The 115343-nt window shown below is 32.4% G+C and carries 90 protein-coding genes, 1 pseudogene and 1 CRISPR repeat array (1 of these 92 running past the window's edge); of the genes and pseudogenes, 52 read left to right on the forward strand and 39 right to left on the reverse strand.

The features are described from left to right. Window positions 1-650: 650 nt before the first annotated feature. The 17 genes from thrS (at window position 651) to ABD816_RS11125 (ending at window position 24404) form a co-directional block, all read left to right on the forward strand. Window positions 651-2597 (forward strand): threonine--tRNA ligase, encoded by a 1947-nt coding sequence (thrS, locus tag ABD816_RS11045; protein WP_344927617.1) that lies wholly within the window; start codon window positions 651-653, stop codon window positions 2595-2597. Between the two features lie 78 nt (window positions 2598-2675). After that, a complete protein-coding gene (gene infC, locus ABD816_RS11050) occupies window positions 2676-3188 on the forward strand; it encodes a translation initiation factor IF-3 (RefSeq protein ID WP_344927618.1) in 513 nt (170 codons plus the stop codon). A gap of 83 nt (window positions 3189-3271) precedes the next feature. After that, window positions 3272-3469, forward strand: a complete 198-nt coding sequence (gene rpmI / locus ABD816_RS11055) for a 50S ribosomal protein L35 (RefSeq protein WP_344927324.1) — start codon at window positions 3272-3274, stop codon at window positions 3467-3469. Between the two features lie 134 nt (window positions 3470-3603). After that, on the forward strand, window positions 3604-3948 hold the full coding sequence (gene rplT / locus ABD816_RS11060; protein WP_344927326.1) for a 50S ribosomal protein L20: 345 nt from the start codon (window positions 3604-3606) through the stop codon (window positions 3946-3948). A 480-nt stretch (window positions 3949-4428) separates the two neighbouring features. Continuing rightward, a complete protein-coding gene (locus ABD816_RS11065) occupies window positions 4429-7206 on the forward strand; it encodes a PAS domain-containing hybrid sensor histidine kinase/response regulator (protein ID WP_344927328.1) in 2778 nt (925 codons plus the stop codon). A 188-nt stretch (window positions 7207-7394) separates the two neighbouring features. After that, the gene (locus ABD816_RS11070) at window positions 7395-8201 is read left to right on the forward strand and encodes a TrmH family RNA methyltransferase (protein ID WP_344927330.1); all 807 of its coding nucleotides are present in this window, start codon (window positions 7395-7397) and stop codon (window positions 8199-8201) included. Between the two features lie 61 nt (window positions 8202-8262). Beyond that, window positions 8263-9504: a M48 family metallopeptidase gene (locus ABD816_RS11075; protein WP_344927331.1), complete on the forward strand. Its 1242-nt coding sequence runs from the start codon at window positions 8263-8265 to the stop codon at window positions 9502-9504. A 126-nt stretch (window positions 9505-9630) separates the two neighbouring features. Next, entirely contained in the window at window positions 9631-11838 is a 2208-nt protein-coding gene (locus tag ABD816_RS11080; RefSeq protein ID WP_344927333.1) for a RelA/SpoT family protein, read from the forward strand. A gap of 84 nt (window positions 11839-11922) precedes the next feature. Continuing rightward, a complete protein-coding gene (locus ABD816_RS11085; protein ID WP_344927335.1) occupies window positions 11923-12390 on the forward strand; it encodes a Fur family transcriptional regulator in 468 nt (155 codons plus the stop codon). Then, window positions 12390-13661 (forward strand): adenylosuccinate synthase, encoded by a 1272-nt coding sequence (locus tag ABD816_RS11090; protein WP_344927337.1) that lies wholly within the window; start codon window positions 12390-12392, stop codon window positions 13659-13661. The genes ABD816_RS11085 and ABD816_RS11090 overlap by 1 nt, the downstream gene beginning before the upstream one ends. A 148-nt stretch (window positions 13662-13809) precedes the next feature. After that, window positions 13810-15693, forward strand: a complete 1884-nt coding sequence (locus ABD816_RS11095) for an OstA-like protein (protein WP_344927338.1) — start codon at window positions 13810-13812, stop codon at window positions 15691-15693. A 214-nt stretch (window positions 15694-15907) separates the two neighbouring features. After that, on the forward strand, window positions 15908-17083 hold the full coding sequence (locus tag ABD816_RS11100; RefSeq protein WP_344927339.1) for an aspartate aminotransferase family protein: 1176 nt from the start codon (window positions 15908-15910) through the stop codon (window positions 17081-17083). 357 nt (window positions 17084-17440) lie between these two features. Next, complete coding sequence (locus tag ABD816_RS11105) at window positions 17441-18841, forward strand: tetratricopeptide repeat protein (protein ID WP_344927340.1); 1401 nt, start codon at window positions 17441-17443, stop codon at window positions 18839-18841. A 340-nt stretch (window positions 18842-19181) separates the two neighbouring features. After that, window positions 19182-20147, forward strand: a complete 966-nt coding sequence (locus ABD816_RS11110; protein WP_344927341.1) for a DUF368 domain-containing protein — start codon at window positions 19182-19184, stop codon at window positions 20145-20147. A 3-nt stretch (window positions 20148-20150) separates the two neighbouring features. Continuing rightward, window positions 20151-21179 carry a DUF368 domain-containing protein gene (locus ABD816_RS11115; protein ID WP_344927343.1) on the forward strand — a complete coding sequence of 343 codons (1029 nt, stop codon included), beginning with the start codon at window positions 20151-20153 and terminating at the stop codon, window positions 21177-21179. Then, entirely contained in the window at window positions 21176-21904 is a 729-nt protein-coding gene (locus tag ABD816_RS11120) for a shikimate dehydrogenase family protein (RefSeq protein WP_344927344.1), read from the forward strand. Before ABD816_RS11115 ends, ABD816_RS11120 begins: the two co-directional genes overlap by 4 nt. Before the next feature lie 394 nt (window positions 21905-22298). Then, window positions 22299-24404, forward strand: a complete 2106-nt coding sequence (locus ABD816_RS11125) for a DUF349 domain-containing protein (RefSeq protein WP_344927345.1) — start codon at window positions 22299-22301, stop codon at window positions 24402-24404. A 257-nt stretch (window positions 24405-24661) separates the two neighbouring features. Here the strand turns inward: ABD816_RS11125 and ABD816_RS11130 are convergent, their stop codons facing one another. The 10 genes from ABD816_RS11130 to ABD816_RS11175 form a co-directional block, all read right to left on the reverse strand. Continuing rightward, window positions 24662-25735, reverse strand: a complete 1074-nt coding sequence (locus ABD816_RS11130; protein ID WP_344927347.1) for an endonuclease/exonuclease/phosphatase family protein — start codon at window positions 25733-25735, stop codon at window positions 24662-24664. A gap of 113 nt (window positions 25736-25848) precedes the next feature. Then, window positions 25849-25989, reverse strand: a complete 141-nt coding sequence (locus ABD816_RS11135; protein WP_344927348.1) for a hypothetical protein — start codon at window positions 25987-25989, stop codon at window positions 25849-25851. Between the two features lie 224 nt (window positions 25990-26213). Further along, complete coding sequence (mazG, locus tag ABD816_RS11140; protein WP_344927350.1) at window positions 26214-26987, reverse strand: nucleoside triphosphate pyrophosphohydrolase; 774 nt, start codon at window positions 26985-26987, stop codon at window positions 26214-26216. Window positions 26988-27075: 88 nt separating this feature from the next. Continuing rightward, window positions 27076-31290: direct repeats of the CRISPR family, unit length 46 nt; unit sequence GTTGTGAATTGCTTTCAAAATTGTATTTTTAGTTAGGATTCACAGG. A gap of 70 nt (window positions 31291-31360) precedes the next feature. After that, window positions 31361-31708, reverse strand: coding sequence for a CRISPR-associated endonuclease Cas2 (gene cas2, locus ABD816_RS11145; protein ID WP_344927619.1), 348 nt, complete (start codon window positions 31706-31708; stop codon window positions 31361-31363). Then, complete coding sequence (cas1, locus tag ABD816_RS11150) at window positions 31698-32597, reverse strand: type II CRISPR-associated endonuclease Cas1 (RefSeq protein ID WP_344927352.1); 900 nt, start codon at window positions 32595-32597, stop codon at window positions 31698-31700. The genes cas2 and cas1 overlap by 11 nt, the downstream gene beginning before the upstream one ends. A 12-nt stretch (window positions 32598-32609) precedes the next feature. Continuing rightward, window positions 32610-36740, reverse strand: coding sequence for a type II CRISPR RNA-guided endonuclease Cas9 (gene cas9, locus ABD816_RS11155; protein ID WP_344927354.1), 4131 nt, complete (start codon window positions 36738-36740; stop codon window positions 32610-32612). A 226-nt stretch (window positions 36741-36966) separates the two neighbouring features. Continuing rightward, on the reverse strand, window positions 36967-37911 hold the full coding sequence (locus ABD816_RS11160) for an NAD(P)H-dependent flavin oxidoreductase (RefSeq protein ID WP_344927356.1): 945 nt from the start codon (window positions 37909-37911) through the stop codon (window positions 36967-36969). Window positions 37912-37913: 2 nt separating this feature from the next. Next, a complete protein-coding gene (locus tag ABD816_RS11165) occupies window positions 37914-39536 on the reverse strand; it encodes a S8 family serine peptidase (RefSeq protein ID WP_344927358.1) in 1623 nt (540 codons plus the stop codon). Window positions 39537-39571: 35 nt separating this feature from the next. After that, window positions 39572-40759: a tRNA 2-thiouridine(34) synthase MnmA gene (mnmA, locus tag ABD816_RS11170; protein ID WP_344927359.1), complete on the reverse strand. Its 1188-nt coding sequence runs from the start codon at window positions 40757-40759 to the stop codon at window positions 39572-39574. Between the two features lie 144 nt (window positions 40760-40903). Continuing rightward, window positions 40904-41584: a toxin-antitoxin system YwqK family antitoxin gene (locus tag ABD816_RS11175; RefSeq protein ID WP_344927361.1), complete on the reverse strand. Its 681-nt coding sequence runs from the start codon at window positions 41582-41584 to the stop codon at window positions 40904-40906. A gap of 431 nt (window positions 41585-42015) precedes the next feature. Here ABD816_RS11175 and ABD816_RS11180 point away from each other — a divergent pair, with 431 nt between their 5' ends. Continuing rightward, window positions 42016-43011 (forward strand): fasciclin domain-containing protein, encoded by a 996-nt coding sequence (locus ABD816_RS11180; protein WP_344927363.1) that lies wholly within the window; start codon window positions 42016-42018, stop codon window positions 43009-43011. 128 nt (window positions 43012-43139) lie between these two features. Here the strand turns inward: ABD816_RS11180 and yidC are convergent, their stop codons facing one another. From yidC to ruvX, 5 genes are all read right to left on the reverse strand, one after another. Continuing rightward, on the reverse strand, window positions 43140-45041 hold the full coding sequence (yidC, locus tag ABD816_RS11185; RefSeq protein WP_344927364.1) for a membrane protein insertase YidC: 1902 nt from the start codon (window positions 45039-45041) through the stop codon (window positions 43140-43142). A 95-nt stretch (window positions 45042-45136) separates the two neighbouring features. Then, the gene (pyrG, locus tag ABD816_RS11190; protein WP_344927366.1) at window positions 45137-46771 is read right to left on the reverse strand and encodes a CTP synthase; all 1635 of its coding nucleotides are present in this window, start codon (window positions 46769-46771) and stop codon (window positions 45137-45139) included. 334 nt (window positions 46772-47105) lie between these two features. Continuing rightward, on the reverse strand, window positions 47106-47528 hold the full coding sequence (locus ABD816_RS11195) for a DUF5606 family protein (protein ID WP_344927368.1): 423 nt from the start codon (window positions 47526-47528) through the stop codon (window positions 47106-47108). Between the two features lie 115 nt (window positions 47529-47643). Next, window positions 47644-48234 (reverse strand): peptide deformylase, encoded by a 591-nt coding sequence (gene def, locus ABD816_RS11200; RefSeq protein ID WP_344927370.1) that lies wholly within the window; start codon window positions 48232-48234, stop codon window positions 47644-47646. A gap of 98 nt (window positions 48235-48332) precedes the next feature. Continuing rightward, window positions 48333-48743 carry a Holliday junction resolvase RuvX gene (ruvX, locus tag ABD816_RS11205; protein WP_344927372.1) on the reverse strand — a complete coding sequence of 137 codons (411 nt, stop codon included), beginning with the start codon at window positions 48741-48743 and terminating at the stop codon, window positions 48333-48335. 273 nt (window positions 48744-49016) lie between these two features. Between ruvX and ABD816_RS11210 the strand changes: the two genes are divergently transcribed. Both ABD816_RS11210 and ABD816_RS11215 read left to right on the forward strand, forming a co-directional pair. Then, entirely contained in the window at window positions 49017-49691 is a 675-nt protein-coding gene (locus tag ABD816_RS11210; RefSeq protein WP_344927374.1) for a hypothetical protein, read from the forward strand. Window positions 49692-49755: 64 nt separating this feature from the next. Beyond that, window positions 49756-50571 (forward strand): 2,3,4,5-tetrahydropyridine-2,6-dicarboxylate N-succinyltransferase, encoded by an 816-nt coding sequence (locus tag ABD816_RS11215; protein WP_344927375.1) that lies wholly within the window; start codon window positions 49756-49758, stop codon window positions 50569-50571. Between the two features lie 59 nt (window positions 50572-50630). On the opposite strand, the gene ABD816_RS11220 is transcribed toward ABD816_RS11215, so the two are convergent. Further along, complete coding sequence (locus tag ABD816_RS11220) at window positions 50631-51482, reverse strand: glycosyltransferase family 2 protein (RefSeq protein WP_344927377.1); 852 nt, start codon at window positions 51480-51482, stop codon at window positions 50631-50633. 119 nt (window positions 51483-51601) lie between these two features. Here ABD816_RS11220 and ABD816_RS11225 point away from each other — a divergent pair, with 119 nt between their 5' ends. Then, window positions 51602-52666 (forward strand): glycosyltransferase family 9 protein, encoded by a 1065-nt coding sequence (locus ABD816_RS11225; protein ID WP_344927379.1) that lies wholly within the window; start codon window positions 51602-51604, stop codon window positions 52664-52666. Window positions 52667-52764: 98 nt separating this feature from the next. On the opposite strand, the gene ABD816_RS11230 is transcribed toward ABD816_RS11225, so the two are convergent. Then, window positions 52765-53583, reverse strand: a complete 819-nt coding sequence (locus ABD816_RS11230; RefSeq protein ID WP_344927380.1) for a hypothetical protein — start codon at window positions 53581-53583, stop codon at window positions 52765-52767. Window positions 53584-53876: 293 nt separating this feature from the next. On the opposite strand from ABD816_RS11230, the gene ABD816_RS11235 reads away from it, so the two are divergent. Further along, a complete protein-coding gene (locus ABD816_RS11235; RefSeq protein WP_344927381.1) occupies window positions 53877-54638 on the forward strand; it encodes a glycosyltransferase family 2 protein in 762 nt (253 codons plus the stop codon). 41 nt (window positions 54639-54679) lie between these two features. On the opposite strand, the gene ABD816_RS11240 is transcribed toward ABD816_RS11235, so the two are convergent. Beyond that, the gene (locus ABD816_RS11240) at window positions 54680-55456 is read right to left on the reverse strand and encodes a Kdo domain containing protein (RefSeq protein WP_344927383.1); all 777 of its coding nucleotides are present in this window, start codon (window positions 55454-55456) and stop codon (window positions 54680-54682) included. A 352-nt stretch (window positions 55457-55808) separates the two neighbouring features. Here ABD816_RS11240 and ABD816_RS11245 point away from each other — a divergent pair, with 352 nt between their 5' ends. Then, the gene (locus ABD816_RS11245) at window positions 55809-56609 is read left to right on the forward strand and encodes a glycosyltransferase family 2 protein (RefSeq protein WP_344927385.1); all 801 of its coding nucleotides are present in this window, start codon (window positions 55809-55811) and stop codon (window positions 56607-56609) included. A gap of 143 nt (window positions 56610-56752) precedes the next feature. Here the strand turns inward: ABD816_RS11245 and ABD816_RS11250 are convergent, their stop codons facing one another. Further along, window positions 56753-57856, reverse strand: coding sequence for a glycosyltransferase (locus tag ABD816_RS11250; RefSeq protein WP_344927387.1), 1104 nt, complete (start codon window positions 57854-57856; stop codon window positions 56753-56755). Between the two features lie 99 nt (window positions 57857-57955). Between ABD816_RS11250 and ABD816_RS11255 the strand changes: the two genes are divergently transcribed. The 5 genes from ABD816_RS11255 (at window position 57956) to ABD816_RS11275 (ending at window position 63227) form a co-directional block, all read left to right on the forward strand. After that, window positions 57956-58525 carry an L-threonylcarbamoyladenylate synthase gene (locus ABD816_RS11255; RefSeq protein ID WP_344927388.1) on the forward strand — a complete coding sequence of 190 codons (570 nt, stop codon included), beginning with the start codon at window positions 57956-57958 and terminating at the stop codon, window positions 58523-58525. A gap of 8 nt (window positions 58526-58533) precedes the next feature. Further along, window positions 58534-59958, forward strand: a complete 1425-nt coding sequence (locus ABD816_RS11260; protein WP_344927391.1) for a CCA tRNA nucleotidyltransferase — start codon at window positions 58534-58536, stop codon at window positions 59956-59958. A gap of 126 nt (window positions 59959-60084) precedes the next feature. Next, the gene (locus tag ABD816_RS11265; protein ID WP_344927392.1) at window positions 60085-61113 is read left to right on the forward strand and encodes a COX15/CtaA family protein; all 1029 of its coding nucleotides are present in this window, start codon (window positions 60085-60087) and stop codon (window positions 61111-61113) included. Between the two features lie 57 nt (window positions 61114-61170). Next, window positions 61171-61683, forward strand: coding sequence for an IS1096 element passenger TnpR family protein (locus tag ABD816_RS11270; protein WP_344927394.1), 513 nt, complete (start codon window positions 61171-61173; stop codon window positions 61681-61683). Window positions 61684-62168: 485 nt separating this feature from the next. Further along, complete coding sequence (locus ABD816_RS11275; protein WP_344927396.1) at window positions 62169-63227, forward strand: nucleoid-associated protein; 1059 nt, start codon at window positions 62169-62171, stop codon at window positions 63225-63227. Window positions 63228-63356: 129 nt separating this feature from the next. Here the strand turns inward: ABD816_RS11275 and ABD816_RS11280 are convergent, their stop codons facing one another. Next, the gene (locus tag ABD816_RS11280) at window positions 63357-64667 is read right to left on the reverse strand and encodes a T9SS type A sorting domain-containing protein (protein WP_344927398.1); all 1311 of its coding nucleotides are present in this window, start codon (window positions 64665-64667) and stop codon (window positions 63357-63359) included. Window positions 64668-64854: 187 nt separating this feature from the next. Further along, a complete protein-coding gene (locus ABD816_RS11285) occupies window positions 64855-65922 on the reverse strand; it encodes a hypothetical protein (RefSeq protein ID WP_344927399.1) in 1068 nt (355 codons plus the stop codon). A gap of 323 nt (window positions 65923-66245) precedes the next feature. Between ABD816_RS11285 and ABD816_RS11290 the strand changes: the two genes are divergently transcribed. The 6 genes from ABD816_RS11290 (at window position 66246) to ABD816_RS11315 (ending at window position 74944) form a co-directional block, all read left to right on the forward strand. Continuing rightward, a complete protein-coding gene (locus ABD816_RS11290; protein WP_344927400.1) occupies window positions 66246-67145 on the forward strand; it encodes an ABC transporter ATP-binding protein in 900 nt (299 codons plus the stop codon). Between the two features lie 3 nt (window positions 67146-67148). Then, the gene (locus ABD816_RS11295) at window positions 67149-67991 is read left to right on the forward strand and encodes an ABC transporter permease (protein ID WP_344927402.1); all 843 of its coding nucleotides are present in this window, start codon (window positions 67149-67151) and stop codon (window positions 67989-67991) included. 26 nt (window positions 67992-68017) lie between these two features. After that, window positions 68018-70834, forward strand: coding sequence for a T9SS type B sorting domain-containing protein (locus ABD816_RS11300; protein ID WP_344927404.1), 2817 nt, complete (start codon window positions 68018-68020; stop codon window positions 70832-70834). 81 nt (window positions 70835-70915) lie between these two features. Further along, complete coding sequence (uvrB, locus tag ABD816_RS11305; protein WP_344927406.1) at window positions 70916-72922, forward strand: excinuclease ABC subunit UvrB; 2007 nt, start codon at window positions 70916-70918, stop codon at window positions 72920-72922. A gap of 68 nt (window positions 72923-72990) precedes the next feature. Then, entirely contained in the window at window positions 72991-74010 is a 1020-nt protein-coding gene (locus ABD816_RS11310; protein ID WP_344927408.1) for an adenosine deaminase, read from the forward strand. Between the two features lie 67 nt (window positions 74011-74077). Continuing rightward, a complete protein-coding gene (locus ABD816_RS11315) occupies window positions 74078-74944 on the forward strand; it encodes a DUF4349 domain-containing protein (RefSeq protein WP_344927410.1) in 867 nt (288 codons plus the stop codon). A 158-nt stretch (window positions 74945-75102) separates the two neighbouring features. Here the strand turns inward: ABD816_RS11315 and ABD816_RS11320 are convergent, their stop codons facing one another. Further along, entirely contained in the window at window positions 75103-75552 is a 450-nt protein-coding gene (locus ABD816_RS11320) for a DUF1569 domain-containing protein (RefSeq protein ID WP_344927411.1), read from the reverse strand. 505 nt (window positions 75553-76057) lie between these two features. Between ABD816_RS11320 and ABD816_RS11325 the strand changes: the two genes are divergently transcribed. Then, on the forward strand, window positions 76058-76540 hold the full coding sequence (locus tag ABD816_RS11325; protein ID WP_344927413.1) for a hypothetical protein: 483 nt from the start codon (window positions 76058-76060) through the stop codon (window positions 76538-76540). 146 nt (window positions 76541-76686) lie between these two features. Here ABD816_RS11325 and ABD816_RS11330 read toward each other — a convergent pair whose 3' ends face one another. Further along, window positions 76687-77118 (reverse strand): Hsp20/alpha crystallin family protein, encoded by a 432-nt coding sequence (locus ABD816_RS11330; RefSeq protein WP_344927415.1) that lies wholly within the window; start codon window positions 77116-77118, stop codon window positions 76687-76689. A gap of 208 nt (window positions 77119-77326) precedes the next feature. Then, entirely contained in the window at window positions 77327-77728 is a 402-nt protein-coding gene (locus tag ABD816_RS11335) for a TerB family tellurite resistance protein (protein WP_344927417.1), read from the reverse strand. A gap of 126 nt (window positions 77729-77854) precedes the next feature. Between ABD816_RS11335 and ABD816_RS11340 the strand changes: the two genes are divergently transcribed. Further along, window positions 77855-78100 carry a DUF1456 family protein gene (locus tag ABD816_RS11340; protein WP_344927419.1) on the forward strand — a complete coding sequence of 82 codons (246 nt, stop codon included), beginning with the start codon at window positions 77855-77857 and terminating at the stop codon, window positions 78098-78100. A gap of 107 nt (window positions 78101-78207) precedes the next feature. On the opposite strand, the gene sucC is transcribed toward ABD816_RS11340, so the two are convergent. Next, window positions 78208-79401, reverse strand: coding sequence for an ADP-forming succinate--CoA ligase subunit beta (gene sucC, locus ABD816_RS11345; RefSeq protein WP_344927421.1), 1194 nt, complete (start codon window positions 79399-79401; stop codon window positions 78208-78210). Between the two features lie 156 nt (window positions 79402-79557). Beyond that, window positions 79558-80193: an LON peptidase substrate-binding domain-containing protein gene (locus ABD816_RS11350; RefSeq protein ID WP_344927424.1), complete on the reverse strand. Its 636-nt coding sequence runs from the start codon at window positions 80191-80193 to the stop codon at window positions 79558-79560. A 151-nt stretch (window positions 80194-80344) separates the two neighbouring features. Here ABD816_RS11350 and lysA point away from each other — a divergent pair, with 151 nt between their 5' ends. The 3 genes from lysA to map all read left to right on the forward strand — a co-directional run bounded on the left by lysA (window position 80345) and on the right by map (window position 83764). After that, on the forward strand, window positions 80345-81577 hold the full coding sequence (lysA, locus tag ABD816_RS11355; protein WP_344927425.1) for a diaminopimelate decarboxylase: 1233 nt from the start codon (window positions 80345-80347) through the stop codon (window positions 81575-81577). A 331-nt stretch (window positions 81578-81908) separates the two neighbouring features. After that, window positions 81909-82514, forward strand: a complete 606-nt coding sequence (locus ABD816_RS22305; RefSeq protein ID WP_425549116.1) for a TPR end-of-group domain-containing protein — start codon at window positions 81909-81911, stop codon at window positions 82512-82514. A 485-nt stretch (window positions 82515-82999) separates the two neighbouring features. Next, a complete protein-coding gene (gene map / locus ABD816_RS11360) occupies window positions 83000-83764 on the forward strand; it encodes a type I methionyl aminopeptidase (protein WP_344927427.1) in 765 nt (254 codons plus the stop codon). Window positions 83765-83866: 102 nt separating this feature from the next. Here the strand turns inward: map and ABD816_RS11365 are convergent, their stop codons facing one another. The 4 genes from ABD816_RS11365 to guaA form a co-directional block, all read right to left on the reverse strand. Next, complete coding sequence (locus ABD816_RS11365) at window positions 83867-84091, reverse strand: DUF3820 family protein (RefSeq protein WP_344927428.1); 225 nt, start codon at window positions 84089-84091, stop codon at window positions 83867-83869. 14 nt (window positions 84092-84105) lie between these two features. Continuing rightward, complete coding sequence (locus ABD816_RS11370) at window positions 84106-84639, reverse strand: DUF922 domain-containing protein (protein ID WP_344927430.1); 534 nt, start codon at window positions 84637-84639, stop codon at window positions 84106-84108. Window positions 84640-84908: 269 nt separating this feature from the next. After that, complete coding sequence (locus tag ABD816_RS11375; protein WP_344927432.1) at window positions 84909-87068, reverse strand: LysM peptidoglycan-binding domain-containing protein; 2160 nt, start codon at window positions 87066-87068, stop codon at window positions 84909-84911. 69 nt (window positions 87069-87137) lie between these two features. Continuing rightward, on the reverse strand, window positions 87138-88670 hold the full coding sequence (gene guaA, locus ABD816_RS11380) for a glutamine-hydrolyzing GMP synthase (RefSeq protein ID WP_344927433.1): 1533 nt from the start codon (window positions 88668-88670) through the stop codon (window positions 87138-87140). A gap of 215 nt (window positions 88671-88885) precedes the next feature. Between guaA and ABD816_RS11385 the strand changes: the two genes are divergently transcribed. Continuing rightward, the gene (locus tag ABD816_RS11385) at window positions 88886-89431 is read left to right on the forward strand and encodes a pyridoxamine 5'-phosphate oxidase family protein (RefSeq protein ID WP_344927435.1); all 546 of its coding nucleotides are present in this window, start codon (window positions 88886-88888) and stop codon (window positions 89429-89431) included. Window positions 89432-89461: 30 nt separating this feature from the next. On the opposite strand, the gene ABD816_RS11390 is transcribed toward ABD816_RS11385, so the two are convergent. Next, complete coding sequence (locus ABD816_RS11390) at window positions 89462-90508, reverse strand: ThuA domain-containing protein (protein ID WP_344927437.1); 1047 nt, start codon at window positions 90506-90508, stop codon at window positions 89462-89464. A gap of 81 nt (window positions 90509-90589) precedes the next feature. Then, window positions 90590-92185, reverse strand: a complete 1596-nt coding sequence (bshC, locus tag ABD816_RS11395; protein WP_344927438.1) for a bacillithiol biosynthesis cysteine-adding enzyme BshC — start codon at window positions 92183-92185, stop codon at window positions 90590-90592. A gap of 214 nt (window positions 92186-92399) precedes the next feature. Here bshC and ABD816_RS11400 point away from each other — a divergent pair, with 214 nt between their 5' ends. The 9 genes and pseudogenes from ABD816_RS11400 to ABD816_RS11440 all read left to right on the forward strand — a co-directional run bounded on the left by ABD816_RS11400 (window position 92400) and on the right by ABD816_RS11440 (window position 103175). Next, window positions 92400-94886 carry a M14 metallopeptidase family protein gene (locus tag ABD816_RS11400; RefSeq protein WP_344927440.1) on the forward strand — a complete coding sequence of 829 codons (2487 nt, stop codon included), beginning with the start codon at window positions 92400-92402 and terminating at the stop codon, window positions 94884-94886. A gap of 159 nt (window positions 94887-95045) precedes the next feature. Continuing rightward, window positions 95046-97157: pseudogene (locus ABD816_RS11405) on the forward strand (M3 family metallopeptidase). Window positions 97158-97243: 86 nt separating this feature from the next. Beyond that, window positions 97244-98533 carry an APC family permease gene (locus tag ABD816_RS11410; protein WP_344927442.1) on the forward strand — a complete coding sequence of 430 codons (1290 nt, stop codon included), beginning with the start codon at window positions 97244-97246 and terminating at the stop codon, window positions 98531-98533. Window positions 98534-98731: 198 nt separating this feature from the next. Then, window positions 98732-99766, forward strand: coding sequence for a sialate O-acetylesterase (locus ABD816_RS11415; protein ID WP_344927444.1), 1035 nt, complete (start codon window positions 98732-98734; stop codon window positions 99764-99766). A 104-nt stretch (window positions 99767-99870) separates the two neighbouring features. Further along, window positions 99871-100143 carry an acetyltransferase gene (locus ABD816_RS11420; protein WP_344927445.1) on the forward strand — a complete coding sequence of 91 codons (273 nt, stop codon included), beginning with the start codon at window positions 99871-99873 and terminating at the stop codon, window positions 100141-100143. 107 nt (window positions 100144-100250) lie between these two features. Continuing rightward, window positions 100251-100892 carry a DUF1266 domain-containing protein gene (locus ABD816_RS11425; protein ID WP_344927448.1) on the forward strand — a complete coding sequence of 214 codons (642 nt, stop codon included), beginning with the start codon at window positions 100251-100253 and terminating at the stop codon, window positions 100890-100892. A 428-nt stretch (window positions 100893-101320) separates the two neighbouring features. Then, complete coding sequence (locus ABD816_RS11430) at window positions 101321-101476, forward strand: hypothetical protein (RefSeq protein ID WP_344927450.1); 156 nt, start codon at window positions 101321-101323, stop codon at window positions 101474-101476. 171 nt (window positions 101477-101647) lie between these two features. Next, a complete protein-coding gene (locus tag ABD816_RS11435) occupies window positions 101648-102277 on the forward strand; it encodes a hypothetical protein (protein WP_344927452.1) in 630 nt (209 codons plus the stop codon). After that, window positions 102270-103175 carry a tetratricopeptide repeat protein gene (locus tag ABD816_RS11440; RefSeq protein WP_344927454.1) on the forward strand — a complete coding sequence of 302 codons (906 nt, stop codon included), beginning with the start codon at window positions 102270-102272 and terminating at the stop codon, window positions 103173-103175. Before ABD816_RS11435 ends, ABD816_RS11440 begins: the two co-directional genes overlap by 8 nt. A gap of 109 nt (window positions 103176-103284) precedes the next feature. Here the strand turns inward: ABD816_RS11440 and ABD816_RS11445 are convergent, their stop codons facing one another. After that, window positions 103285-106326 (reverse strand): TonB-dependent receptor domain-containing protein, encoded by a 3042-nt coding sequence (locus ABD816_RS11445; protein WP_344927456.1) that lies wholly within the window; start codon window positions 106324-106326, stop codon window positions 103285-103287. A 186-nt stretch (window positions 106327-106512) separates the two neighbouring features. Continuing rightward, window positions 106513-107685, reverse strand: coding sequence for a FecR family protein (locus tag ABD816_RS11450; protein WP_344927458.1), 1173 nt, complete (start codon window positions 107683-107685; stop codon window positions 106513-106515). Window positions 107686-107802: 117 nt separating this feature from the next. On the opposite strand from ABD816_RS11450, the gene ABD816_RS11455 reads away from it, so the two are divergent. After that, window positions 107803-108336 carry an RNA polymerase sigma factor gene (locus tag ABD816_RS11455; protein WP_344927460.1) on the forward strand — a complete coding sequence of 178 codons (534 nt, stop codon included), beginning with the start codon at window positions 107803-107805 and terminating at the stop codon, window positions 108334-108336. 260 nt (window positions 108337-108596) lie between these two features. Here ABD816_RS11455 and ABD816_RS11460 read toward each other — a convergent pair whose 3' ends face one another. Then, window positions 108597-109244 carry a class I SAM-dependent methyltransferase gene (locus ABD816_RS11460; protein WP_344927462.1) on the reverse strand — a complete coding sequence of 216 codons (648 nt, stop codon included), beginning with the start codon at window positions 109242-109244 and terminating at the stop codon, window positions 108597-108599. Window positions 109245-109593: 349 nt separating this feature from the next. Between ABD816_RS11460 and ABD816_RS11465 the strand changes: the two genes are divergently transcribed. Further along, window positions 109594-110637, forward strand: a complete 1044-nt coding sequence (locus ABD816_RS11465) for a T9SS type A sorting domain-containing protein (protein WP_344927464.1) — start codon at window positions 109594-109596, stop codon at window positions 110635-110637. A 55-nt stretch (window positions 110638-110692) separates the two neighbouring features. Then, complete coding sequence (locus ABD816_RS11470; RefSeq protein WP_344927466.1) at window positions 110693-111919, forward strand: DUF4272 domain-containing protein; 1227 nt, start codon at window positions 110693-110695, stop codon at window positions 111917-111919. A 307-nt stretch (window positions 111920-112226) separates the two neighbouring features. Here ABD816_RS11470 and ABD816_RS11475 read toward each other — a convergent pair whose 3' ends face one another. The 4 genes in view from ABD816_RS11475 to ABD816_RS11490 are tightly spaced (at most 28 nt apart) and all read right to left on the reverse strand, a layout consistent with a single transcriptional unit that may run on beyond the window. Continuing rightward, window positions 112227-113093: a 5-oxoprolinase subunit C family protein gene (locus tag ABD816_RS11475; RefSeq protein WP_344927468.1), complete on the reverse strand. Its 867-nt coding sequence runs from the start codon at window positions 113091-113093 to the stop codon at window positions 112227-112229. Further along, a complete protein-coding gene (gene pxpB, locus ABD816_RS11480) occupies window positions 113090-113824 on the reverse strand; it encodes a 5-oxoprolinase subunit PxpB (protein ID WP_344927470.1) in 735 nt (244 codons plus the stop codon). Before pxpB ends, ABD816_RS11475 begins: the two co-directional genes overlap by 4 nt. A gap of 1 nt (window position 113825) precedes the next feature. Further along, window positions 113826-114551: a 5-oxoprolinase subunit PxpA gene (pxpA, locus tag ABD816_RS11485; protein ID WP_344927471.1), complete on the reverse strand. Its 726-nt coding sequence runs from the start codon at window positions 114549-114551 to the stop codon at window positions 113826-113828. Between the two features lie 28 nt (window positions 114552-114579). Continuing rightward, window positions 114580-115343 carry the 3' portion of an Nramp family divalent metal transporter gene (locus ABD816_RS11490; protein ID WP_344927473.1) on the reverse strand. It continues 454 nt past the right edge of the window, so 764 of the gene's 1218 nt are visible here — the last part of the coding sequence; its start codon lies beyond the right edge, outside the window — the gene reads right to left on this strand; its stop codon occupies window positions 114580-114582.

Genomic DNA, 115343 nt, shown 5'->3' on the forward strand with positions numbered 1-115343 from the left:
CCAAATCCTATCAATGAACACAACCAAAATCAATAACATTCTACATACCTCCCTTGGCGGGTGCAAACCTACTAACTATTCACGTATAAACAAGACTTTTTTTAAAGTATTTTTAAAAGAAATGACAACCTCCTGAAAATACAAGATTTACAAACAAAAAAATCAATAATCAATACCGAAATATAAAGGATAGCTGTACCTATATGGACTAAAAGTAATATTCTAAAAAACCCAATAATACACTCGCTCTTCAATTTACTATCTTTTCTGACCAGACTATTCATTAAAGAAAAGTAATACCCTTTTAACCAAATAGTCATAAAAGAAACAAAAAAAACACTCCTACTCTACCTATATATAATAAATTAACCAAATTTTAAAACAGACTAGTCATTATAAATTAAATAAGACTGATAAGATCAAGCTAAGTTCAAGTAACTTAAATTCTAAAATTAAAAACACAAACAATACTAACCATCAAAACTTCGTGTTCGAAAAATAAAAAAAAAACTCAAAAAACAATAAATATACATTCTTATCATATAATTCTATAATAAATAAGGTAAATGCAAAACTTCTATTAAATGTATCCTATAAATATTGTGTGGATTTTTTTATCGTATTATCTTTACCGACCTAATTAAAAGATGATGATTAAAATTACGTTGCCTGATGGCTCGGTTAGAGAATATAACGATGGTATTTCTGTTATAGACGTTGCAAAAGATATAAGCGAAGGTTTTGCGAGAAATGTAATTTCCGCAAAATTCAATGGCACTATAGTTGAAACAACGACACAGTTAACCACTAATGGCAACTTGACCTTGTATACCTGGAAAGACAATGAAGGTAAAACAGCTTTCAGACACTCCACTTCTCACGTCTTAGCTCAAGCTCTTGAAGAATTATATCCAGGAGTTAAACTATCCATTGGCCCTGCTATCGATAATGGTTTTTATTACGATGTAGATCTAGGTGATGATATTATTTCTGAAAAAGATTTTAAGAGGATTGAGACTAAAATGATTGAGATTGCAAGAGGTAAGCATGAGTTTAAAATGCGATCTGTTTCTAAAGCGGATGCCTTAGCAAAATACAAAGAAGAAGGTAATGAATATAAAACCGAGCTCATAGAGAATTTAGAAGACGGTACTATTACATTTTGTGACCATTCTACCTTTACTGATTTATGTAGAGGCGGACACATTCCTCATACAGGAATAATAAAAGCTGTAAAAATAATGAGTGTAGCCGGAGCATACTGGCGAGGAGATGAAAACAACAAACAACTTACTCGCGTTTACGGAACTTCGTTTCCTAAACAGAAAGAGCTTACAGAATACCTATCATTATTAGAAGAAGCTAAAAAACGTGATCACAGAAAATTAGGAAAAGAGCTTTCTCTTTTTACCTTTTCCACTAGAGTGGGCCAGGGATTACCCTTATGGCTTCCTAAAGGTGCTGCACTTCGTGATCGCTTAGAGCAATTTTTGAAAAAAGCTCAGAAAAAAGCAGGGTATGAAATGGTGATTACTCCTCATATTGGTCAAAAGGAGCTGTATGTTACTTCTGGACATTATGCTAAATATGGAGAAGATAGTTTTCAACCTATCCAAACACCGGCTGAAGGTGAAGAGTTTTTATTAAAACCAATGAATTGCCCACATCATTGTGAAATATATAATAGTGAACCATGGTCTTACCGTGATTTACCAAAACGTTTTGCTGAATTTGGTACTGTTTACAGGTATGAACAAAGTGGAGAATTGCATGGATTAACAAGAGTACGGGGATTCACTCAGGATGATGCCCATATTTTTTGCACCCCTGATCAACTGGACACAGAGTTTAAAAATGTAATTGATTTAGTATTATATGTATTTGGTTCATTAGGATTCGATAATTTCACAGCACAGGTTTCTATAAGGGACTTAGAAACTCCTGAAAAATATATTGGGGATGTTGTTAATTGGGAAAAAGCTGAAAATGCAATTATCAATGCTGCAAAAGACAAAGGACTTGACTATGTGATTGAAACTGGGGAAGCTGCTTTTTATGGTCCAAAATTAGATTTTATGGTAAAAGATGCCTTGGGCAGAAGTTGGCAGTTAGGAACCATTCAGGTAGATTATAATTTACCCGAACGTTTTGATCTGAATTATAAAGGAAGTGATAATGAAATGCACAGACCTATTATGATTCACCGAGCGCCATTCGGCAGTATGGAACGATTTATCGCTATTTTACTAGAACACACAGGCGGTAATTTCCCCTTATGGTTAATGCCTGAACAAGTTATTATACTCTCAATCAGTGAGAAATATGAAAAATACGCTGAAAAAGTTTTAAATTTGTTAGAAAATGACGAAATTCGCGCCCTCTGCGATAATAGAAACGAAACAATCGGTAAGAAAATTAGAGAGGCCGAAATGAAAAAATTTCCATATATTGTTATTGTTGGAGAACAAGAAGAAAAAGACAATACGGTGTCAATTAGAAAACATGGAGGTGATGATCTAGGAAGTATGGAAATAAAGAAGTTTTCGGAAATTATACAAAAAGAAATCGATAGAACGTTACAACCGTTCAACGTATAGATATAAAAGAATTAGTTTAATTTAAATTATTTAGTCATAGCAATTAGAAGAAGAAGATCCCAAAAGCCCCTAAGGGTTATTAAGGAAGATGCCCACAAAATCAACAATAAGATACGTGCTGAAGAGATACGTCTTGTAGGTGACAATGTAGAAGTGGGTGTTTATCCTACTAGGAAAGCACTAGAGCTTGCTCAAGAACAAGAATTAGATCTTGTAGAGATTTCGCCTAAAGCGATCCCGCCTGTATGTAAAATTATGGACTATAAAAAGTTCCTTTACGAACAGAAAAAGAGAGATAAAAGTCTTAAAAATAAAGCTACAAAGGTTATAATTAAAGAAATCAGATTTGGACCAAATACTGATGAACATGATTATGAATTTAAGAAAAAGCACGCAATTAAATTTTTAAGTGAAGGTGCTAAATTAAAAACCTACGTTTTCTTTAAAGGACGATCTATTATTTATAAAGATCAAGGACAGATATTATTACTTAGACTTGCTCAGGAATTAGAGGAATATGGTAAGGTAGAACAAATGCCTAAGCTTGAGGGTAAAAGAATGATTATGTTTATTGCTCCTAAAAAGAAGTAATTATAACAGAACCAGATATAAAGGATTTCTATATAGAAATTTTTAAAGATAATAAGTGAGATTATTATAAAAACAAGGACATAATGCCTAAAATGAAAACTAAATCCAGTGCTAAAAAGCGTTTTAAGCTTACCGGAACTGGTAAAATCAAGAGAAAGCACGCTTTTAAGAGTCATATTTTGACTAAAAAATCTAAAAAGCGTAAGCTTGCTTTAACGCACACAGCATTAGTGCACAAAAGCGATGAAAAAAGTATTAAACAACAATTACGTTTAATGTAATCACTGTTTAATCAGGTTAAAATTATTGTAAACCCAGGAGTTAGGCTCTTATATTATTACATCTACCTAGTAGTTGTTAATTATAAAAACCAAGTGTTGATGATCAACCGCCTACTACTAAAAAATTTAAAATTATGCCAAGATCAGTAAATTCAGTTGCGAAAAGAGCTAGAAGAAAAAGAGTTCTTAAGCAAGCAAAAGGTTACTTCGGACGTCGTAAAAACGTTTGGACTGTAGCAAAAAATGCGGTTGACAAAGCAATGTCATATGCTTATAGAGACCGAAGAAATAAGAAAAGAACTTTCCGAGCACTATGGATCGCCCGTATTAATGCAGGTGCCAGATTGCACGGTATGTCTTATTCTCAATTTATAGGAAAAGTTAAAGCTAATAATATCGAATTAAACCGAAAGGTACTCGCTGATTTAGCAATGAATAATCCTGAAGCTTTTAAAGCTGTTGTAGAAAAAGTAAAGTAATTTTTAAAAATTAAAATATATCTCACTTTTATAGAAAAACCCACTAGTTTAGTGGGTTTTTTTATGCATTGTCTCAAAAAAACAACACTTAATCGATGAAATTTGCTTTTTATCCTTAAAATATATGGGAATTATACTTTCTTTAACTATCTTTGTACGATCAATATTATAAGATGAAAGAAGCCCCCACTTTATTTACATCCATGTTTTTTAATTATGACCAATTGGTATCTAATCAAGGGCATAAATTTCGTGGTATAAAACTTTCAAACATACCTATCACTTTTGAAAGAATGGTTGCATCTATTTTTGATTTCTTGCTTAATAAATTAACACTGCTATACCACTCTCCCATTCCTAATACAATGGTTTACACAATTCACACAATATATATCAGGACTATTTCTTTAATGTTAATTCGGGGATTATTAAATAGGAAATTTAATTTTTCCTATCAACCGATAAAAGTGAAGCCCAACAATGATACGACAATGGTTTAAAAATTTATCTGGAAAAAAGCATCCTCATATTGCCGATACTCAAGATGAAAAAGATCTTATAGCGCTAATCAATTATCTTTGGAACGAGGTTGACTTACGTCATAATACCCCTGATCTAAAGACGAAAGTAGATGATTTCAAAAGTTTTTCATTAGAAAACAAAATACATTATCTCCCCCGAATATATTTAACATTAGAAGATTACCTGACTCAGAAAAATTTAATCCGTAGACATACAAAACAAACAATTCAAAATAAAGTTATAACCGACTTCAAATTTGCATTTCAATATAAAAACTTTGAACTTATATTTGACACATTACAGGGACAAGAAATCGCATTATGTAGTGTTTTTTTAAGTAAAGTTCTTGACAGATCTTCAGAGTTAATTGGAAAGCTTGAAGATTCAGAAATAACGGAGATTAAACAATCTTTACACACTGATTTCAATACTGTTAATTCTAATTTCATAGCACAAAGAAAACAACTAATGACGTTTTCTTCTGTACTATTTTCTAAAATACAGCAACATCTTGGAAAAAACCTACTCTCCAATATCTACTTAATTGTTTATAAAGAGCAATTTGAGTCCTATCATTTATTAGATTCTTTTACTGCAATCTTAAGTGTTATTCCTGAAGGAATTTTTGACAAAGAACTCATCAACTTCCCCAGTAAAAAACAGATGTTACGAATGTTACAGAAACAGTTGTTTAGTCTGGAAGAGGTTAATGATAAACTAACTAAAGAAATTATAGAAAGAGAGAAAATAGAAGATGAATTAAAACATAGTGAGCAACTAAAATCAAATATTTTAGAGACTGCTATGGATGGAATCATCTTAGTGAACAAGCATGGTATTGTCTTAGATTGGAATAAACAAGCTGAAACCATTTTAAAAGTTACTAAAGACGAAGCCAAAGGTAAAAGTATTTACCCCCTTGTTCCCGCAAAACTTCGAGAAGAATTAAAAACCAGTATTATTGATTATATAAATAATGGAAACGGTCAACTAATCAATAAAAGAGTAGAGACTTCTTTTTTTCTTAAGGATAAGACCATCGTTTATGTAGAACTTACTATTGTGGCTATTAAAACGAAAGATGATTACTTATTTAATGCATTTTTCAGAGACATTACAAATAAGAAAATTATAGAGAATGAAATCAGGGAAGCTAAGGTATCTGCAGAAAAATCAGCGCAGGTTAAATCTACTTTCTTGTCTAATATGAGTCACGAAATCAGAACACCTCTCAATGTAATTCTAGGCCTTTCTGGTATTTTACAAAAAAGTGATTTCACTGATATTTCTAGAGATAGAGAAAACCTACACGGAATTCAATTTTCTGCAGAAAATCTGTTAGTTCTTGTAAATGATATTTTAGATTTTTCTAAAATCGAAGCTGGTAAATTGATTGTAAACAAAGTTGACTTTAATATCCATGAGCTTATAAAAAACCTCTCTAAAGGTTTCAAAATAAAGGCCGATGAAAAAGGTCTTCGCTATAAAGTTGATATAGATCCTTCTTTGCCTAAATTCATCATAGGTGATCAATTCAGACTCAATCAGATTCTCACTAATCTATTAGGTAATGCTATAAAATTCACCCAAAATGGGGAAGTACAAATATCTATACAAACCAAAAAAGAGGATGATACTACAATTAGTATTCAGTTTTCTGTTAGCGATACTGGTATAGGTATCTCTACAGATAAATTAAATAACATCTTTGAAAGCTTTTATCAGGTTCATAAACCAGCGACCCAAAAAATTGAAGGTACCGGATTAGGACTATCTATTTCAAAACAACTGATTGAATTACAGGGTGGCTCATTACAGGCTAAAAGTGAAATCAATAAAGGCTCCCGTTTTGAATTTGCTATTACTTTCAAAAAAAGTAAATTAAAATCCTCTGAAAATCTTAATCAAAAAACAATTAACTCTAAACATATTTCTAAAATAGAAGGGATGAAAGTTCTTGTTGTAGAGGATAATAAAATGAATCAATTTTTCATGAAACAAGTATTCTCTAATTGGAATATCAAAATTGATATTGCAGATAATGGAAAAATTGCTCTGGAAAAATTAGATACAAAAAAATATGACTTGATTCTTATGGATATGCATATGCCCATTATGGACGGTCCAGAAACGGCTATACATATAAGAAATTCTAATGATCCTGAAATAAAAAATATTCCTATAATCGCTTGTTCAGCAGATGTATTTCCTGTGTCTAAGAAGATTGCCATAGAATCTGGCATGAACTTCTATTTAACCAAACCTGTTAGTGAAAAGGCCTTAGAAGAAATATTATCTAGTTTACAACCATTCTCGCTAAAAAGTAATACTTTATTAGAAGAAGTAGAAACGATTAGCTACGCTATTAAGGCCAATGATATTAAAGAGTTTTGCGATTTTTCAATTTTAAAACAGACTTTTGAAAATGATATTGAAGTTATTCAATCCGTACTTCATATATTTATAGAAGAAACTACTCAGGATTTTGAGTTACTAAAAAACTTAGTTTCAAAAAAAGAATACATTCAGGCGGGAGAAATTGCTCACAAAATGAAATCCAGTTTTAAAACACTTGGAATTAATGAACTTTCTGATATGCTTCAAAGAATTGAATCTGATGCAAAAAATGGCAAAGATTTAAACTCAATTTCTGGTATTTTTAATGATATTGAAAGATTATTTCCTCACGTAACTAAAGAAGTTGAAAAAGAAATAGGTATTCTGTCTACTACATAAAATTGTCCGTGTTTTTAATGGATTTCTTATGCAATTTAGAATACTTTTTACTTTTAGAGATAACGGTTAATATTATACTAACGTATTTTAAAATCTGCTACTTCAAATTTCATATAATTTGAATTAGCAGATATATTATTGCTACACATCTTTTCTATTTCATAAATTTGTTCTCTGATATATATGGAATGAATACAATTACAAGTCATCAAAATCCTAAAATAAAGTTTCTAAATTTACTGAAAGATAAATCCCGAATTCGCAAAAAAGAACAACGTTTTATAATCGAAGGCAATCGCGAAATTTCTCTTGCAATTTCTGGAGGGTATCATATAGAACAATTGTATTACTGTAGTTCTATTGCTACCAAAAATGAACTACAGCTCATTCTGGATGTAATAGATAATTCTATTGAAGTTTTTGAAATTCCTTCAGAAATTTATCAAAAGTTAGCATATCGATCGACTACAGAGGGCGTACTCGCAGTAGCGATTTCTAAGGATCTTTCTATCAAAAATATATCTCTCAAAACTCAAAACCCGTTAATTCTAGTTGCAGAATCACCAGAAAAACCAGGAAACATAGGAGCATTATTACGTACTGCTGATGCTGCACAAGTAGATGCGGTTTTAATTGCAAATCCAAAAACAGATATATATAATCCTAATATAATAAGATCCAGTGTAGGCTGTATATTTACTAATACCATAGCCACGGGTTCTACACAGGAAATTATTGATTTTTTAAAAAATAATAAAATAAACTTATATGGTGCGGCATTACAAGCATCTGTAAATTATTATACACAAAACTATACTAAACCTACCGCAATTATCGTTGGTACTGAAGATAAAGGCTTAACAGATGAATGGTTAAAAAACACCACCCAGAATATTAAAATTCCGATGAGTGGTGTTATAGATTCAATGAACGTCTCGGTTGCTGCAGGAATACTAATTTTTGAAGCAAAACGACAACGTGATTTTATTGTGTGATACACAAAAAATTCATTAAATTACACATACCAAAGCATCCCATAGCTACAAACCTACATTTATGACATCATCTTTGCTTTTTTATCTATTAATAGCAATTATTATTATTGTATTTTTAATTGACTTGTTATTAGATTTGCTTAACGCAAGACATTATACAAATGTTATCCCCGAAGAACTCTCTGATGTTTATCCAAAGGATGAGTATGAAAAATCTATAGCCTATAAAAAGACCAACCATAAATTTAAAATGGTTTCTTCCTCTATTTCACTATGTATTATGTTGCTTTTCTTTTTTCTTGATGGTTTTGCATGGGTAGATAGAATCGCAAGAAGTTTTTCTGGCAATACCATTGTAGTTGGACTTATATTCTTTGGTATTATTATGATCGCAAGTGATATCCTTTCTATACCTTCCTCCTACTATCAAACCTTTGTTATTGAAGAAAAATTTGGTTTCAACAAAACCTCTATCAAGACATTTTTCATGGATAAGATAAAAGGTTTGATTATGATGACTCTTGTAGGTGGAGGAATTTTAGCGCTCATCATATGGTTTTATGATCTTACAAAGAGTAATTTCTGGATTTATGCCTGGGCATTAGTTTCTGTTTTTACATTAACAATGAATATGTTTTATGCAAAGTTGATTGTACCTTTATTTAATAAACAAACCCCTCTAGAATCAGGAGAATTAAGAGATACTATTGAAGCATATTCTAAGGATGTAGGATTTCAATTAAAAGATGTTTATGTTATTGATGGGTCTAAAAGAAGTACGAAGGCTAATGCCTACTTTTCCGGTATCGGTAGCGAAAAAAGAATTACTCTGTATGATACACTTATCAAAGATTTAAGTAAAGAAGAGATTGTCGCAGTGTTAGCTCATGAGGTAGGACATTATAAAAAAAGACATGTCATCGTAAATCTTTTATTATCCATACTTCTTACTGGTCTTACTTTATGGTTCTTATCTCTTTTTATTCAAAACGAACTTCTCTCTGAAGCCTTAGGAGTAGCAGTTCCTTCTTTTCATATTGGATTAGTCGCTTTTGGTATTTTATATAGTCCAATTTCAGAAGCTACTGGATTAATAATGAATCTGGTTTCGCGAAAATTTGAATATCAGGCAGATAATTTTGCTAAAAAATCTTATAATGGAGAAGCCTTAATCAATAGTTTAAAGAAATTATCTAAAAACAATTTAAGCAATTTAACCCCCCATCCAGCCATGGTATTTATACATTACTCACACCCAACACTTTTACAAAGAATAAAAAACCTTAGAAACGAAATCCATTAAAATAGCCTTGGTGGTTACAATTCTTAATTGTATTTTTAACTTATCTTGTTATTTAATTATATTTATTTTAATAAATAAGATTTCACGCATTACTAAAAACAGGGCTTTCTAAGAAAACTTTATAGTATGACTGAAGCCGCCATAGAAGAAGAAAACAAACAAATTGCAAAGCAATACAAAGAATTGCTTCGCATTAGTTACCGAGATCTTAGTAAAGAAGATAAAAAACTAATCCGACAGGCTTTTGATATTGCTGTGGATGCCCATAAAGATCAACGTCGTAAAAGTGGAGAAGCCTATATTTTTCATCCTATTGCTGTAGCTAAGATTGTTGCTTCAGAAATAGGTCTTGATGCTACTTCTATTGCCGCTGCATTGTTACATGACGTTGTAGAAGACACTTCCTATACGCTGGCGGATATTGAACAAATGTTTGGGGAAACTGTAGCACGTATTGTAGATGGTCTTACTAAAATTTCTTCCTTAAAAAAAGACAGAGATATTTCGCTACAAGCGGAAAATTTCAGAAAAATGTTATTAACTCTCAATGATGATGTCAGAGTAATCATTATTAAAATTGCGGATCGCTTGCACAATATGCAGACGATGGATGCAATGCGTCCTGATAAGCAAATTAAAATAGCTTCTGAAACCTTATATATCTACGCCCCTCTGGCACATCGAATTGGATTATACAATATCAAAACAGAATTAGAAGACTTAGGCTTAAAATATACAGAGCCTGAAGTATATAGAGATATTCTTGAAAAAATAAAAGAAAGTAAAGAAGAACAAGATGAATACATTGGGCGATTCTCTAACAAAATAAAAGAAGGACTTGATAAGGAAGGGTTAAATTATGAAATCAAAGGACGTCCTAAATCCATCTTTTCTATTCGTAGAAAAATTATCAAACAAAATATATCTTTTGATGAAGTGTATGATAAGTTTGCGATACGGATTATCTATAAGGCAGACAATATCGAAAATGAAAAATTCATTGCCTGGAAAATCTATACTATTGTTACTGATTACTATCGTCCTAATCCAATCCGGTTAAGAGATTGGATTTCTCAACCTAAATCAACTGGATATGAAGCTTTACATATCACCGTTATAGGTCCTGACAGCAAATGGGTAGAAGTTCAGATTCGTAGCGAACGGATGCATGAAATTGCAGAAAAAGGATATGCAGCACATTACAAATACAAAAATTCTGAAGAAAAGCAAGAAGAAGGATTAGAAGGATGGCTTGACAGACTACAGGAAGCATTAGAGAATTCTGAGGCTAACGCCGTAGATTTTGTGGAAGAATTCAAACTTAACCTATATTCTAAAGAAATCTTTGTTTTTACACCAGAAGGAGATTTAAAATCTTTGCCTAAAGGTGCGACAGCACTTGATTTTGGATTCAGTGTACATACAGAAGTAGGTTTAAGAACCAGAGGATCCAGAGTAAATGGTAAGCTAGTTCCTCTTAGTCACGAACTCAATAGTGGTGATCAGGTAGAAATTATAACCTCGACTAAATCAAAACCTTCATCTAACTGGTTAGATTATGCAACTACTGCAAGAGCCAGGTCAAAAATAAAAGCAGCACTACGTGATGAAAAAAAACAAATAGCAGAGGAAGGAAAAGTTATTTTAAAACGTAAGCTGCGTTCACAAAAAATTGTGTTAAATGAGAAAGTCGTCAATGAGCTTGTTTTATATTTTAAACTAAAAACTAGTCAGGATCTTTTCTACAGAGTTGGTATTGGAACCATTGATAATCAAAAAATCAAAGAATTTGCTACCACTCGTAGTAACGTTTTTATGAATTTTATAAAAACGAGAATGCGACGAGGAAATGCTAAAGATCTTAATAAAGATGAAATTACTTCTAAATATGATCTTCTAGTTTTTGGTAAGGAATCAGAAAAATTAGAATATAAATTAGCAAATTGTTGTAACCCCATTGGAGGAGATGCTGTGTTTGGGTTCATTACTGTTAATGAAGGGATCAAAGTTCACAAGAAAGATTGCCCTAATGCATTACAGTTACAGAGTAATTATGCATATCGCATTATAGCAGCTAAATGGATAGACTCTAGTCAGGAAGAATATCGAGCGGTTATTAAACTTAATGGTATTGATAATATTGGTGTAGTAAATGAGGTTACCCAGATCATCTCGAATAATATGCATCTAGCTATTTATAACATGAACTTTGATACGAATGATGGTGTTTTTACAGGAAAAATAACAGTAGGTGTACAAAATAAGGATACCTTAAAAACGGTAATCCAGAACTTATCAAAAGTTAATGGCATTGATAAGGTAGCTAGAGAGTAATTAAAATGTTTAATTTCGTTTTAATTCCTTTCTTCGGGGTTAGGGGACTAATAAAAAATAGCGTAACTTTGCGTTTTTAAGCGTATGAGTATCAAAACAACTACACAGAACGATCAAAATATCGTTAAAAATGTCTTTACCGGTTTCCTAGAGGAAAATGGGCATAGAAAGACACCAGAACGGTATGCTATACTACAGGAAATTTATGAAAGTGAAGAACATTTTGATATAGAATCATTGTATATCAAAATGAAAAACAAAAACTATCGTGTAAGTAGAGCTACCCTTTACAATACGATAGAATTACTTCTTGATTGTAAGCTTGTTCGCAAGCATCAATTTGGTCAAAATCAAGCACAATACGAAAAATCATATTTTGACAGGCAACACGATCATTTAATTCTTACCGATACCGGTGAAGTATTAGAATTTTGTGATCCAAGAATTCAATCCATAAAGAAAACAATCGAAGAAATTTTTGATGTAGAAATTACCAATCATTCATTATATTTCTACGGAACAAAAAAGAAACCAACTAATCAACAAAACTAATGGCAGTAAACTTATTACTTGGTCTTCAGTGGGGAGACGAAGGTAAAGGAAAAATTGTAGACGTTCTTACAAAAAAATACGACATCATTGCTAGATTTCAGGGAGGTCCCAATGCAGGACATACACTAGAATTTGATGGAATCAAACATGTTTTACATACCATACCCAGTGGAATTTTTCATGATAAAGCCATCAATGTGGTAGGTAATGGCGTTGTTATTGACCCTGTAATCTTTAAAAATGAAATTGATAATCTGGCAAAGTTTAACATTGATTACAAATCAAAGTTATTAATCTCGAGAAAAGCACATTTAATATTACCAACTCATAGAATTTTGGATGCAGCCTCAGAGGCCTCTAAAGGAAAAGCCAAAATTGGCTCTACATTAAAAGGTATAGGTCCAACGTATATGGACAAAACTGGTAGAAATGGGATTCGTGTAGGGGATTTAGAACTAAGCGACTGGAAAAAAAGGTATCGTAATCTTGCAAATAAGCATGAATCTATGATCGATTTCTATGATGCTAAGATAGAGTACAATCTGGAAGAATTAGAAAAAGAATTCTTTGCTGCAGTAAAAATGTTAAAAACATTGACATTTATTGACAGTGAAGAGTATCTATATCAAGCACAAAGAGAAGGAAAAAAAATATTGGCTGAAGGTGCTCAAGGATCTTTATTGGATATTGATTTTGGAACATATCCATTTGTTACTTCCTCTAATACTACAGCCGCCGGAGCTTGTACTGGTCTGGGTGTAGCTCCTAATAAAATAAAAGAAGTATTCGGTATTTTTAAAGCCTATACTACCAGAGTAGGTAGTGGTCCTTTCCCTACAGAGCTTTTTGATGAAGACGGAGAAACCATGGGACGTGTAGGTAATGAATTTGGTGCAACAACAGGAAGAGCACGCCGATGTGGATGGCTGGATCTTGTAGCCTTAAAATATGCCGTATATGTAAATGGAGTCACTCAATTGATTATGATGAAAGGTGATGTACTTAGCGGATTTGACACCCTAAAGGTATGTACTGCCTATGATTATCAAGGTAAAACGATCACGCATCTACCCTACAATATAGAACCAGAAAATGTAACTCCTGTATATACAGAGGTAAAAGGATGGGCAGAAGATCTTACAAAAATGAACGACAAATCACAGTTCCCTAAAGAACTTAATGAGTATATTGAATTTTTAGAAAAAGAACTGGAAACACCTATTACTATTGTTTCTGTAGGACCTGACAGAACACAAACTATTCATATGTAGTTTTCTTCTATCATTGCAACAAACCAAAATTCCTTACGTATCTATATATGTAAGGAATTTTTATTTTACATAAACCCATACCATCATTAGCTACAATTTTCGTTATTTTGCAACTCAATTACACATCATACTTTAATCGTATTATACTTTGAAGAACTACCTTTTATATAGCATCTGTATATTATTTTTTTCTGCACCACTTATAGCACAAGAAGACGAAGAAAATAAAGAAGGCAAAAAAATAAATATTCAATCAGATCGAACAATCAAAGATGAAAAACGTTTTCCGGGAGCCACTATTATGGCAAAGGTAGACAAGCAGGTGTATATAGAACACGAAGGGATCGAGATTTGGTGCGATCAGGCAGTACATTATGGTGCTGATAAATTCGTACGTGCCTTTGGTAATGTAAAAATGGAACAGGGAGATACACTTACGATGACCAGTGCATATGCTGAGTATAATGGAAATACTCAATTTGCCTATGCCAGAGAAAAAGTATTTATGGAGACTCCTTCTAATACCTTAACAACAGATACCTTATTCTTTGACCGGTTAAAGCAACAAGCCTATTATCGTAGCGGTGGTACGGTAAAAGATTCCACAAAAACCAATACCCTGACCAGCAAGATCGGACGTTATTTTATGGATGCAGGAAAATTTTCATTTAATACAAATGTAAAAATTGTCAACCCAGAGAATACGGTAGATTCTGATCGTCTGGATTATTTTAAAGAAGATGGGCATGCATATCTGTATGGTCCCTCTACCGTTAAAGGAAAAGAAAGTACATTGTATTGTGAACGTGGATTTTATGATACTAAAGTAAAAACCGGATATGCTATTAAAAATGCTCGCGTAGATTATGATAATCGAACCGTTTTTGGAGATAGTATTTTCTATAACAGCGCCATTCAGTTTGCTTCTGCTACTAATAATATTAGAGTGCTGGACACCGCCAATCAGTCTATAATCACTGGACATTATGCCGAGGTTTTTAAAGATAAAGATTCCGTTTTTATTACAAAAAGAGCACTGGCAGCAACATTGCAAGAAAATGACTCTCTATTTATTCATAGTGATACTTTACGAATTACAGGTAAACCAGAGAAAAGAATTCTCAATGGATTTTATGATGTACGCCTTTATAAAAGTAATATGAGTGGAAAAAGTGATTCTATCAATGTGGATCAAACCACCGGATTAACTAAAATGATTGGTTCACCGATCCTGTGGACACAACGAAACCAAATGACCGGAGATACCATTAAAATTATTTCTAATAAAGTAACAGAAAAAGTAGACTCTCTCGTGGTGTATCAAAATGCATTTTTAGCACAGGAAGACACCTTAAAATTAGGATTTAATCAGGTAAAAGGTCAGATATTATATGGATTGTTTAAGGATAATGAAATCTATCAAATTGATATTGATAAAAATACAGAAACCATATTCTATCAGAGAGAAAGTGAAGGTGATTTGAAGCTTATTGGTATTAATAAAGTATTATCCAGTTCTATACAATTACTACTGGAAGATCGTGAGATTGTAGATGTTTATTATTATCAAAATGTAGATGGTATTCTCTACCCAGAAGAAGAACTACCAGAAAATGCACGGGAGTTATCAGGTTTTAATTGGCGGGGAGATGAACAAATCCTAAGCAAGAAAGACCTCTTTAGAGGAGAAAAACCGCCGCAGCTGACAAAGATAAAAGGCTTACCACTCCCTGTAGAAGAAGAAGATTTCTTTGATGAAGAAACCATAAAACGTCTGGAGGATAACAAAGGGGAAGGATCTCGATTACTGGAACAAAAACTAGAGGATGCCGAATTAAAAGAAACCAATGAAGAGTTAGACTCTATTCCTTCTACCCAGCAGCAATTACTAAAAGAGCCTTCTCTAATCAAAGAAAAAGATACAATAACAAAGAAAAATGCAGCCATAGACCTTGATTTAGAACGTAATGCAAAAGAACGGGATAGTATCACCGTAACAACTATCAAAAAAGTAAAGGATAGTATTAAGTAATGGTCTGTTGATATGAAGAACTAGTTATAAGGTAGTAGGCAAGAAGTGTTATGTAATGAATTACCTTTACCAAAATGTATAAGACATCAGAAAGAAGATTCTTTATATCCTGAAACTTGAATCTAAATGTTATGGTTCTATTCGCTGCACACGAGGCAGAGCCTCGGAGAATTTTATTGATTAAAAACCTGAAAACAAATAAGTTTTTAAAAATTTGAAAAAAGATTTCTTTACATATCAAGCACAGACCACACCGCACCCATTAGCTATGGAGGTATCTCATGCTGAGGGAAGTTATATTTTCTCTACAGATGGTAAAAAATATCTGGATTTTGTAGCGGGTGTTTCTGCTTGTAGTTTAGGACATAGACATCCACGTGTAGTTGATGCCATTAAAAAACAATTGGACAAATATCTACATGTAATGGTGTATGGAGAATACATACAAAAACCAGCAGTAGAACTCTCTAAGTTATTGGCTACACTCCTACCCGCTCCATTAGAAAAAACCTATCTCACCAATTCTGGAACAGAAGCTATAGAAGGGGCTTTAAAATTAGCAAGACGTGCAACAGGAAGAAGTGAACTGATAGCTGCCAATACCGCATATCATGGCAATACTATGGGATCTATGAGTGTCATGGGATATGAAGAACGTAAACAAGCTTTTAGACCATTAATTCCTGATGTTTCATTTATTACCTTTAATAAAGAAAAAGATTTACAACGAATCACCGAGAAAACGGCGGGTGTAATTTTAGAAACCATACAAGGAGGTGCTGGATTTATTGAGCCACAAAATGAATATTTAAAAAAAGTAAGAGAACGTTGCAATCAGGTTGGTGCTTTATTCATTTTGGATGAAATACAGCCAGGGTTTGGAAGAACGGGTACTTTATTTGGATTTCAGCAATATGATATGGTTCCTGATATTGTTGTTATGGGTAAAGGAATGGGCGGAGGCCTTCCGGTAGGAGCTTTTACTGCGTCAAAAGCACTAATGGATCAGCTTATGGATCATCCTAAACTAGGTCACATTACTACGTTTGGAGGTAATCCCGTCATAGCAGCAGCGGCTCTCGCCACCTTACAGGAAATAACTGAAAGTGACTTAATGGCAGAAACGGTAAAAAAAGAAAAATTGATCCGTTCTATTTTAATCCATCCACTCATTAAAGAGATACGAGGAGTAGGATTAATGCTTGCTCTGATCACACCATCTGCAGAAATAACTAATAGAATTATCACTCAATGTCAGGAAGATGGACTGATTCTCTTTTGGTTACTTTTTGAACCAAATGCAATCCGTATAACTCCCCCACTCACCATATCAATAGAAGAGATCAAAGAAGGTTGTCAAATTATAGTCAATATTTTAAATACTATATAGTCCAACAAAACGAACTATTATACTTATTTATCCGTTTAATATCCTTATATTTAATTAATTGAAACTTCACTATCACACGATCGACACGATCTAATCATTTTTAAAATAATGGCACTTACATTCATTACGCGAGTAATGGTACAGATTTTGTTAATTAGTTTGTTAAAAACAATTAGTTTCTGAGGTATAATGATTCCAATTCATTTGTAATTTTAATACGAAGGAAATCAATAATGCTAAATAAATTTAGTTGGAGTAGGTAACTGTGTACTTGCAGGTTGAGGGAAAACAAAAAAGTATAGTTGTTATTTTCCGTGATTTATTAGGCATCCTTTTTTATAACATAGACAAGACCGGATGAAATTTAACCACGAAGAATTCGAAGAAAATAATTTATCCATTACTCGATATGAGTCGATGTTGAGATCTAATGATGTCAAGTTTTTTGATTCTGATGAGTTTGAATCTATTATTCATCATTATCTGGAAAACGGAAAAATTGCAAAAGCAAAAAAGGCAATTTCTTTGGGGCTTTCGCAGCACCCCTCTTCTGTAAATTTAAAGTTATTACGAGTAGAGGTATTAGTATTTGAAGATAGATTAGACAAAGCAAATATGCTTTTAGTTCAGCTTCATGCTATAGAACCAGAAAATGAAGAAATTTATATTCAGAAAGCCAATATTCTCTCTAAACAAAACAATCATACAAAAGCCATAGAATTATTAAATACAGCGCTTAAGTATACGGATGATGATGCGGATATATTTTCATTGATCGGTATGGAATATCTTTTTATGGATGATTTCCAAAATGCTAAAATCAACTTTATGAAATGTTTAGAAGTAGATAATAATGATTATTCTGCTTTATATAATATCATTTATTGTTTTGATTTCTTAGAGGAACATGAAGAAGCTATTAGTTATCTTAATAAATTTTTAGACAAAAATCCTTATAGTGAGGTTGCCTGGCATCAGGTAGGAAAGCAATATTATGATCTAAAAGATTATAAAAAAGCACTGGCTGCATTTGATTTTGCGATTATAAGTGACGAATATTTTATTGGTGCTTATCTGGAAAAAGGTAAAGTATTAGAAAAATTAAAAAAATATAATGAAGCTATAGAAAACTACCGCATCACATTAGAACTGGACGACCCTACTTCTTTTGCCTTATTAAGAATCGGAAAATGCTTTGAACGACTAGGAAGTGATGACCTTGCTATTCAGCACTATTCAAAAACTGTTCACGAAGATCCATTATTAGATAAGGGATGGATAGCTATTACCGATTACTACATGCGTAAACGCAACTATCAAAAAGCTTTGTACTATACCAATAAGGCAATTAGCATAGATGCTGAAAACATTTTATACTGGAAACGATATGCTAAAATCAATAATAGATTAGGTTTTTATGAAGAGGCAGAACGTGGGTACAGAAGAACATTAGAATTAGGTAATTATGAACTGGAAACTTGGCTAAACCTCTCTGATATCCTTCATCGTATTGGAGAACCAGATGCTGCAATTCAGAGTATGCATCAAGCTATAGAATTTTATCCTGAGAATGCAGAAGTGCAATATCGACTGGCAGGAATGCATTACGAAAAACAAGAATTAAGTAAAGGAGAATTTCATCTTAGAAAAGCATTAGAGTTGGATACAGAATATACAATTATTCTTGAGGAATTATTTGAAAAAGTTTTTCAACTTACTCTGGTACAGAACCTAATATCCGAATACACTGTAGACTAAGCTATAAGTTTCCTAATATTCTATACCCTGTACCTTTAAAAGAACACTATAAAATTAATGAGAGTACAACTTATTCGACTTAAGGGAGTATAAGGTATTATAAACAAAACTGTCTCGCTACAAGAATAAAGAAATAATATTGCTTTTATCTTAATTCTCGCGTGTAAATATACTTATGGTAAATGTTACACTTTATGCAAAGCATATAGAAATTTTAATAATAAGGATCATTATGCTTTACTATATTATGTATAGAACCCTTTAATCATACTTTTTCCTTTGTATTTTAAGCCAAAAAATACATACATTTGTTAGCATATCAACTTATAAAACAAAAAGAATGCAACGAAGTCTTAAGGACTATCTAGTAATCTCATTAAAAGGGCTTGCTATGGGAGCAGCAGATGTAGTTCCAGGAGTCTCAGGAGGCACCATCGCTTTTATATCAGGGATTTATGAAGAATTAATTGCAACTATAAACACATTAGGTTTTAGTTTTTTTAAAGTTTGGAAAAAAGAGGGATTCATCAGTTCATGGAAAACACATAATCTTTCTTTTTTGTTAGCACTCTTTACAGGTATAGCTATTAGTATTCTCTCTCTTGCAAAATTAATCAAATGGCTTTTACATCATGAACCATTGTTTCTGTGGTCATTCTTTTTCGGATTGGTATTAGCTAGTATTCTATATATTGGCAAACAAATCTCTTCTTGGAATATAAAAGTGATTCTTAGTCTTATACTGGCTGGCGTACTATCTTATTTTCTTACAATAGCTGAACCAATTGCTTCTCCGGATAGTTTATGGTATTTACTTTTTTGTGGATTTATTGCCATTATAGCCATGATTTTACCTGGAGTTTCAGGTGCGTTTATTTTATTAATTTTAGGAGCTTACCAAGTATTTATTGGTATTCTTAATCAGTTACGTGAAGGACTTTTTACTATGAATCTTGAAATATTATGGCAAGCGATCTATAAGCTCGCTATCATAGGGATTGGCGCTATTGCTGGTTTAAAACTTTTTTCTAAAATCTTAAACTGGATGTTTTCTAATCATAAAAATGTCACATTAGCCATCCTAACAGGATTTATGATAGGCTCTCTCAATAAGATATGGCCCTGGAAAAAAGTAATCTCCTGGAGAACTGATTCTGCTGGTTTGGAAGTTCCTTTTATAGAAAAAAGTGTGCTTCCTATGAATTATGATGGTGATGCCCAATTAATGTGGGTAGTACTATTTGTTGTTATTGGTTTCTGTATCATTCTTCTTCTAGAACGTCTGGCAACAAAAAAAGAACACTAATTTATGTCAGAAAACACCAGAACATTTAGTGATAAATTTTTTTTAGTTATTAAAGGACTAGCCATGGGCGCTGCTAACAAAGTTCCTGGCGTTTCTGGTGGAGTTGTTGCTTTTGTAGCTGGTTTTTACGAAGAATTTATTTATTCTTTACAGAAAATAAATTTTAAGGCGTTAAAGCTTTTTATTAATTTCAGATGGAGAAGTTTCTGGAGGTACATTAATGGAAAATTTTTAGCATTGTTGCTATTAGGCATGTTAATCAGCTATTTCAGTGTTTCCAAAATACTGGATTATCTTATTATACATTATGAGCTATATGTCTGGGCAGCTTTTTTTGGAATGATCATTGGCTCTATATATTATATAATAAAAGATTTCAATGATTGGAGCAAGCGCAATGTGATATTAATTATCGTTGGCATTATTGTAGGTGTTAGTATCAGTCTATTAGAGCCTGCAAAAGAAAATGACAACCTGTGGTTTGTATTTTTCTGTGGTATTGTAGGTGTATCAGGAATGACATTACCCGGTCTATCGGGTTCTTTTATTTTGATTTTATTTGGTAATTATGTGTTATTACTTGTTGATTCTGTAAACGCATTATACGATACAATGGCTGATCTACTCAGGTTTGATTTTTCATTTGTAGATAATGCAGAAAGAGTACGTTTATTAAAAGTACTCATCGTATTCAGTTTAGGGTCTATTACTGGATTGGTAACACTATCTCATCTATTAGGATATGTTCTAAAACATTATAAGAATGCTACTTTTGCTGCCATCATCGGATTTATAACGGGGTCACTCGGTGTTGTTTGGCCTTGGAAACATGAAGTTTATAAGTTAGACAATACAGCATCCATACTAATAGACGCCTATGGCGATCCCATACTGGATAATTATGATCGATATTTTCCTGATTTTACAATACCGTCTACCTATATTGGTTTATTCTTTATAATCATAGGTGTTGCTATTGTACTGGGACTGGATTGGTATGGAAATAAAACTAAAAAAACCTCATTGGCATGAATATATATGGATTATTGGGCAGAGATATTGGATACTCTTTTTCCAGAAACTATTTTTCAGTTAAATTCAAAAACGAACAACTACCTCATCAATATCAGAATTTTGATTTGCAACATATAGAAGAAATAACTCCTATTTTTACTGACGCTAAGATACAGGGCATTAATGTCACTATACCTTATAAAGAAGAAGTGATCGCATATCTAGACGAATTAGATCCTATAGCCAAAGAGATTGGAGCAGTTAATGTTATTAAATTTGACAAAGACAGAAAAACAAAAGGATACAATAGTGATTATTATGGTTTTACAGAATCCTTAAAACCATTACTCAATAAAACAATAAAAAAAGCATTAATATTAGGAACGGGTGGTGCTTCTAAGGCCATAGCATATGCATTAAAAAAATTAGACATCACTTACACTTTTGTATCCAGAAACCCCGATGAGAACCAGGTCAATTATACTGATCTGACTAAGGATATGATGCAAGAATTTAAACTTATTATTAATTGCACTCCTCTAGGCACTCATCCGCACGTAGATAACTACCCTGCAATTCCATATGAGTTCTTAGGAGATAATCATGTCTTATACGACCTTATTTATAATCCCGAAGAGACTGTTTTTATGAAAAGAGGGAAAGAAAAAGGAGCTAAAGTTACGAATGGATCTCGTATGCTCGTATTACAAGCCGAGAAATCCTGGAATATCTGGAATGAATAAAGAAAATCAAAACGATCCGGTACTAGTGAATTATCTCGACTCCAGATTACGAAGTATCAGAAACAAGATCGCTTCGTTATAAAAAACGAGAAACAAAACATAGAATATTATAACGATTTTCGACTCTTTCTAATTATAGTACAATGATTACCGGCAACCATTGTTAGATAGCAAATTGTACTCTTTGTGAGTCCTAAAACCATGGATTCTCTTTGACTTTATAGAAGATGTTAGTATCTTAGTCAAGTTTTATAGTTTTTAAAAACAATCAATAAAGCATAAAAGAATGAGTATCTTTAACTTGTAGCTATATTTTATCTAAAGTTAATTATAAGAAAAGGCGCTTCAGGAGGTGTAAGAATGCATTTCCTATCACACAAAAATACAGTACACAATGTCTACACATGATAACCTGCCAGAGGCAGATGGAAAAGAAGAGAATAATACAAAGATTCTTGAAGAAAAGGCCAACACTGAGACCACAGCTAATACTGAGGATACTACAGGTGAGCCCGAGCCTTCTAAAGATCATACGTTAGACGTAATCCCAGAGACTCGTAAAAAAGACGATGCCCAGATAGAAGAAACAACTTCAGAAGAAGTTGCTGAGGCTTCTCACATCGCATCAGAGTCTAAAGAAAATACTGTAGAAGCAGTTACTCCATCAATACAAGAAGAAAAAGAAAGTGCTCAAACTCCTAATACAGATGATAAAATTCAGGAGGAGGTAAATAAAGCGGTGGCAAAAGACAGTGAGGACGAGAGTAAACTAGAACGCCATAATATCGTCAAGAAAGATTATCATGCGATGAGTAAAGAAGAACTCATCAAAGAACTAAATCATTTAGTAAAAACTGAAAAAATTCAGGCGATTAAAGAACACGTTGAAGAAATAAAAACAGAATTTAACGATAAGTTTAATGAAGAAGTAGAACAAAAGAAAGAAGAGTTTTTAGCAGAAGGTGGTAATATCATCGATTTTTATTATTCTACTCCTTTAAAAAAGGCATTCAATTCTGCTTATTTTGATTATAAAGAAAAGAGAAACACCTATTATCAGAATCTTAAAAAGGACTTACAAGCTAATCTTTCTAAACGATTAGAAATTATTGAAGAGTTAAAAGGATTGCTTAATATGGAAGAAAATATTAACAATACTTATAATCATTTTAAGGAGATTAAAGAAAAATGGCGTAATGCTGGTCCTATTCCTAGGGATAAGTATAATACTGTGTGGAATACCTATCATCACCATACAGAGAATTTTTATGACTTCTTGCACCTCAACAGAGATTTCAGAGATATGGACTTTAAACATAATCTGGATCAAAAACTTAAAATTATAGAAAGAGCTATTGAGTTAGCGCAGGAAACCGATGTAAACCGGGCTTTTAGAGAGTTACAAATTCTTCATAAAATGTGGAAAGAAGATCTGGGACCTGTAGCTAAAGAATACCGAGAGCCTATCTGGGAAAAATTTAGTGAGCTCACAAAAAAGATTCATGAAAACCGTCAACATTTTTTTAAAAATCAAGACAAGATTTATGAAAAAAACTTAGAGGTTAAAAATGAAATTATTGCTAAGATTAGTACCGTGGGTAATGAACAAGCAAAAAATCATAGCGGTTGGCAACAAAAAATAAAAGAAATTGAAGCCCTTAGAGATGAATTCTTTAAAGCAGGAAAAGTGCCATCTCATCTAAATGAAGAAACCTGGAGTAGATTTAAGTCAGCAGTAAGGGATTTTAACCGAAATAAAAATACTTTTTATAAAAGTTTGAAAAAAGATCAGTTCGATAATCTAAACAAAAAAATGGAACTGATAAAAATTGCAGAAGACAATAAAGATAATGATGACTTTGCTGTTACTACTCAATTAATGAAAAAGATTCAGGCTGACTGGAAAAAAATTGGTCATGTTCCCCGTAAGGATAGTGATAGAATATGGAAACGTTTTAAGGATGCTTGTAATGCTTATTTTGATCGCATCCATGCAGAGAAAAATGAAGCTAATAAAGAAGAACAAGCTTCTTATGAAAAAAAACAGGCTCATCTTGAACAATTGAAAAGCATCAAATTATCAGGAGATACCGCTGCAGATCTTAGTCTTATAAAAGATAATATAAACGTATGGAAATCCTTGGGTCGTGTACCTTATAAAGTAAAAAGTATTGAATCTGATTATAACAAAGTATTAGATGGATTGTTTGAGCAACTTAACTTAAGCCGTCAGGAAACTGAAATGATTAAATATGAGAATAAGTTAAACTCTTTATCTAATCAAAAGGATGATGGTGCGTTGCGCAATGAGCAAAACTTCATTCGCAAAAGGATTGATGATGCTAAAAATGAGATTCGTCAATTAGAAAACAACTTGCTATTCTTTAAGCACGCCAAAGATGATAATCCTATGGTAGTAGAGGTAAAAAACAATATCCAGAAACATAAAGATAACCTCGAAATCTGGAAAACTAAACTTAAAAAAATCAGACAATTATAAGTTTATATAGTAAGTAACTGACTAAGAGTTAGATTATCAGTTGTGCTGTATTTATAAAATAGTATTGGTAGGATAAATAATGTAAATGAACTACCTCAACCCAAAGACACGAGGTATCAAAAACAAGATCAATTCACTACAAGAATCAGGAAACAAGACTTCTTGATCCTGATTCTTGTATTACAATCGAGGCTCTGCCTCAAGGAATGCTATTGATTAAACTAACTTATAGAAGTATTTTCTAAGTTTTGGTAAAATCATGAATCTTCCTGCTCACGTTCATTTTGGATTTGATCATAACCTTCCTCCATATCATCTTTTGAAGGAGGAGCAGATTGTTGTTCTAGTGTACCTTGAGGCTCATAACTTAATTCAGAAAAAAACGGAAAATGATCAGATCCTATACATTCTCCTTTCTCAACGGTTATTACTCTAAATTCTGGTGACACAAAAATATGATCTAACGGCCATCGGAATAATATGTTATGCGCATTATAGGTATTATAAAGACCTCTCCCCTTTCTCATGTCCAATAATCCACTAACTTTCTGGAACAGTTCTGTGGTTTCTGACCAAGCAACATCATTAAAATCTCCCATTACAATAACAGGATATTTAGAAAATTGAGCTTTTTTAGCTACTTTCATCATTTCAGCATCCCTATCCACAGAAGAAGGATTATGCTGTGGCACCGGTGGTGCGGGGTGAATTGCTATTAACTGTATCGTATCTTTAGCAGAAAGCAACATTTTAGAGTGTATCGAAGGGATTGTATCTTCTATCAGAAATTGTACGCTGCTATCAATTAATTCATATTTTGAAAAAAGAAGCATTCCGTATGTATTTTCAAAAGGAGCTTCTGTTTTAAATGTATAAATATCACTTAATTCTTTATTTATAAGATCACGCCATCTACTATTTGTCTCTGTAAATAATAAAACATCAGGGTCTCGTTTTCTTATAGAAGAAAAAAGCTCTTTACTCTTCTTATTATCCTGATATACATTAGCTGTATAAATACGTAAACTACCCTTACTCTCTGTCGTTGTAGCATCCAGTACTTCTACCTCGGATAAAATAGTATATGGATATATCTTGAGAAATTGAAATAAAATACATACGATTAGAATAATCGTAAAAATATAATCCTTAATATTTTGCTTTTTAAAGTAACAACAGTATAGTAAAAATACAATAACAGTTAAAGCTGTCAATTGTACATGAGGGAAATCAAAACTACGAATCCACCAAAAATCTAATGGAATAAAAGGAAGTATCGATAATATAACAGCAATACCAGCCATTATCCGAAGAAAAATCTTAATTTTCATAAAAGCGAACCAATTGTATCTGGTAAAAGTAGGTATAACATCAAATAGTAGGTAGCATTTTATAAAAAATTTAAAGAACTTTAAACATACTTATATTTTGCTTATTTATAAACTTAAGCGGTGGTATGCTTATTTCTTTTTACTTTCAAATATTTATATCCTAAATACCCTACTTTTAATGCTGTACTGGCAATCCTATACTTTTTACCACCAACCAGAAAACTAACTAATCCCAATATTATTGATTTTTTCATTTCTTTTACTTTATATACTTCTTTAATACCCATTCATAAAAAGTATGAGTAATTATATTACTATAAAGCAAAGTTAGAGTATCTCCATACTTAGTATTGACTAAATTCAACGAATCATTAACAATAATGCTCAGGACAAGTATGATTAACTCTTTATTTTTTAATCTGGCTCAATAATAATCTCTCGTAGAGAATAATAATAAAAGGATGATTAAAATGAGTTATTATAAACGTTTAGCTTCTTCCCAGAACACATCCATTTCTGCAAGTGTCATATCCTGTATGCTTTTACTATTTACTTTAGCCTTCTCTTCTAAATATTGAAAACGTTTTATAAACTTCTTATTGGTTCGTTCAAGAGCATCTTCCGGATTAATTTTTAAAAACCTGGCATAATTAATCATAGAAAATAATACATCTCCAAACTCGGCTTCTATCTTATCCTGATTCTGCGCATTAACTTCATCTTGCAGCTCTGCCAGTTCCTCTTCTAGTTTTTCAAACACTTGTTGAGGTTCCTCCCAATCAAACCCTACTCCTGCTACCTTATCCTGTATTCTACTTGCTTTTACTAAAGCGGGTAATGATTTAGGAACACCTTCCAGCACACTTTTCTTACCTTCTTTAAGCTTTAATTTTTCCCAGTTTTTCTTTACCTCTTCTTCATCAGCTACTTGTACATCTCCATAAATATGTGGGTGGCGATGGATTAATTTTTCACAAATTTCATTAGCCACATCAGCTATATCAAAATCCTGAGTTTCGCTTCCTATTTTTGCATAAAAAACAATGTGTAGTAAAAGATCACCAAGTTCCTTTTTTACCTCCTCCAGATCATTATTCAGAATTGCATCTCCCAACTCGTAGGTTTCTTCAATGGTTAAATGACGTAACGATTGTAATGTTTGTTTTTTATCCCAGGGACACTGCTCTCGTAATTCATCCATGATGGTTAACAATCGATCAAGCGCATTTAATTGATTTTCTCTGGAATTCATAGGCGTCATTTTATTTTCAAAAATAAGGATAATACATTGTGTTGATAATAGAGAAGTACTATAAAAGTTTAAAGTACAAAAATAAAGCAGGGCTAATTGCTTTCAAAATTGTATTTTTAGTTAGGATTCACAGGGGGTTACGGTGGCTATGCTGCTTACTTTCCGTTGTGAATTGCTTTCAAAATTGTATTTTTAGTTAGGATTCACAGGAGAGGTAATTAAAACGCTTACTATCGATGAGTTGTGAATTGCTTTCAAAATTGTATTTTTAGTTAGGATTCACAGGATTACTCGACTTAGATGTTGACTTTATTGTGTTGTGAATTGCTTTCAAAATTGTATTTTTAGTTAGGATTCACAGGAGCATTCATAAATTATTTGTATCGTTTGCCGTTGTGAATTGCTTTCAAAATTGTATTTTTAGTTAGGATTCACAGGCTAATCCTGTTCAAGATTTAGACTCATTAGTTGTGAATTGCTTTCAAAATTGTATTTTTAGTTAGGATTCACAGGAGATACAGACCAAAAGGTTAATTCGGTTCTGTTGTGAATTGCTTTCAAAATTGTATTTTTAGTTAGGATTCACAGGTCGGTGTCTACAATGCAAAATTTAGATATAGTTGTGAATTGCTTTCAAAATTGTATTTTTAGTTAGGATTCACAGGCCATTAAAATATAGCGACATTGATATACAGGTTGTGAATTGCTTTCAAAATTGTATTTTTAGTTAGGATTCACAGGAAAGAAGTTCAGAGGATCGTGTGCCATATAGTTGTGAATTGCTTTCAAAATTGTATTTTTAGTTAGGATTCACAGGTTCCTAACGAATCTATTATCTTACAACTAAGTTGTGAATTGCTTTCAAAATTGTATTTTTAGTTAGGATTCACAGGTTACGTTGTCAAGTATAAAATCAAGTGCGCGTTGTGAATTGCTTTCAAAATTGTATTTTTAGTTAGGATTCACAGGAATCAATACTGGTCAGAGTGGAAAGACTAAGTTGTGAATTGCTTTCAAAATTGTATTTTTAGTTAGGATTCACAGGACCGTCCTTTTTCTTAGGCTTCGGATCTCGTTGTGAATTGCTTTCAAAATTGTATTTTTAGTTAGGATTCACAGGATGGTGCTAGTTATTAAAAGAGATTTCAAAGTTGTGAATTGCTTTCAAAATTGTATTTTTAGTTAGGATTCACAGGTAAGGCTCAAAAGTTCGTAAGAGTGGTATAGTTGTGAATTGCTTTCAAAATTGTATTTTTAGTTAGGATTCACAGGCGTGCAAAAAAAGTTGGTAAAAGTATTTTTGTTGTGAATTGCTTTCAAAATTGTATTTTTAGTTAGGATTCACAGGGAGAGAAAGAAGAGAGCAAGCAGGGCTCGGTTGTGAATTGCTTTCAAAATTGTATTTTTAGTTAGGATTCACAGGAGAGAAAACAGAATATACAATATCAGTTATGTTGTGAATTGCTTTCAAAATTGTATTTTTAGTTAGGATTCACAGGATTCTCAAAGAACTTGAAGAAACGCGCAAAGTTGTGAATTGCTTTCAAAATTGTATTTTTAGTTAGGATTCACAGGAAAACAGAGCATCAAACTAGCTATATACTTGTTGTGAATTGCTTTCAAAATTGTATTTTTAGTTAGGATTCACAGGAGTGAAAATGAATTAAGTTTTGCAAAAGGTGTTGTGAATTGCTTTCAAAATTGTATTTTTAGTTAGGATTCACAGGTGGAGAGATAGAGTCATCATAATCTAAAGCGTTGTGAATTGCTTTCAAAATTGTATTTTTAGTTAGGATTCACAGGCCATCTACAAAATTATGCAATACAAATCGTGTTGTGAATTGCTTTCAAAATTGTATTTTTAGTTAGGATTCACAGGAACGTGTCTTTCTTTTACGTCGCTTATCCAGTTGTGAATTGCTTTCAAAATTGTATTTTTAGTTAGGATTCACAGGATAGTTTCTCCTGATAACCCAAAATTTAAAGTTGTGAATTGCTTTCAAAATTGTATTTTTAGTTAGGATTCACAGGTAACTAAAGAAGGTGAAGCTAATAGAGATGGTTGTGAATTGCTTTCAAAATTGTATTTTTAGTTAGGATTCACAGGCGTAACTATGTTTTTGATAACTTAATATCTGTTGTGAATTGCTTTCAAAATTGTATTTTTAGTTAGGATTCACAGGATTCAGATGGCGTCCATTTATCAGGAACAGGTTGTGAATTGCTTTCAAAATTGTATTTTTAGTTAGGATTCACAGGGTCCATTGTCAAAACTATCAGATGCCGATTGTTGTGAATTGCTTTCAAAATTGTATTTTTAGTTAGGATTCACAGGTGAACTTCACTTACCCCGTAAGTATTCTTTGTTGTGAATTGCTTTCAAAATTGTATTTTTAGTTAGGATTCACAGGTTGTGCAGATTTCTAAACATATTTCGCATAGTTGTGAATTGCTTTCAAAATTGTATTTTTAGTTAGGATTCACAGGTGAGAGAAAGAAGAGAGCAAGCAGGGCTCGGTTGTGAATTGCTTTCAAAATTGTATTTTTAGTTAGGATTCACAGGTTAATAGTTTATGTGTTAAATGTTAATTAAGTTGTGAATTGCTTTCAAAATTGTATTTTTAGTTAGGATTCACAGGAGGGGTTGGGATGATGAAAAAGACTATTTCGTTGTGAATTGCTTTCAAAATTGTATTTTTAGTTAGGATTCACAGGAGATGGATAATTACGTACAGAATTGGAAGCGTTGTGAATTGCTTTCAAAATTGTATTTTTAGTTAGGATTCACAGGCAGGCAGGAAATGGAGTGGAAGGCGTTGAGTTGTGAATTGCTTTCAAAATTGTATTTTTAGTTAGGATTCACAGGAGGGCTTGAAAAAATAATTTTCTTTGTTGTGAATTGCTTTCAAAATTGTATTTTTAGTTAGGATTCACAGGTGAATCCCGATTTTTAAAAAATGCAGGTGAGTTGTGAATTGCTTTCAAAATTGTATTTTTAGTTAGGATTCACAGGATATTATCCTGTATCCTATCGCATATCTCTGTTGTGAATTGCTTTCAAAATTGTATTTTTAGTTAGGATTCACAGGGCATATGATTCTTGCCAGTAAGTTGCTATGTTGTGAATTGCTTTCAAAATTGTATTTTTAGTTAGGATTCACAGGGGATGGGCTTTGGCGGTTCTCTTTAATGATGTTGTGAATTGCTTTCAAAATTGTATTTTTAGTTAGGATTCACAGGCCCAGTTACTTGGAAGTCCATGATTAATAGTTGTGAATTGCTTTCAAAATTGTATTTTTAGTTAGGATTCACAGGTTTTCACAATGATTTTTGTCTATCTTATCAGTTGTGAATTGCTTTCAAAATTGTATTTTTAGTTAGGATTCACAGGGTAACCAATGTTTTGGTTAAAGTGCATCCTGTTGTGAATTGCTTTCAAAATTGTATTTTTAGTTAGGATTCACAGGCAACAGAGAGGAATTTTTAAGGCATTTTCTGTTGTGAATTGCTTTCAAAATTGTATTTTTAGTTAGGATTCACAGGGTTTTTATATTTCCATCAAAAACTTTATCTAGTTGTGAATTGCTTTCAAAATTGTATTTTTAGTTAGGATTCACAGGCCTCCATGCTCAAAAAACTCATTTTCTTTGTTGTGAATTGCTTTCAAAATTGTATTTTTAGTTAGGATTCACAGGACAAAAATAATTAAAGGCATCCAAAAACGTGTTGTGAATTGCTTTCAAAATTGTATTTTTAGTTAGGATTCACAGGGATCAGGTGAACCACCGTCTCGTAATCTTTGTTGTGAATTGCTTTCAAAATTGTATTTTTAGTTAGGATTCACAGGTTAATATTAAAATTCAAAGGTAGGTGTTATGTTGTGAATTGCTTTCAAAATTGTATTTTTAGTTAGGATTCACAGGTTCAGTAAAGAAGAATACAATAGATGTTGGGTTGTGAATTGCTTTCAAAATTGTATTTTTAGTTAGGATTCACAGGGAGCGAAGCTCTTTTAAGATACAAAATCATGTTGTGAATTGCTTTCAAAATTGTATTTTTAGTTAGGATTCACAGGATTTTAAAATTAGTAAAGATGAACAACCCAGTTGTGAATTGCTTTCAAAATTGTATTTTTAGTTAGGATTCACAGGGCATCGGGTGGTAGTCCTGTGTGTATAGGTGTTGTGAATTGCTTTCAAAATTGTATTTTTAGTTAGGATTCACAGGATACATCCTTTTATATTTTTATTTAGGATAGTTGTGAATTGCTTTCAAAATTGTATTTTTAGTTAGGATTCACAGGATACCTGCCATAAAAAACTGGTATCCTGAATCTTAACTCTAATCTTAGGATTAAAAAAACGACTCTGTCTTTAGAAAAGTTCTAACTGCTGACTTGGTTTTTCTGGTTCTATCTCCTTTTGTCCATGAAATAACTCAATCATCCCAAATTGCTTATCGGTAATCTGCATAATGCATACTTTTCCTTTTTTGGGCAGGATATTTTTTGTTCGCTTAATATGTACTTCTGTATTTTCTCTACTGGCGCAAAATCGTAAATAGATACTAAATTGAAACATAGCAAACCCATCGTTTAACAGACGTTTTCTAAATCCACTGGCTGCTTTGCGCTCTGATCGCGTTTCTGTTGGCAGATCAAAAAAAACTAAAACCCACATACTTCTATACTGATTAAGGCGTGAATACTTACTATGAGCCATACGATGGATATAAAATCCTACGGCTTGTTCCCAGAAAACATTCATGCAATGAACTGGTTGTTCTACTCATAGCAACCATCAGAGGACTTCGTTTTCCATCTATATAAACATCCAATGCAGGGATTGTTAACAATTCTGATTTGAGCGCAGTTGTTAATGCATCATACTGCTTGTATTTTTGAACCATATCATATACCAATGCATCGATGTAGATTCTATAAGGTTCCATAACATCATCCGCCAGACAAAAAGGATTGTATTTATTATGATGAAAAATCCCTACAGATGGCAACATCCCACTGCTTACTAAGGCTCGTGCGGTAATTGCTCTAAGAATGGCATATCCATAGTTTAATAAATTATTAGGTGCCACTCCTTTTTGATTTCTGCTAAAACCATCTATTGTAAATAGATTTTGAAAATAAAAAGCAGCAGCAATAGCCTCGTGATTATGGATATCTCCACTTTTTACTTCATTTGCCCATCGTTTTAATTTTAGTGCATGAATTCCTCTTTCCTCCAGATGATTTGCTTGATTTTCTATTTTACTACTTACAGTTTGCTGCCACAGATTTTTCTTTAGTGGTACGCTTGCATTTAATTGATACCGGATACGTTCCGTTTGCTCACTATGCCCAACCAGAGGTTGTAAAAAAGAACAAGGCATATGCTGTTGATCACAGGTAATAACAGCAGTTTTATTCTGTACTAATTTCATAAGTAGCCCATTAGTCACTGTAATTTGAGAGTTTTCTAAAATGATATAGCCCAAATCTTCTATCGGAATAGTGACCGCTCCTTTCTCCGTTTCCGGAAAACTGGCAACCAGCTGTTGATTTTTAGTACTGAGATATACTGGATTACTAAAAAAGAGAGTACGTTTAATCATAGCTTCTAATCCTTAGTATTCTCCTACGCACATAATTTCACCCAGATGGTTTAACCGAACTTTGATACAGTTTTCTAAATATTTTTCACTTTGATAAAATTTATATGTGATTTCAGACAACTGTTTTTTATTTTTAAAATCATCAGCTCCTACTGCATTTGTTTCTAAATGGTGGTTAAATACATAATTTTTGCTTGAAATTTTTTGAACTCTAAACAAGTGCTTACCTATTAGTGTTTTATTACTTTTATCTAATAAATCTATGTCATTAGGAACAAAATCAATAGATGGAAAAACAAACATTTCATTTTGCTTCATCGTAAAACAAAATTTCCAACCTTTCGCATGAACTTTTTTAATAATAGATTGTCCTTGATTTTTTCTTATCACGGCTTCATAAAAGGAAACCACTTCTTCTTGTAGATTCCCTTTTTCATCTCTATAAATAGCTATATGATGATTGTTACCAGTGCTTACATAATCTACAGGTATTTCTTGTTCGTTCTGATCTAATAGAGTATTTCCCTGATGATCTTTTGCCGTATGCAAAGGTTCTGCGTTACTAACACCTTTGATGGTCACGGACTTAATAGTAATCCCGTTTTTTTCATCCAGCCATATAGGGTTCTCATCCAGATCAGCAAATGCTTCTTTAGGCTTACCGTTAAATGCTTTTAACCGATCTTGCAATATTCTTTGCACACCTTTATCCACTACTTTATCTATTTTCAGATCTGGTGTCACCAACTTTCTTATTGTATATCTGGTTTTTAATGTTTTTGTTTTGACCTTATCAGGAATTTCAGAATCATTAAGATATATAGGTTGTTTACTTAATGAATTTTTACCTGTAAATGCTTTTTTTGGATCTCCATTAAATTCTTCTAATCTTTTTTCTAAGGCTTCCTGGTATGCTGGTCTGGTAATTGTTGCAATTTTTTCTTTAGTAAATGAGGCATTGATCTTTTCTTCCTTTATTTCATACTCATACGATTTTCCATAAACGGTTTGCTTATGTAACTGTCCTCTAGGTGTTAATTCTATTTTACTAGTATAATTTCCTTTTCCTTTTTTCTTAATTTTATTTATATTTTTTGTGACCACCTTATTTTTAGTTTTGTAAGAAATCAAAATGGATTCCAGGTGCATCTTTGATGCTTCTCTTATATTTTTAAATGGTTTTAAGAATTTTCTACCTCCTTCTTTATCTCTATAGGTGTACTTCTTTTCTATTCCATAAATCTCACCTGATTTATCACTTTTTGCTTGCTTATTATTAAGATAATTCACAAATGCTGGCCTTGTGAAAGCTACTGCAATAGCATCCATAGCATGATGTCTGTGGTCATTACGTTTTGTCCAGTCTTTGATTCGTGGTAGTGCTTTTCCTTCTTTATTATGATCATAATATGTCAATCCTAACCCTTCATATTTAACCCAATTTAATTCTTGTAAAACATTAACAAGTTCCCAATCTGATCTTAGTTTAGCTGTAATTTTTCCTGATGTGGCTGATACGTTTCTAGTTACTTGCAATAAAAGCTCCTGTGCTTTTTTTGCGATATATGCAGAATTACCTAAATCTCGGTTTAAGAAATCTTCTGGAATATCATTTTTCTTCATTAAAAGTTTTGTACGTTTTCCGTATTTGATTCCACCCTGAGAGAACACTTCTTGCGTTCTGGATTCAAAATCACCGAGCCACCCCTTACGTTCACAATAATCGTAAGCAGTTTCGCTTCCCTTTTCTAAATTCACATCCCGTAATTCTAAAGTTTTATTAGAAAAAGAATCATCAAAAAGTACCGATTGTGGGATGATATGTTCTACATCAAACTTTTGTGTAAATAATTCCTCTGGTTTAATATATGTCCCGGAGTATAGGGTTTTAAACCCTGTAGCTTTTAACTCCAAATAGAGTTTATATTTAATTAAATCCTTTCTACTCACATAGGATAGTCCAAATTCTGTTTTAATCCTTTCTCTATATGTAATATGTGCAGCGGTCGATTTCCTAATTTCCTTTGTCATTTCGTCACGTTGCTTAGCTGTTTTTTTTAATTCACGTGCTAATTCTACTCGTATTTCATCCGGACGACCCATTTCCGGATGCTGTACAATAGCATTAACTACATGGATCATCTGATTGAGAATTTTTTCGACTACCGGATTCCGTAATGAATTCTTCTTTAAAATTTCTAAAGAATCTTGTAATTCTCTTTTTTCATTTTCTTCTGAAGTCAAAGAATTAGAATGGTTATAGCCTGCTAAACTACAAGCTTTATCATATGTCTTACCTTCTTCCAGAAATGGATAGATTTTTCGTAACGCACGAACGCTTAGATTTCCATAATCCTGTGGAAAAGTTATACTTACTAGTAAACGGGCATGTGTTTCTTCAAAACCAAAGTTAGCCTGCAATTTATTAAGTAACCCTTTGGTACCCGTGACAGAATTATCATCTTCGTAAGAATACAATAGATGCCATAATTGATAAGCTGGTTGTTTACTAAAATCATTACTTGTGATATTCATATCCAATTGCAAGATTCGAGGATCGATACCAACTTCCTGAAATAAAATACTGATATCGTGAATAATTTCTGAAGCTGTTTTTTTTGTTTGAATTTCAGGATATCCTTCTATATCTGCAATTTTGTAATACATTTCAAATAACGAAGCATGTGTTCGATTTCCTTCTAATTTTTCAAAATTGACTGCATACTTTTTATAATTCAGCTTGGTATTTGTAAATAGCCATTTTAAAAAATAGGATGCTTTCCAGGATTCAACAATATTTAATTCTTCAAAGAGTAGTTGTTTGGTTTCTTCATCAATCGTGTATGCTTCTTTTTCATTGTCTTTTTTAGTTACAACAATGGCATTAATCTGTTGCCATACTTTTGCCTGTTGAAAAACTGGTGATGACTTTGGAGCCACTCTAGGTCCAATTAACTTTTTTTTCTTTACACCATCAACGTTAACTTCTCTTTCTTTTCCTTCTAATTGACAGATATTTATTAATCCCTTTTGCGATTTTAGTTTTCGTTGATAGAAAATAATACTATTCCTAATTTTATCTTTGACATCTTCTGTTAACTCCATATAATATTGAGATTGTTGTTTCCAGATAGTATCAAATTCATCCAAATAATCCTGACGATAAAAAACCTGATTTTTTAAAGACTCATGTCGATTTTCTTTAAGCTGATTGTATTGATATTGTCCTACGGTAAGATTATTAAAAAACAACTCTTTACTGCGATCACTTATTGCACCAAGATATCCACTTGACTGATTAATTTGATTATTAACCTCTGTTAAAATATAAGCAACTTCTGGTAACGTAAGTTGTGAAGCGATCGCTTGATTGCGCCAACTATACTCTTGTAACTTTTTTTCTTTTCCTTTATTTTCGGCTCTTGGTGTACCTATTGTTTTTTCAAAATAAGTACCCGTTGCCTTTTGTCCCAGACCATATAACTTTTCTAAGTGCTCATCTGTAAGAAAATCTGGATAAAATTGCTTTTGATACTTCCAGATTTTATTAAATTCTTTCTGCAAATCGGAACGATAATAACTTGGAGCTGTTTTGACACCTGCTTTTAATAACTCATACGATAATTGTCCTGGAGTAAGATTTTCTTGATGTAATCTTTTAGCAATTGCCATACCATCAATTAATTGTCCATCTTCTTCATTATTTACTTTTCGACTACTTTTGTAACCACGCTTTTTATTAATCATGAGTAATACTCTGACAAAATCAACTTTGGAGAGTTTTTCATTAGGCGCTTTTGCTCTTAGCTCATAGGTACTATGCGTTTCACAATCAGATTCTGAAAGATTTGATTCTTTATCTATAAAACCTAAAGTTTGAAATATTGAGATAACTGCGCTCCTTCTTTGCTTATAGCGCTGTAAGTTACGTCGTGCGCCACGTTGTAACGTACGATCAGCATTAATCGTAATTGTTTTACCCTTTTTAAAATCTTGCTGTTCATCTGTGGAGAGGGGAACTACTCTAACCCCTGTTTTTATAATAGAGGATGTTTCTTCCTTTTTATTTAAAGCATCTGATTCGTGTACGAATGCCCAACCAATAGATGTAGTTCCTAAATCTAATCCTAATATTTTTTTCATTGTGATTTATTTACCTTCAAAAGGTAAAACAAAAAAAATTCCCGTTCTTGCGTAAAACCGCATTTTCCCTAAATTTCTTTTACGTATATTTACATCACAATTTTGAAAGCAATTCACAATAAGGATTATTCCGTTGTGAAAACATTCAAAGCGGCCTTTACGGGTCGCTTTTCTTTTTGCTAAAAATATGACTGCAATGGGTAGTACTAAAAAAGTAAGTATTTGATCAAAAAGAAACCTGATACATTCGGTTGCTTGTAGCCTTAAAATCAGTGATTAAATCCTTCATAATATCCGCAACGGGTTTAATCTCGTGAATCAATCCTGATACCTGACCAATCTCTAATTCTCCTTCGTCCAGGTCACCTTCAAACATACCACGCTTAGCTCTGGCTCTACCTAATAAGGTTTTTAAATCTTCTATAGAAGGTGCTTTTGTATATAAATCAGTTACATCCTGATAGAATTTATTTTTTAATAGTCGTACTGGTGCTAGTTCTTTTAATGTAAGTTGGGTATCTCCTTCTTTGGCATCTACGACCATTTTCTTAAAATCAAGATGAGAAGATGCTTCCTCACTGGCAACAAATCTACTCCCTATTTGCACGCCATCTGCACCTAATGCCATAACTGCAAACATAGCAGCACCAGTAGCAATACCACCTGCTGCAATTAACGGTATTCTAATTTTTTCTTTAACTATAGGAATCAGCGTTAAGGTAGTAGTTTCATCTCTTCCGTTATGTCCGCCTGCTTCAAAACCTTCTGCTACCACCGCATCTACCCCGGCATCCTGTGCTTTTAAAGCAAACTTAAGACTACTAACTACGTGGACTACTGTAATTCCTTTTTCTTTTAGATAAGATGTATAGGTTTTAGGATTCCCTGCAGAGGTAAAAACAATCTTCACTCCTTCTTCTACCACAATATCAATGATCTCTTGTAGATTAGGATATAACATAGGAATATTAACTCCAAAGGGATTGTCTGTAGCTTTTTTGCATTTCTGTATATGTTCCCTCAATATATCCGGATACATGGATCCTGCGCCAATAAGACCTAATCCTCCTGCATTGCTTACCGCACTCGCAAGCTTCCATCCGCTTGCCCAAATCATCCCTCCTTGAATTATTGGATATTGTATCTTAAAAAGTGTATTAACTTTATTCATTATTATTTTGTGATCTTATGTATATACCGTGAATTCTCCGAAATTGTTTCTACTACATACAAGCCAGCAGCCAGATCTTGTAATGAGATATACTTTTGATCCGTTAATTGTTCGGATTGTATCATCCTTCCATCGATCGTAAAAACAGTTACTTGTATGGTAGTTCCTTCTGGAACTGTAAAGAATAATTGATCCTGGACTGGATTGGGATATACATTCATCATTACTTTATCTTCTGTATCTACTGATAGACTTGCATCTTCCAGCATAGATTGAAAATCAGGTATTCCATAACCCAATTGATTTGTTGGCGTATTGTATTGTGATCCTGACGCTCTCACTACCTGTATAATTTCGTCATTTGATAATTGAGGTAATGCCTGCCAGAGACAGGTTACAGCACCAGCCATTATTGGAGAACTAAAAGAAGTCCCACTATTAGAGGAAACGCTATTTGCAGATGATAATACCGCAGCCCCTAATCCTCTGGCTACGACATCTGGTTTTATACGATTATCTGCTGTAGGTCCTATGGAGCTAAACCCTGCATATTCACCATTCTGATCTATTGCACCTACGGTTAATGTTCCTGGAGCATCACCAGGTGCTGTAATAATCCCCCAACTATCACCTCCAGAATTACCAGCAGAAGTAACCAGTAACATTCCTTTATCAAAAGCTATATTAGCACCTCTGGAAATAAATGTTGTCTGTCCATCCATATCCGATGTTTTATAATCATAGGCGGGATTATCAAATTGTTGAGAATACCCCAAAGATGTATTGATCACATGTACACCTAAACTATCGGCACGCTCTACAGCTTCCACCCATAAAGCTTCTTCTTTTGGCCCTTCTGTGGCAACATCTTCTGTTACAAATAAGTAATATGATGCATCTGGTGCTGTCCCGATAAATTCTCCATCTATATACCCTGCTATATCACTAAAGGTTTGTGTACCATGTGAACTTCCTGTAATCGCAAACTCATCGTCTGATCTACTCACAAAATTATACCCATCTAATATACGTCCTTCATCTCTTGCTCTTTTAAATCCATCATTTGTATCTACACCTGGAAAACCAGCATCCATTACGGCAATAATCATACCCGCTCCTGTATAACCTTGCTGATGCATATAATCTGCACGTAACTGCTGAATTTGCGCTGCAGCACTCCCATAATTAAAATCAGCTTTTTCTCCAAATTTAGAATAAATACTCTCATTTTTTTCTTGTGTGGGCTTTACAAACTTAACAGCAGTGTCCAAAGAATTATCAGCATAATCAATATGTGATACAAAAGACAAATTCTGTAAATCACGAATGATGCTTAACTCACCTCGTAGAAATACACAATTAAACCATTTTGATTTTGCTAAGACAGTTACCCCATTTATATTCTTCAGTTGAGAAATATATGTTTCTGTAACAGGCACATCTCTTTCATCAATAACCACATTATGGAGTTCTTTCCTGTCAATTGCTTGTTGTGTCAGAATTGTTAAAGGGTTTGCTATTGCTTCTGCAGTATTTTCTTTCTCCGTAAAATAGACCCAGGCATCCTCTTCCTGAGAAAACCCTATCTGAGTAATGAAAAAAAATAACATTAAATACTTTTTCATACAACATTTTTTTATTTGTGTGTGTGTGCTACAAGCTACGAAATTACTCCGGATCCTACTAATTCATCCTTAAGATACCAAGCGACAAACTGTCCTTCTGTAATTGCACTTTGATTATTTTCAAAAACAATATACATTCCTGAATCTACCTGATATAATCTTGCTTTCTCCAATTTTTGTCTATATCGTATTCTAGCCATGACGGATAATTCTTCATCTACCTGCAATGCTAAATCCTGTCGTACCCAATGCAATTCTTCATTACTTACAAAAAGTGCTTTTCTGTATAATCCCGGATGATCTTTACCTTGTCCTGTATAAATTATATTAGCCTCCACATCTGTTTCTATGACAAAGAGTGGTTCTGGAGTTCCACCTACTGCAAGTCCTTTTCTTTGTCCTTTTGTAAAATAATGTGCTCCCTGATGTTTCCCTACAATTTTTCCATCATTACTATGATAACTGAATTTTTCAGATATAAACTCCAATTCTTCTCTTTTAGAAGTAAATACAGGAACTGCTTTATCATATTGCGCTTCAGAAGCTGCAATTTCTATAATATTTCCTTCTTTTGCTTTTAATTTTTGCTGAAGAAACTCTGGTAATCTCACTTTTCCTATAAAACATAATCCCTGAGAATCTTTTTTATCGGCAGTAATTAAATCTTGTGCTTTTGCAATTTCTCTTACTTCGGGTTTTAGTAACTCTCCTACAGGAAAAAGGGTCTTTGCTAATTGTTCCTGAGATAACTGACATAAAAAATAAGATTGATCTTTATTCGTATCTTTTCCTGCCAAAAGGCGATGTACCTCCTTGTCATCTATTACAACAGTATCTCTACGACAGTAATGACCTGTAGCAACAAAATCTGCTCCTAAGGACAAGGCTATTTTCATAAATACATCAAACTTGATCTCTCGATTACATAGTACATCAGGATTAGGAGTTCTTCCTTTTTCATACTCATCAAACATATAATCCACAATACGCTCTTTATACTCCTCACTTAAATCTACTGTCTGAAAAGGGATACCTAATTTTTCTGCTACTAACAGAGCATCATTACTATCATCCAACCATGGACACTCATCAGATATAGTAACTGTATCATCATGCCAGTTTTTCATAAAAAGTCCGATTACCTCATATCCTTGTTTCTTTAACAAATAAGCTGCAACACTAGAATCTACTCCTCCGGATAATCCTACAATAACCCTCTTCATTACTTTTTAATTTTATTCATCTATTAATCACAAAACTGTCAATTCTATGCAAAAATACTAAATTAAAAAAGCAATGCTAATGCATTGCTTCAAGGTTTTTCTTATAACGCTCTAGACGTATCCTATACTAAAATCTCAGTACTATTATCGTTGATTTAGCGGAAATACTTTTTGTTCTAGCAACTTTCCGTTTTCATAGTATTTCCAGAGACCATTCTTTTTATCTCTTTTATAATCTCCTTCAATTTTTACCTTGCCCTTAATATCATAATATTTAGTCGGTCCATGTAATTGGTCATTTTCATAGGTAAACTCCTTTATCAGAATTCCTTTATCAGAATACACCGCACTTTTACCTTCTTTTTTGCCATCCACATAGGTTGTTTTTTCTGCAATTTTTCCATTTTCAAAATAAGTAATCTGATCTCCATTCAATTTTCCCGATCGATACATCTCTCTCATCATAGTATCTGTAGAATTCTGATGATAATACACCCATAGTCCTACGCGATTCTTACCTATCATAGCCCCTTCACTAATTACTTTTTTCTTATTAGTAAAGTATTGCACTTGCACAGTATCAGTCGTTTTAGAAAAAGTTTTAATTGCTGTAGGAAGTTCTCCACTGCTAGGTTTATAAAATTTAAAAACTCCTACTTCTTTACCATGATCAAAAACACCTTCATACCTTAATTGGTTACTATTCTCATATTTTTTTTGCCATTTGCCATGTCGTCTACCTTCTGCATCATATGCGTTATAATTCTGGGCAAAACTAACCGTGGCATTTACTATAAAAATGAGCAATACACATATATTTCGCATTATTCTATTTATTTTTTGTTATTCATTACCCAAAAAGCATACCAATATAAATGGTATTGATATTGAGAAAAAAACGACTCTATCAATTAGAGCGATTCTATTTATTTTTAGAACCTATTTTATTCATGACCTTAATCAATAACATATTTTTAAGGGTCACACGAATTATTTTATTTTTTCACAAGCTATTACAACTTGTTTTTCAAATCTCTTTTAGCTCCTACTCTTCAAAAATAGTTTAATAAAAGAAACTATTAAATTTGTTTTTATCAAAAGAATTCTTACAAAAGAAATATTAATACCTGCCAAAAAATTGTATCTGTTTATTAAAGTTTAGTTTGGTTAACGTTTGTTTAACAATTTATTGGAAATATATAATTCAATCATCTCGTTGAAATCCTGAACAAATTTTAATAATTAAACTTAAAAACATGAAAATTATTTCAAAAATTACCAGATTTGCAATGATTGCAGCTTTGGTACTAGGAGTATCATCTTGTGATGATGACGATGACGGTGGAACACCAGATACACCGGCAACTTTAAATATTGTAGAACTTGCTATTGCGGATACCGATAATCTTAGTAGTCTGGTGGCAGCACTAACTGCTGTGGACACACAAGAAGGTGTGGATCTAATTGCTACTTTAACGGGCTCTACTAATTATACGGTTTTAGCTCCAACAAATGAAGCTTTTCAGACATTTCTTGATGATAATAATTATGCAGATTTATCTGAAGTTCCATTAGAAGTATTAACAATGGTATTAAAAAATCATGTAATCGAAGGAACAGTAGAAGCAGCTGACTTAGCAGCTGAAGGTGCTGGTTACACGACTACTCTTGCCGATGCAGGACCTGATGGAAATTTACTTAGTATATATTATAATACTGCTGATGGTGTTGAATTTAATGGTGTTTCTTCTGTAATTGATGCTGATATTGCTGCTACTAATGGTGTTGTTCATGTAGTTGATGCTGTTATAGGGCTACCAGATGTAACTACTTTTGCGACTGCTGATACTAATTTCTCCAGTTTGGTAGAAGGATTGACTGCTTATAATTTCACTTATGTAAGTACCCTACAAGGTGAAGGTCCTTTTACAGTATTTGCACCAGATAACGCTGCATTTGATGCACTATTAGCTACTAATGATGATTGGAATGCTCCGGGAGATATTGATGAACTTACTCTGGGTGGTGCGTTAACGTTACATGTAATTACCGATGCAAATGTAAGAGCAGCTGATCTTACTGACGGTGACGTAACTACACTAGGAGGTGATGTAACAATCGATGCTACAGCTGCAACTATCACTGATGGATCTGATCCTGCTGTGGTAAGTACGATAACTGCTACCGATGTTCAGGCAACTAATGGAGTAATTCATATGATTGATACGGTATTATTAACTCCGCTTCAATAAATAACATTAGTTTTGATTATATGATATTGTATACCTAATTAAATTGGTATAAACAGATCACATAATAATAAAGCCCTGATTCAAGATGAATCAGGGCTTTGTTATTTTTTTCATTTTCAAAAATGATATTACTTTTTTGCCTTTTGTTGCTCAGCTTGTTCCATTAATTCCTTCATCTTCTTTTGAAACTTCCCTTGCTTTTTAGGTTTCTTTTTATTTTCCTGAATCTTAGCGTGAATTTTATCATCATCAATAATAAAATTCTTGATCACTAACATAATACCAATAGTAATTAAATTCGATATAAAATAATACAGTGATAATCCACTCGCGTAATTATTAAAGAATATTAGCATCATTAGTGGAGATAGATACATGATAAACTTCATATTTGGCATCCCTGGTTGCTGCGTCTGCATTGTCTGTCCGGTAGTCATCGTCATATAGATAAAGATCGCAATGGAGGCTAAAATTGGAAACAAACTAATATGGTTTCCATAAATAGAAGAAATTACAGGAATGTTTGTAGACCATTCAAAAATTGTATCATAACTGGATAAATCTTCTGCCCATAAGAAACTCTTTTGTCGTAAATCGAAAGCACTGGGGAAGAAACTAAATAAAGCATAAAAAACTGGTATTTGCATCAAAGATGGTAAACAACCACTCATAGGACTGGCACCTGCTTTGCTGTAAAGTGCCATGGTCTCCTGTTGCTTCTTCATGGCATTATCTTTATACTTCTCACTTATCTCATTGATCTCTGGCTTTAATATTTTCATTTTGGCCTGAGATACGTATTGCTTATACTGCACTGGAGATAATACCAGTTTGATCAATACAGTCATTAAAATAATAATCAATCCATAAGAACCTATAAACGAACTTAAGAATCCGAATAATGGAATGAATAAATATTTATTAATCCAGCCAAATATACCCCATCCCAGAGGTACGATTTCATCCAGATTACGATCATACGCATTTAATGTTTTATAATCTACAGGACCATAATACCAATCCATATTATAATTTAACTCACCTCCTTGTAATGCCAACTGCATGGATGATGTAAATTCTTTTGTTACTGTAATATCTTTATCCGGAAGCTCACTTTTACTTACCACATTAGTAGAAGTAAATGTTGCTGTCTTAAAAGGAGTATCTGTGAGTAGTATAGACGTAAAAAAGTGTTGTTTGTAGCCTATCCAACTTACTTCTTCTTCTGTTTCTTCATCAAACTCTCCTTGTCCTGTATAGCTATCTTTATCTCCTCCCTCATATTCATAATGAATATCCGTATATCGATTCTCATAAGAGGCACTTTTTGCTTGACGGATCGCTTGCAATTTCCAATCCAGGCTAATATTCTGACCACTATTTATAGTTTGTTGTAATCCCTGAGATCGGATTGTAAAATCCACCATATAATCATTAGGTTTGATCTCATATCGATATTCCAAAAACTCTGACGGAGACACTTTCCATTTCATAGATAGCACAGTATTTTCACTATTCTCTGAAACTGTAGGTTCAAAAAATAAATCTTTGGTATTTAAAATTCTATTATCTGTTGTGCCAAAATTAATATTGAAAGAAGCATTTTTGCCATCTTTAATCAAATATACAGGAATAGAATCGTAGGTTTTAAATTGTTTCAATAAAGCCTCTTCTATATACCCTCCTTTGTTATTAATTTTTAAACGTAATACATCATTTTCTATTGTCGTCAAATTATCTTTAGCAGAAGGTAAACCTGCAGAATATGCTACTACTCCCAATTGTGATTTTGCAGCGGCCATTGCCAGGGAATCTTTGGGATCTACAGCTACAGCATTGCTTTCTTCTACAAAATTGGATGTTTTCTCTGTAATAGTACTTTGCTCAGCCGCTTTGATTTGTTCTTGCTTTGCTTCTTCTTCTGCAATTTCCTCAGGAGTTTTTCGATTCATATATAACATAACGCCCATAATGACGAATATAAGTACGAATCCAATTATTGAATTAAAATCAAATTTCTTTTCTTCCATTGATGTATGTATACAAAAGCCTTTATCTTATTTCTAGAAAAAGCTTTCTGAATTATATTATTTTTTTTATTTCAATTATCTAGCCAGTTCCATTCTTATGCCACATTGGCATCTTTAGAAACTTTTGAGTAAGATACAGCAGCTTTAACAAATGCTACAAAAAGAGGATGTGGATTTGCTACTGTACTCTTATATTCAGGATGGTATTGTACTCCCACAAACCATGGGTGTTCAGGGATCTCTATGATCTCTACCAATCCGGTTTTTGGGTTGATACCGGTTGTTTTTAATCCTGCTTTTTCTAATTGATCTTTATAGTCATTATTATATTCATAACGATGGCGATGACGTTCTGAAATTGAATTCAACCCATAGGCTTCTGATACTTTAGACCCTTCAGCTAATTCACAATCCCAGGCTCCTAATCTCATGGTTCCTCCCATATCCGTAATATTTTTCTGCTCCTCCATCAAACTTATGACAGGATGAGAAGCCTGCTCGTCTACTTCTACAGAACAAGCATCTTTTAGCATTAATACATTACGTGCATATTCTATAACAGCCATCTGCATCCCAAGGCAAATTCCAAAAAATGGAACATTATGCTCTCTGGCATATTGTACCGCTTTAATTTTACCTTCAATGCCTCGTTCTCCAAATCCCGGAGCTACAAGAACGCCATCCAGATGTGCAATTTTATTTGTAATCGTTTGATCATCAATATATTCAGAATGTATACTTTCGATCACCACTTTCACTTCATTTTCAGCTCCAGCGTGTATGAAAGATTCTAAAATTGATTTATAAGAATCTTGCAATTCTACATATTTCCCAATCAAACCTATTTTAACTTCACAGGTTGGATTTTTGTGTCTTTGTAAAAATTTATTCCAATTATCCAGATCTGGCTGATCATCATCTCTAAGCACTAATTGTTTCAGCACTACAGTATCTAATCCTTCTTCTAACATCAAATTGGGCACATCATAAATAGTAGATGCATCAATTGATTCTATAACAGCTTCCTGTCTTACATTGCAAAATAAGGCTAATTTTCTACGCAAATCATCTGATAGTTTATGTTCTGTTCTACAAACTAAAATATCAGCTTTAATCCCGCTTTCCATGAGTGTTTTGACACTATGCTGTGTGGGTTTTGTTTTTAACTCTCCTGCTGCAGAAAGGTAAGGAACCAGTGTTAAATGTATAACCAAAGCATTAGTATCTCCTAATTCCCATTTTAATTGTCGAACCGCTTCTATATACGGTAATGATTCTATATCACCTACGGTACCTCCAATTTCTGTAATCACAATATCATAATTACCACTTTTTCCTAAGATCTGAATTCTCTCTTTTATTTCGTTGGTAATATGTGGTACTACTTGCACCGTTTTTCCTAAAAACTCACCACGACGTTCTTTTTCAATGACACTTTGATATATTCTACCTGTCGTAACATTATTAGCTTGTGAGGTAGGAGTATTTAGAAATCGCTCATAATGACCCAGATCCAGATCAGTTTCTGCTCCGTCATCTGTAACATAACACTCGCCATGTTCATAGGGATTAAGTGTGCCCGGATCAACATTGATGTATGGATCCAGTTTCTGAATTGTAACCCTGTATCCTCTTGCCTGCAACAGTTTAGCTAAAGAAGCTGCTATGATTCCTTTTCCTAGTGAAGAAGAAACCCCTCCGGTTACAAAAACATATTTGGTATTAGCCATATGAACTTACCTATTTATCGTTGTATTTAAATTTTGCGCAAAAGTACAAAGAAGAACCCAAATACGGTATTGAAAATTATGCAATATTTCTAGAAGTTATTGAGGAAATCCTATATATGACCTAAAATATAGTGCTATTGGTTTTCAAAGGATTGGAATTTTTCATTTCAAATGAAGTGAAATGATATTGATTAAACCATACAATAGTTTTACAACTTCTATACTCTTATTAATTTTAAACTTTCTGATATTAAAGTTAACTTCGAATTTTCAAAATAAAAAAATCCCATCATTACTGATAGGATTTTTGTATAATTTTGATTGTAAGATTACCCTACTCTTCTTCATCAGAAGATTTTTTCTCATCGGGAGCTTCAAAATCTGTAATGCCTTTTGCTTGTAAAATATTATACCATTGTATGACTTTTTTCATGTCGCTAGTATATACTCTATCCACGTCATAATCAGGTAATACTTCGCCAAAGTAAGATTCTAATTCATTTTTAGATACTTTGTGATTAATAGCTGCACCCTTATTCTCTTTGTCTTGAATTCTTTTAAAAATATCTCTCAAAGGAACTTCTTCTGTGTATGTATAAATTGCAATTTCACTTAATATACTTACATTATGACGCATACTAACGGATAATTTCTTACCATCTGCTAATGCTTCTGCCACAAATCCACTTCGGGTCTGCGCTTTTAACTCATAGAGACCTGGTTTACCGGAAATTGATAATATTTTATCTAAACTCATATATTTTCTTTTCAAAAGTTGGCAAATATCAATAGTTCATTTTAAAAAATCAAATATTGCCTTTAAAAATTATATCTTATTTTATGTAACTGTAATTAATAGTAAGAACATTTTTTTAACGTCCTTTTTTAGCCTGTGGAAATCGCATTCTATAATCGTTATCAATTTTACCTTTAGATATGCTACCAAGTTTTCCTTTTATCAAACGTTTTTTTAAGCTGGATAGTTTATCTGTAAACAAAATTCCTTCGATATGATCATATTCATGCTGAATAACTCTTGCCGCTAACCCATTATATGTTTCTATATGTTCTTTGAAATTTTCATCATAGTACTTAATCTTTATAGTCTCTTTTCTAAAGACATCTTCTCTTACATCGGGTATACTTAGACATCCTTCACAAAAAGCCCACTCCTCTCCTGTTTCTTCTAATATAGTAGGATTTATAAATACTTTTTTAAAATCCTTTAGTTCATTTTGCTCTTCTTCTGATAATTCTTCATCTTCAGAAAAAGGCAATGCATCTACGATAAAAAGACGAATCGAGCGTCCTATCTGTGGGGCTGCTAAACCAACTCCATGAGCATTATACATGGTTTCAAACATATTAACCAATAAATCTGACAAATTAGGATAGTCTTCCTCGATTTCTTTTGCCTTTTTCTTTAATACTGGATCTCCGTAAGCTACAATAGGTAAAATCATCTTAAAAATGTATTCTTTTAATGGATTCTGATCAATCCAAAATTACTAATTTATATAAATTCTTATCAAAAAAATGTAAAACATTACTACTACCCTCGCTACAGGTTGTATAAATAATCCTGAAGTATAATAGTAGCACTTATCTGATCAACTAATGCCTTATTTTTTCTTTTCTTTTTAGAAATACCACTGGCAATCATTGTATCAAATGCCATCTTTGATGTAAAACGTTCATCCATCCTCTTAACGGGAATATCTGGTAGTCGCTTCGCTAATTTTTCTAGAAAAGGCTGGATGAGTTTTTCACTTTCTGACGCTTCACCATGTAATCGTTTTGGTTCCCCGACAATAAACAATTCTACCTCTTCTTTGGCAACATAATCGCTTAACCAATTTAACAAATCGCTTGTATCCACCGTGGTTAATCCAGACGCAATGATCTTAGATTCATCTGTTATTGCAATCCCGCATCGTTTCCCCCCATAATCTATTGCCAAAATCCTTGCCATAAACACTTTTAGGCAAAAGTATAACATTATTATAAAAACACCTTACGAATACCATTTATCCTTACAAAATCTTTGTCAGCATCACAGTTACCAACTTACTTAAAATACTTTTATATCCTTTCTGACATTTATAAGAGAAGTAATAATCTCACATTGATATACCGGAGTACTCTAAATTTTCAAGGGATATATCCAAACTATTTTCATACCTATAAAGATTAACTTACTTTCGTAATTGAAAATTCAATTTAACATCAACCCAAGCCACTACATATGAATTTTAAAAAAAAGACCGGTATATTAGCACTCATTATAGGCATCCTTCTTATACTAAATATTACAAGTTACCTGAATGTATATAATAATGATTTACCCTCAGATACTTTCTTTTTCAAAAAATTCAATTTTGATACAGAAAAAAACTTCCCTTCTGTATTCTCCAGCTTATTACATTTAATTGCCAGTATTCTTTTACTCTCTATAGGTTTAACAAAACTTAAAACAAAAACAAAAAAATTCTTTTGGTTTTCGCTAAGTGTAGTTTTCTTATTCTTAGCTCTTGATGAATTACTAAGAATTCATGAAAAAATAGGACGGTATATGGATACTATGGTGGATAAATCCGGTATTTTTTATTATAGTTGGCTGATTCCCTATGGTATAGCAGTGATACTCCTTGGGATTCTATATATAAAACCATTTTTCAGACTTCCAAGAAAAACAATTATCAATTTTATAATTGCCGGATTCATTTTTATTATGGGTGCTATGGGATTAGAAATGATCACAGGATCCTATATTGACTCTTCTAATTTTGGCAATGTAGAACTTAAATTGATTCCTCAAATTTTTGTTTTATATACTATCGAAGAACTCCTGGAAATGATTGGGATTACATTTTTTAACTATGAATTACTACGTTTTAAAGTTACCAATAAAATTTCGTAGTGATTATCATCAACAATATAGTAGCTTACGAATCGAATTTTTATATTTGTCAAAATTTTAATAAATGAACCAACTAAAAGAAACCATAGAAAAAGCCTGGGACAACAGAGAGCTTTTAAAGGAAACAAATACTCAGGATGCAATTAGAAAAGTTGTAGACTTATTAGATGCCGGAGAACTTCGTGTTGCTGAGCCAACAGAAAATGGATGGCAAGTAAATGAATGGGTTAAGAAAGGCGTTGTACTGTATTTTCCAATCCAGAAAATGGAAACCTTAGAAGCAGGAATTTTTGAATACCACGATAAAATCCCTTTAAAAAGAGGATACGAAGCTAAAGGAATCCGAGTTGTTCCTAATGCAGTGGCACGACACGGAGCTTATATCTCTCCCGGGACAATATTAATGCCTAGCTATGTTAATATTGGAGCTTATGTAGATGAAGGCACCATGGTAGATACATGGGCTACTGTAGGTAGCTGTGCACAAATTGGCAAAAATGTACACCTTAGTGGTGGTGTAGGAATCGGTGGTGTATTAGAACCATTACAAGCAGCTCCTGTAATTATAGAAGATAATGCTTTTATAGGTTCTCGTTGTATTGTTGTAGAAGGTGTGCGTGTAGAGACTGAAGCTGTACTAGGTGCTAATGTAGTACTTACTGCATCTACTAAAATTATCGATGTAACTGGTGATACTCCTGTAGAGCGAAAGGGTGTCGTACCTGCCAGATCCGTTGTCATACCCGGAAGCTATACTAAGAAATTTCCTGCTGGAGAATATAATGTACCCTGTGCTCTTATTATTGGTAAACGCAAAGAAAGTACTAATAAGAAAACATCTCTTAATGATGCATTAAGAGAACATGATGTAGCAGTATAATAAATACGGATATATTGAAGAAAATAAGCTATTCAAATAATGAATGGCTTATTTTTTTATTAAGCAATTTTTTTAATTCTCTTTGTGTCTTCATTTTTTATAATTCCAGAATCTGTCCAGACACTTTTTTCCTCTCGTGTAGCTTTTCTAATTGCCAAATTTTTATTGATAGATTCCTGATTTTTATAACCCCGAGGGTGATCTAAATGGACACAAATAGCATGATATCTTATTTGCTTACTTTTAATACCAAGATTAAATAACCGTTCCCCTAATTCTCTATCCTGACCACCATATTGCATACGTTCATCAAAGCCATTAACTCTTATAATATCCTTCTTCCATCCAGAGGCATTATGCCCATTCCAACTTGCATTTGTAGGTGTTATCGTATTGAGTAATGATGCCTTAAAGCCTTTGGCTGTTAATTTATTATTCTTAAAAGATGATGGTAATCCATTTTCTTTTAACCAGGCTATATCAAAACATCTTCCAGCTAAAATATCTTCTTTGCTGATGCGCTTTGAAATATCCATAGGCAGCATAAAATAACCTCCAGATAAAAAATAACCTTTTTTTCTTTTACTTACGTGATGCCTCACAAAATCTTTTCGTGGAATACAATCACCGTCACTCATAATGATGTAAGAGGTATTACAATGTGTAATAGCCTTGTTCAAAATCTCAGATTTTTGAAATCCATTATCCTCATGCCAAACGTGAATAATAGGATAAAAAACAATTTTCTGTAATCTCCTTATTAATCTATCAGTATCTTGTGTAGAACCATCATCCGCAATAATAATTTCAAAATTCTTATAATCCTGACAATTATAGCCATATAAAACCTTCTCCAACCAAACTGGAGCATTATATGTACTTATTATTATTGATGTATCTATTTTGTTCACATGGTAAATATAAGTCAAATACCACATATTGAGCAACTAAAACCATAATTACCTTTATTATTTTACTCATCAGGAATTACCTAACTTTGTTTCAACGTATGTAGAGAAAGAAAAAATAAATGAAAAGCATATTAATTATTCAACAAAAAATGATTGGAGATGTACTCTTAACATCCATTCTTTGTGAAGCTCTTAAGAAGAGAAACCCTGAAAATACAATTGATTACCTGGTATATACTAATACAATTCCTGTTATCAAAGAAAACCCATTTATAGATACAATCGTAGAATTTAAAAACGAATACAAAAAAAACAGACGATCATTTATTAATTTTCTTAAAAGCATTAGAAACAAAAAATATGACCTGGTCATTGATGCTTATGGAAAAACTGAAAGTAATTTAATTACTTTGTGTTCTGGTGCACCAGAAAAAATATCATATTATAAATGGTACACTAATTTTATTTATACAAAAACAATCAATAGAAAACCTGTTGTGCTTACTAATGCAGGAAACGCATTAGAAAACAGATTACGTTTAATTTTTAAAGAAGAAGAAATAACTGATAACATCATTGCTCCAAAAATTTTTATAACAGATCAAGAGCGTACAGATGCAAAAGAATATCTAAAATCACAAGGATTACTGGAAAACAAACCTTTAGTAATGATAAGCGTTTTAGGCAGCACTATAGACAAAACCTTACCTTTTGAATATATGGCAACTATTATAGATGAGTTTGTAAACCTAACTCAGAGTAATATCCTCTTTAATTATATACCAAATCAAGTAAAAGATGCACAATTAATTTATGATCTTACCTCAGATTCAACAAAAAAGAATATTTATTTTGATGTTTTTGGAAAAAGTTTGAGAGAATTTATTGGAATCCTCTCACATTGTGATATGCTTATTGGTAATGAAGGAGGAGCCGTAAATATGGCGAAAGCTTTAAACCTAAAAACTTTCACTATTTTTTCTCCATGGATACGTAAAGATGCCTGGAATATGTTTGAAGATGGAATACAACACGACTCAGTTCACTTAATGGATTTTAAACCTGAGGTCTACACAAATAAGATACCTAAAGATCTTAAAGATAGATCTATAGAATTATATAAAGAATTTTCTCCAGACTTCATTATACCAAGACTTACTGATTACTTACAAACATCAAAATAAACCATTTTCGACCTGAGAGGTCAAGGCATCAAAAACAAGACTCCTTTATCATGATTCTGTGTGCTATAACCCTGGTAGAGCCTAGAGTATTCTATAAGTTAGATTTTAAACCCAAAATGTTCTTGTAATGCTTTCCACTGAGTAACGTTCTTCCCTTTTCCTATGTTCTCCCTTTTTAAGGATATGTGCTGAGTTCCGATTATCGGTACAGGAATTGGCGGTATCTGTTCTGAAAGTCTGCTTTCTGTGTTATTTAATAAACCCATAGCTTTAAACCACAGATCATCTGCTTTTGGTGTTAATTGCAAAAATAAAGATTCATCAAAAACAGTTTTATGTAAGGATTCTGGCGGGTATAAGATTCCGTTAGCCCCAATAGGTAAAACACACTTATTATCCTTTTTAAAAGCTTCTGTATATACCCATTGATGATATGGTAATAAATCACCTTTATCATCATAACGTATCATTCTTACTTGATTTGCAATAATAGCAGAAGGGTATATAAGATGTTGATTATATAAATAGGACAACCAATTTTTATGATAGATAAAATCATCATCACAAGTGACAATCGTGGTATCGGGAAATTCCTTTAAACTATGAATCAATTTCTTATGCGAACAAGTTAAATGAGAAAATCTAATTTCAAAAACGGATCCCTGTAATACTGTAAGATTATCAGGAATCATTTCCTTCAAGTCTTCTGGAAGCCACAATACTATCTTTTCTGGTTTTTTCGTTTGAGTCAGAATACTTCTTATTGTAATATGAACTTTCTCTACCCGGGAAGGAATCGTTGTCAATGAAACTATAATTGGGATTTCTTCTTTCTTTGTTTCCAAAAGTTTTTTGACCGGTATCAATCGTAATCTAACCGTTTTATATAATGATATTGGTAATTCTTTTACTTTCACAGATGTATATGATTACTTTAATTACTGTCAAAAATAAACATATTTTGCCCTAAGATTTCCTATTTGCATTGTAAACTTATAAGATGTACATTAAAATATTTTTCAAGATTACATCATAAGCTAATGAGTTAATATGTCCATTTTATAGTTGAAATCAGCACAAAAAATGTGAGAGATGAAAAAATCTGGATTTTATTTCTATTTCTTCTAATCATTCCAAGAAAAACAATATTTTTGTCCTCTTTACTTTTTTTCAAAAAAAGTTCCCTAATTTTAAACTTTAAAACTCAACAATGATCAAGCTCTCAGGGGTTATAATTACTTATAATGAGGAAAGAAAAATTCAAGAATGCTTAGCATCTCTTGTAGATGTTGTTGATGAAATTGTTGTGGTCGATTCATATTCTACAGATAGAACTGAAGAAATCTGTAAGCAGTTTGATGTTAAGTTTGTCAAACAAGAATTTTTAGGGTACCTAGAACAAAAAAACTTTGCCATTACTCAAGCGTCACATGATCATATTGTCTCATTAGATGGTGATGAAGCACTATCTCCAGAATTACAAAAATCAATCATAGCATTAAAATCAAACTGGGTATATGACGGATACTATATGAACAGATATAATTGCTTCTGTGGTCAATGGATCAAACATTCAGATTGGTATCCCGATAAAAAACTAAGAGTTTTTGTTAAAGGAAAAGGAGAATGGAAAGGAATTAACCCACACGATTCTTATAAATTATTTGGGAATAGTAAAGAAGGTAAATTGAAAGGTGATATTTTACATTGGAACTATCCTACATACAGTGATTACAATAAAAAAATTGAAAAATTCTCCACAATATCATCACATTCTTATCATAAATTAGGCAAAAAAGCTACATTATGGAAAATATATTTTAATCCATTCTGGGCGTTTTTTAAATCTTATTTTATTCGATTGGGCTTTCTGGATGGACTTAATGGATTTGTTATTTGCTCTCAAACAGCAAACCTCACATTCCTTAAATATATCAAATTAAGAGAATTAAGCAAACAAAACAAACACTAAATCAATAAGAGAGTTCTCTTATTATTGCTAAAATTTCTATCCTATTCTCTATACTTTTTTTTCCAAAAAAATATTCTTTTTTTCCAAGCTTTTTTTCTGTAATATTTTTGCTGAAAAGCTTCTGTTAATCCCCACATTTTTTGAAAAATTAACCTTTCATCTTCTCCGGTAAGTTTAGCATATTCATTAGACATAATAGCAACCATCTCTTTTTTTGGTGTCAGTTTACAAAAATTATAAATTCTGGTATCAAAATCCATAGTACCAAAATTCATCCTATTTAAATCTACTAAATAAAAATCATAACCAGAAGGTGTTTTAACAATTAGTGTATTTCCTGGAGAATGATCTAGAAAATGTATTCCTTTTTGATGTAAATCATATGTGAAACTTGTAAACGCTCTTAAAATATGTTCTTTATCTGGATAATCCGGTTGTGTTATAAGTTCGCGGTATGTCAGATCATAAGCTAATAACTCACTCATATAATAACTTCTTTTAAACAAAAATGAAGTGGTTTCGAGCTGATATGCAACAGGAAAAGGTGTTTTAATACCAAACTCCAATAATTTATTCGCATATTGATATGAGCGTTCGGCTTTTGACTTTCTAAAAAAGCGATAGGCTACCTGATTAATTACATTAGGAATTTTAAAAGATTTAATTGTATACTTTTTATCATTAATAGTTATAATTTTAATGACATTTCTATCTCCATCTCCTAATATATCTTGGTAAGTATCAAAATTTGTAATAGCATCTTTTGCATCTCTTTCAATGGCTTTATAATCAGAATGTATTATAAATTTATTTTGCATTCTCTTAAACTATTTCTTTTGTAAATATGTATCATTATATCAAAGCCCTCCATAATATATCATCAAGATCTTAGAATTGTAGCAAATATATTCAAATAAAAATCGCGTTTTACCTATTTGCAGATTTTTAATCTAATTTTGAATCGTTCATTTTTAAGACAGATTTAAAATTCTTATGCCTTGGATCTCAATTAGAAAAGTAATGACTATCTTCCATTTCTAACTTGGATTAATCTATAGCATGATGCATTTTCAATAGAAAAAACTTTATAGAGCTATTTTTCCTAAAGTTGCTAATGAATATTTTATAATAGATAAAATCAAACTTCTCTCTTTTCTTTATATTTGTCCTATGACAAAACAACCCCTATCTTGTTCATTAGTTACGCCTACGTATAACTGGCCTCAGGCCTTGGAACTTCTTTTAATAAGTATTAAAAACCAGACTATTTTCCCTGATGAAGTAATTATTGCGGATGATGGTTCGCAGAAGGATACTGCTGACTTAATAAAAAAAATGCAAAAGAACTACCCTGTTCCGTTACATCATATATGGCATGAGGATATTAAGAACCGAAAACCTGCCATAATGAATAAAGCGATTGCCAGTGCTAAATATGAATATATTATTGAGATTGATGGCGATATCATTATGCATCCGGATTTTGTAAAAGATCACCTTTCTCTGGCGGAAAAAGATGTTTTTTTATATGGTAGCAGAGTTAATATTAAAGAAAACCATTTAGCAACTCTTTTTAAAAATAAACAAACCTCCTTTACTTTCTTTTCTAAAGGTATCAAAAAAAGAGGACGCACCTTACGCATTCCTTTACTAGCTAATCGATACAAAACTGAAGAAAAACGTTCAACTAAATTAAGAGGATGCAATATGTCTTTTTGGCGAGAAGACTTTATTAAGGTAAATGGATTTAATGAAGCACTTACAGGCTGGGGAATAGATGATAGCGAGATGATACAGCGTCTCATTAATATCGGTATTAAAGGCAAAAGATTAAAATATAAAGGGCTAGTATATCATATTTACCATCAGGAACAAGACAAAAGTCATATCGAAGTGAATAAAATAATAGAAAAAGAAACTACTGAGAAAAAAATCACTTACATAGATAAAGGTGTTGATCAATATTTATAATTTAATCAATAGAATTTCTCAAGGCTCTGCCTAGAGTGTAACGCATAGAATCAGGACAAAGGAGTCTTGTTTCCTGATTATTGTAATGAAGCGGGCTTATTTTTAATAACTTGCACTCTTGGATTAAGGTAGTTCATATAACATCAGCCTACTATTTCTTTATATATCTGATAAGTATTATTTCCAAGTTTTTTAGCTGTATAATTAAGAATGAATTGCTGATATGAAATCTCTTTGAATTTAGTGCTTAATGAAGAAGACTCTAATAGAATTTTCAATTTATCAGCTAATGCAGCTACATCACCTACTTGAGTTAAAAAACCATTTTTAGCATCTTCAATGGCTTCTCCCACAATGCCAACTTCTGTAGAAACTACAGGAACCTTTTTATAAAAAGCTTCTAATACAGTAGTAGGTCCACCTTCTCTCTCTGATGTCATTAAATACACATCAAATTGCGGTAATAATAGAGACGCTTGTGTTTTGAACCCTATAAAAGAAATATAATCTTCTAATTTTAAATCCTTCACTAATTCCTGAAGTTCTGGAGTAAGTTTAGAAAACTCTCCTATCTGAATCATATGAATATCTTTAAAATTCTTTTCATAGATAAGAGCGTGCAGCGTTTTTATTAATGTAGGTAAATCTTTTGCTCTTGTATGATTGGCTATATTTCCTATAATTTTAGTCTCATTATCAATGTCAAATTCTCTTCTTATATTAAAATCAGAAGCTAACACTTCATTTTCTACCTTAACTCCGTCATAAACAACACAAAGTTTTGAATGATTCTTAGCGTATAAAACTTCTTCAAAATGATTAAGAACTACCTGAGAAACGCATAAAATTTTATGAATATTCTTATAATTATATTTGTACTTGCTCAAAGCACTAATTTTTCTACTAATTCCTTTTTTTGAAAAAACAGTTTTTGTCTTCAACCTCATCAAAATATCTGTTATTACATAACCAGTTACAGAATCACTTGTATGAAGATGGAGTAAGTCAAAGTTATTTTCTATTACACATTTTTTCAGCAGTTTCCTGTATGCTTTATTATAAGGTTTTAATCTAGGAATAGTAATTACATTAATTTCATATGCTCCGGCTAATTCACACAACTTGGTATTTTCATAGCAAAAAAGAGATTGCGCTACCCCCAATCTATTCAACTGTTCAATTAAATAAATAAGTTGCTGTTCATTTCCGCCCCAACTTTTAGCACCAGATATATGTAAAACCTTCATAAGATAAAACGTATTAATATTGACAAATATATAGTAATTTTGAGCCTTGTACAGAAACAGCATCAATTTGTGCTATCAATTCATCAAACTTATAACTAAATGATAGACTATAGAGAGGAAATAGAGGAAACCATTGCCACCCTAAAACGTGGGGGTATTATCTTATATCCAACAGATACGGTGTGGGGATTAGGCTGCGATGCTACCAATCCTGGAGCTATCGATAAACTATACAGGCTAAAAAACAGAGTAGAAAGTAAATCTATGATCTGTCTTGTTAGCGATTTTAAAATGCTACAGCAGTATGTAGAAGAAATTCCGGAAGTAGCCTACGATATTCTAAAATATGCAAAAAAAGCAACTACCATCATATATGACCGACCGCTAAGAGTCGCAGAAAACATAATTTCTGAAGATAATACTTTAGGCATTCGAGTAGTAAGAGACCCTTTTTGTGGTAAATTGATTAAGAAATACAAAAGACCTATCGTATCTACCTCTGCTAATATCAGTGGTAAAGCGACACCTATGAACTTTGAAGAAATTAGCTCCGCCATTTTGGAAGGCGTAGACTATGTCGTAAATTTGCCATTGCCAAACAAAAAAGCAAAACCATCATCTATTATTAAAATTGGTGGAGATAGTGTTGTTAAAATTATTAGGAAGTAAATCGATTCATGTCTGAAATTAAAAATCACAAAGAAGCTTTATCTCATCCCGTTTTTAAAATCATTACTCAAGCAGCTTCTTCTTTAGGAATAGAATGTTATGTTATCGGAGGTTTTGTAAGAGATTATCTTTTAAAGCGAGGAACTGCGAAAGACATTGATATAGTAGCCATTGGCAGCGGAATAGAACTTGCCAGAGAAGTCGCTAAAATCTTACCTAATCATCCCAAAGTTCAGGTTTTTAAAACCTATGGAACTGCTATGCTCAAAACTGATGGCATTGAAGTAGAATTTGTGGGTGCCAGAAAAGAATCCTATAGAGAAGATAGCAGAAATCCAATCGTAGAAAATGGTACCCTACAAGATGATCAGGATCGAAGAGATTTCAGTATCAACACATTAGCATTAAGCCTGTCCTCAAAGAATTTTGGAGAATTATTAGATCCATTTCGTGGCATTAAAGATTTAACAGCCAAAATAATCAGAACACCACTAGATCCTGATATTACCTATTCTGATGATCCACTACGAATGATGCGTGCTATTCGTTTTGCAACACAATTAAATTTTAAAATTGAAGAACAATCTTTAGAAGCAATTACCAAAAACAAGGATCGTATTACGATCATAACCAAAGAAAGAATCGTAGATGAATTGCATAAGATTATAGGAAGCAACAAACCTTCTACAGGATTTCTACTATTAGAGAGAACTGGTCTTTTACCATATATCCTGCCAGAACTTACAGCACTAAAAGGTATCGATGAGGTAGAAGGACAACGACATAAAGATAATTTCTACCATACCTTAGAAGTAGTTGATAATATTTCAGAAAACACGGATGATTTATGGTTACGCTGGGCTGCCCTACTCCATGATATCGGTAAAGCCCCCACTAAAAAATTCAGTAAAAAAGTAGGTTGGACGTTTCATGGGCACGAATTTGTTGGGTCAAAAATGGTGTTTAAGTTATTTAAAAGGCTAAAAATGCCATTGAATGATAAAATGAAATTTGTCCAAAAAATGGTTTTAATGAGTTCCCGCCCTATTGTAATCGCCTCTGATGTAACAGATTCTGCTGTACGTAGACTGGTATTTGATGCTGGCGACTATATTGAAGAACTTATGACCCTTTGTGAAGCTGATATTACCACTAAAAACCCAAAACGTTTTAAGAAATATCACAATAATTTTAAAAAGGTACGTCAAAAAATGGTCGAAGTAGAAGAACGTGACCATATCAGAAATTTTCAACCTCCTGTTTCTGGTGAAGAAATCATGAAAACCTTTAATATCAAGCCATCTCGAGAAATTGGAGTGATCAAAGAAGCAATAAAAGAAGCAATTCTGGAAGGAGAAATACCTAATGAACATAAAGCTGCTTTTCAGTTTATGCTGGATAAAGGAAAACAGTTAGGATTAGTTGTTGGATAATACGCATTCATATATAAACAAGAAAAATAAAATTAGGCAAGAAAACAAACATCGCAGAACAAACACCTATACATCGAGGGTTTTTATAACTTCGAGACACTAAAAAAATATCTGAAATCCAATAGTATGAAAAAATATTTTAGAGCATTAGTGATTACATCCATCGTACTTATTTATCTAATCATTATTGCAGGTGCTGTGGTAAGAATGACAGGATCAGGTATGGGATGTCCGGATTGGCCTAAGTGTTTTGGCTATTATATCCCTCCTACTTCTGAAGCGCAAATACAATGGCAACCTCGTACCGCATACCGAGAAGGTATGATTGTGATTGTAAAAGAATCCCTAAGAGTTAGTACGAGAAACTTTACCTCATTAGAAGTATATCAACCTACAAATTGGGAAGTTTATACTAAGCATGATTATGCAAAATTTAATGTATGGCATACCTGGATCGAATATATAAATCGATTAGTCACAGTACTTTCAGGAATCCCTATACTATTGATGTTTATTTTTTCTTTTACTTTTTGGAAAGAGAAAAAATTAATTCCTATCTTATCAACCCTGATCATTATAGCAATGCTTTTTCAGGCTTGGTTAGGTAAGATTGTAGTTGATTCCAACTTGCTTCCTATTAGAATAACAGTTCATATGATAGTTGCCTTCATTATTTTGGCTGTTTTATTATTTGTGTTATATCTGACTAAGGAACGAATCACTTCCAATCGATATTCGACTGTTTTTAAAACTATTCTTGTGTTTTCTGTATCTTTAACTTTGATACAAGTAGCTTTAGGCACTCAGGTACGTCAACATGTGGATGAACAAATAAAAACATTTGGTGAATTTGCAAAATCGACTTGGCTACACCCTCCTACACTCAGTTTTTATATTCATCGATCTTTTTCGATTATAATCGTACTTATTAATGGATGGTTATTTTGGCAACATAAAAAACTACAACTTGCATTATCTAAACTAAACTGGGTTTTAATCCTAATAGCCTTAGAAGCTTTCACAGGAATATTGATGTTTTATTTTGATTTCCCTTTCTTGTCACAACCTTTACATTTAGTACTATCCTCTTTATTATTTGGAGTGCAATTTTTTATATTTTTAGAAGTCTTCAAAAATAAAGCCTGGGAAAGCTAAAAATCTAAAATTAGTCGAGAACAAGTTCGTATCTTTGCATTTCCAAAATAGTTAATAATGATTTACCGTTTCAGAATTATTCTCGACACTGAAGAAGATGTTTTTAGAGATATCGAAATCGATGAAAATTCGAATTTAGAAGAATTTCATAACGTAATTACACAATCTTTTGGCTTTGATGGTTCAGAAATGGCTTCTTTTTATACCAGTGATGAACAATGGAATCAAGGTGAAGAGATCTCTCTTTTTGATATGAGCGATGGTAGTCAACCTGTGAGGTTGATGAATGAAACTATCTTATCAGATGTAGTTCACGAAGCTTCTGTAAAACTTATCTACATATATGATTTCTTAAGCATGTGGACCTTTATGGTTGAACTTGCTGAGATTGCAGAGTTTGAAGATGGAAGAGAATATCCTAACACTATGTTTGTCCACGGTCAGTTACCAGATACAGCTCCTGAAAAAGAGTTTAAAGCAGATGGTGTAGAGGATACTGATTTTGAAAATAATGATTTTATTGATTTAGATGACTATGATGAATTGGATTTCAATGAGAATTGGAATTAATAAAAGTTACTAAGTCTAAAAGCATAATATGGCTCATTTTTTTAATTTGAAAATCAAGTAAGTACTTTTAAAATTTAGCAAAAATCATTGAATCTTTTTACAGATATATTTGTATTCACTAAAAGATTCCTTAAAGAAGAATTGTATAGATGAACTTCCCAAATTAGAAGAACATCTATCTCAATTCAAAATAATATTACAGATGGTTATAGTAACAATAAAAAAAAATGACTATCTACGATTCTTTACTATTGTAATAAGCTCTTTTTTAAAATTATAAATACAAACGGAAATTGGAAAAAATCTAGAATTCATATCGGAAAAAGGTTTTATAACAATTTATAATGACACACGTTAATTAGAGTGTATGTTATCAATTGTTATTAAAAAAGTTAAAGAATCGGGAATTTATAAATTCGGACTTAAACAAAAAACTCTGAAACTTTGAAAAAAATAATTGAACTTCAACGTAATAAACAAAATAAATGATCAATCTTTATAATACTCAAATAGAATCTCTTTCTATCCATCGAATTGGTAATAAAAGTAGAAATGAAAATATCTTTCTTTCTGACGCTCCTTATGCAATTAATGATGAATTAACGGCTTTATTAAAAGAATATTTTTTTAAACCTTTCAGAGAAAAAGAAGAAAACTATTTTCAGTTTGCAAATGAAGTTGATGTTGAGTTTAATCCATTATTTAAGATCGTCAGTGAAATATTTGATGATCCTTCATCAGCACACGAGAAGTCTAAAAGAATTGCTTCTCTCTTATATGAACAATCACAACATCCCCATATCAAAAGTGGAGAAGTCTATGTTACCTATCTAGAAAATAATACAATAGATAATGAAAAGGTAGCTGCCCTAGGTATTTTTAAATCAGAATTAAAACATGATTTTCTTCAATTTGAAGAACAGGGATCTAATATAGAGTTATTACATCAACAAGGAGTGAATTTAAACAAACTAGATAAAGGCTGTTTAATTTTTAATCACAAAAAAGAAGAAGGATATAAAATTCTTTCTGTAGATTCTAATCGCTATGACACTAAATACTGGTTAGAGCATTTTCTGGGAGTTGAAGCTTTTGAAGATGAAAATTTTTACACTAAAAAATATATGAAATTTTGTGAAGATTTCTCTAAAGATGTAGTACTACCTGCAGAGGATAAAAAAGAACAGGTGATGTTTATGAATCGTGCTGTAAATCATTTTGCTAAGAATGATACCTTTGAAGAATCCGCTTTTTTAAATGAGGTAATTGATAATCCTGAGCTTATTCCAGAATTTAAACACTATAAAACAGAAAAAGCACCTAAATATCACATTGAAGATCTCACTAAATTTCCTATTGCAAATACAGCAGTAACGGCAGCCAGAAAGAAAATAAAAAACATCATCAATCTGGACACCAATATTCAGATTAAAATGGATTTTATCAACCCTGAATCTGCGGAAAAATTTGTTGAAAAAGGCTGGGATGAAGAAAAACAGATGTACTATTACTTAGTATATTTTAACAAAGAACAGAAGGATTAATATATAGTATTGAAAATTAAATACTTATATTAAAAAACAAACGTAATAAATTCGAAAATAGACAGTATCCGTAATTTCTGTTTACACAAAATTACGGAAACTGTCTCTCTTTAACTTAAATTTTCAAATCTATTGTTTTATAATTCTCTTTTCCATAATATTACCATTGTTCGTTCTTACCTTAATCACATAGAGTCCCGTTTGTAAGTTACTTATAGTAATTTCTTTTTGTGAAGTTGATAGTACTTTTTTACCTGATAAAGTATAAATTGATACTTCTTCCGGTTCTTCATTTAACTGAACGGTTACGTTATCTTTTATTGGATTAGGATATACCATAAAATCTTTTAAAGTAAAATCGTTGGTGCTTAAGCTATTACAATCTACTTGATAACTTGCAATAACATCTTTTAAAGCAGACCAGTTAGTATCTGAATAATCAGTATCATCTACTTGTATACAAACTAAACTATTATTACTTGTAAAGTTCGAAAAAACAGTACTCAAATTTGTATTGTTTCCATTAGCTATATTTAAATTTGTTAATTCATTATCACTACAATTTAATATAATTAACTCTGAATTAGCTGAAACATCGATACTTTGTACTTGATTATTGTTACATCTAAAAAGAAATAACTCTGAATTAGTTGAAACATCGATACTTTGTATTTGGTTATTAGCACAATTAAAAATTTCTAAAGCTGTATTAGTTGAAACATCAATATTCACTAACTCATTAGTATCACAGTATAATTCTATTAAAGAGGTATTAGTCGAAATATCTAAACTCTCTAATTTACTATTGGTACATCGTAAAGTTTCTAAACTTGTAACACCTAAAACATTTAAATCGCTTATTAAACTGTTAGCACAGTTAAGATCTATTAAAGCCGTGTTAGCTGAAACATCTAAACTTTCTAAATCATTACTACCACAACTTAAAGATTTTAAATTATTATTGTTTGAAACATCAAGGTTTGTTAATTTATTAAGACTGCAAAATAAATCTTGTAAATCCGTATTATTTGATATATCTAAGTTTGATATTTGATTAAAACTACAAGACAAATTTAGTAACGCTGAATTAGTTGAAACATCTAAACTCGTTAACTGGTTGAAACTACAATCCAAATTTCTTAAAACTGTATTAGCGGAAATATCTAAACTTGTTATCTGATTATCAGAACAGTCTAATTCTACAATATTAACAAAGGCTTCCACCCCTGTCAAATCAGTTATCATAGCATCACTGACATCCATTACCCCAGTAAAAGCTATTGCCTCTCCGCAAGAGATTTCGGTATCATTGTTAGTATTAATACTTAAATTATTAACTAAGTAGCTTTTAAAATTAACATCTGGTATATTAACATTATCCGTACATTGTGCATTAATGTAGTTAGTTAATAAAATTGTAAGTAGTACTATTTTTTTCATAAGAAATAATTCTATTAAAATTTGTTGAATAGATACATAATACATTAAAGCGATTTACACTTGTATTGTTCTACATGTAAGTGTCGTTGGCATCTAAAATGTTACGTTTTACGCAAAAAATAATTTCAAACTTCTAATTTTTTGATTTTATTTTTCTGTTTTCATATTTCCAGTTTTGTTTTTAAAACTACCCCTCTAACAAGCGTTTCATATTTACATTTTCATAATTACGCCTTACAAAATCCAGACCCGTTTTTAAAATCTCTCCCATTGATTTACAACGACGAAACTTTAGATCCAGAGTAAACCCATACAGCTGTTCTCCTAGCAATTGTATATTTTCTTTACTTGAAATTTTATCTGTACACATACAATCCATTAAGGTATTGGATCTAGAGCGGGCATTCAGCATTCGTTTTGCTAATACAGAACGCTCTTCTTTTTTGTATTGTTCTATAGAACTAGGTTGCAACTTATTAGCTACAAGATCTACCATTTTAAAATTTTCTTTAAAAAACTGAGGTTGATATACCTTTAGTTTCCCTTCATAACATTGCTGATCAAAGTCAATAGCCCTGATCTTATATTCTACCTGATCAAAGTCATGTGTAGGCACAATAACATAATTGTAGGATCGCATATCTCCTAATAAGCGCATCTGGCAACGCTCATTAAACTTCACAAATTCTTTAGCAATTTGAGCCTTCGCTCTATCACTAAGATCATCTAAAAAATCCTTAATAAATTCATCTCCCGGAATTCCCGCAATATGCTCTTCAATTAAAGTGTTTTTATACACTAAAAAATTAATTCTATTAGGAGAAAACATATGTTCTAACTCCAACCCATAAATACGAGAGGCATCCGCCTTCTTTACATAAATATATGTGTAATTATCATTGAGAATATTTCGTATTTTAATTCTAAAGGGTTTAGAATTCCCAAATGTACAGTAATCAATAGCATCTATATTCAGGAACTCAATAGTATCCTCATTCCCATCAGAGTGAAGAATTGTATAAACTTTTTTTAAACTTGACTCTATTTCTACCCGTTCGTGTTCTTCATAATATACCCGGATCCATAATGTATCTTCATCATTACTATCATACACTACAATAGAACCAGAAAACCGAAGTAAGTCGTCGTAAAAAACAGGGATTTTGATCTGACGATTACAATCCTTTAAATATGAATCTAATCTATCATTTATAGGATATGTAGGTTTCTTCTTAGACATTAATTTTTCTTCCATAAAATAAAATTAATCAAAATATACCAACCTACTTCGTCTATTTGTTGGAATATCATTATTTTGCGTTTTTAGCAGTATATTTATTATTAGATATATCCTGTAATAGTTATAAAGTCACAACCTAGTCTTGTAACTACCAAATAAGTAGAAACTCAGTCATCAATTCTTATCATAAATACTGTAAAACTTATGACAAACCCAGCAATTAAAACTTTGTGAAGTTTATCTTATGTTCATTTTAAAATTATAATTTATATCATGAACATGTAACAAAATCAACAGACCATCGTCTTACTGAATATAAACGCTAAAAATAATCACTATTGGAAACCATCTTAACTTTACAAAATCTTACAAAAAGATTTGGGGCAATTACTGCGGTGAATGATCTTTCATTTACAATAAAAAAAGGGAATGTATACGGTATTCTGGGTCCAAACGGAAGTGGTAAATCAACTACTCTGGGAATTGTTCTCAATGTGGTCAATAAAACTACCGGTAACTTTAAATGGTTTGATGGCAATACATCAACGCATCAGGCGCTTAAAAAGGTAGGAGCCATTATAGAACGTCCTAATTTTTATCCTTATATGACAGCCGCTCAAAATTTAAAGCTAGTCTGTAAAATTAAAGGAGTAACTCCTGATAAAATTGAAGAAAAATTAGAGATTGTTGGTTTATTAGATAGAAAAGATAGTGCTTTTAGTACATTTTCATTAGGAATGAAACAAAGATTAGCGATTGCTTCTGCATTATTAAACGATCCAGAAATTCTTATTCTTGATGAACCCACCAATGGATTAGATCCACAAGGAATTCATCAAATACGAGAAATTATAAAAGTAATTGCAGCTCAGGGAACCACAATTCTACTTGCTTCACACCTTTTGGATGAAGTAGAAAAAGTATGTAGCCATGTGGTTATTATCCGCAATGGTATAAAACTATATTCAGGACCTGTAGATGAAATGAATGTCAACTTTGGTTTTTTTGAGCTCAATAGTAATCAAAATAGTGTATTAAAAAAATGGCTGTCTGATCATTCGGGTTTCGGGGAAATTAAAGAAGAAGATGACAAACTCATAGCCTATTTGACTCAGGATATTGATGCAGAAAGCTTAAATAAAGAAGTATTCGAAGCAGGGACTATCTTAACACATCTTGTGAAAAGAAAAGAAAGTCTGGAAGAACAATTTTTACAATTAACAAATAACCTAAACTAAGGCATGCTACGATTACTTACAATAGAATTTCATAAACTACGATACAATAAAGCTGCGAAGATATTAACCATTACCTATTTTGTTTTATTAACGGCTATCTCGTTAATTGCTTCATATGAGTTTAATTTTGGTGGTGTTCATATTAGACTAGCTGATCAGGGAATTTTTAATTTCCCTTATATCTGGCATTTTAATGCCTGGTTTGCAGCATGGCTGAAACTGTTTTTGGCTATAGTCATTGTAGCGATCATGGCTAATGAATATACTAATAGAACACTAAAGCAAAATCTAATTGATGGACTTAGTAAAAAGGAATTTTTAGCGTCTAAATTCTTAACCGTTGTCATATTCTCATTATTATCCACTGTATTCTTATTTATCGTATCGCTGATTCTGGGATTGATTTTTTCAGATTTTAATGAGTTCTCAATTATCACTACAGATCTCGAATATATCTTTGCTTACTTTATAAAACTAGTTGGCTTCTTTTCATTCTGTATGTTTTTGGGTATTCTTATCAAAAGATCAGCCTTTGCCCTTGGTTTTTTAATTTTTTGGCAAATTATTGAAGGTGTATTTAAATTAATTTCAAGTTTGTTTAAATGGAAATTCGACACTGATATTTTAGATAAGATAGTTATTCAATTTCTCCCATTAGAGAGCATGAGTAACCTCATTAAAGAACCTTTTACAAGACTTAGTATCGTACAGTCCACAATGAACCAATTTAATGAAAGTTCTGAAGTTAACTCAGGAGTTCACTGGTATGAGATTTTAATTGTATTAATTTGGACAGGAATATTCTTAAGTCTTTCTTATTATCTTCTTAAAAAGAGAGATTTATAATATCTTTGAGTTATTCAACTCAACACATGAAACATCTCGCCTCTATACTATTACTTTTCACAAGTCTATCTTTATTAGGACAGGGAGAAGCTAATAATTGGTATTTTGGACAAAATGCAGGGCTCAATTTCAGTACCACACCTCCTACAGCACTTACAAATGGTCAATTAAACACCTTAGAAGGCTGTACTACTATTTCTGATGCGAATGGAGCACTGTTATTTTATACAGATGGCTCCGTTATATACACTAGAAACCATACTCCTATGCAGAATGGAACTGGATTATTAGGAGATAGTTCCAGCACCTCTTCTGCGCTGATCGTTCCGCAGCCTAATACCCCAAATATCTATATCGTTTTTACCGTAGATGAACCTCATCATTTAAATGCGGATAATGATGTTAATACAATAGATGGAGATGGTGTTAATAATGGATTTGCTTATTCTGTTGTTGATATGACATTGGATAATGGTAATGGAGGAGTAATCAGCGGACAAAAAAATATTTCATTAATCACTTATGATACCTCTGATACTTTAGAAAGTTTATATAAATGCTCTGAAAAAATAACTGCTGTAAAAAGTGATGATTGTAACTCCTTTTGGGTAATTACTCATTTTATTGATACTTTCTATGCCTTTGCTATTGATCAGACTGGTATTAACATAACTCCTGTTACTTCTAAGGTAGGAGTAACCGTCCCTGTATCGGGATACAGGCGTAATGCATTAGGATACATGAAAACTTCTCCAGAAGGAGATAAATTAGGAGTAGCACATCTGGGGTTAGCCACACAGACTGCTGGTGACGGGCCTGGTAAAGTGTTATTATATGATTTTAATAATAGTACTGGGATTGTCAGTAATGAATTAGAATTATACAATGGAGATGCTCCCTACGGAATCGAATTCTCTCAGAGCGGTCAACGGCTTTATACAACCATAGGTATAGGGGATGCAGGAATTGATTTTGGTTTTGTAATGCAATTTGATCTCTCGTTACCTGTTAATCAGATCGCAGCTAGTGGTACACGACTACTTAATGAGATATCACAAGATTCCTCTGATTTTAGTGCAGGAGCATTACAGTTAGGACCCGATGGAAAAATATACAGAGCATTATACAATTTTACTAATGACCAAGGAAATTATTTAGGGGTCATTGAAAATCCAGAAGAAGTAGCATCAAATATCATCTACAAAGAGCAAGGGGTATTAGTCAATACAGATGGGCTACGGTCATCACAAGTAGGTCTGCCTCCATTTATACAATCAATTTTTTCTCAAACTGTGGATATTATTAATAATGGCGATCCTACAAATACCAATCTTATACTATGTGATGTCAACACCTATAGGTTAGAATATCAAGATATCATGGGTGCAACCTACTCTTGGTTCAAAGATAACGTCCCGATAGCAAATACTAGTTTTTTTTTAGACATTATAGATAGTGCAAATTATCGGGTAGAAATTGATCTTAATGATGGTAGTTGCCCTCTTATCGGAGTTGCCAATGTTACATTTGTACCACTTCCTGTAGCTAATGATTCATCAATTACACAGTGCGATACTTATGTAGATCCAGATGATGGAATTACTTTATTTAATCTTACTGAGTTAACCGATCAGATTACTGATTCCAGTACAGACCGAACTGTCTTATTTTTCAGTGATATGATGAGTGCTCAGAATGGTTTTCCTGAAATTACCAATCCAGAAGCGTATGAAAACACCTCTGTCCAACAGTTATTTACCCGGGTTATTGACAATATAACCGGATGTTACGATATAGCGACAGTAGATCTCTTAATTAGTAATAATACTGCTAATGATGCGATTTTAGAATTGTGCGATGATGATGGTATTGAAGATGGTTTACGAGAATTTGATCTTACGGTAGCAGATTCACAAGTACTGCTGGGCATTACTGATCCTAATTTATCTGTAATGTATTATGCAACGAATATTGATGCCCTAAATAAAGTCAATGCTATAAGTACATTTACCAATACAACTCCTTATACTCAAAATCAGGAAATAGTATATGCCAGAGTAGAAGATAATCAGAATCGATGTTACGGAATTAATACAGTAGAACTATTACTTAGTCCATTACCAGATATCGAGGAAACCGAGGAAATAATTCTATGTCAGGATGAAACGATCGAGATTAATTCAGGATTACAATCAGGAATTAGTTCCAATACTTTTAACTATCTATGGTCTACCGGAGAAACTACCGAACAGATTACGGTTACAGAAGAGGGCACATATACTGTAACCGTTATTAACAAAAACACATTATGTACTAAAGAAAGAACTGTTACTGTCATCCTATCTAAACCTGCGGTTATTCAACAACCTATAGTAATACAGGATGCTACTTCAAACAACACGGTCACCATCAATCTGGTAGAGCCCGGAGATTATGATTTTGCAATTGCTTTTAATGATAGTAATATAAGAACATATCAGGATAGCCCTGTTTTTAATAATGTCCCATCAGGTTTTCATACAGTATATGTAAGAAACAAAAATGGATGTGGTGAGGAAGTAACTCAGGAAATTTCTGTAGTAGGTTTTCCAGCATTTTTTACACCGAATGGTGACTCATTCAATCAAACCTGGAATGTAGATGGAATATCAGCGCAAGTGATAGGTAATTCGCGGATTTTTATCTTTGATCGTCATGGTAAATTAATTAAACAACTTATGGCCAATGGGAATGGTTGGGATGGAACTTATAGTGGTCAACCTATGCCATCTAATGAATATTGGTTTAGAGTAGAATTAGAAGATGGCAGAATCGCAAAAGGAAGTTTTTCTTTGATACGATAAAGGTTTCCTAAAAATTGGACTGAACCTAATCATATCAAACCCTATTCTGTATCTTTAAACAGAAAAAAGAAAGCGTATATAATGAAATTTACAATTGAATCAGAGTTTAAACCTACAGGAGATCAACCAGAAGCTATAAAACAATTAGTCTCTGGTGTAGAGGCAGGAGAAAAATATCAAACATTATTAGGTGTTACGGGTTCCGGTAAAACTTTTACCGCAGCCAATGTGGTTAATGAAGTTCAACGCCCTACCTTAGTATTAGCACACAATAAGACACTGGCAGCGCAATTATATTCTGAGTTCAAACAATTTTTTCCAAAAAATGCGGTTGAATATTTCGTTTCTTATTATGATTATTATCAACCAGAAGCATACATTCCTACTTCTGGCACTTATATCGAAAAGGATCTTTCTATCAATGAAGAGATTGAGAAATTAAGATTAAGTACAACTTCTTCCCTACTTTCAGGAAGAAGAGATGTACTCGTAGTAGCATCCGTGTCCTGTATTTATGGTATAGGAAACCCCATAGAGTTTCAAAAAAACGTAATTTCATTAGCACAGGAGCAAGTCATTTCCAGAACAGCACTCTTACATAAACTGGTACAAAGTCTATACTCAAGAACCGAGGCAGAATTTAATCGAGGTAATTTTAGAATCAAAGGAGATACTGTAGATATTTTTCCAAGCTACGCTGATGATGCTTTTAGAATTCATTTTTTTGGGGATGAAATTGAAGAAATCGAAGCTTTTGATGTTAAGACCAATGCGGTTATTGAAAAATATGAACAAATTACGATTTACCCGGCTAATATGTTTGTAACCTCTCCCGATGTACTGAATGGAGCTATTGACCAAATTAGCTTAGATCTTGGAAAACAAATAGACTATTTTAAAGAAATTGGAAAACATCTGGAAGCTAAACGATTAGAAGAACGTACAAATTTTGATCTCGAAATGATTCGTGAATTAGGATATTGTTCAGGTATCGAAAATTACTCACGATATCTTGATGGAAGACAACCCGGCACACGCCCTTTCTGTCTATTAGATTATTTTCCAGACGATTTTTTAATGCTTGTGGATGAAAGTCATGTAACAGTATCTCAGGTACACGCAATGTATGGTGGAGATAGATCCAGAAAAGAAAATCTGGTAGAATATGGATTTAGATTACCAGCCGCCATGGATAATCGCCCATTAAAATTTGAAGAATTTGAAGCAATTCAGAATCAGGTTATCCATATCAGTGCAACTCCTGCAGATTACGAATTACAAAAAAGTGAAGGAACCTATGTAGAACAGATCATCAGGCCTACAGGACTACTAGACCCTATTATTGAAGTACGTCCCAGCCTGAATCAAATTGATGATCTGATTGAAGAAATGCATATCCGTATTGAAAAAGATGAACGTATTCTGGTTACTACGCTGACCAAGAGAATGGCTGAAGAATTAGCCAAATACCTTACCAGAATTGATGTCCGCTGTAGATACATACATAGTGATGTAGATACTTTAGAACGTGTAGAGATTATGCAAGATCTGAGAAAAGGGCTTTTTGATGTTTTAATAGGTGTCAATCTTTTACGTGAAGGGTTAGATTTGCCAGAAGTCTCCCTAGTTGCTATACTGGATGCTGATAAAGAAGGATTTCTTCGTAATAACAGGTCTTTAACGCAAACTATCGGAAGAGCCGCAAGACATGTGAATGGAAAAGCAATTATGTATGCTGATAAGATTACTAAAAGTATGCAATTAACTATAGATCAAACCAGCTACAGACGAGAGAAACAAATTGCCTATAATACAAAACACGGAATTACACCGACTGCAATTAAAAAATCATTGGATAATGCACTTGCAGGTAAAAAAGTAGAGCCTTATCAATTTGAAAATGCTCCTACCCTGCAAGCAGCAGAGGAAGAAACCGCTTATTACACAAAAGAACAGCTGGAAGTTCGCATTAGAAATGTTCGTAAAGAAATGGAAAAAGCTGCGAAAGATTTAGATTTTATGACTGCCGCAAGATTACGTGATGAAATAAAGATGATGCAGGCAAAGATACAGGATCAAAAAGTATAATTGTTACTGAACAGATACTATCCAATTCAGAGTACCATAGATAACTAACTAATTTTAAAAAGATAACCATGGAAACCAGTTCGATTGAACAATTTATTGAAGGAATTCCAAAAGCAGAACTTCATTTACACATTGAAGGTACTCTTGAACCTGAACTTATGTTTGCTTTTGCAAAAAGAAACAATATCAAAGTTAATTATGAAAATGTATCCGAAGTAAAAAAAGCATATCAATTCAACAATTTACAGGAATTTCTTGATATTTATTATGCAGGAGCAAATGTATTGATTACTGAACAGGATTTCTATGATTTAACCTGGGCTTACCTTATTAAGGTTAAAAAACAAAATGTATTACATATTGAAATCTTCTTTGATCCACAAACACATACAGATCGGGGTATTCCCTTTGAAACCGTAATTAATGGTATACATAAAGCACTGGAGCATGGTGAAGAAAAATTAGGAATAAGCTATCGATTGATTATGTCTTTTCTTAGACATCTTGATGAAGCTTCTGCCTTTAAAACCTTAGAACAATCATTACCTTATAAAGATTGGATTACTGCAGTAGGACTTGATTCTTCAGAACTGAATAATCCTCCGTCTAAATTTCAACGAGTTTTTAATAAATCCATAGAAGAAGGGTATATAACAGTTGCACATGCAGGAGAAGAAGGTCCAGCTTCCTATATATGGGAAGCACTTGACTTATTAAAAGTAGACCGGATTGATCACGGTAACCGATGTCTGGAAGATGAAAAATTAGTAAAAAGACTTGTCAAGAATCAGGTACCCCTTACCATATGTCCTCTTTCTAACCTAGAACTAAAGGTAGTTACCAATCTAAAAGATCATCCTATCGCTTCTATGCTGGCTAAAAACCTACTAGTTACCGTCAACTCTGATGATCCAGCCTATTTTGGCGGATATATGAATGAAAACTATATAGCAATTGCCAGAGCACTTGATTTATCTAAAAGGCAAATTACTGACCTTGCTAAAAATAGTATCAAAGCAAGTTGGCTAGACGATACCCAAAAAGAAAAATTAAAAATCCAGATAGAAACTTATTTTAAAAATAGTTAATCAATTAGCTACTACAGGTTTCTAATGTCTCTTTAGATTATTATGTAGTATTTTAGAAAAAAAATCAATGAAAAAAGTATTCAAAAAAAGACTTAAAAAACTAATATTCATATTAGTAGTAATTTTTATTTCACTATTTGTTTTTCGATTTATTTATGGATATACTAAAAAAGTAGATACTACAAATAATCAAGCTCAGTTCTTTGATAACATCTCTAATAGCAGAAAGAATTATGCGTCTAAAAAGTATCAGATTAAATCCAGTAATACGGTACAAACATCTGTAAATGTTGATCAGAAATATGAGAAAATTGCAGAGATTAAATCCAAGTCTACAGAGTTTGATAAGGAAGAATCAGATGCCAGAAAAAAAATAGAAAAATATAAAGCGTTAATTCAGTTCGAACAGAAAAGTGGAAATCAAGGAACAAGAAAACTCAATCTATTAATCGGTGTTCCCCCAGAAAATTTTGATGCATTATATAAAGACCTTATCCATATTGGAAAAATACAAGCGAAACAGATTACGAAAAAAGATAAAACTAATGAGTATAAAGAGTTAAATGCAAAAAAAGCCTCTCTGGAAAAGATCAGAGCATCTTTAATAGAGTTAAAAACAAAAGGAGGTAAAATTGATGAATTCATGCAATTAGAAAATAGAATTCTGGAAATAGAGCAACAATTACAAGGTCTCGGTGTAAGTCTTGGTGATTTTGATGACGAAAATGAGTTCTGTACGGTACAGTTTTCTTTATTAGAAGGTAAAGAAATCAATATAAGCATTATACACAGGGTAAAGGTAGCGCTGGAATGGACTATAAAAATCTATCTTCAATTAATAGTGATGTTCTTTTTCTTAACCTTATTTGCATATCTATTCCTATTAGCAATTGAAAAATTAAAAATTTTAGAAAATATAATTAATAAGAAATAGTGGTCTTACATCGAATGAGAGAAAAATTCAGTAGTATGTTTATCCTACTACAAACTATAAATAGATATGGGTAATTGATCCTGACGGTGCTTTAGTCTAATTCATAAAAACAATTTCAATCTACCTAAATAGAACTCAGGAAAAGAATTGAAAAAATCTTATTTTTTAAGAATATCGTTTACAATTTTAAGATGGTGTTTAGTATGTAATTCAAGAAAACGTTTTGCCTGCTTGATATTTAAATGACCAAAAACGGGATGAACAAAATTTGCATTTTGATCCAATATTTCTAATTCTTTAAGATTAATTCTAGCTTCCTCTAATTGGGATAAAATTTCTTCAGTTTTAATTTTGTAGGGTGGTAATACAGAAGCAGGAGATTTAGCAGTACCTCTAGGAATATAACCTAATAAAAAAGAAAAAGTTCTTGACAAACTAAATCGGTTTTTATACACCGAGGGGTCTGAACTTTTTAAAACAGCATAAATTTTATTTATAACTTTAAGACTATGATCCAAATGCCAGGCAATAGAAACCTTTGAAACATTAGTTCTTTCTAAATCTTTAAATTGAATAAGGTATGCGATATCGTATAATTTACTATCCATTGACATTATTTTGAATAATTACTACCTATTCCCCACGAGTAGATATACCACCAAACCTTACTTTATATAAACAACGTAAATTAATGTTATTTCATTGTACACCTACATCATTTTTAATAAAATTTATTGTGTCTTTATTTCTTAATCTTATAGAATCAAATATAATTCATTTTGCATATATTTTCATTCAATCAATTATTCCTTAAGGAAAATCATGTATTCCAAAATGATATTTCTAAAGCTGATTTTAACACTAAAAACCTACAAATCAATCAATTTTAAAGAATAATCTTACAAAAATAGCATATTCGACCTAATGAAAATCACCTATTAATTTCTTAAGTTTGCCATATCACACTCTTCATTAATTATATGTATCTACAAAATCTATACGTACATACATATTAGTAACATTTTATTAGGGCTAAAAAATTAACAATACAGCAAGGTATTGTTCAATGAATTAAAACTTTGTCAATATTAACAAAGTTAAAAGTACCCCAAAATGAAACCAATAGTATTGTCACTACTGACCGATGTATTCTCTAAGGATTCATCTAGAACAAAATCTAAAACAACTATAAATCGAATTTTTATTACGGACACGGATCCACAATCAGAAAGAACAATAATGATTGAAGAAGATGAATATTCTATCTGGGCCTACCTATTACAACCAGATATGCAAGGAATTGATTTTGATGGATTCATATGCGCCGTTATCGATCCAAAGACTATGAAAATCGATCCTAAAGATGCTACAAAAAATGGAAATGCAACTCCTTTAGACGCTACTTTTTCTAATCAGTATAGTTATGTAAAAGGAATCAAAAAGGAAGATATTAATGTTAGCTGGAAGCCTAACAAAATAGAGGTCTTATTAAAAAAAGAATTATATCTAATTATGGATATCGAAACAAAAACAAGTTATTCTAAAGCACTTGCTTCTGATTGCTACTATGGAAACAAACTAAACGCACCGGCGTAATTGACAGAAATGATCTTTACCTAATCTTTTTATAAAACATGAGAGAGTAAATTTTATAAATTGAAGTCTTTAAAATCCTAAAATAAAAACGTCCTCGGAGAAGAGGACGTTTTACATAACATTAACTAGCTAAACTTGAAACTTACTTACGAAATTTCTATTAATCTTTTTGGTTGTACCTTCGCTTCTTCTTTTTTAGGAAGCTTTACTGATAAAATTCCATTTGCATATTCAGCAATGACATCTACAGTATTGATAGAATCCGGTAAATTAAATGATCGTTTAAACGTACTGTAACTAAACTCTTTGCGAGTGTACTTACTCTTTTCGTCTGTTGATTCCTTTTTTAATTCTGATGAAATTATCAATACATCATTGTCCAACTCAAGGTTAAAATCTTCTTTTGTTAGACCAGGAGCAGCTAACTCTATCGTAAATTCATCATCGTTTTCTATAACATTTACTGCTGGAGTATTGTATCCAATCTTATTTTCAGTAGCAACTCCACCAAACCAATCAGCGTTCAATACATTATCAAGAATAAATGGTAATCTGTCTGTTCTTTTTACTAAACTCATCTTTTTATATTTTTAAGTTAATTTAAATTTCTTATTCGATGAGTATATAGCAATTAAGATTCCAATTTAATTTAAATGCCATTATGTCTTAATTGCAGAAGATTTAACTGTCTTTTTGTCAAAATATTTTAAAATTAATGACCTTATTGTATAAAAAAACTTCTAAGGATTACTCAGAAGTTTACTGGCTGCTTTCCAATTTTTAGAATTAATTATAAAATTTTGTAAAGATTGCCATCAACTCTTTTGGAGGAATTACTTTATTAGGGTAGGAATGCATTTCTTTCAGCACTGTATCAATTGCCTCAGGACGTAATCCCATCTGAAGCCCCATATTCCTGATCTTATGCAATTCTGACGGCACTGATTCTTGATCCACGTTCATTAGCAAAACTAATCTATGAAATTGTAATATTCGTTCCGACTCAGGATGTATACTTTTCTTTTGCACTCCTTTCTCCATAAGCTCTCCAAGCTCGTGAGCAGTTATTCCTAATTGTTCTGCTACAGCCAAAATAAAGCCATACTCCTCTTCTTTTACCTTATTATCCGCTCTTGCAAATTCAATCATCTCTGAAAGCAAACTCAATTTTTCTTCTTTACTATACATATGTTGTTTTAATAAATTCCTAGACACTAATTAGTTTCCCTTACAAATATTAAAAAAACAGCCAGACTACAAGATACAAATGTCATCTTTTTATTGAATTATCATTAAAAAAAGTACCTTTGCGCTATGGGACTAACAAATAATGATATTTTTAAAAAATTACGTGTTGCGCATAAATTACGTGATGATGATATCGTAAAGATTTGCGCACTTGTAGACTTTAAAGTCACTAAAAGTGAATTAGGTGCTTTATTCAGAAACGAAGACCATCCTAAATATATGGAATGTGGAGATCAAATACTACGTAATTTCCTAAATGGATTAGTTATTCATCTGAGAGGTCCAATGCCTAAAAAGGAAAATAAAAAGTAAGTTTTTATATGCATACATAATTAAAAAATCCTGTGGAGCTAGCTCCACAGGATTTTTTAATTACATAAAGCAGTCATCCTATTAAGGTGACTTATTACAAGATAGCACTAAGCCAATACCGCTTGTACTTTATCAGCAGCTTCTTGAAATTGTACAGCACTCTGTACATCGAGACCACTACTATCAATTAATTCTTTTGCTATATCTGCATTTGTTCCTTGCAAACGTACTATAATAGGAACTTTAATTGCGTCTCCCATATTTTTGTAAGCATCAACGACACCTTGTGCTACGCGATCACAACGTACAATTCCACCAAAAATATTGATCAAAATTGCCTTTACATTATCATCTTTTAAGATAATTCTGAAAGCTTCTTCAACACGTTTAGCATCCGCTGTACCACCTACATCTAAAAAGTTTGCTGGTTCTCCACCCGCTTGCTTAATTAAATCCATAGTGGCCATAGCTAGACCAGCTCCATTTACCATACACCCAACATTACCATCAAGATCTACATAGTTAAGTCCAACCTCATTAGCCTCTACTTCTATTGGATTTTCCTCTCGGATATCTCTCATATCTACATAATTCTTATGACGATATAAGGCATTGTCATCAATAGTAACCTTAGCATCTACAGCCATAATTTTACTATCACTTGTCTTTAAAACCGGATTAATTTCAAATAATGAAGAATCTGATTGCACATACGCTGTATATAAAGCTCCTACAAATTTTGTCATTTCTTTAAAAGCGACCCCACTTAATCCCAGGTTAAATGCAATACGTCTTGCTTGAAAAGGCAATAAACCAACAGAAGGATCTATTTCCTCTGTAAATATTAAATGTGGTGTTTCTTCTGCAACAGTCTCTATATCCATTCCTCCTTCTGTAGAATACATAATCATATTACGTCCAGAAGCACGGTTCAACAATACAGACATATAATATTCATCCGGCTCGCTATCACCTGGATAATATACATCTTCTGCTACTAATACCTGATGTACCTTCTTTCCTTCTGCAGATGTCTGCGGAGTAATTAAATTCATCCCTATTATCTGTCCTGCAATATCCTCTACTTCCTGAAGATTTTTTGCAAGCTTCACTCCACCACCTTTTCCTCGGCCACCAGCATGCACTTGTGCTTTGATCACATGCCAACCTGTACCTGTTTCTGCGGTTAATTGTTTTGCAGCAGCAACTGCTTCTTTTGCATTTTGCGCTACCATACCGCGCTGAATGCGGACACCGAAGCTGCTTAATATCTCTTTACCCTGATATTCGTGTAAGTTCATAGTCTTTTATTTTACCTTTTTGAATAGGAGTTTCAAAAATAGGAAAAGTGAAGTTACTGTGCCAATCTTTTACGGTAAAAAGCACACGATTAAACCAGCTTTAAGATAATCCTAAAATCTTATTAAGAAAATTGATCAAAAATCAAATTTTTACTTCTATAATTTAAAATCCTCAAAATCTAAAGGATCAAAATTCTTAAAGTGTCCATTCATTAAAATGACTTCTTTTGCCCTATTCATCTCACGAACTACAGGAATTGTTGATTTTAAATGAGCTATAAGATACGTAAGCCGTTCTAGTTCGCTTCTTAATTTCAATAATTGGTATTCCTGTTCTAAGGATAATCCAACCTTATGCGCTACTTGATAACTAATAAAAGGAATTGTAAAAACCGGAGGCTTATCAATGGTCAATTCTACATACAATATTGCAATATTTCTAAGCAACTCTTCTTGTAACTCTTCCTTACCATCATCCGTATCTTGCATGAAATCAACCTCACCTCCTGCATATAATCTATCTGGCAGTTCCTGTGAAAAACTTTTTACCCTAAACACTCTCTTACCAATACAAATAACATCACTCTCTCCTCCCGGGTACTTTTTTTCTACTTTCTGTAATAGTACTTCTGTACCATAATCTAATTTTTTATTAATATAAGTAGGTATCCCAAAGGAAATTTTATTTTGTAGACAATCTGTTATAAGTTGCTGGTATCTCTCTTCAAAAATGTGCAATGCTAAACGTTCACCTGGATACACTACGGATTGTAAAGGAAACAATGGAATCATTTTTATTTTAAAAATACTAATAAACTACTTCTTGACCACGTAAACCCACGTTAAAAATTAAAATGACAATTTAAAATCTGATTTTTTACATATTTAGAGGTTGATATATCTAATTTTATTAATAATTTCGTAGGCTTAAATTTAAAACGCCATGAATAACTCTAATTTATTAGCTATTGCAAAAGAGTTTGGGAGTCCAATCTATGTATATGACTCCGAAAAGATTACATCACAGTACCAACGACTTACATCTGCGTTTAAGAAAGTCAAACACGTAAAACTTAATTACGCAGTAAAGGCACTATCTAATCTTGCAATATTAAAGTTAATGAATTCTTTAGGAGCCGGACTAGATACGGTCTCTATTCAGGAAGTACAATTAGGTCTTCTGGCAGGTGTATCGCCATCCAACATTATTTTTACTCCTAATGGTGTATCCTTAGAAGAAATTGAAGAAGTTTCTGCTATGGGGGTGCAAATAAACATTGACAATCTATCCATATTAGAACAATTCGGTACCAAACATCCTAATGTTCCAGTATGTATTAGAATTAATCCTCACGTGATGGCCGGTGGAAACAGTAATATTTCTGTAGGTCATATCGATAGTAAATTTGGAATTTCAATTCATCAAATTCCACATATTTTACGTATTGTAGAAAATACAGGCATGAATATTAATGGTATTCACATGCACACAGGAAGTGACATTTTAGACATTGACGTATTTTTATATGCAAGTGAGATCTTATTTGATACCGCTAAGCATTTTAAAAACCTGGATTTTATCGATTTCGGAAGTGGTTTTAAAGTTCCTTATAAAGAAGGTGATATTGAAACAAATATTGAGGAATTTGGAGAAAAGTTAACTAAACGTTTTAATAGTTTCTGTAAAGAGTATGGTAAAGAATTGATACTTGGTTTCGAACCGGGTAAATTTTTAGTAAGTGAAGCTGGATACTTTTTAGCACAAGTAAATGTTGTAAAACAGACAACATCTACTGTATTTGCCGGAATTGACAGTGGTTTTAATCATTTGATCCGACCTATGCTATATAATTCATACCACGATATTATCAATATCTCCAACCCTAATGGAAGAGAGCGTTTTTATTCTATTGTAGGGTATATTTGTGAAACAGATACATTTGCAACAAACAGAAGAATTTCTGAAATTACAGAAGGTGATATTGTAGCTTTTAAAAATGCAGGTGCTTATTGTTACTCAATGTCCAGTAATTATAATTCTCGCTACCGCCCAGCAGAAATATTGTGGCACAATAATGAAGCACATTTGATACGTAAACATGAAACGTTTGATGACCTTACTAAAAATCAGGTAGATGTTGATCTATTTGCTCCATTAGAAGCGGCAACAAAGTAGTTATATACTATTTTAGAAACCAATAATCGTATATAAGTAAGCGCAGAATAATAATATATTCTGCGCTTACTCATTATAAAGAATAAATCAATTAAACATAAATTTACCAAACATAGTTAAATTGTTACATTTTTTAAAAAATGAATAAATTTTACACATTCTTTTTTATGATTATGGTTTCGCTTTATGTTTCTGGCCAAAACAATAAAGAATACTCTAAGCTTATTAATGAAGCAGTTAATTATTATAAAAAAAGGAATTCAAACTATCTATTGATACCTACAAAAAAGCATTTATAATAATTGATACTAACAGTAGGGATCTATACAATATAGCTTGTTCTTATGCACTACTCAATCAACAAGATGAAGCTTTTTATTATCTAAAAAGATCTATTGAAAACGGTTTTAATGATATCAACACTATAGAAAAAGATAGCGATCTGTATCAATTACATTCTCATATTGACTGGGAAAATATTATTGAATCAATAAAAGAACACAATTCCAAAACACTTACTGAGTACCAACTTTTCACCAAAATAATATCTTTAATTCATTTAAATAAGTCGAAATCGATATGGGAATTATGCAGTACTCATTATACTGATACTACAGATCAGAATAATTTTAACAAGAATATAGAGTCAATATCTAAACTATTAGAAAAGGAAAAAATCAAAAACACAGAGCTTCCCAAAATACATCCTAAACGTTCTTTTAGGTATACAGATAAAGTATTAAATAATAAAATTAGTGAATACGACTATTTGATTATCCCTAATCACTTTAGACACTATGTGCAAAACCTTTTAGTTAAACCCATGGGGTATGTAATTAAAATTCAATTAATAGAAGAAAATTACCAGTGGTACTTATCGAAAATCACACTTCAAAACAATTATTTTAACCTACTTATCAAACTGATGATGAATTAACCAACTTCTATAAAATTCAGGATTCATTAACAGTCAGAGTATCCTCTGAAGAAAACAATGAAATTTATGCAAACGAATGGACGATTAAAAAAGAAGCAATTACTCAATTATTAGAAAGAAAGAGAACACTACACTATATAAAAGCTTCTGATCTGGAAGCATTAGAAAACAAAACGATCCTTGATTCTTCAAAGGTACATTCTATTTCATACATCTCTTATGATAAAAACAACTTTCCTTTCATTAAAAAAAAGAAGAAAATAAGTAAGTTTGAATGTATCTATTTCAAGAATAATACAAACCTTATTTGGATATCTAACGGAACCAAATATGGTTTTTATAACATTGAGAACATAAACGATTAAATTATTCAAGAAGCAGCTATTTATCAATATGATATTAGTTACTGATACAAATTTCACTAAATTAGAGAATGAAATTACATCATCAATATAAGCTAACTAGATATAATTAATTTTAAAAAAATGTCAATAACAAAGGAAGAAGAACTGATAGGAATGAAAAAGATCAGTGAAGTCGTTGGTACTACACTAAAATTAATGCGCGAATATACCAAAGTTGGAATCTCAACTAAAGAATTAGACGAATACGGAGGAAAAATTTTAGAAAAATTTGGAGCTAAATCTGCGCCTTTTAAAACTTATGGCTTCCCAGGATACACCTGCATATCTGTAAATAATGAAGTTGCGCATGGTATTCCTTCCAGAACTAAAATATTACAAGAAGGAGATTTGATTAACATTGATGTTTCAGCAGAACTAAATGGATTTTGGTCTGATAACGGAGGATCTTTTGTTCTTGGCAAGGATATTCATCATCATCAACCATTAGTAGATGCATCAAAAAATATTCTAAGAAAGGCAATTAACACTATCAAAGGAGGTGTAAAAATTTCTGATGTTGGATATTTAATAGAAACTGAAGCAAAAAAATCAGGTTACAAAGTAATTAAAAACTTAGCAGGTCACGGTGTTGGAAGAAGTTTACATGAAGAACCTGAAAATATTTTAAATTATCGGGTTAAAACAAACAAGCAAAGGTTTAAGAAAAATACAACTGTTGCCATTGAAACTTTTATCTCTACTAAATCTATCAATGCTATAGAATTAAAAGATGGCTGGACATTGATTGGAGATAAAGGAGGATATGTAACTCAGCACGAACATACAATTTTAGTAACCGACGCTAAGCCTATTATACTAACTAAGGCAAATCAGATATGGGAATAAACCGCTTACCATATATAGATAAAAATAAGACAATACAATAGTACCTTATTTCTAACTAAAATATCTAATTCATAAATTATACCGGAGGCTGAAAGACTGCCTCTACATCATTCTAATATTTCTTACAAGATGCTCTAAGCCATTTAATTTAAGCTCGTAGACAGTCTCAAGTTGTAAGCCTAATGCTCCTTTAGGAAAACCTTTATTATGATACCACACTATATAATATTCTGGCAGATCAATAAGGTATCTATCTTTGTATTTACCAAAAGGCATTTTGGTATTAGAAAGTTTTATTAAGAAATCTTTTTGGACTTGTTGATTCACGATAAAAATGTGCTTTATTTAGAAAAATTTCTATAATACCACATCAAATTCTCAACCTTATTCTCCCACTTCATCTGGCTCTCTTTATTTTTTGAATGCTCCGTTTCTTTATCATATTGCTCTTGCATATTAACCCTCATACGCTCCACCCTCTTATACATTGTATTTAAGTCCTTTCTAACATTATTACTAGGTCTGTACTCCTGAAGCTTTTTTCTCATAATTCTGGCGTGTAACTCTGAGATATCAAAATGGAGTTGTTCATGTACGAGTAAGTATTTAGTAGATTGCCCTTTTTTAACCCAAGACAAGGATGGATAGCAAAAACTATCAACATCATATTTTAATTCTATTTTACCGTAATCTTTACTTATGGACCATTGATAGGTAATCCCTGTATTAACGCTAGCATCAAAGTCACTCTTCAAATTGGGCTCTCCTCTAAAATCTGACCACTCTAATGTACTCTTTTCCGCATAAGAAAAACGTTCTACATAACCATGATTAGCAAAAACTAAAACTAAAATAATGGCAAAAAGTTTACTCATACTTGTAATAATTACACCCTGCTAAAAATTAATTCTTTTTTTCATTATTTTAAAATAAAAATTAATAAATACCGGGGCAAATATTTATAAAATTTATTAAAAAATATTATCTCTATTAAATAATAAACAAAGATTACAATATATCTGTGGTATCAAAATCTTTTTAGCAAAACAAATACCTCTACATTTTCGTATCTAATTTAATGTAAACAAATTTAATGCCACATGTTTTTAATCTTCAACAGATTATTAAATAAATTTAAATAAAACTATTCAATGACTGTTAATTTTAAATTATCATCAAATTTAATAAGATAACACGCTTTATTAAAATAACCACCTAAGGTTTTTTTAGCATAATTAAATTTATTTTCAACATATTCTGTTGTGCCTTCAAAAGTTGCCGCATGATATAAATCATCTGCACTTCCTAAACGCATTAAAATATCATACGTTATATCAAAACCTCTTACCGCATATTTACTAGGAATAGTTCCATTATTCTCTTTAATATACCTTGCTACAAAAGGTGTAGTTGATTCTTTGATCGAATTATCAAATTCTTTATCAATAGAAGGGTAATGTAAGTGCAACTTAGACCAATACTCATTTTTTATATTATCATCATCAAAAGCATCATTTTTATCAGTCGTAAACAAAGTGATTTTATTACTTTCTGCTTTAGCATTGAGCAATGCATTAATATTACTAATCATAGATACATCATCTGATTCTAAAAATATCCAATTTGGCTTATTTTTAGCCAGAACCTTTCTTAAATTCACCTCATGTAAGTAGTTTCCTTTTTCTATTTTTGCCACTTTTGCCGCCGGAAATTTAGCTGTCAATTTCTTACGTATCTCTTCAAACTTAGCGCCAGGCTGTATGATAAGAATAATATTTTTATCTGTTGAATCTTTTTCAACGAATTTAATTACTTTATCCTGTAGCATGATATCTGTGGGTCTGGTCTGGAAAAAGTTACCATATAACTTTGATTCCTTTTTAGAAATAGGAGAAAACACTGGTGTATCATAAACTTTTAATGAAGCAGCAATGGCTTCCACATTGGCCTGATATAACGGACCAATAATCGCATCCATTTCATCAAAATTATTAGTAGCAATAACTTGCTTAAGATATCCTACATTATTATTTTTTTGAGTATCAAAAACACTCAACTCAGAACTAATTCCTTTAGTCTTTGCAGAATCTATGGCTATTAAAACACCTTTATAAAAGTCTATAGCAACTCGTACCCCTTTTTTTTCTTTAATATAATCCTCTGCCTCCTGTCTAGAGTCCTTTTCTAAGTTCTCTAAGCCAAATGGTAACATAATAGCTATTTTTTTAGGCTTAAAATTCCATAGCATAGTACTGAGATCGTCTCGTTTTACCTCAGCAAAATCAATGGCAAGAGAATCTTTTGTTTCTTGCACAGGAAGTGTAATCACCATTCCTGCTTTAAGACCATCTCTAAGGTAAGGATTCATTTTAAACAATGAATCTGAAGATATTTGTGTGCGTTTAAGAATACTATAAATTGTTTCTTTTGGTTGCACCTCATATAATTCGAACCCAGATTCTATAGTTTCCTCTAATGGAACAAAAATCACGGTAGGTACGATAAGTTCCATTCCTACGGGAAACCCCGGATCCATTTTTGGGTTCAGTTGTTCTAACTCTGCAATAGTAATCCCGTGTCTTCTGGCAATACCAAATTTAGTCTCTTTTGGTTTTACCACGTATTTAGTAGTTGTAGAAATTCTGCTTGTTGTATTACCTCCTTCTTGGGTAATAACTTCTGTGGATTTCTCAAAAACAGGAATTCTTAATCTGTCTTTCTTTTTTATCTCCTCAGAATAGAGCCTCTTATTATGTTTTTTGATGTCATCTATAGTAATATTATATTTTTTTGCTATCCCATAAAGCGTTTCCTTTCTTGCCACTTTATGCGTTTTAAAACTAACAATTTTTCGTATTTCTTCGAGGGGTTTTATATTATCTAAGATACTATCTTTTACCACGGTATTAGTAGTATTTCCAATAACAGGTTCTCCCTTTTGCAGTGGAGCAATTCTCAAAACTTGTCCTAAATTAATCCCATTTACAGCTTCTGGATTTAATTCATAAATAGCTTCTGGTGTAATACCATACTTTTTTGAAATATTGTAAACAGTGTCCCCTTTTTCAACAGTATGAATCTTATATTCTTTATCATTAGTAACCGGAATTGCCAAAATCTGTCCCTCAACAATTCCTTCTTTTGCTGTGGGATTCATCTTATAAATTTCTTCTGGAGTAGTATTATATCGCTTTGCGATTCTGTATACATTTTCTCCATTAGCAACTTTATGACTTTTATATTGCTGTGCATTACTGTATTGTACTACGATGAGCAATAAAAAGAACATCAAAAAATTTCTCATAAAACTATTTTTTATTATTGGTTTACTACTGTAACCAAATCTTAGCATATTACTATTCTAAACAATTTCTTATTCCCACTCTATGGTAGCGGGTGGTTTAGAACTAATATCATACACTACTCTATTAACGCCTTTTACCTTGTTTATTATCTCATTCGAAGTTTTCTGCAAAAATTCGTATGGAAGATTCACCCAATCCGCCGTCATTCCATCAGTACTTTCTACTGCTCTTAATGCCACACATTTTTCATAAGTCCTTTCATCACCCATCACTCCTACACTTTGAACAGGTAATAAAATTGCTCCGGCTTGCCAGACTTTATTATAAAGACCAGAATCCTTGAGCCCATTAATAAAAATGGCATCAACTTCTTGCAAAATACTAACTTTTTCTGAAGTAATATCACCCAAAATACGGATTGCAAGTCCGGGTCCCGGAAAAGGATGTCTTCCTAAAAGTTCAGGATCAATTCCCATAGATGCTCCAACACGTCTTACTTCGTCTTTAAATAACATTTTTAATGGCTCTACCACTTTCAATTTCATAAAATCCGGTAAACCTCCTACATTATGATGTGATTTAATAGTTGCAGATGGACCTCCGTTTACAGAAACAGATTCTATTACATCAGGATAAATAGTTCCTTGCGCCAACCACTTAGCATCTTCTATCTGGTGTGACTCATCATCGAAAACATCTATAAACACTTTACCAATGATTTTACGTTTCCCTTCGGGATCACTTTCTCCAGCTAGCTCATCCAAAAAACGTGCCGAAGCATCTACTCCTTTTACATTGAGTCCCATTCCTTTGTACTGATCAAGAACAGATGAAAATTCATTTTTACGAAGTAATCCATTATTCACAAAAATACAATGAAGGTTTTCTCCAATGGCTTTATGTAATAATATTGCAGCAACAGTAGAATCTACTCCACCACTAAGCCCAAGTACTACTTTATCATTTCCGATTTTTTTCTTTAAATCTGCAACAGTACTATCTACAAATGAATCCGGAGTCCAATCAGGAGTAATTTTTGCTATTTCTATAAGAAAATTATGTAATAATTGCTTTCCGTCAGTTGAATGATATACTTCTGGATGAAATTGAATACCATACGTATCTTCTCCACTAATTTTATAAGCAGCATTTTCTACATCATTCGTACTTGCTAATAATTCAGCTCCTGTTGGTAATTCTTTTATGGTATCACTGTGGCTCATCCATACCTGAGAGCCTGCATCTATATGTTCGAAGAATTTCTGATCCCGCTTGATGAACGAGAGATTAGCTCTACCATACTCTCTGTTATTAGATGGTGCTACCTTTCCTCCACCAAAATGTGCCAAATACTGAGCACCATAGCAAACGCCCAAAAGAGGCTTACTACCTCTAATTGCTGACAGATCAGGATGCGGCGCATCTTCACCTCTTACCGAAAATGGAGAACCCGAAAGTATGACTGCTTTGAATTCAGATAATGTATCTGGTGGTTTATTGTATGGGTGGATTTCACAATATATATTTAACTCTCTAACTCTTCTTGCTATAAGTTGAGTATATTGAGATCCAAAATCTAAGATAAGTACGTTATTTTGCATAGGCAAAAATAAAATTAAATTATAACCCTCGAAATCCTAGCCAATATAATTTTACAATTCATTGGGTATTTTACTAACACTTTGTTAATAGACTTCAAAAATAAGGACATACTTACTATTTTTAAATAAAAACTGTAAAAGAGAATAGTACTTTGAGAGTTTCTTTAATTACGTTAGGCTAATAAGCTCTTTCTCTAATAAAATTCATAGAACTCATGTCCGATATTATATTTTCTTCTATTGTGGTAGATCTTAAAAATGCTCTTGAAAACAAAGAGCATCCATTTAGATATTTTACATTAGCTACCTCTGATATAAACTATTCTCCACGATTACGAACGGTAGTTTTAAGAAATGTAGATAAAGATCTTACCCTTATGATTTATACGGATCATAGGTCAAAAAAGGTGACACATATTCTGGAACATGAGGTGGTGAGTCTTCTATTTTATGACCCTGAGCGATTATTACAGATTACCATGAGAGCAAAAGCTACCATTGTTACGGATCCTCATACATTAAAAACTATGTGGTCACAGGTGCCTGTAGGATCAAGAAAGAGTTATACCTCTGAGTTAGCTCCTGGTCAAGAAATTAAAGACCCCGATGAAATAGACTATCTAGATGAAAGACATTTTTTCTCTGCAATCCAAATCATTCCTGAACGTATAGAGTATCTGCGATTAAAACGACCAAATCATATTCGTGTCTTATTCAAAAAAAATAAAAATAACTGGAAAGGTAATTTCATAGCACCATAAAAAAAGATTTCTAGAGATAATGACTGAGGTCTAGTTTTTATTAAATTTAAAAGAATCATTTTTCTCCCCCGAAATAATTTTACCAATATACAGACCTTGTTGTAAATGTGATACATTAAAAACAGCACTGGTTACTGTAGGAGGAATTCTATCAGTAAAGACTTGTTGACCACTCATATTATAAATAGTAATATCTTTTGCAGTTTCTACATCTGACGTTGCAAATTTCAAAATAGTATTTACAGGATTGGGACCTATCTCAAAAGATAGTTGAGCAACGGACTCACCAACACTCAAAGTATTACCTATTACATATTTAATCCCCTCTTCAATATGTCTAATAAAATTTTCATTATCTACATCTTCTTCATCATAATCACTATCATTATGTCCTAAAGCTGTATAAAAAGAACGTCCTCCCATATATTCTTTATACCAGGAAATTGGTCTGGCTGCATCATAATCATTAGAGCCGGTAGATTCTACCATTAAAACATTAATGTTATCTGGATATAAATATCCTCCAGCATTCAGCCAATAATAGTATTCTTCTGACTTATTCCAAACGTCTCCCGGATTTCCTAAAAAATCAACAGTCGAGTGTGAATTTACCACTGTCATATCTGCATTAAAATTATTACTTGTATGATTTGGAAATTCCGGAGGGTCGGATTGCACAATACCTCCTACTAATTCGTTATAAAATGGCCAGCTCCCATCTCTATAAGTATCTGTGGCAGCATGAATTCCAACAAAACCACCTCCGTTAGCTATAAAATCTTCAAAAGCGGATCGCTGTGACGCATTTAATAAATTATTACCACTAGTATTACACCAGATCACAGCCTTATATTGTGCCAGATTACTTGCAGTAAAATCTGCAGCATCACTGGTAGTTTCTGTAGTCCATAATCCATTACCCTCAGCACTGCCCAGACTCGTGATTAAAGCAACTCCATCATCAATAGAACTGTGAGAAAACCCATTAGTTTTAGTAAAAACTAGTACCTTATCCTGAGCTGACAAGAATGTTGATACTAGACAAAGTAGGGTAATTAAGATCGCTTTTGTTTTCATGAGTATGCGCATTTATATAAGTAACGTTATTGACTTACAATATATTTTATATACAAAGCAGTTATTAACCTGCGGTTGCTTCTACTGTTTTACAATAATAAACTCGGATTTTAATGGATCAAGCTTTTCTATTAACATTGGTATTAACTCTTCTCCGTATTCCAGATACATTTCAGAAAAATTAGTTGTTCTTTCCTGTAAACTCTGATTAGGAAATAGTGTATTCTGGATAATAGCCAATCGTTTTACATGATCCTTTAATTTCCTTTTTTGTGCTTTAAGCAATCTCTTTTCCAGTGCATCTAGCCCCTTTATTTGTTTTACTTCCTGCGCTTTTACTGCTTTAAGAAAAGTAACATCCGTTTCTTCTGCCAATATATACAGAGCTTTAAACTGTTCAATAAGATGTTTTCGCTGCGGATCAAAATTGATTTCAATATCAGAAATCTGACGAACCTTACGATTAATCATTTCGTGTTGTTTTAGAAACAACTCGGTATTGGTCATTTTTAATTTCTTTATTTTTTCTACTTGTTTTTCTGTTTGAATCAATACAGAATTACGCAATAACAGTATCGGAAATGGTATTTTTACAGTGTTAAAATACTCCTTGAGTTCTAGCCAATATGCTAATTCTCCTCCTCCACCTATATAACAAAGATTAGGCAGAATTACTTCTTGATATAGCGGACGCATTATTACATTAGGGCTAAACCGTTCAGGAAACTCTGAGAGTTCTTTTAATAAATCATCTTTACTCCATTTAATTTCTGTTTCATTAACATAATAATTATCTTCTTTTTGGATAATACGCTCTCTAAGACCATCAATAATATAAAACAAATTAATCTCTCTAGGGTTTACCTGTACTTTATATCCTTTATCATCTAGCTTTTTTGCTTGTGACATTACAGAATCATAAGCAACCTGATCCACAAGTTCTTTTTTCATAAAAGGAACATATACTTGCTTTAACTCTTTGTCATCAGCATCTATGATAACCAAACCGTAGTCCCCAAACAATTCATTAGCAAGGTATCGGGTGGCATCTGACAGGTTTGAATGTCTTAAATAGGCTTCTTTAAAAAGTGATTTTAATCGCTCCGCATTCTGTCCCAGACCAATTTCTGTGGAAAACACTTCGAAAACTGTATCTAATCCATTTGTATCAAAGGTACCAACAGTTCCTCCATCCTTACGATTCCATTGTATTTTCTTTCCTTTAAAATTAAAATAATTAATCTCATCAAAATCATGATCTTCTGTAGCCATCCAGTATATCGGTACAAAATCATATAAAGGATATTCCTTTTTTAGTTCTTTAGTTAAATTTATAGTAGAAATAATTTTGTACAAAAAATAGAGCGGTCCCGTAAATAAATTTAGTTGATGACCTGTGGTTATCGTAAATGTTGTATCATCAGATAATCTGGAAATATGATCCTGTGTCAATTGTGTACTATCCACAGAGGTATACTGAGCCTGTAGTATTTGTTTTAAAACTTTTCGGTTCTTCTCAGGAAATGAAGCTTCTTTCTCAGCTATCTGATCTTTAAAATTTTCAATTGTTGGAAATCGATGGTAAAACTCTTTTAACTCAGGTTTTTGATCCAAATAATCACAAATAAATGATGAAAAGTAATTCGTTTCTCTAAACGGAATACACTCACTAGGCATATATATTCTTTTTAGCGGCTATGGTATAATAGCGTATTATAAATCTTTTTTTTTGAAGGCTCAGTTTGTATGATGGTTATTATCAATATAACGATACCTTTTTTTGTTGGAGCATAAATATACACCAGTTTACAAATACAAATCCTAAATTTTAGTTAATACAATTTACATCCTAAATTTAAGGAGGTATTTTACTGCCTATAAAAGTTTATCAATGAAAAAATTACTGTGTTTGCTTCTTTTTCTTATTACGATTTCGATCAATTTCGCTCAAGATAACATCCAGTCACCAGCTACTTTTTTAGGCTATGAAATCGGGAGTCAATTTACACGTCACGCAGATGTTATTAATTACTTTAATCATCTTGCTAAGAATTCTGACCTGGTCAGTTATCAAATATATGGCAAGACAAATGAACGACGACCATTAACATATGGAATTATTACAAGTCCTGAAAATCAAAAAAATATAGAAAATATACGAATAGATCATCTTAAAAATGCAGGAATGCTTGAAGGAAACAGTAACCCTGAGATCGCAATTGTTTGGTTAAGTTATAATGTACATGGTAACGAAGCCTCTAGCACAGAGGCTGCAATGCAAACCATGTATCAACTAATTACAGAAAAACAAGAATGGCTTAAAAACACCGTAGTTATTATTGATCCTTGTGTTAATCCAGATGGAAGAGATCGTTATGTAAACTGGTATAATCAAATCAAAGCAACACCTTTTAACACGGATCAAAATGCTACAGAACATCACGAACCCTGGCCAGGAGGAAGACCTAATCACTATCTTTTTGACCTCAATAGAGATTGGGCATGGGCAACGCAAATAGAATCATCTGAGCGTCTTAAAATTTACAACCAGTGGATGCCACATGTCCATGTAGATTTCCATGAACAAGGAATTAATGAACCTTATTATTTTGCGCCCGCTGCAGAACCTTTTCATGAAGTTATCACACCATGGCAAAAAGAATTTCAAACACAAATTGGTAAAAATCATGCAACTTATTTTGATAAAGCGGGATGGTTATATTTTACTAAAGAAAGTTTTGACCTGTTATATCCCAGCTATGGTGATACGTACCCTACATTCATGGGAGCCATTGGCATGACCTATGAACAAGCAGGTCATGGAAGAGCAGGTCTTGGCATACAAACGGATCAGGGCTATGTTTTAACCTTAAAAGAACGTGCATTACATCACACCACTACAGGGCTTTCTACCATCGAAATCTCATCAAAAAATGCTATAAAATTAAATACTGAATTTAAAAAATTCTTTACAAATTCTGAAGTAAAATACAAAAGCTACATATTAAATGGCGAAACTGATCATATTGAATCTCTAATTAAACTTTTAAACAAGCATGAGATCAAATATGGATATACGAATAGTAACAAAATTAACGGATTCAACTTTAGAGAAAATAAACAAGGAATTATAAATGCTAATGGGGCTATAGTCATAAATACGGATCAGCCTAAAGCAAAAATGATCAAAGTGCTTTTTGAACCAGATACCAGATTAAGCGATTCTCTAACTTATGATATTACAGCTTGGAACATTCCTCACGCCTATGGATTAGAAGCGGTTGCCTCAACTACTTTAACATCTGTAAACAGTGATACTGAAAAGAAAATAATCACTAATAAAACAGCCGCATCTGGTGCTGGGTATATAGCTAAATGGAATAGTATGAGAGATGCTGCATTTTTAACAGATCTGTTACGTCAAGATATCCGAGTACGGTTTAGTGAAAAAGATTTTACTAATCATGATAAAAAATTTAAAAAAGGGAGTCTAATTATTACTAAAAGTGATAATAAACGAATCAAAAATTACGATTCTTTAATGGTAAAAATTGCCAATACGCATCAACGTGAACTACATATTGCTCCTTCTGGATTTGCTACAAAAGGTGTAGATTTTGGATCATCACACATAAAATTAGTTAACAAGCACAAAATTGCCGTACTCAAGGGAAAACATACTTCCTCTTTAAATTATGGTGAAATCTGGCACTTCTTTGAACAGCAACTTGCTTATCCAATAACATCCATAGACACTGAATATTTTAAAGATGTAGATCTACATAGGTATAATATCTTAATCATTCCTGATGGTAGTTACAAAGAATTTCTGAATGGAAAGACACTAGAAAAATTAAAAAAATGGATTCATAATGGTGGGAAAATTATTGCCATTAAGGATGCTCTTAAAGTTTTTGCAAATCGAAATGATTTTGGACTTACCAGTAATAAATCTAAAAATAAGAAAAAAGATTATATTGGCAATTTAATCCCATACGATAAGCGGGAACGTGATCAAGTAAAAAGTTTTATTACTGGTAGTATATTTAAAACAAAAGTAGACACCTCTCATCCTATGGCGTTTGGATATCAAGACACCTATTTTAGTTTAAAATTAGGAAAAGAATCCTATTCATTATTACAGGAAGGATATAATATTGCTTACATGAAAGAACCTATATCTGTTTCTGGTTTTGCGGGTAAAAGTGCGACAGATGGTTTAGAAAATTCATTGGTTTTTGGTGAAGTAACTATTGGTAACGGTGCGATCATCTATATGGTAGACAATCCGTTGTTCAGATCATTTTGGGAATCAGGAAAATTATTTTTCACTAACGCTCTGTTTTTTACTAATGCCAACACCTTTAATTCTTACTAATTTTTAATAGGAATGATGTATCAATACTTTTAGATTATATATTTATTAAAAACTATAAATGATATTAAAAATCCATATAATCAAATCCAACATATCATGAAAACTCAATATATCATCCATAAACAAAACCTTATAATTATTGGTATAATACTTACTTGTATGAGTTGTAATAAAACGAAAGAACCTTCTAAACCAAAACAAGCAGAAGAAAAAATTACAAATATTCTTTTACGGGAATGGACGGGTCCCTATGGCGGTGTTCCTGCATTTGATCAAATGAACATTATGGATGTGAAGCCAGCTTTAGAAAAAGGTATGATGCTCCATCTTAATGATATCGATAAGATTACAGAAAATAAAGAAGAACCAACTTTTGAAAATACAATTATTCCGTATGAAAAGGCAGGAGCTGAACTTGATAGAGCATTAAAATATTATGGTATCTTGAGCAGCAATATGTCTTCACCAGAGTTTAGAAATATCCGTAAAGAAATGGCTCCTTTAATTTCTGATTTTCGTTCAAAAATTTCGCAAAACGAAGAGTTATTTAAGAGAATAGAAACAATTTATAACAACGCATTAAAACAACCATTAGAAGCTGATCAACAAAGAGTAGTACAATTAATCTATGAAGAATTTGCCATGAATGGTGCTACCTTAGATACTGAAAAAAAGAAACGATACGCAGCAATCAATAAAGAATTATCTGGGCTATATACTAATTTCTCTTCTAATATTTTAGCAGATGAGGAGAAATATGTAACCTATCTGACAAAAGAACAATTAGGAGGATTACCAGAACCGATGATCAAAGCATATGCCAAAGCAGCCACTGATAAAGGAAAGGAAAATAGCTACGCTATTACAAATACAAGATCATCTATGGATCCTTTTCTTACCTACGCTACAGACAGATCACTGAGAGAAAAAGTTTGGAGAACCTACTACTCCAGAGGAGATAATGGCGATGAAAAAGACACTAAAGATATCATTGTTAAGATTCTACAACTTAGAAAGGAACGTGTAGCATTATTAGGTTATGATAATTTTGCAGACTGGAGATTACAAAACAGAATGGCAAGGAACCCTGAGAACGCCATGAAACTTATGAATACTGTATAGCCTGCAGCCATAGCTCGCGTAAAGGAAGAAGTTGCTGATATGCAATTTATTGCAAATACTAATGGTGATAAAATAACTATCGAACCCTGGGATTATCGATATTATGCAGAAAAAGTAAGAAAGAAAAAATATGATTTAGATTCTGATGAAGTGAAGCAATATTTACAACTTGATAAGCTCACAGAAGCTATGTTTTTTGTAGCTGGAGAATTATTCAATTATACATTCACAGCAATAGAGAAAGGAGTTGTGCCCGTATTCCATGAGGATGTACAAGTTTGGGAAGTAACAGACAAAATAACTGGCGAGCACATAGGGTTATGGTACTTAGATCCTTTTGCCAGGATTGGTAAAAGATCAGGTGCCTGGGCTACGACATATAGAAGTCACACTACCTTTGATGGTAAAAAAACAGTTTTAGGATCTAATAACTCTAATTTTATCAAACCTGCGCCTGGAGAAGCCGTTTTAGTTTCCTGGGATGATGCTACTACTTTTTTTCACGAATTCGGACATGCGTTACACTTCTTTTCTTCAGAGGTACGTTACCCTACATTAAATAGTGGTGTTAGAGATTATACAGAGTTTCAATCTCAATTACTAGAACGTTGGTTATCTACTGATAAGGTAATTGATAATTATCTGGTTCATTATAAAACAGGAGCTCCGATGCCAAAAGAATTGATTACAAAGATTAAAAAAGCTGCTACCTTTAATCAAGGTTTTGGTACTACAGAATACCTAGCCTCCGCACTCATAGATATGAAACTTCACTTGGTAGACCCAGCTGATATTGATATCGAGAAGTTTGAAAAAGAAACGTTAGCAACATTACAAATGCCAAAAGAATTAGTAATGCGTCACCGTACTCCTCAGTTTGGTCACGTATTCTCTGGAGAAGGGTACGCTACAGCCTATTATGGTTATTTATGGGCAGATGTTTTAACTGCGGATGCTGCAGAAGCTTTTGCGGAAGCTCCAGATGGCTTTTACGATAAAGAGATGGCAGCAAAATTGGTGAAATATCTGTTTGCACCACGTAACTCAATGGACCCAGCAGAAGCTTACCGTAAATTTAGAGGACGAGATGCCAAAATAGAAGCATTAATGCGAGATCGAGGATTTCCTATTACTGACCAGAAACGATAAATAATCGGTTTAGAATTTACCAAATGAACATTTCTCTAATAAAATGTTAGATTATATATTAAAAAACACTCCTTAAACAAATTAATATGAGTGAAAAAATTGGATTAAAAGACGCTATTTCTATTGGAATTGGAGGAATGGTAGGAGGTGGTATATTCGCTGTTCTTGGTCTTGCTGTTTCTTTGGCAAAAGGTGGTACACCGATAGCCTTTCTTTTTGCTGGTTTAATTGCATTATTGACAGCATATTCGTACGCCAAACTTTCTAAGAAATATCCAGAAAATGGAGGAACCGTTAAATTTATTCATCAACAGTTTGGAAACGGTATTTTTGCTGGTGGGATTAATAATCTTTTATGGATAAGTTACATAGTGATGTTAGCACTTTATTCATCTGCATTTGGCTCGTATGGTGCAGAACTAATTTCTATAACTGATACAAAATCAATTGATATAAAAATCTTTCAGACATCTATCCTTTTATTTGCATTATTAATTAATTATTTAAGTGTCAAACTAGTAAGTGGGATTGAGTCCATTTCAGTAGTAATAAAATTACTAATTTTGATAGGATTTATAGGCGTCGGGTTATATGGTTTTTCCATACATCCAGAAAATCTGACGCAGCTATCCCCAAAAAATTGGGAGCAGCCTATGCTATTAATTTCGGGTGGCATGGTGATTTTTGTTGCCTATGAAGGTTTTGAATTGATTGCTAATTCTATTTCAGACTTAAAGGACAAAGAAAAGAATACAGAAAAAGCATATTTTGGAGCGGTAGGTTCTGTGGTTGCATTATATCTACTCATTGCTATTGTTACCGTAGGAGCTTTACCTTTTTCAGAAATTGCAAGCGCAGAAGATTATGTATTAGCAAAGGCAGCAGAACCTACCTTGGGGCAAATAGGTTTTACGGTGATTACTATTACTGCATTAATTTCTACTTTTTCTGCCATAAATGCTACTATTTTAGGAAGTGGAAGAGTAAATTATGATATCGCAAAAGATAAAGAATTACCTACTTATTTTTGTCATAAATTATGGGGTAAACCTATTGGTCTACTAATTACAGCATTGATATCTATCATACTTGTAAACGTGTTTAATTTACAAAGTATTTCAACCGCAGGTAGTGCAGGGTTTTTATTAATTTTCTGCGTCGTAAACTATATTGGTTTCAAAAAGCATAAAGAATTAAAATCAAAGAAATGGATTCATTTAGCTGCCAGTATTCTTTGTGGTATGGCTTTTTTTATTTTGATAATTCAACAGTTTCCAAAAAATAAAATTGGAGTTCTTGTTGCTACCGGAATCATATTATTTTGCTTTATATTAGAATGGGGCTATAAAAAAACTGTTTCAAATAATGAAAAATGACTCATGAATTGATCAGTAAAGAGGATACCATAATACATTCTTTTAAAAAATCTTAACTGACCTGATAAAATATTAAATTTTAATTTCATAAAAGATACTTATATTGTAAGTGATTAAAAAACAAGCTTTTTTTGTGATTTATACTACCTAAATTGGCTTATTAGGGATTAATAAAGAACTTTTTAACTATTTTATCCAATGAAAAAAGTAACACTTCAATTAGGATTTATATTCACACTATGTCTTGTAATTACTGACATAAACTCTCAAGACCTCTATCTTATTATCGGTCAATCTAACGCTGCAGGCAGAGACACTAACATTGATATGAATAATGAGGATGCAATCACCGGTAAGGTAAAATATCTGACTGATGATAATCGATTTTTAAAAGCCAGACAACCTCTTAACAGATATTCTGGTATAGGGAAAGATGAGAGTTTACAAGGAGTAAATTTTGGTCTTGAATTTGGTAAGAAGATGAATGCATCTAATGGAAATGATGTTTATTTGGTTGTAAATGCCAGAGGAGGTACGAAAATTGCGCAATGGAGAGATGGTAAATCTACAGGATATTTTGAAAATACTGTAGAAAGAGTAAAGAATGCCAGATCGGTATGTAATTGCGAATTAAAAGGAATTTTATGGCATCAAGGCGAAGGAGATGTAAAGAATGACGGAACCTATACCAGTTCCTATTTTAACTCCCTTACATCACTAATTGAAGAATTAAGAGATGAATTAGGAAACGCTCCTTTTATAGTAGGTCAGTTATATCAACAGAGTAAAAATGATAACTTCAATGATGATATTAAAAAAGTAGACGACCCTAATTTCAGAATTACCAATGTTGATTGGGTAAATACTAATAATTTAACCACTTTTGACGGTACCCATTTTGACGCTCCCTCTAGTAGAATACTAGGACAAAGATATGCTTCTATCATGCAACAGTATTATAGCAACAACGCTCTACCAGTCAAAGAAAATAGAGGAAATGTGAAAAATAATCCTATAATTTCAGAAACCGCCTTAAAAGTTTTTCCTAATCCAACTAACGAAATAATACATATTGCGGGAACTAATGGTAAAGAAACTTTTGAAGTATATAATCTCCTAGGATCCAAAGTAATGGAAACTAAAACTAAAGATTTAAATATTTCTTCCCTCAAATCAGGAACTTATTTTATCATTGTAGACAAAAGTAAACGTCTTCAATTTATCAAAGAATAAGAACCATAACCATTCGCTTGTTGATACTAGTTAATGAAACAAAACCGAATAATTATTTCTAAGTATATATAAATTATATCTTAAACTTATTACTAAAATTATTTATGATATTTCTTTTTCTTGTAGTGATCACCTGGGTAATTGTTATCTTTTCTGGATTGTATAAAAAAAATGCATTACTGCACACAAAAAAATATATCCAATATACGTGGATTATTGGTTGTTTTATAAGCATTATATCAGGAGCTACTGAAGGAACTTTATATTCTCACGGATTAGATATACCCTGGTGGATTTTTAGTATTGTTCATCTAATTATCATTATAATAACATTATATAGTGTACTAGTTCTAATGAAACTTTTAATCAGAAAATAGGTCTGCTACTTCTTAATCACTTACCAGTATAAAAGGGAAAATATCGCTACAGTATGTATTTCAATATTATTACCATATATTTAATATCTAACTTTAAATTAAAATCAATGAAATTATTAAAAAGAACTACCCAGATTTTAGCAGTAATTCTCATAGTATCAATAACTCAATCCTGTGGTTCCTCTAAGGAACAGATTGCTGATGAGCAATTAAGTAGTTTTATGTTAGGTGGAATCTATTTTTTTAATGGATATGGAGGAGTTGATGAAGTAAAAAAAATGATGAGTGATGCTGGATATACAAGCGATGAAGAACTGGTAAGCGGTTATAAGGAAATTCTAGAGTTTCCTTTTGAAACTTCTCAAAAATCCGGAATTAAAAATATGTTTAGAACCATGTGGGATGTAACAGACAAGGCGTCCTTATTGAGCACGATAGAAGATTTAAAAACCAGAGATTATAAATATAAATCATGGGATTATGCAAGAATTGTTAATAATGCATGTATGGGATATGCTGCAGAGTATCTATCAAAAGAAGAAGTAATTGAGATTATAAAAGAAGTGCTTCCACTAGCAAGAGAAAAATACGAGAATTGGGATGTTTATTATACAGATTTCAATTTAGGAAGGGTAGAATGGAATTCAGAAGATCCAGATGGAGCTGCTTTTAAAACTTTATCAGAAAATATAACAAAAGGCGAAAAATCAATTTATAACATACTACCATTACACACTAAGGCAGAGTAAGATCTACTAAACAGTTTATCCTCGAGGTAATATCTGTGCTATCAGTACGAATATTACCTCGAGTATTTTATTATTTAATTAATATGATATATCACAAACAATGAAAAAAAATCACCATTAATTTTTTAACAATTCTAGTTCTATTTTCCTGTAAAGACACCCAAACGACAAATACAAATGAAATGTCAGGGTCAGAGGAAACCATCATTAAAGAAGAGGAGCAAACGGAAAAAGCTCTGATAAAAAAACAGTAGTCAAATTCTCCTGGGACGCTATCGAGGAATCCTCAGCAGATATAGGAACTTACCCATATATTTCTCCTCCTACCGGAATGATTACAGACAAAACGAATCTAAATCTTTTGATTTTGATAAATTAGAAATGTTTGATGGTCGTGGTTTTTTTGTTTTAGATGGTAAGGTTGAAAAATGAGAGTTAAGATGGATGGTGATAAAGAATGGAATCAATATTTACTTGATAAAAGTGTCTCAGAACACCTTATTTCTATTGGCGCCACCTTAATTATTAGTGGTAAGATATCTGATGAACAAATAGCTACTTGGGGAGATACACGAAACGCATGATACGCACATATGCATGAATCCTATGTAGGTGATGTTGTTAATGGATCAATCGATATCTATGTACTTAAAAATCCAACAAAAAAAATCGGTTTTCATGCACCCAAAAATTCAAAAGAAATAGGCATTATTGAGCCATTGAAATAATATTAATAGGGTAAATTAAAGAACAAAATGAATAGACAATCTGCAATCGTAATTAGTTATTATTTAATTTCTATTTTAGTTATGATATCGTTCTCTGGTTGTAATTCAGGTCAGAAAAACCAAAAAGTACCGTTAGATTCAAAAAATGTAAAAAAAGAAATAGTAAGGACCAGCGATTCTATTGATATTGAAATGATGGTAGAATCATCAATTAAGAATTCAATAGACTCAATTGATGTGATGATAATTCCATGCGCTAATGGATATGAATATAAGATTCACGGTTATGATTTTAATCCTATTATTGAGCATACATTAAATGATGTATCACAGATTAAAGTACATCCATTTCCTGTTAAAAAATTGATAGGTGTTCCATATCAAGGAGTATTTGAAAAAAAGTACTGTGCTCCCATTCTTGAAAAAGTTCAGGTCTCATATCTTATTATGATTCGTTTTACCGACAATCCATTTTCCAATGATCCTACTAAAAGAAGTTGGGGCTATCAAACCAGAATCCTAAAAACGAAAACTATGGAACAAGTTAATTCTATATCGGCTACTGGATTACTACAATATGCAGAAATCGAAGAACATATCCAATCAAACATTGATAAGTTAAGGTCAGACATTGAACAATTACATAGTAATGAATAGAAAGACAACAATTATACTTTTTTTGCTAATAAGTTCTGGTGTTTTTGCCTGTATTAATGAATATAGAACCTTATTAACGGGAGAAGTAGTACATAAAGAAAGATCAAGTGGTCTGGTTTGGACACGTGATATTGATACCCAAAAACTTAAAGAAATATCAAATCATTTATTACAATCCTATGAAAGGTCTGATTCTATCGAGTACTTTTCTGATTATGCTGCAACTCTTATTTATTTGGGTGAATATCAAAAAGCAAAAAAAATCTATCAGGAGATTGAACAAAAATCACCAAACCTGTATACTACTGCTTCGAACTTAGGTACAATTTATGAGTTAATAAACAAACCAGATACTGCACTCGCTTGGATTAAAAAATCGGTAACACTTAATCCTAATTCTCATGGAGGATCTGAGTGGATACACATAAAAATTCTAGAATATAAAATTTCTAAATCTGACGATTTTTCTACCTCTATTTTAGGATTAGATTTTGGGGATAATCCAAGCCCGATGAATCCTCATGCTTATGAACTTAGAAAATTAGAAGAAGATATTAAACACCAATTAAAAGAACGGCTCACGTTTATCAAACCTCCAAATAAAATTATAGGCGCGCTCTACTTTGACTTAGGCAATATAATTGCTCAAACAAAAGATGTACAAGCCGCAATGGAAAGCTATCATGAAGCAAAAAAATATGGCTTTGAATCTGAGCTATTAGTCCAAAGAATTGTTACCATGCAGGAATTAGCCAATAAAGCTAAGCCATATAAGCAACAAAAACAATTAATTGATTTTATTAAGAATCATATTGTATTACTGTTTTCTCTTGTTGCATTGACAGTGTTCTTATTGATTGTATTGTTCATATTATTCAGGAAAAGAAGAACCGTTTAGCATAAGTTAAAACATATTTGAAAAAAACCGTCTCTTCAAAAAAAAAGAGACGGCATATTATGAGATGGTTGAAATAATCAATTCATTTTTTAATATATCGAGTACTATATCAAAAATTAAATTGAAGTCTTGTGAATATCCTGGTACCATCAATACCAAATTGAGTAGTTTGCCAAGGATATTTGAATCTACCCACAAAATCAAGGTTTCTATCTGTAGGTTGTCCCCCAGTACTGGCATAGGCGTCTGCAAAAGTATCCGGATACACATTAAACAAATTATTAGCTCCTATTGTAAAATTAATCTTTTCAAAAAATTCATACGAAAAACTCAAGTCTGTTAATGTCTTACCTCCAAAAGTTGCGTCATTTATCTCATCACTAGGATGTAAATAAGTTACTTCTCCATAATTCATAAAAGAAAGAGTGGTAGAAAAGCTACCGAGTGAGTATGTTCCTGACGCAATAATTTTTTGTTGTGGTCTCCAGGTTTCAATACGAGAAACGTCTTCTCTGGAAAAGATAGTAGTCTCCAGGTTATTATCTACTATAAAATCAGGAAAGTTAGTACTCGTCACTTCAGTTTGGTTAAAATTTGCAGAAATACTACCACTAATTTGACCAGCACCTATAGCAATATTATCAGCATTAAGAACAACATCAAATCCTGTGGTGGTGGTATTTACGGCATTTAAGAAAAAACCTGCTGATCCTACATTAATACTGGATAAAAGTTGATCTACTGCATTAGTAGGGTCTCCAGTAGGTGTAACTTGCCCCGATAATACAATCCTATCAGCGATATCTACATTATAGTAATCCACAGTCAATCCTATTTTTGAAGTAATTCTAAAGGTAGCACCAACTCCATAATTAATATTCGTTTCAGCATCCAGTGTTGGGATTCCTAAGGCTCGCAATGCAGGGTCTGTATTATTTAAAATCCCATTATCCTGTATCCCATCTTCTGTCAATGTAGTGGTGCGAGATGTATAATACACCTGATGTAATGAAGGTGCTCTAAACCCATTACTTACAGAGGCTCTTATTGCAATTTTATCATCCAGTAATTTTACTCTGGCATTTAATTTTCCACTAATCTGACTCCCAAAATCACTATACGTTTCATAACGTAATGCCCCTCCTATTAATATACTTTTACTAATATCAGCACTTATATCTGTATAAACCCCCAGATTATTTCTATAATCATCAGACACATTCTCTGGACTAAACCCACCAAAGGATTCTGATCCAGTACGATCATTAGGATTATCGGGGCTTCCGTCGCCATAAGAAGCAAACTCACCTTCTCCTGTTTTAAAATTTTCTGTCCTATGCTCTGCTCCCATGGCTACCGTGATAGATTGGGTATCAGCAAGATCAAAAGTACGTACAATATCAAGATTGTTTACTACATGACTAAATTCATGAGAGCCATTATAAAAATCCGACGGACTAGATGCTCCATAAGATTGATTAAAAGAATTAACAATGTAATAATCTATTCTATTCTTACCTAAGGTAGAGCTAATATCAAAACTCCAATCATTATACACCGTTTTTAACCCAAGAGAAAAGGTATAATCCTTAATCTGCGGCGCCATTTCTGCCAGAAAAAATTCCTGATCTGGATAGATTGCTTCAAAACCACTAACCCAATAAGGGACACGAGCAAATTGTGGAGCTGATCCAGCGCGATTTGTAAGTGTTCCAAAAGAATATACTTCTGTTTCGGTTTCTTCATCTAATATATATCCCGCATTATAAGCAAAATTAGTAATAGTCATATCCGGTAATCCTACCTGAAAACCTGCACTAGGGTTTCTAGCTAAAAAAGCGCTCAAATCATCTGTGTCAAAAGCATCGGGATTTGCTGCATCTGGTTCAGGAACTCCCCAATATCCTGCCTCGTCTTCTACACTGGTTACCGTACCAGCTCGTTGTGATCTCTTTTGATCAAAATAACTTAGAGTTACATTTGCATACCCTTTTCCTTTGATTTCTGTTCCTGCACCTGCTTCAATCTGATATTGTTCTCCATCTCCCTCTGTAGTTGTACTATAACTTGTGCTTACAAAAGGGTCTACTTTTTTCTTCATAACCAAATTGATTACACCTGCTACAGCATCAGAACCATATTGAGCAGAAGCACCGTCCCGAAGAATCTCTACATTTTCTAATGCAGCAGAGGGAACAGCTTTCATATCTACCCCTACTTCTCCTCGACCAGGAGTTACATAACTATACACTAATGCACTGGCATTCTTTCTTTTTCCATTTACTAATACCAAGGTTCTACTGGGCAATAAGCCCCTAAGATCTGCAGGACTAAAATGAGCAGCTGCATCAGAAATAGGCTGTTGTGTAGAATTATAAGATGGTACTTTAAACATTAATTGTTGATCCAGTACTCCTTTTCCTGTTTTTGCTAATTCTGTAGTGTTAAAGTTATCTACAGCAACAGGTGAATCAAACGAGGTTCTGGGTTTTCCTCTAGAACCTACCAGAATAATTTGATCCAATTGCGATGAAGATGCCACTAAAGTAACAGAAATCTCGTCTTTACCTTCAATAGATACTTCCTGTGTCTCAAAACCTATGTAAGAAATCACTAGCGTAGTTATATCATCAGGCACAGAAAGTGTAAAATTACCATCAAAATCAGTTCGGGTTCCTATATCCGTACCTTTAATCAACACATTAGCCTCTGGTAGTGGTACGCCTTTACTATCCCGTACTTTTCCCTTGATCTCCCTGTTTTCAATTTTAGGTGCTTTTGGTGCACTAATTCTTGGAGTTAAAATAATCTGCATTTCGTTAATGACATATTGAATATCCGTAGAAGAAAAAAGAAGATTCAATACATTGGTTACAGTCTCATTAGTTGCTTTGACACTTATTTTTTGATCTATATTTATTTCATTATTCATATAAAAAAACTTGTACTGCGTTTGTTTTTTTATTTCTTTCATTACTTTAGTCAGTGGCACTGAATTAAAATCAAGATTAATTCTTTTTTGGGCATTCCCATCGCTTGCTACTATCTGAAATATAGAAAAGAATAGTAAAAAAATAGATACCTTCATTTTGAAATAGAGTAAGCCCTGTTGATTTTTATCAACATTACGATTAACGTGTATTTTTTTCATAATTTTGAATGCTTTTAAATTGTTAGTACACTTTGAATTATTGACGATTTGAGCAATTGGGGGAAATGTGGCAGCATTTCCCTTTTTTTGTTATTTTAAAATATTGTGATCAAAAATGTATTTTTATGGAGGTACATTGTATTTTCTCAAAACACCTTTGATATATGTTTCTAATGATATCATAAATTATTTTTTTTCTTTTATGGTAATTATCTTGTCTTGTATAGTAAAATCAAAAGGTTTACTAATGCTAAAAGTTGTCAGCATATCTGCTATATTTTCTATATCAAATTCTCCTGTAAATCTTTTTTGAGCCATCGCCTCGTATTCTATTTTGATAGTTACATTATAAGTACGTTCAATCTTTCGACATATTTCTGTAAAAGTCTCATCATCAAAAATTAATCGATTATCTACCCACGCAATATAATCCTGCGCATTGACACGCCTTTTTATTATTTTTTTTGTGTTAGAGTTTAAAGAAGCCTGATCTCCCGGAATCAGTTTTTGTTGTATTCTTGATTCTCTTGCGGCTACTACTACAGAACCTTCGACTAAGGTTGTCTTCATATCCTGATCCTCTTGATAAGAAGAAACATTAAACCTAGTTCCTAATACTGTAATATCCATTTGGGCTGTAGTTACAATAAAAGGTTGTTTCTTATTAGTGGTCACTTCAAAATAAGCTTCTCCGGTTAAAGCAACCTCTCTAACTTTTTCGGTGGTTAAAAATTTCTGAGGAAAGCGAAATGTACTCTCTGCATTTAGCCAAATTTTCGACCCGTCAGAAAGAACCAGTGTAAAAATTTTACCTTTAGGCACAATAATTTCATTGTACACTAGATTTTCGTTAATAACATCTTCTTGTAACTCGAACGATATTATATTTTGTTGTTGCCTTCCTATAACAGTTCCATCACTGTTAGTAATGCTATCGGCTGTATTATTCTTCAATACTTTTATGGTACCATCTGCTAGCTTTAGCAGTATTTCATTATTTTCTTGAGAAGGAAACTCATTTTTTACAATTGGTTGATCATTATCAGAAGAAATACCTATAACCATAAATTTCCAAAATAAAGAAGATCCTAAAACGAGTAATAAACAAGCGGCTATGGCAAACCATTGAAAGGCACGTTTATCTTCTTTTCTTTTAGCTTTTGTGATCGCTTCTACCTTTCTAAATGCAGTATCTGTATCAAATTCTGGAGAAGTATCCTGAGAAATGTATTCAGAAAGACGCACTTGCTCCTTGAACGTTTTTTTATGCTCAGGATTAGAGGCTATCCACTCCTCAATTTCTTCAATTTCTTTTGAAGTAGCTTCTCCTTGTAAATATTTCTGAATTTTTGTTAACATATTGAACGGTATTGAGGGGCTTATATACTTATGATCCATTATTTCTATAAAACCCCTAGTTTAATTTACATTTTTAGTATATTAGACACTAGATACAAGGAGCGAAACACATATACATTGAGCGAAAACTACGCTAAAAAAGACATGCAGCATGAGAATTGGACAGGCTTCAAAGCAATGTTCAATCAGCATTATAGCTGGTTATGTTCCTATATATATAAAATTTCTAAAGATGAATCACTAGCTCAGGATATTGTACAAATTGTGTTTATTAATCTTTGGGAAAAACGTAAGACAATCACGATTAATAGTTCTACTAAAAATTACTTATTGCGCTCCTGCCATAATCAATACTTAAAACATCTGCGTTCTATAAACTCTCAGTGTACACGTTTGGATACGTTAAAATTAGAAACCTTGTGTGAACTATATGAAGAGGAAGAAACAGCCTGGAAAGAACAGAAAATAAAAGATATTAATGTAGCAATAGAAGCATTGCCACCTAAGTGTAAGCAAGTGTTTATACTTCATAAATTCGAGCATATTAAATACAAAGAAATTGCAGAGATTATGGGAATCTCTATTAAGACAGTAGAAAACCACATAGGAAAAGCCTTATTACATCTACGAAAAAGTATTTCTTACCCTTAAAGTTTTGAAAAAGAATATTAAATGAGCTACCTTGACCTAAGGGTACAACAAGGTATACAAACGAGACCGCTTCACTACAAGAATCAGGAAACGAGACTCCTTTATCCCGATTCTATGCGCTACACTCGAGGTAGAGCCTCGGGGAATTCTATTGATTAAAATATAAAAAGGTAGTTAGCTTAATTATTTGCCTAAAAAACTCGGGTAACAACTACTATCAGTCTTTTACACCTAGCTACGAATCTTCAACACCAATTGATTTAAAAAACCGTATAAAGCGTTGTAACGATCATGCCTTTATGACCTTGTAATTTAATCGCTACTACTTCTTTTTCTTCTTTTACCTTAAAATTAAATGGTGGATCTAATAGACTCAAACCGCTTTGTTTCTTTAATCTGATTCCTTGTCCCGAAATAATATCCTTATTAGGTATAAAGTAGCCTTGGGGCACGTGTTCTGTAAGCATTATGTACTTATAAGCAGCTAATTTATGCACTATACGTTGTACTTCATCATTTGATAAATGTTGTAACACTTGTCTTACCAGTGCACAATCTCCATCAGGCAATTCATCTTCAGCAATATCTAAACAATGAAATTCTAAATTTTCTTCTTTATATATTGATTTATTATAAGTGATAAGATCTTTTACAATATCTACAGCAATATACTTCTTAGTATGCTTTACCAATTCTTTTCCTACATTAAAGTCACCACATCCCAAATCACAAACTGTAATAGGGTTTTCAAAAGATTTTAAAAATGAAATGAGAGCAACTATATAAGGAGTGACTATCTCAGGATGATGGGATCCCATACCTGAATAAAATTCTGAATGAGTACCTCCCCAAAGTTTCATGCTATACACCTGCTCCATAGCATCTTTAGTTGGCCACGGTTTCTTCATTCTTTTAATGCTACCTCCTTTCTCCATACTTACGTATCAAACAATAAAATAATAACGAATGTATTTAAATTATAGCATAAAATCCTGATGTTAATTTGCATAGATAACAGAAGTATCTGATATCTGACATAATTAATCACTTTTTCAGATTGTTAGTATCATTTTATTAGTATTTTTAAAGTACTTGAATTTTAAAACCATACTATTTATACAATATGTATCAGATGAACCTTTATCATAAAGTATGTAAACGTAGTAGCTATAATAGTCTTTTTTGTAATGTTAACACTATACATGAATAATTAAATTGATTATTTAGAAGCATTTTAAGATCAAAAAACGTAAACACATGAAAAAACTTGTACTTATTTTGTGGTTAATTACCATAAATTCTTTTGCTCAGATTACCGTACAATATCATGATTTTGCTTCTGTGGGAGATTCTGTAATAGAATATTATGACAGGACACCAGATGAGTCGATACAAGCAGGTGACTCCGGTCCTAACCAAGTGTGGGATTTCTCAAGCCTAAAAACTATAGGAAAAGACACCTTAGTTTATATGAACCCCAGAGATACACCATTTTCTGATGATTTTCCTACAGCAAATCTTGCTCTCTACTCTAATAACAGGTACGAAGCCTGGATGTTTATGAAAAACTCTCCTACAGAGTTAATCAATAAAGGATCAGGAGTTTTTGTAGCTGGCGAAAAACGAATTGATATAAGCGATGAAACTTTTATAAAATATCCACTTCAATATCAGGACATATCTTCTAATAAACGATCTAATGACGAAATTATTGAAAAAACAAGGAATGGTACAGATTCCATAAAAAGAACCCGTGTCTGGGAATTAGAAACTCTGGTAGATGCCTGGGGAGATATTATTTTACCCAATGGTACTTTCTTTTCACTCCGTTTAAAAGCTGTAACTGGTTTCACTCAATTTTTTTACAGAAAAGAAAAGGATCAATGGATTCTTATTAAACAATCCAAAAAAAATACGACTACCTGTTACCGATGGTTTACTCATGACAAAAATGTAAAATATCCTCTGGCACAGATGGTAATGGATGATGATCATAAGCGTCCGATTATCGTTAAATTCTTACCAGCATCACCCTTTGAAGAGATGATAAATCGCACAAAAGTTGATATAAGAGCATATCCTAACCCTGCAAAAAGACAAATTTCTATAGATATGAAACAACAGCAGAAATCCTATATAAATATATATTCTTTTAGTGGACAATTGATAAAAAGTATCCAAAGTGATCAGAAAATAACCGATATTGATCTGACCACCATTTCAGATGGCACCTATTTCATTGTTGTACGAGATACAGAAGGAAGGATTCTCGGAAAAAGCAAGTTTATAAAAACAAACTAATCTCTATTTGCTGTAATAGCCATCACATATTTAAAAATAAATTTATTCATATTCTATGATTTGCACCATCTATTCTCATCAAATTGGGTTTGACAAAATAACGGTTATTTTAAAAGAAAGTTACCCAACAGCTTCATTGACTATTAGCACTCAGCAAGAATCACAAATTGCTACCTTAGAAATCAAAGGAGGCTTTTTTAGCACTTCAAGTGTTTTAAAAATCAGATATCGTCAGAGAAAAGAACCTTCTTATCAAATTCCGGAAATAGATGATTGTCTGCTAACAACAAATCTGAAAGGTCTTTATGGTTTTGTTAACTCAATGCCTGCTAATAACCCTAAGGTTAAAGATTTATTTCTAAGGAAAATTGAAACATTAAACTGCGAATTTTCCATTAAACAGGAACATGGTAAAACAAAAGATCTTCATGCTTTAATTCTAAAGTTCGCGCAAGAGTTTGAAGCTATCATTTTTGCACAACCTTCCACAGTGATAAGTAAATCAGAAATTGGACAGCATTTCTTAGACACCAATTTAAACCTCATTATAGATGAGCAGGGCAACTGTGCGATAGAAACGCTTGCAGTAAAAATCGATTCAATTTATTTTGATGGAGAAAACAAAGAAGGTACCGATGACCAAAAAGTAAGGAAAACACGGAGTGAGGCAATTCTGGAAGAGAAAGATATTAAAACTAATAAAAACTTACCTTTTATTATATCTGAGCAAAAGGTCACGATACGACAACCTAAAGAAATTGCGATACGTGTCAGTATATTGGCTATGACCAATCTGGTAGCCTTTAACCATGTATCATCTGATATTGCTATTGAATATCTTAAAAAATATAATTTATGGAATGCTACTACAGATAATGAAAAAAACTTTTTAGAAAATCCTACAGATGAGCTCAAAACAATAGAAACATGGAAATGCGAAGGAATCTGGACATTACTATGGGCCTTGGGAAAAATTGATGCTTTAGGATTCCCTAATGAATTATGCAATTTAGACCTGATACCTAAAGACAAATATCCTATCGGACAAGCTAAAAACCCAAATGATTTTATCAATTCGATTACAGTCACAAGAGACAAAGCAGAAATTCTGGATGCCAATGATATGTATTACCGTTTTGATTGGGCATGTGTTGATGCCAGACTACAGAATGAAACAATCACCGAAATAAATCCTAGTGTTATATATGAAAGACACTATGCATTAAATTGGTTAATCAACTACAGAGGGCAAGACTGGGATGATGTAAGCTGTGATACATAAAACTCATTTAAAATAACACCACTTTTAGACCTCTATTAATATATCCAATAGTTATATATCATTAAAGATAAACGCTTAGTGGTGGCGTTACACACTCTACAGAATAACACCTGTTATTTTATCTTTTATTTAATAATCATACCCATCCATTTTTATAAATGAACATTTTACAATTAACGCTTCTATCAATTCATTAACTAAACATACTTTACGTTACTATGACCCTCATTATCTATTAAGTAAAATAAATATTAACAATTCCTCAAAAACTTTACTTATATGCTTGTAAAATACAATTTCAAAAACTCTATTTTATATCAAATGACCGAAGATGAAAATGAATACCTTCTCCCGCTCTTTTTTGCGCTATAACATTTATTGATTCTTTAGTCAATTGTAATATTCTAGGATATCCACCCACAGTTTGACAATCTCTCATCAAAACAATTAATTTTCCTGAAGGGGTTAATTGAATAGTACCCGGTAACACCGGAGCGCTAATCATTGAGGACAGATTATTAAAAAACGGCTCTGATAACTGAATAGCCATTCTGTTTTTACTGTTTGAAATCGTAAATCGATCGACAAACAATTGTAACTTCTGACTCTCTGATAAAAGATGAAATTCAGGTCCTTCAAAACAATTAATTTTATCAGAATTAATCCAAAAATTAGCTATCGATACGGAAGCAAATTTACTATCAAAAACAAGATTTTTTTCATATAAAATATGATCATTTTTCATTAACATTATTCTATTGGTAATTCCTTTATAATAAGACCTGCTTTTTAGAATCATTTCTGTTTGAAACCCATTCTTAATTCCTACAAATCCAAAACACCCATTTTGAACATTTTTAAGCATCAAAACATCATTTTTAAATACCTGAATTGAAGTGTTCATTTTTTGTTCTTCTTCATTTAAAAAAGGAATACATTCAGCTCCTGTCACACTAATCAAAGTAGGCTCATCAAATTGCAAAACCGGAGGCATCATAGCCCATTCTATTACTGCGCAATTTTCTTTATTTCCTAATAAATAATTTGCTAATAAAAAAGAGCGTTGATCCATAGCACCACTTTTAGGAACACCATATTTAGAAAATCCAAAACGTCCCTTATCCTGAATTGTAGTACAAAGTCCTGAAGAAATTACTGTCACTTTCCCCATCATAACATCTTGAATTTTGGGTGATAAACCTCTAACAAAACAAGTTTTTTTATATCGTTATACTCTTTTTCTTTAATCGATATAAATTGTAATTCATCTCCAGGCTTAATAAAGCAACAATTTGTAGCCTGAACATCAAAAAACGTTAATGGAGTTTTACCAATGATATGCCAACCACCAGGACTATCACTTGGATAAACCCCTGTCTGATTACCACCAATTGCCACAGAACCTTTTTTAACATCTAAGCTCGGAATCAATTTTCGTTCGGTAATTAACTTCTCATCCAGACCACTCAAATATAAAAAGCCTGGTAAAAAACCAATAAAATGAACCACATATAATGGAGCAGTATGCAAAGAGACAACCTCACCCACAGACAATGATTTATGAGCTGCAAAAGAGATCAATTCTGGAACTATCGAAACACTATAACAAACAGGAATCTGCCACAGTCGTTTTTTTTCCTTCTTCTTATTACAATCATGGAAATAAAGTGATTTTAGCTCCAAAACTTCACTATAGAAATCCTCTATACCTAACTTATAAAGAACTAATAACGAGTTATATGATAATACCACCTCAACAATTACTTCAATATAATTATTTTCAATCAAATTTTTATAAAAAACCAATTCATGTAATAAAATTTTATCAATTTTTGATGAAGTTGTAATCAAAATTGCGTTCTCCGCATACTGTTTAAATTCAAAATCCGGCTGTATTGCATCCATATTATATCATATTTCGAACTAACAATTCACCATGTAAGAGTCTTAAAATTTCTACCGATTTCAGGTGATCTCCATGAACACAAATTGTATCAAAAAAAACAGGCACCTCTACTCCTGATTTTGTTTTTACTTTTTTATGTTCAATCATTTGTAACACATGTTCCAATACTTGTTCAGGATCTGAAATCACAGATTGTTTTTCTGACCGAGACACTAATGAAAGATCACGCTCATAATTTCGATCTGCAAAAACCTCACTGATCACATCAATATCTCCTTGGCTAAGATAAGAAATTATAGATTCTTTTGGAGATATTAACTTTATACTTTTATCGATATTTCTAATTGACCTAATAACAGATTTTGCAACTGCTTTATTTTTGACAGTCTGGTTATACAAAGCCCCATGTGGTTTAACATGATACAATGTTGTTCCTGCTTTTTCTGCCCAATCTTTCACACACAAAATTTGATCTGTCAATGTCTTCTCCAAATCATCTGATGAAATTTTCATCACAGATCTTCCAAAGTTTTTGCGATCCGGATATGAAGGGTGTGCCCCTATTTTTACCTGATACCGGATTGCTAAATCTATAGTTTCTCTAATCACTTTTTCACTTCCTGCATGTGTGCCACAAGCAATGTTACACAAAGAGACAAAAGGCATGATTTCTTCATCAAATCCTGCCTCTTCTCCTACATCCGAATTCAATAATATTTTTTTCAAAATTCTTACAATTAAATACCGTATTTTCCTACAAATTTACAATAACTTTCCAAATTCCTTTAACACCTAAAAACAACATGACTAAAAGAACGAAAAAACCTACAATATTTTGAGCTTTTGAATTTGTGTATTTTCCTAGTAATTTAGGTTGATTCATTACCCATAAAAGGAAGCCAGCAATTATGGGCAATAAAAGACCATTCGCAATCTGTGCAAACTGAATAACCTCTAAGGGATTAATCCCCAAAGAAGAAAACAAAACTCCCAAAAAAAGAATAAACATCCAGACGGCTCTAAAAGACATACTTTTTAATCCTGATGTCCATCCCAAACATTCTTTTACTACATACCCTGCTGCCAATGGAGCAGTAATTGCAGAAGTAATTCCCGCAGCAAAAAGTCCGATTGAAAGTACATATTTTGCCATAGAGCCAAAAACTGGTTCCAGGCTTCGAGCGAGATCTGCGGCATTTGTCACTTCTACATATTGAACTGCTGCACCTGATATAATAATTGCAATAGATATCAATCCTCCTAGTGCAATTGCAATAATTGAGTCTTTTCTGGCACTAGGTAAATCGTCTGCTGATTTCCAACGTTCACTTACTATTGATGCATGAAGAAATAAATTATAAGGAACCACTGTAGTACCTATCAACCCAACTATGGTTAATAATTTATCAGCCGAAAAATCCGGTACAAATCCTTTTATAACCATTGAAAAATCCGGTTGGGTAGTAATCGCTGCTATCACAAATGTTATACTCATAATTAAAACCAATACAATAAGAC

Origin of the sequence: Aquimarina addita, from assembly GCF_039539305.1 — a bacterium.
In the GTDB taxonomy this organism is placed as follows: Bacteria; Bacteroidota; Bacteroidia; order Flavobacteriales; family Flavobacteriaceae; genus Aquimarina; species Aquimarina addita.

Excerpts from the sequence above, each read along its gene's own strand:
- ABD816_RS11245 (WP_344927385.1), top strand. The coding sequence starts at position 55,809 with ATGACAAAACAACCCCTATCTTGTTCATTAGTTACGCCTACGTATAAC.
- cas2 (WP_344927619.1), bottom strand. The coding sequence starts at position 31,708 with ATGGCTCATAGTAAGTATTCACGCCTTAATCAGTATAGAAGTATGTGG.
- rplT (WP_344927326.1), top strand. The coding sequence starts at position 3,604 with ATGCCAAGATCAGTAAATTCAGTTGCGAAAAGAGCTAGAAGAAAAAGA.
- ABD816_RS11135 (WP_344927348.1), bottom strand. The coding sequence starts at position 25,989 with ATGAAAAAATCAATAATATTGGGATTAGTTAGTTTTCTGGTTGGTGGT.
- ABD816_RS11460 (WP_344927462.1), bottom strand. The coding sequence starts at position 109,244 with ATGAAGAAACCGTGGCCAACTAAAGATGCTATGGAGCAGGTGTATAGC.
- ABD816_RS11250 (WP_344927387.1), bottom strand. The coding sequence starts at position 57,856 with ATGAAGGTTTTACATATATCTGGTGCTAAAAGTTGGGGCGGAAATGAA.
- ABD816_RS11160 (WP_344927356.1), bottom strand. The coding sequence starts at position 37,911 with ATGAATAAAGTTAATACACTTTTTAAGATACAATATCCAATAATTCAA.
- ABD816_RS11350 (WP_344927424.1), bottom strand. The coding sequence starts at position 80,193 with ATGATTCCATTGTTTCCTTTACAATCCGTAGTGTATCCAGGTGAACGT.
- ABD816_RS11115 (WP_344927343.1), top strand. The coding sequence starts at position 20,151 with ATGTCAGAAAACACCAGAACATTTAGTGATAAATTTTTTTTAGTTATT.
- ABD816_RS11180 (WP_344927363.1), top strand. The coding sequence starts at position 42,016 with ATGAAAATTATTTCAAAAATTACCAGATTTGCAATGATTGCAGCTTTG.
- ABD816_RS11435 (WP_344927452.1), top strand. The coding sequence starts at position 101,648 with ATGAATAGACAATCTGCAATCGTAATTAGTTATTATTTAATTTCTATT.
- ABD816_RS11300 (WP_344927404.1), top strand. The coding sequence starts at position 68,018 with ATGAAACATCTCGCCTCTATACTATTACTTTTCACAAGTCTATCTTTA.
- ABD816_RS11120 (WP_344927344.1), top strand. The coding sequence starts at position 21,176 with ATGAATATATATGGATTATTGGGCAGAGATATTGGATACTCTTTTTCC.
- ABD816_RS11130 (WP_344927347.1), bottom strand. The coding sequence starts at position 25,735 with ATGAAAATTAAGATTTTTCTTCGGATAATGGCTGGTATTGCTGTTATA.
- rpmI (WP_344927324.1), top strand. The coding sequence starts at position 3,272 with ATGCCTAAAATGAAAACTAAATCCAGTGCTAAAAAGCGTTTTAAGCTT.
- ABD816_RS11465 (WP_344927464.1), top strand. The coding sequence starts at position 109,594 with ATGAAAAAACTTGTACTTATTTTGTGGTTAATTACCATAAATTCTTTT.
- ABD816_RS11375 (WP_344927432.1), bottom strand. The coding sequence starts at position 87,068 with ATGAGAAATTTTTTGATGTTCTTTTTATTGCTCATCGTAGTACAATAC.
- ABD816_RS11430 (WP_344927450.1), top strand. The coding sequence starts at position 101,321 with ATGAGAGTTAAGATGGATGGTGATAAAGAATGGAATCAATATTTACTT.
- ABD816_RS11310 (WP_344927408.1), top strand. The coding sequence starts at position 72,991 with ATGGAAACCAGTTCGATTGAACAATTTATTGAAGGAATTCCAAAAGCA.
- ABD816_RS11215 (WP_344927375.1), top strand. The coding sequence starts at position 49,756 with ATGAACCAACTAAAAGAAACCATAGAAAAAGCCTGGGACAACAGAGAG.
- cas1 (WP_344927352.1), bottom strand. The coding sequence starts at position 32,597 with ATGATTAAACGTACTCTCTTTTTTAGTAATCCAGTATATCTCAGTACT.
- ABD816_RS11110 (WP_344927341.1), top strand. The coding sequence starts at position 19,182 with ATGCAACGAAGTCTTAAGGACTATCTAGTAATCTCATTAAAAGGGCTT.
- ABD816_RS11370 (WP_344927430.1), bottom strand. The coding sequence starts at position 84,639 with ATGAGTAAACTTTTTGCCATTATTTTAGTTTTAGTTTTTGCTAATCAT.
- ABD816_RS11295 (WP_344927402.1), top strand. The coding sequence starts at position 67,149 with ATGCTACGATTACTTACAATAGAATTTCATAAACTACGATACAATAAA.
- ABD816_RS11475 (WP_344927468.1), bottom strand. The coding sequence starts at position 113,093 with ATGATGGGGAAAGTGACAGTAATTTCTTCAGGACTTTGTACTACAATT.
- ABD816_RS11450 (WP_344927458.1), bottom strand. The coding sequence starts at position 107,685 with ATGTTAACAAAAATTCAGAAATATTTACAAGGAGAAGCTACTTCAAAA.
- ABD816_RS11385 (WP_344927435.1), top strand. The coding sequence starts at position 88,886 with ATGTCCGATATTATATTTTCTTCTATTGTGGTAGATCTTAAAAATGCT.
- ABD816_RS11065 (WP_344927328.1), top strand. The coding sequence starts at position 4,429 with ATGATACGACAATGGTTTAAAAATTTATCTGGAAAAAAGCATCCTCAT.
- mazG (WP_344927350.1), bottom strand. The coding sequence starts at position 26,987 with ATGAATTCCAGAGAAAATCAATTAAATGCGCTTGATCGATTGTTAACC.
- yidC (WP_344927364.1), bottom strand. The coding sequence starts at position 45,041 with ATGGAAGAAAAGAAATTTGATTTTAATTCAATAATTGGATTCGTACTT.
- ABD816_RS11335 (WP_344927417.1), bottom strand. The coding sequence starts at position 77,728 with ATGTATAGTAAAGAAGAAAAATTGAGTTTGCTTTCAGAGATGATTGAA.
- ABD816_RS11425 (WP_344927448.1), top strand. The coding sequence starts at position 100,251 with ATGAAATTATTAAAAAGAACTACCCAGATTTTAGCAGTAATTCTCATA.
- ABD816_RS11210 (WP_344927374.1), top strand. The coding sequence starts at position 49,017 with ATGAATTTTAAAAAAAAGACCGGTATATTAGCACTCATTATAGGCATC.
- ABD816_RS11325 (WP_344927413.1), top strand. The coding sequence starts at position 76,058 with ATGAAACCAATAGTATTGTCACTACTGACCGATGTATTCTCTAAGGAT.
- ABD816_RS11085 (WP_344927335.1), top strand. The coding sequence starts at position 11,923 with ATGAGTATCAAAACAACTACACAGAACGATCAAAATATCGTTAAAAAT.
- ABD816_RS11075 (WP_344927331.1), top strand. The coding sequence starts at position 8,263 with ATGACATCATCTTTGCTTTTTTATCTATTAATAGCAATTATTATTATT.
- ABD816_RS11255 (WP_344927388.1), top strand. The coding sequence starts at position 57,956 with ATGATAGACTATAGAGAGGAAATAGAGGAAACCATTGCCACCCTAAAA.
- ABD816_RS11175 (WP_344927361.1), bottom strand. The coding sequence starts at position 41,584 with ATGCGAAATATATGTGTATTGCTCATTTTTATAGTAAATGCCACGGTT.
- ABD816_RS11260 (WP_344927391.1), top strand. The coding sequence starts at position 58,534 with ATGTCTGAAATTAAAAATCACAAAGAAGCTTTATCTCATCCCGTTTTT.
- pyrG (WP_344927366.1), bottom strand. The coding sequence starts at position 46,771 with ATGGCTAATACCAAATATGTTTTTGTAACCGGAGGGGTTTCTTCTTCA.
- guaA (WP_344927433.1), bottom strand. The coding sequence starts at position 88,670 with ATGCAAAATAACGTACTTATCTTAGATTTTGGATCTCAATATACTCAA.
- ABD816_RS11400 (WP_344927440.1), top strand. The coding sequence starts at position 92,400 with ATGAAAAAATTACTGTGTTTGCTTCTTTTTCTTATTACGATTTCGATC.
- ABD816_RS11390 (WP_344927437.1), bottom strand. The coding sequence starts at position 90,508 with ATGAAAACAAAAGCGATCTTAATTACCCTACTTTGTCTAGTATCAACA.
- ABD816_RS11470 (WP_344927466.1), top strand. The coding sequence starts at position 110,693 with ATGATTTGCACCATCTATTCTCATCAAATTGGGTTTGACAAAATAACG.
- ABD816_RS11235 (WP_344927381.1), top strand. The coding sequence starts at position 53,877 with ATGATCAAGCTCTCAGGGGTTATAATTACTTATAATGAGGAAAGAAAA.
- ABD816_RS11195 (WP_344927368.1), bottom strand. The coding sequence starts at position 47,528 with ATGAGTTTAGATAAAATATTATCAATTTCCGGTAAACCAGGTCTCTAT.
- uvrB (WP_344927406.1), top strand. The coding sequence starts at position 70,916 with ATGAAATTTACAATTGAATCAGAGTTTAAACCTACAGGAGATCAACCA.
- lysA (WP_344927425.1), top strand. The coding sequence starts at position 80,345 with ATGAATAACTCTAATTTATTAGCTATTGCAAAAGAGTTTGGGAGTCCA.
- ABD816_RS11270 (WP_344927394.1), top strand. The coding sequence starts at position 61,171 with ATGATTTACCGTTTCAGAATTATTCTCGACACTGAAGAAGATGTTTTT.
- ABD816_RS11315 (WP_344927410.1), top strand. The coding sequence starts at position 74,078 with ATGAAAAAAGTATTCAAAAAAAGACTTAAAAAACTAATATTCATATTA.
- cas9 (WP_344927354.1), bottom strand. The coding sequence starts at position 36,740 with ATGAAAAAAATATTAGGATTAGATTTAGGAACTACATCTATTGGTTGG.
- ABD816_RS11415 (WP_344927444.1), top strand. The coding sequence starts at position 98,732 with ATGAAAAAAGTAACACTTCAATTAGGATTTATATTCACACTATGTCTT.
- ABD816_RS11445 (WP_344927456.1), bottom strand. The coding sequence starts at position 106,326 with ATGAAAAAAATACACGTTAATCGTAATGTTGATAAAAATCAACAGGGC.
- ABD816_RS11285 (WP_344927399.1), bottom strand. The coding sequence starts at position 65,922 with ATGGAAGAAAAATTAATGTCTAAGAAGAAACCTACATATCCTATAAAT.
- ABD816_RS11280 (WP_344927398.1), bottom strand. The coding sequence starts at position 64,667 with ATGAAAAAAATAGTACTACTTACAATTTTATTAACTAACTACATTAAT.
- ABD816_RS11275 (WP_344927396.1), top strand. The coding sequence starts at position 62,169 with ATGATCAATCTTTATAATACTCAAATAGAATCTCTTTCTATCCATCGA.
- ABD816_RS11265 (WP_344927392.1), top strand. The coding sequence starts at position 60,085 with ATGAAAAAATATTTTAGAGCATTAGTGATTACATCCATCGTACTTATT.
- ABD816_RS11440 (WP_344927454.1), top strand. The coding sequence starts at position 102,270 with ATGAATAGAAAGACAACAATTATACTTTTTTTGCTAATAAGTTCTGGT.
- map (WP_344927427.1), top strand. The coding sequence starts at position 83,000 with ATGTCAATAACAAAGGAAGAAGAACTGATAGGAATGAAAAAGATCAGT.
- mnmA (WP_344927359.1), bottom strand. The coding sequence starts at position 40,759 with ATGAAGAGGGTTATTGTAGGATTATCCGGAGGAGTAGATTCTAGTGTT.
- ABD816_RS11105 (WP_344927340.1), top strand. The coding sequence starts at position 17,441 with ATGAAATTTAACCACGAAGAATTCGAAGAAAATAATTTATCCATTACT.
- ABD816_RS11125 (WP_344927345.1), top strand. The coding sequence starts at position 22,299 with ATGTCTACACATGATAACCTGCCAGAGGCAGATGGAAAAGAAGAGAAT.
- sucC (WP_344927421.1), bottom strand. The coding sequence starts at position 79,401 with ATGAACTTACACGAATATCAGGGTAAAGAGATATTAAGCAGCTTCGGT.
- ABD816_RS11080 (WP_344927333.1), top strand. The coding sequence starts at position 9,631 with ATGACTGAAGCCGCCATAGAAGAAGAAAACAAACAAATTGCAAAGCAA.
- ABD816_RS11340 (WP_344927419.1), top strand. The coding sequence starts at position 77,855 with ATGGGACTAACAAATAATGATATTTTTAAAAAATTACGTGTTGCGCAT.
- ABD816_RS11330 (WP_344927415.1), bottom strand. The coding sequence starts at position 77,118 with ATGAGTTTAGTAAAAAGAACAGACAGATTACCATTTATTCTTGATAAT.
- ABD816_RS11070 (WP_344927330.1), top strand. The coding sequence starts at position 7,395 with ATGAATACAATTACAAGTCATCAAAATCCTAAAATAAAGTTTCTAAAT.
- ABD816_RS11320 (WP_344927411.1), bottom strand. The coding sequence starts at position 75,552 with ATGGATAGTAAATTATACGATATCGCATACCTTATTCAATTTAAAGAT.
- thrS (WP_344927617.1), top strand. The coding sequence starts at position 651 with ATGATTAAAATTACGTTGCCTGATGGCTCGGTTAGAGAATATAACGAT.
- def (WP_344927370.1), bottom strand. The coding sequence starts at position 48,234 with ATGATTTTACCTATTGTAGCTTACGGAGATCCAGTATTAAAGAAAAAG.
- ABD816_RS11420 (WP_344927445.1), top strand. The coding sequence starts at position 99,871 with ATGATATTTCTTTTTCTTGTAGTGATCACCTGGGTAATTGTTATCTTT.
- ABD816_RS11225 (WP_344927379.1), top strand. The coding sequence starts at position 51,602 with ATGAAAAGCATATTAATTATTCAACAAAAAATGATTGGAGATGTACTC.
- pxpB (WP_344927470.1), bottom strand. The coding sequence starts at position 113,824 with ATGGATGCAATACAGCCGGATTTTGAATTTAAACAGTATGCGGAGAAC.
- ABD816_RS11165 (WP_344927358.1), bottom strand. The coding sequence starts at position 39,536 with ATGAAAAAGTATTTAATGTTATTTTTTTTCATTACTCAGATAGGGTTT.
- bshC (WP_344927438.1), bottom strand. The coding sequence starts at position 92,185 with ATGCCTAGTGAGTGTATTCCGTTTAGAGAAACGAATTACTTTTCATCA.
- ruvX (WP_344927372.1), bottom strand. The coding sequence starts at position 48,743 with ATGGCAAGGATTTTGGCAATAGATTATGGGGGGAAACGATGCGGGATT.
- ABD816_RS11240 (WP_344927383.1), bottom strand. The coding sequence starts at position 55,456 with ATGCAAAATAAATTTATAATACATTCTGATTATAAAGCCATTGAAAGA.
- ABD816_RS11410 (WP_344927442.1), top strand. The coding sequence starts at position 97,244 with ATGAGTGAAAAAATTGGATTAAAAGACGCTATTTCTATTGGAATTGGA.
- ABD816_RS11090 (WP_344927337.1), top strand. The coding sequence starts at position 12,390 with ATGGCAGTAAACTTATTACTTGGTCTTCAGTGGGGAGACGAAGGTAAA.